The sequence below is a fragment of the Pantoea sp. ACRSC genome (assembly GCF_022346785.1).
Taxonomy (GTDB): Bacteria; Pseudomonadota; Gammaproteobacteria; order Enterobacterales; family Enterobacteriaceae; genus Pantoea; species Pantoea alvi.
In genome coordinates this window covers 1-94,210 of record NZ_JAKRNN010000018.1, presented here as the reverse complement: position 1 = coordinate 94,210, position 94,210 = coordinate 1, and the positions used below count along the sequence as shown (strand labels likewise).

Genomic DNA, 94,210 nt, shown 5'->3' with positions numbered 1-94,210 from the left:
CTGAGCGGATTCGCGTTTAAACTCTGCGCTGAAATTTCTTTTTTTCATTGAGGCACCTGTAATGTTCTGAGGTGAGCATATCACCTCTGTTCAGGTGGCCAAATTCAGTAAACCACTTCAAGGCATTCAAAGACAACGTTAAAAACGAACTGGTCGGCCCCAACGGATTACCGCTGGCTGCTCCTACGTTCGTTGTTAGCTTCGGAGCGGATGATGACGACAGCGGAGAAGAGACTTAGCTTCGCGCCCAAATTCAAACCGCTGTTCAAGCCTAAGCGCTATAAAACATTTCACGGCGGCCGCGGCGGCGCTAAATCATGGGGTATCGCCCGCGCACTGGTCATCATGGCCGCTTCCCAAAAGCTCCGCGTTCTCTGTACTCGTGAGGTGCAGAACTCGATCAAGGATTCAGTGCACAAGCTGCTGAAAGACCAGATTGAAATGCTCGGGCTTAATCCGTGGTTTCGCATCACTAATGAGACGATTACCAGCGCCTGCGGCAGCGAGTTCCTGTTCAAGGGGCTGCGCTTCGATCCGCTAGGTATTAAGTCGACTGAGGGCGTGGATATCTGCTGGGTAGAAGAGGCCCAGTCTGTATCCGCTGATTCTTGGGACATCCTGGTGCCGACCATCCGTAAAGAGGGTTCGGAAATCTGGGTATCGTTCAACCCCGGCGAAGAGAAGGACCCGACTTATCAGCGCTTCGTGGTGAATCCGCCTGACGACAGCATCACGGTTGAGGTGAACTACTACGACAACCCGTATCTGCCTGAGACGCTCCGCAAAGAGATGGAGTACTGCAAGCGGGTCGATTACGAGGCGTACGAACACGTCTGGCTGGGTAAGCCTAAGTCGATATCTGAGGCGGTAATCTTCAAGCAGCGCTACCGCGTTGAAGCATTTCCGGATGACCTCTGGCAGCAGGCTGATCGGTTGTTCTTCGGTGCCGACTTCGGTTTCGCCAATGACCCGAGCACGCTGATCCGCATGTTCATGCTGGGCACGAAGCTCTACATCGAATATGAAGCCTACGGCGTCGGCGTAGAACTCGACGAAATGGCTCAGTTTTACGATTCAGTCCCCGAGGCTCGCCGCTGGCCTATTAAAGCCGACAGCGCGCGACCGGAGACAATCAGCCACATCGGCCGGCAGGGCTTCAGCATTGACGCCGCAGCGAAGTGGAAAGGCAGCGTGGAGGATGGCATCACCTACCTGAAAGGGTTTGAGGAAATCATCATTCACGAGCGCTGCAAGCACACCGCCGACGAGTTCCGGCTCTACTCCTACAAAGTCGACAAGAAGACCAACGAAATTCTCCCGGTCATTGTCGACGCACATAACCACTGCATAGACGCCATACGCTACGGGCTGGACGGTTACATCACCAGCTCTGACAGCCTTGGCACTTGGGCGCAACTTGGCAGAGGCTGAACATGTCCGAAACACAAAACGTGTCGCAGCCTGTACCGACGCGTGACAGCTATGAAAACTTTGTCGCCCGCATGGGCGTTAACGAATCAAACCAGTCCGGCGCCGGCACTTACCGCAACAACTGGACGTCGCGCAACAGGCTGCTGATTGAGCAGGCTTATCGGTCGTCCTGGCTGGTGGGTGCAGGCGTTGATGCTATCCCCGATGACATGACCCGCAAGGGCGTTACCATCACCTCCAAGCTGGAAGACGGCCGTAAGAAGCAGCTCGATAACGCATGGGATGAGATGGCGCTTTGGGAAGCGCTCAATGACACGCTGAAGTGGGCGCGGCTCTATGGCGGCGCTGTAGGCGTCATCCTGATAGACGGACAGAACTACTCGACGCCTCTGCGCATTGACGCTATCGCTCCGGGCGCATTCAAAGGCGTGATGGTGATGGACCGCTGGATGCTTAACGCAACCACTGAGCGTCGCGTAACCGAGCTGGGGCCGGATTTCGGCATGCCTGAGTTCTACCGCGTTGTGACGTCTGCAACCGGCATCCCGCCGTGGCGTATTCATCACTCCAGGCTGATCCGCTTCGATGGCGTCCCTTTGCCATATCAGCAGCGCCTGACCGAAAACGACTGGGGCATGTCGGTGATTGAGCGCTGTTTCGATCGTCTGCTGGCATTCGACAGCACAACACAAGGCGTCGCACAGCTCATCTACAAAGCTCACCTGCGCACTTACAGCATCAAAGGGCTTCGTTCCCTGCTGGCTATGGGCAAAGACAATCCGGCCTTCAAAGGTCTGATGTCGCACATGGACATGATCCGCCAGTACCAGAGCAATGAAGGCATGACGATTATGGACGCCGACGACAAGTTCGAGGCGCACACCTATTCGTATGCCGGGCTGAGCGATGTGCTGGCTCAGTTTGGCCAGCAGGTATCTGGCGCTTTCGGCATCCCACTGGTTCGCCTGTTCGGTCAGTCTCCGGCTGGTTTCTCAACTGGCGATACCGACCTCGCTAACTACTACGACAACGTGTCGACGCAGCAGGAGCGCAAACTGCGCCGCCCGATCCGCAAGCTGTTCGAAGTTCTGCACATGAGCCTGTTTGCTCAGCCGCTGCCGGATGACTTCACGTTCGAGTTTAACGAGCTCTGGCAAACGCCGGACAGCGAGCGCGCGGACACGGCCAATAAGGTCGTCGACGCCACGGTGAAAGCTGTCGATGCAGGCCTGATGACAGAGAAAGCCGGCGCGCAGCACCTACAGGAAACGGCCCGCGTAACCGGGCTGGGCGGCACAATCAGCGATGAGGATATTGATAATGCCAGTGACCTCCCGCCGCCGACAGAGAAAGACCTCGATAACGTCGAAACCACCGAACCTGAAGCGCGCCGAGACGCAACTGCGAACACAGCTACGACAGATAGCGCGTACGGTGGGGGCAATCGTCGAGGGTTCGTACGATGGCTCAAACGATAGCGTTACCGACATCATGGACAGGCTGGAGCGTTACGCCGACCTGATAGAGCCTTGGGCGGAAGCGGTGTCGAGTCGGCTGATAGGCACGCTGGAAGTTGCGGACGATGCAATGTGGCGTGACAGGTCACAGCGTATCTCTGCCGGGCTTCGTGAGCTGATGAACTCAGGCACCGGCGCGGTAACGCGCAGCATCATCGACGAGCAGGTGAAACTGTTCAAATCGCTCCCCCTGCAGGCTGCCGATCACGTTTACGACATCCACAATCAGGCGATTGAGGCTGTGGTGTCAGGTAAGCGCTCCAGCACGCTGAAGCAGGAAATCATGCGCACCGGCAAAGTGACTGAAGCGCGGGCCCGAACGATTGCCCGTACTGAAGTTGGCCGGGCATCAACTGCAATCACCCAGGCGCGCTCAACCGCCATCGGCTCGCGTGGCTACATCTGGCGCACTGCTGACGACAGCGACGTGCGCCACTCCCACACGCAGATGGAAGGCCAGTATGTCGACTGGGCCAAGCCGCCGACGCTCGACGGCATGACCGGCCACGCTGGCCAGTTCCCTAACTGCCGGTGCTATGCAGAGCCAGTTATTTAGAAAATCGAATACCAACTATCACAACCGCAAATAAAATTATTGCGCAGAGTAGTCCCCACCCGAGCGCTGAGATTCCCAAAAAGTGCTCAATCAACAGTTTCTTACCACTATCACTTCTTAAATAAGTTGCAAATGGGTCAATTGCTGCAATCACCAACGGTACGAACGCAAGTGCAAAATTTATCTCGTTATCAGATTTGCTAACGAAAATCTTTTTCCGTGATTTCAAGACTAAAACAATCCCAAAAACGGCAAATATTAGGTTTGCTACAGGTTTTATAATTTCAGATTTATAATCAAGAAGATTTGGGAATAGGCTGCAATAAATATAAGTCCAAGAATAAACTAATGAAACTAAGCTTACAAAAAGTGCGGGTCTTAGCATTTGATAGTCCCTATCCAAGTTGCCTGAGATGAATTGTAAATATCACTCATGTTTCATAAGCAATGCAAGGCCTCCTGTGCAATATTTCTTCACTACGCGCCTCGGCAACACTCGCTTTGAGATGGCCGATGGCTCGCTGCTGTGCAAAGACGTGCCGATCGCCCGCACCGGCGCGCAAGTCTACGACGAAAGCGAATTGGAAGGGCTAATCGGAGATGAGGATGGCGAGATTGTTGTCATCCGCGACGCTGACGAAGTGTTCCGGCCTGAAACGCTCGCCTCATTCGAAGGCATGGCCTTTACGCTGGGCCACCCGAAAGACATGGTTAATCCGGGTAACTGGAAAGATTACGCCCACGGGCATATCCAGAACGTCCGCCGCGGCACTGGCGATCAGTCGGACTTAATGCTGGGCGACATTCACATCAAAACCGCCGAAGCCATCCAGCAGGTAATGAACGGCCTCGAGCAGATTTCTATGGGCTACGACGCCGACTACGAGCAGAAAGGGCCGGGGCAGGCGCGGCAGCACTCAATTATCGGTAACCACTGTGCGGGCGTCCCCAATGGTCGCGCAGGCATTCGCTGTTCAATTGGAGATAGCAATACAATGGCAAAAACAAAACAGGGCTGGCTTACCCAGCTGAAACGGGCGATTAAAACTAGGGATTCCGCCACCATGGAAGACCTGATGGAAAACGCCCCCGCAGAACTGATTGAGCCGGAACTGGACTTGCCACGCGCGCTCAATATCACCATCAACCCCGCGCAGCCGCTGCCACCGAATAAAGAGCTCGGCGGCCTGACCACCGATGAAGGTGAAAATGGCGGCGCCAACACCAATAGCGAGCTTGAAGCGAAAGTCGATGCGCTGGCGCTTCTGGTTCAGCAGCTGATCAACCCGACCTCTACGGCAACCGTCGACAGCGACGATCCGGATGAGAAGGAAGAGAAAACTCGCGCAACTACCGATGCTGCTTACCATCAGGGCGTTGTGGCGCGCGCAGAGCTCATCCTGCCGGGCGTGAAACTGCCGGAAGGCGGCAAGCTGGCTGCGTTCAAACGCTCCACCATGGACGCGGCATTCAAAACACCGGAAGGCCAGGCGCTGTTGGCTCCGCTGGTTGGCGCTTCGCCGGACTTCGCCAAAATGCCAAAGGCAACGCTGGACGCGGTATTTGTATCCGCCAGCGAAATCGCCAAAGCGCGTAACAGTGCGCCAGCTACTGCGTCGCGTGCATCGTTTTATGACTCATCCAACAAAAACTCTCCGGCTGCTCTGAATAAGGCATTCGCCGCCCACTGGAATAAATAAGGGAAAAACCCATGGTTGCATACCTGTACCGGATGCCAGTAGGCATCGCCGGGGCTATCTCACGCCCGCAAGACCTGACCACCGAGCCGGTTATCCTCAATGCCTCGAACACTTTTAGCCAGTACGGCCTGGCAGGTAAAGACAGCGCAGACGGCAAGTTTATCCCGCTGGCAGCATCTGATGCCGCGACGGTAATCACCGGCCTGTACATACGTCCTTACCCGACCACCTCTACGCCAGACATGGCGCGACAGGTTGGCGCAAATGCCAATTTCACTGGTGACGTGATGAAGCGCGGTTACATGACCGTGAACATCGGCAGCACTGCAGTCGGCCTGACCAAAGGCGCGCCGGTTTATGTGCGCAACGCCAACCCGACCGACGCCAGCCCGCTGGGCGCAATTCTGGGCGCGGCTGTCACCGACGAAACTGTCGTGCTGCCGAACGCCGTTTTCACTGGCGCAGGCGATGCCGCTGGCAACGCTGAAATCGCATACAACATCTAAGGGAAACGCTAAATATGTACACTTTTGACCAAGCCACTCTCGACGGTACTGGCGCTTTCCTGGTTGGCGAGCTTGAGCGCCTCGATCAGGAGCTGAACATGCCGCTGGTCGGTTACACGTGGTCGCGCGATATCCAGCTGCGCGAAGACGTGTCGATCGCTGATGACATCAGCTCTTTCACCAACTCTACCTTTGCCGCTGCCGGCACGCCGAACCCGAACGGTAAAAACTAGATCGGCAAAGACTCCACCGCCATTGCAGGTCCGAACGTCGATATCGCAAAAACCGGCTTCCCTCTGACCCTGTGGGGCATGGAGCTGGGCTGGACCGTTGTCGAACTGGCCGCCGCTGCTAAAGTTGGTCGCCCGATCGACACGCAGAAGTACGATGCGATGCAGTTGAAATGGAATATGGACACCGACGAGCAGGTTTATCGCGGTGACAGCCAGCTGGGCGTGAAAGGCCTCGTCAACTACAACGGCGCAGCAGTCACTAACGCTCCGAAGACGTGGGCAACGTCCACGCCGGACGAAATCCGGGCGTCAATCAACCTGCTGCTCTCCAATGCCTGGGCGGCGTCTGGTTACACCATCGTCCCGCGTGACCTGCTGCTGCCGCCTGAGCAGTTCGCGCTGCTGTCCAGCATCATCGTTTCATCAGCCGGTAACCAGTCGCTGCTGACTTACCTGCAGAACAACACCATCGCCTTCCATCAGAACGGCGTACCGCTGAACATCCGCGCGGTGAAATGGCTGAAAGGTGCGGGCACCGGCGGCACTGACCGCATGATGGCGTACACCAACGACAAGAAGTTTGTGCGCTTCCCGATGGTTCCGCTGCTGAGCGTGCCGGTGCAGTACCGCGGAATTTACCAGCTGACCACCTACTACGGCAAGCTGGGCGCAGTTGAGTCTCCGTACCCGGAAACCATGGCGTATCTGGACGGCATCTAACCAATCCGGCCCCGAAAGGGGCCAACAGGAGCAGCAAATGGCTAAGAAGACGATTCGCGTCCACACCCCGTTTAATTTCACCTCTGAAGATGGCACCAGCCAGCGCTTTGAGGCTGGCGAGCATACCGTTGATGACAAGGTTGCCGATCACTGGTTTGTCACCGCGCACTCTGATGTGACCGGCAAGGCAAAAGCCAGCGCTGACATGAAAGAGTTTCAGGCACAAATCGACAGCCTGACCGCGCAGCTGGAAGAGAAAACCAAAGCGCACGGCGATCTGCAGCAGTCGGTAGCGGAGAAGGACCAGACCATCGCCGACCTGACCGCGCAGCTGGCAGCCCTGCAGGCGCCCGTAACTGAACCGGTAACGGAAGGGAATGCTGATGGCAAGAAACCGAAATCTGCCGACAGTAAGTGATTTTCGCTGCGACTTCCCGCAGTTCAGTGACGACACCAAATACCCCGACGCAGTAATCGAGTTTCGCCTTAACCTCGCAGACATGCTGATTGACGGCTCCGCTATGGGGAACATGTTCCCTTATCTGGCAGAGCTGTTTGTCGCGCATTACATGGTGCTGAATGCCGCAGATACGGCGGCCGGCACGCTGGGTGGTGCTGGTGGTGCAACGAGCGGTGTGGTCGCGTCCAAGTCGGTAGATAAAGTCAGCGTGAGCTACGACAACAGCGCGACGCTCAACGCCGATGCTGGCTTCTGGAACTTCTCCCGCTACGGCGCGGAGTTCTGGCAGCTGCTGATGCTCTTCGGGTATGGCGGTATTCAGCTATGAAATCAGGCCTGACCATTCGCGACGACACGGCGCAAAGCATTCTGGACGCCCTTAAAACCCTCGCTAACAAGGATGTTCTGGTGGGCATCCCGGAGTCGAAAGACGAGCGCGATGATGGCGACATCGGGAATGCGGCGATCGGCTACATCAACGAGAACGGGTCGCCGGCGCAGAACATTCCGCCGCGGCCCCATCTCAAGCCCGGCGTGAAGTCGGTCGAGCAGGATTTCATGCCTCACCTGAAGGCGGCCGCGCAGAAGGCGCTGGAAGGTAATGCGGAAGGGGCAGTGACGTCCCTCGACCGCGCCGGAACGGTGGCAGCTAACGGTGTGAAGAGATTCATCACTGCAAGTGGCTTCACTCCTCTCGCCGAATCTACCTTGGCTGATCGAGCGCGGCGAGGGCGCGTCGGAGCAGCCAAAGAGCTGGCGAGCCGGGCTGCCGGATACGCCCCGAACAATGCCAATGCAAAGCCGCTCATCGACACCGGCGAATACCGCCGCTCAATCACGCACGTTGTGAGGGATAAAGATGCCGACACTTGATGTAACTGACGTTCTGCTGTCGCCTGAATTTCTCGATACGACGCTCGTGGTAAAGCGCAATGAGCAGACGGTCGATGATGATGGCTTTGCCAGAAACACCACCACAGAGACATCGTTTGGCGGCGTGGTGACGGTCGACCGTTCACTGGAAGCCCGGCGCATGCAGGCCGGTCAGGTGATTAATGGCGCAATCCTGATTATCACCACCTACCGGCTGAGCAGCGGCAACACCGGCATTGATGCCGACATCGTGACTTATCGCGGCCGCGACTATCGCGTGACCTTTGTCGATCCGTACACGGCTTACGGCGCCGGTTTCGTCCAGGCGCACTGTGAGCTGCAGCCGTTTGATGGAGGCCCGCGTGAGTAACAGCAGCACATCAGCCGGATATCTGACGCCCGTCAGCGCGCCGCAGGCATATGACGAAACGCTGGAGCGTGAACTCAGCCAGTGGGTGCGGGCATTATCGGGCCTGCCGGCTGGGATGGTTCGCCCGCGCTGGACAGCGACTCAGGCGGCAATACCTGCAGCGGACGTAGACTGGTGCGGGTTCGGCATTATCGGCTTCATTGCTGACGATGGTCCCGCATTTGTGCGGCAGACCGATGACAGTAATCAGCTGTGGCGGCATGAGGTGATCGAAACGCTCGCCTCGTTTTACGGTCCGCAAAGCCAGTCAATCGCCACTCTGTTCCGTGACGGGCTGACGGTTGAGCAGAACAACGAAACCCTGAAAACAAACGAGCTGTCGCTCGCTGATTACAGTGAACTGACCGCTTTCCCCGAGCTCATCAATAACCAGTGGGTGCGCCGGTACGACATCACCGTGCGCCTGCGCCGCAAAGTTATCCGCGATTACGGCATCAAATCTCTGGTCAGCGCGCCAGTATCATTCTTTGGAGATTAATCTATGGCACAGGGCTTACCTGTATCCAACGTTGTAAACGTTGATGTGATCATGTCGCCCACTGCGGCGACGGGTCGTAATTTCGGTTCACTGCTCATTCTCGGCACATCCACGGTTATCCCTGTGTCAGAGCGCATCCGTCTGTATACCGGCTCGGAAGAGATCGGTGCAGACTTTGGCGAGGACAGCCCGGAATATGCTGCCGCACTGGTGTACTTTTCGCAGTCTCCGCAGCCGACACAAGTTTATGTGGGGCGCTGGGCTAAAACCCTGGCGACGGCTGAATCCGGCAGCGTTGAGACGCTGGCGCAGGCTATCACCGCCGTGCTGCAGTTCACCAACTGGTATGGTCTGGGCATTGCCGACGACGAAGACCTCACCGCAGCGGAAATCACCGCGACCGCCGCCGCTATTCAGGCATCAAGCCTCAGCCGCGTGTTTGCCGTAACGTCCGACGATTCCGGCATTATCGACTCAGCCTCGACCACTGACATCGCCTCAACGCTCAAAGCCGCTGGCTACGGCCGCACTTTTGTTCAGTATTCGACGAAGAGCAAATATGAAGCATTGTCAGCATTTGGCCGCGCGTTTACCGTCAACTTCACCGGCAACAACACCACGATCACGCTGAAGTTCAAAACCGAGCCGGGCGTGACGTATGAAACCCTGACCAGCTCTCAGGCAGCAGCAGTCGACGCGAAAAACGCGAACGTTTACGTTTACTACGCGAACGACACGGCAATTCTGCAACAAGGAGTGATGTCCAATGGCGATTTCTTCGATGAGCGCCACGGCCTGGACTGGCTGCAGAACTACGTGCAAACCGATCTCTTTAACGCGCTGTATACCTCAACAACCAAAATTCCGCAGACAGAAGCTGGTATTACCCGCTTGCTGACTGTAGTGGAGAAGTCCCTGGATCAGGCCGTATCGAATGGTCTGGTTGCCGCGGGCGTATGGAATGGCGGCGACATCGGGCAGATCACCGCGGGTGACACGCTGACGAAAGGCTATTACGTCTATGCGCAGCCGCTTTCCTCTCAGGCGCAGGCCGACCGAGAAGCTCGTAAAGCACCGCTGATTCAGGCTGCCATCAAGCTGGCCGGCGCGGTTCATTACGCTGATGTTCAGATTAACGTTGTCCGCTAAGGGGATATAAATGTCAACTTATAGCTTTATTGATGTCTCCGCCTCCCTGACCGGGCCAACGGGCGTTATCGATCTGGGTTACGGCTCAGCCAACTCGGACGAAGGCATTACCGTCACCATGACCGAGGCCAAAAACACCATGACAACCGGTGCCGATGGCGAGGTGATGCACAGCCTGCACGCGGGTAAATCGGGAACTATCACCGTGAACCTGCTCAAGACCTCACCGCAAAACAAAAAGCTCTCGCTGATGTATAACGCGCAGAGCCTGTCTTCGTCCCTGTGGGGTAACAACGTGATCGTCATGCGCAATAAGGCGTCTGGTGACATCGTTACCGCGCGCGCAGTGGCATTCCAGCGCCAGCCAGACTGGAACAACCCGAAAGTAGCCGGGACCGTCGCATGGGTATTTGATTGCGGCAAAATCGACGAAGTTCTAGGGGAGTATTAATTCATGGAATTTGAAATCAAGGGCGTCCAGTACCGCACCGCGAAGCTCAGCGTCTTCGACCAGCTGAAAGTTTCTCGCAAGCTGCTCCCGGTTCTTGCCGGGGTGCTGGCCGATTTTCAGGGCATCAAGGCAGCATCTCAGGGCGGCGATATGTATAAGGCGATGGAAACTGCCTTGCCGAAAATCGCCGATGCACTGGCGGGCATGTCTGAAGAAGACACGAACGCCATCATCTTCCCCTGCCTGTCAGTGGTTTCCCGCCAGAACGGAAAAACCTGGGCGCCGGTCATGTCGCAAGAGCAACTGATGTTTGATGACATCGATCTGATGAGCATGCTGCAGATGGTTGGTCGGGTGGTAGGCGACAGCCTGGGAAATTTTTTGCCCGTACTCCCCGCCAGCGAGACTGCGCCCCAGTAAGCGGTCTGACGCTGGAATCACTTCCTGATGGCGAAGATTTTCTGATGCGCCCGGTTGATGCCGGGTACATCAGCTATTCAGCCCTGAAGGATGGCTCGGTAGACCTGGCAGACATTGCACGAATGAATGACTGGCTCGACCTGAAGGCAGACAACAATAACCGCATAGAGCGCTGGAGAGAGGCAAATGAACGCTGAGACTATCAAGGATTTTCTGGTAAGCCTCGGCTTTCAGGTTGATGACGCTGGAGCGCGCAAGTTTGATGCAGTAGTGGCCGGTACTACGTTAAAAGTAGTGAAACTCGGTACTGCCACTGAGGCTGCCGCGCTGTCAGTTTTGGCCTATACCACCAAAATCGCCAGCGGCCTCGACCAGCTTTACTGGGCATCTCAGCGCACAGGCGCAACGGTCGCGGGCATTCAGGCGATCGGCTATGCCGCAGCTCAGGCCGGGTCGAGTGCAGAAGCTGCGCGCGGTTCGCTGGAAAGCCTTTCACGCTTCATGCGTAACAACCCCGGCGCCGAAGGCTTCCTGAATCGCCTTGGTGTACAGACGCGTGACGCCAGCGGCAACATGCGTGATATGGCGTCCATCTTCACAGGCGTCGGCCAGCAGCTGAATAAAATGCCTTACTACCGCGCAAATCAGTATGCGCAGATGCTGGGCATAGATGAAAACACGCTGATGGCAATGCGCCGCGGGATGGGCCAGTTTGGCGCGCAGTATACGCAAATGGCGAAAGCTATCGGTTTTAATGCTGACCAGGCTGCCGCCAGCGCTAACCGCTTCATGACGTCTCTGCGTGCGTTCGGCCAGATGGCCGGGATGGCACGCGACAAGATCGGCTCTAACCTGGCGGAGGGGTTGTCAGGTTCTATCGATACCCTGCGCAAGCAAATCGTCGACAACTTCCCGAAGATTGAGCAGACGATTACCAGCGGCGTTAAAGGCATTCTGTGGCTTGCTGAGGTAATCGGGCGTGTCGTGTATCGGCTGATTCAGGCTGGCGGCGACATCATGCAGTGGTGGTCATCGCTGGATAAGTCAACGCAGCGCCTTATTGAGGTGTTCGGCACGCTCGTTATTGCCTGGCGCATCCTGAACGGTGCGTTCGTGATGTCGCCGATAGGGATGATAACCGCCCTTGGCCTTGCCATTCTGGCGCTCTACGACGATTACAAAACGTGGAAGGAAGGCGGCCAGTCACTCATCGACTGGAAAAAGTGGGAGCCGCAGATTAAGGGCGCCATTAAAGGCGTCGACGATCTGAAAGATGCCGTTATGCGCCTGCTCGGTATCGACCCGCAGACATGGACAGCCAAATGGGACATGAGCAACCTCATGGAGAACCTTGGCGAGCTGTCCAAAATGCTGGACGGGATAGCGCGCCTGCTCAACGCCATTAAAGACGGACGATGGAAAGATGCCTACGCGATCGGGCGCGAGCTGATAAATCAGGGGCAGGGTAACCCCGATGCATTGCCTGCCGTCTCCGCCAGCGCGGACAGTGCCGCAGACTATATCAAGGGAAAAACCGGATTCGACCCACGCAGTATCGGGGCAGCCATGAAAAGATGGTTCGGTGATAGCTCTGTCCAGCCGATGGCAGCGGAAGACCCTGGACCAGAGCGCATCTATCTGGTAGATGGCCCGGTTGAACAATACGGGCAGTCTTTCAGGCGGCCTCAGGCAAGCAAGCAAGGTAGTGAACTGCTGGGGTGGCTGCAACCGATGTTCGGTAAACTCGAGCAGCTATATCAGCTTCCTGTGGGATTACTGAAAAGCGTTGCTATCACCGAGTCTGCAGGCAACCCCAATGCGATGTCTGGCGCCGGCGCGCAAGGGCTGTTTCAGCTGATGCCCGGCACGGCTAAGGATTTGGGGCTGCGCGGTAACGAAGCATTTGACCCGGTTAAGTCCGCCCAGGCTGCAGCGAAATATCTCGCCCAGCTCTTAAAGGCCAATAACGGCGACCTTCCTAAAGCGCTCGCGTCTTATAACTGGGGTATCGGTAACGTGCAGAAGCATGGCATGGCGCTAATGCCGGAAGAAACCCGGAATTATATTCCGCGCGTTCTCAGCAATATGCCTGCCAGCGGCGCGCAGATCAGCCAGGAAACTAATATCCATATCCACGGAGTTAACGACCCGAGCAGGGCCGCCAGCGAAGTCGCCGACAAGCAGATGGCGGTGAACTCACGCTTTTCACAAGCACTTGGAACGGGGCCGCGCTGATGGACATTCTTTCTACGCTGTTTTCACAACAGAGCCGAAAAATCGGTTTGATAGTGCCGGACGTGGTGATCACCGAAAAGCACAGCGACACGCTGGAAATCACAGAGCATCCCGTTGAAAAGGATGCGTCTGTTGCCGACCACGCCTTTAAAAGGCCGCCCGAGTTGGTGATGGAGATAGGGTTTTCTGGCGGCGGTTCGTTGCTGGACCTCCTCGATACTTCCTCGATTGGGCTCAGCCTTGGCCTTAGCCCGAAAGAGGTGTATCAGCAGCTGATCGACCTGCAGGAAAGCCGCGTGCCGTTTGACGTGGTAACCGGCAAGCGCCTCTACACCAACATGCTGATCCGCGGGCTGGATGTAACGACTGACCGTACATCGGAAAACGTGCTGATGGCGACGCTGACGTTGCGCGGGGTGATCATCTCTTCAACGCAGACGATATCTGTAGCGGATAAGGCCGACATGTCGCAGGGCGTGAGCACTTCAGCAGTGCAAAACTCCGGCGTTAAGTCGACGAAGCCCACTGCCAGCCAGTCGATTTTATCGAAGCTTTCCGACTTGTTTTAAGGAGACACGATGCAGGCCAGTGAAATCCCCCTGTCACCTGATAACCAACAGTTCGCCGTGGCGATAAACGGGGTTAATTACTCAATAAGAACGCTATGGCGTGACGCCGCGGGCTGGGTGATGGATTTACTCGACAGCAGCGGCGCAGGCATTGTGACCGGCATTCCTCTGGTTAGGGGAGCCAACCTGCTGGCGTCGTTTTCTTATCTTGAACTCGGCTTCGGGCTCGTGGTGCTTTGCGATGATCCGACGCAGGACTACCCCACTAAAACCGACCTAGGCATCAGCAGCCACCTCTGGGCTGTAAGGGAGTAAACATGTCACAGAACTGGATGCGCCACTTCGAGCTGCAAATCCTGTCAGAAAGTGGTGAAGGCATTAGCCTGAGTGACTTCAAGGTGACGTTCCGCATTGAGTGGACAGATACCCGCTGGCCGCGCGTTGCGATGGTGAAGATTTATAACCTCTCCAAAGACACCTGCAGCCGTATTCTGGGCAAAGAGTTTGCGAAGATTAAAATCATTGCAGGCTATGACGGTGTGCCGGCGGCTGTAGACAGTAGCCAGGTCGGCGTAGCAACGGAAATTGACCCGTCACAAGTCGGCCAGACAAATGGTACGAACTTCGGGGAAATTTTCAGCGGAGAAATTCGCTTTACTGTCACCGGCCGCGACAACCCGACCGATACATGGGTACTGATTCAGGCGATCGACGGGCATCAGGCTTTCATGAACGCCAGCGTTACCACAACGCTGGCAGCCGGATATACGGCTGCAGATGTTCACTCTGCTGCCATGGATAGCTTTAGCCCGTATGGCGTGACGAAAGGCATCACCGGCGATGTGCCTGTTACCGTCTTTCCCCGCGGGCGAGTGCTTTACCAGTCAACGCGCGATGTGATGGATAACGTTGCGGCGCAGTGCGGCGCCACCTGGCAACTGGTTGATGGTCAGGCTCAGATGGTGCCGAACAATAAATACCTTCAGGAAGCTATCGTATTGAACAGCGATACAGGGCTCATCGGCATGCCTCAGCAGACGATGGGGGCAGGCGTTAACGTGCGCTGCCTGATAAACCCGAATATTCGGCTCAATGGTCTGGTACAGATTGATCAGGCTTCAGTGTATCGCGCCAGCCTGTCAGCCGACGAGGTGAAGGCATTGCCTGGCCGCGCCAGAGAAGAAAATGTGAATGGCAACCTGTCGGTAAACGGCACACTGCAACAACCTGCAAGTATTGCGGCAGATGGCTTATATATCGTCAAGTCCATCGATTATAATGGCGACACCCGCGGGCAGCCTTGGTATATGGATATGATGTGTTTCGCTCGCGGGTCAAAGGATTTGCTGAGTTCTTCCGCACAAAGCAGGGTGGTGTAATGAAAAAAACCTCTGTTCTAATATCGCTGGCTTTATTGTCGTCTCCCTGCTTTGCTGTGACAACGTGCGGACCATTTTCGCTCGAAGCTGGCCCTGATGACGGGCTTTTTCGCATCAACAAAGTTAAGCCGGAAAGCCAGAAAGTGACCTTTCTGAATCGTCAGAGTGATTACGACAACATTCAGGTTCAGTGGATGCTACAACGTGCCGATACGCCAGGTTGGCTTGGTATGGACTACATTAAGCGAAATGGGAAAGCTATCCTCAACGTCGAAGCAGTCCGCACGAACATGGACGAACCGCGCCAGTTCTGGACGTATGATTGCCAGCGAGTGAAGTAAGGCTAAAGCTCTTTTAGCTTTGACTGACACTATAGTCATACTGTAACTTTGCGCAGCAGTTTTGCAATTCCACAACGTCATGGCGATTAAATGATTCCAGCTCAACTTAAAGGGTTACAAGAAGTAGCCAGTGAACTTACGCTTCATATTGAAAGCGGGGTTCAGCTTGATCCTTTTACTTTGAAGAACAAAGTGGCTTTTGCTGAGCGCTTAGAAAGCGATGCTATGAGGCTCATGTTCCTTGGACTGGCTTACGGCGCAGCTAAACAAAATGACAAAGCCATCAGATTTTTTAAGGCCGGAGCTGAGTGTGGTGACGATAGGGTTGTAATCAATTTCCTTACCTATCTCAGTCATACAGGTCAGTATGACCTTTATCGTGAAGAGAGTCTAAGATTGGCTCGGCGTTATGAAAATAATCCACGTATCCTGATCCTTGCACGCAATGCCAGCTATGCTGATGGTGATGGGGAGCTATCTATGTACTTTGCCCGCAGGTTAATGTCGATGTTACCTGATGGCCCAGATAAAGATGCTGCGCAGGAGGACGTTGAAATGAAAAACGCTCAACTCGCTAAATTCATTGAAGCAACTGATTTAGATACTTCACAGATTTCTGAGTTAACCCGGATGGTTGCTAACCTGACCAAAAAGTATGGTGTTATCGCAGTATCGCATGATTACTACACCAGCCCCGATGGAAGTGCAGCGGTAATCTGCGATGTTTTTTGCGAGGATACAGATGTCCTTTCTGATATGGACATAGATATTGCCACAGAGCTTGCCATGTCTGAATTTTTTGTAGACAAAAATGTTACCGCTTGGTACAGGGGCAAGAAGCGTGAAGAGGTACCATACACAGTATGAGTATACAGGGAAAAGATATCTTTACGGTCGCACAAAGCTGCCTCAATAACTCTGACGAGCACTTTTCACGCAGTGCAATATCTCGTGCATATTACGCCCTTTACCATGAAACATGCGCGATTTTAAAGCATTGTCCACCGACTACGCATGACGGTGTGGTTCAATACTTGCTGACAGGGACTCGCAGAAAAGCTGAGCCATACGAGCTTATGGATTTAATTTGTATTGGTGCTGTTTTGAAGCAACAAAAGGAAAAGCGTAAAGCTGCGGATTACTCGTTGGATACAGACATTACGAGTGCGGAAGCTAACAGTTCTGTTGAGGCTGTAAGAAAAATACTTATAAAGATCAATGCAATAAAAAAATAAATCTTTCCCCGTATTATGACCCGCTTCGGCGGGTTTTTTATTGCCTGGAGTAAATATGTCCGTCAATCCTCAGTCGCTGGCAGGCGGCGAACAGCAGGCAATGAAGGTGCTGTCTGACACCATCTTCTCCATGCTGCGCGTCTCTATGCCTGGAATCATCCAGTCGTTCGACCCTATAGCATGTACCTGCACTGTTCAGCCGGCCATATCAGGTGAGGTTGCTGATGAGGCAGGTCAGTTTAAATCGTCACCGCTACCGTTGCTCGTCGACGTGCCGGTGGTGTTCCCGCGCGGTGGCGGCTGCACCATTACCTTTCCTGTGAAAGTTGGCGACGAGTGCCTGGTGGTGTTTTCCGATCGCTGCATCGACTTCTGGTGGCAGAACGGCGGCGTGCAGGAGCCGGTCGACCCTCGGCAGCATGATTTGTCCGACGCCTTCGCGTTTATCGGTCCTCAGTCGCAGGCGGAAGTGATAGGCAATATCAGCACCTCGACGCTTCAGATGCGCACCGATGACGGCGCGGCTTATATCGAGCTCGACCCAAACAGCCACGCGGTAAATATTGTGGCGCCGGGCGGACTGAACGTGACAACTCCTCTGGCTAAGTTTAGCGCGGCTGTAACCATCAACGGGTTGCTGACGTGGATGGGCGGCATGGTTGGCAGCCTGGCAACCGGAACCGCGGCGAAAATTACGGGCGCCATCGAGTTTATCGGAAGCCTGAAGTCCAACGGCAAAGATATCAGTGACCAGCACACCCATAATGGCGTGCAGTCTGGCACTGGCAATTCTGGCAAGGTGAACTGATGCGATACAGACGCGAAGATGAAGATGGTGATTACACCTTCGGGCTAGGCGATGACACCTGGCTAATTAACTCACCAGAAACGGTGGCGCAGGCGGTGAAAACTCGCTTCCTGCTTTGGTACGGGCAGTGGTTCCTCGACACGACAGAGGGCACGCCGTGGATTCAGTCTGTGCTGGGCAAACAGAAGCCGGAAACGTACAACCTCGCCATTCGCCAGCGCATCCTTGAGACGCGAGGCGTTAACTCTATCAGGTCGTTCGATACGACGCTGAATACCTCATCCCGCCGCGTAGTGTTTACCGCGACGATCGACACTATCTACGGAACGACGACAGTCACAAGCGAGGCGTAATGGCTCTTAATTTAGACACGCTGGGGCTCTCCGCTACGGTGACCGCCTCAGGGATAAGTGCGCCTGATTACCAGACAATCCTGAGCACTATCACCGAATATTTCCAGCAGATTTACGGCACTGACGCCTATCTCGAGCCTGACAGTAAAGACGGGCAGATGGTCGCGCTTGTGGCACTGGCTATACATGATGCCAATAATACTGCAATTCAGGTTTATAACTCTTTTTCGCCGTCATCAGGCATGACTGACGCCCTCACGCGTAACGTAAAAATCAACGGCATCGCGCGTAAGGCCGCCACTAACTCCACGGTTGACGTGACGCTGACCGGCACGGCAGGCACGACGATCACCAATGGCTCGGTGAAAGACGCCAACGGCGTCATCTGGAACCTGCCGGCCAGCGTGACTATTGACGTAAGCGGGGCGGTGACGGTAACGGCTACCTGCGCTAATTCCGGTGCCGTTGCAGCTGTTGCCGGCAGCATCACCAAAATCAACACGCCGACGCGTGGATGGACTGCGGTCTCGAATGCCAGCGCGGCTACTGTGGGCTCCGCAGCGGAAACCGATGCTCAGCTTCGTGTGCGACAGGCTCAGAGCGTAGCTATTCCTGCGCTGACGCCGTTTGATGCTGTCGACGGCGCGATTGCCAACGTAACAGGCGTAACTCGCCACAAGCTTTACGAGAACGATACTGGAGCAGTGAACAGTGATGGCATACCAGCACACTCAATCGCGGCAATAGTGGACGGTGGAGACGCTACGGATATCGCACAGACTATCCGTGGCAAAAAGGGCCAGGGCGTTGCCACTTACGGCTCTACGACCGTCACTGTGCCGGATAAATACGATAATCCGCACGCAATCAGCTTCTCACGATCAACTGATGTTCCGATATATGTCGCCATAACTCTGAAGGTCTTCACCGGTTACACCACTCAGATCGGCGAGCAGATTAAACAGGCGATTGCCGATTACATCAACAGCCTGACAATTGGCGATGACGTCCTGTTAAGCCGCATCTATTCACCGGCAAACCTCGGTGTCGTGAGCGGCGGCAACGCGAAATACTACGACATCAACGCCCTGACAATTGGCAAGTCGACCGGCTCGCAGGCGGCAGCAAATATCGTCATAGCCTTCAACGAATCAGCATCCTGCAGTACAGCAAATATCGCTCTCACGGTGACGTCATGAGCAAATACACCGACCTGATTACTAACTATCACAGGGGAAAGCCTCTGTTTGTCGATCACGTCGACCTGTCAACGCGCCCACTAACTGATACTTCCACAGCTCTGCAGAATCTGCTCACTGCCTTCGATATAGACAGCGCGATAGGCGTGCAGCTTGATGTTCTGGGTGAGTGGATTGGGCGAACGCGAATCGTCAGCCAGCCAATCAGCGGCGTCTACTTCTCGTTTGATACCGATGGGGTTGGCTGGGATCAGGGTGTATGGCAAGGACCGTATGACCCGGACGCTGGCTTCACCAGCCTGAGTGATGACACTTATCGTATTGTCCTGAAGGCGAAGATAGCCATCAACAGCTGGGACGGGCAAAACGACTCGCTGCCGGCGATTCTAGAAACCGCGCTTGATGGTTCAGGCCTGAGAATGCAAATCGTCGACAACCAGGACATGACCATCTCAGTCTGGGTATTCCCGGAAGAGGACATCAGCCAGGTTTCACTCGAGCTTCTGGCTGCTATCAAACAAGGCTACCTGACAGTTAAAGCTGCCGGAGTATGGGCTGGGGACGTTCAAACGCCTTCTATTTTAACACCATCAGTTGGGTCGAAATTCTTCGGCTTCGATATGGACAATGAATATATTGCCGGATTTGATGACGGCGCATGGGGAGTGACACTTTAATGGCTACAAACAACTTTAAGGCGTTTGCAAACACTAATAGCGCAAACGTAACCAGCCAAGCTGACTATGAGGCACTGGCTGCATTACTTAGCGGGTTTCAAAGTGGCAAAGCGTCTTCCGCACAAATCAACAAGGTCCTTCGTCAGTCTTCGGCAATGGCCTATGTTTTAGCTCAATTCATTTCAGACTCAGCGAATGTGGACGTTCTTGATAATGGTAATGTAGCCGCGATACTGGCAAATCTAAAAGCAAGCATGACAGCTTTGACTCCCGGTAGGCTTTTAGGAAAGAAAATATTAACAAGCTCAGGATTTTACACACCAACAATCGGAACCAAATCGATAATTGTTGAAGCGATTGGAGGGGGCGGTGCTGGTGGCGGTAGTGCTGCTACAACTTCAGGGCAGCAAGCTTCAGGAAGCGGCGGTGGTTCTGGTGCATATGTTATGGCAACCTTTACGACTGGCTTTGCAGGTGCAAACTACATCATCGGTAGTGGCGGGACTGGTACGACCGCAAATAACGGTGGCAATGGATCAGCGACTACCTTTCTGACAATAAACGCAGGTGGAGGAAGTGGTGGGCCTGTGGGGGCGGCATCTGTCTCATCTGTAATCTCGGGCTCGTTTGGAGGAACTGCATCAGGTGGAGACATCAATGCAGCAGGCCCTAATGGTAACAGCGGGATTGTCTATACATCAGCAGTATCGGTAGGTGGTTTCGGAGGCTCCAGTAAAATTTATCCAGGGAATGGAGGTGCGGCCAGGGCATCTGCAGGGGACGGGTTCCCTGCTACTGGCTATGGCTGTGGCGGTGGCGGAGCCAACTCAGGATCATCTGGAACGACGCGAGCAGGTGGAAACGGGACTCAAGGCTTAATCATAATTTGGGAGTACGCATAATGCCAGAAACATACGCTTTAATTCAGGATGGTAAAGTTATCAGTTGCATTGTATGGGATGGACCTGAGGTTACACCCATGGAATTTGAAAAGGGTGTAACTTTCGCGGCTGTTCCTGATAAGGAAGGTAATCAGCCTTCCACAGGATGGGGATTTAACGGAAAATCATTTGTTGCCCCGCCCCTTACTGACGAACAATTAAATGAGCAAAAAGAGCTTAAGATTGCCAATAACATTGCAATGAAATCGAGCCTTATTGCGTTGGCTACAGAGGCGATTGCGCCGCTTCAAGATGCTGTAGACCTGGATGATGCAAATGACCAAGAAACAGCATCCCTGAAGGAATGGAAACAGTATCGGGTTGCTGTAAACAGAATAGATGCAAACACAAGTGAAGATATCTTATGGCCCGCTATGCCTTAAAAGCCCCGTCAGGGGCTATTTAACTAGATCCCTCCAATCAACGGGATTGCAGCGCTAATGATTTGTTGCGGGGTTAAATCCCTGACAGCGTACGTTGGGGAAACTATATAGTTTGCATTTCCATAATTCGCTCCAAACACAATTCTTATTGAAAAATTATCCCACATTTCTTGGTTGTATATAAATAGCCCTTGCTTGTCAAAAAAGTTTGATATGTGAGCGAACGAGGTATCAACAGAAACGATAAAATGGGCCATGCCAACAACAGACATTGCAGTAAATATACTCACATCAGGAAGTTTGTGAACCTTACTTGAACTAAGCTCTAGCCCGCTAAGTTGATCCCTAGAGCCCATAATGACAACATCTAATCCACTCGCCTTAGATAATTCTTCTGCAATCTCAACCGTTTTATCGTCAGGCAAACTTCGATTAAAGTTACTGGCAAATGGGCATAAGCATAATATCCCGTTGTTTATTGAGTCAACGAAAATTCTGGCTTTTTGTTTGTCATCTTTGGGGATTTCTATGCTGTATTTGAGACAGGTTTCATTGATCTTGAGCTTTTTAAGAAGTATGTTGCCCCTATCTGTAAGGTGCTTATCAGTACACGAATATTCTACAGTTTCATCGAAGCACGCTCGGCTAATTCCGTTTCCGTTGAAGCAAGTTGAGAAGTTGGGGTTGATGGCAAAAAGGGAGCGCAATCTTTGGGGTGTTCTCAAGTTATCGCCGTACAGATCGATTGCAAGATAAACTCTATCTTTGATTAAACTAGAAATAGACTTTCTGTTCAAGGAATCCGAATATGGTACAACCCATTCAATGAAGCTTTGATTAGAAAGAAAGTTTACATATGAAGGGTTGCAAATTAAACCAATTCTATATCCCGAATTCTTGAGTGTATTAAAAAGCCCTGAGAATATGATGTAGTCACCCAATCCTTTAGTAGGCAATATGAAAAAAATGATATTATTTCTTTTTCTTTCCGGGATTAACTTCCTTACTCTCTTGGCTGAAGCCATCCATATTATGCGTAGAAACAAGCTTAAGCCATTATGCTCTATAAAACTTCTTGCTACTTTAGCCTTTTTTGATAAATACATCATTTCTTCCAGTGTGTTTTCGTTATTTCGATGTTTTGGGTCAAATCGTTTGTTAATGGCAGTAAAATCATAGTGAAAACGAGTCATTAACATGACGCCAATAGATTCTTTAGAATTGTAATATTTCTAAAGGCATTGTACAAAGCACGAGTGATCATGAATTTTTCATTTACCAGTAAATCTATGAAAAAGACTCGGCGACGGGGCAGAGGTATACCGCGCCGATCTGAGCAGGCTACGGGGTGGGGTGAATAAAGCTTAACCATCCGCGCCTTGCTTATCCAGATCTAACCCCGTGCCAGTCCCAGCTTTACAAAAATCCGAACCGCAGCGGCTTGCCAAAATCCAACCCCAACATTACTGTGTTTATATACAGTAATTTTTTAGGGCAACCTTATGCCACGCGATTATGAAATAACCACAGCCTTTAAAGATGCGATCAAACTGGACGCTAAAAATCGGCGGTTAGTGACAACCAACGACTTCCGATTAGCGCTCGAAAAGTACAACCATCACTGGCCGCTGGAAGAGTGCAACCGCTGGATTAAGCGATATCAGACCTTCTTCTTCGAGCTCGTCACGGACGGAGAAGAGAACAAGACGTGGGCGCTGCGCAACATGGGGTATGTGAGATGAGCGCGCCATATACAGAAGAGAGCTTCGAGCTTCCATTTTCAAGCGCGTTCCGCATCGAAACGCCTGAAGGTTTTGTCATCGTCGACCGCGGCGTAAAGATGAAGCCAGGCGACGAGGTGGCGTTCCAGTACGACGGCTATCCGATGGTAGGCAAACTGTTCGTTTCCGGACTTATCACGCAGGATGGCGAAACGATAGACGGGGAAGGGCCGGAGGGAATCATAGTGCTGGGTAAAGTCACCACGACCATTCTGGACGATGACAACGAGTTCCGCCCGACCATCTGAAAACTGCTATCAACGCTTCGTAATCGCAAAGGTGTGCCGCGCGACCTTTGCGCTCAATTCCGCACTAACGGTATAATGGTTTTATCCACTCTCGGGAGTCAGCTAGACTCTTCCCAACCATCCTCGCTTTATCATGCAACGGTTCAGGCAACAAAACATAAACCGGATAAGTAGCAGGATAATATTTCAATGCATAAAAACAAAAATAAAGATACTACAAAGGCTTGCAATGAAAATCCGCTTTCTGTCAGCCAATGAGCATAAGCTGACCGAGGTACGAAAAATCCTCGAACCGGTAGGCGTCGACGTTCTGCCTATCGCCCGCCGTATCGATGAAATCCAGACGGAAAACGAAATTGCGCTGGTGCGTGACAAACTCACTAAGGCCTTTTCCATTATCGGCCGTCCGCTCTTTGTCGAGCATACCGGCCTCTACCTTGATGGGCTGAATGGCCTGCCGGCCGGGCTGACGCGCATCTTCTGGAACCGGCTAGAGGCGGAGCGTTTCGCCAAGCTGGTGCAGGGACTCGACAGCCAGGCGGTCACGGCGAAAACCGTGCTGGGCTACTGCGACGGACGCAAAATGTACCAGTTTCACGGCGAAGTTCGTGGCACCATCACCGCCCAGCCCGTCGGACCGCGCGAATTTCAGTGGGACTGCGTCTTTATTCCGGAAGGCCATAGCCAGACCTTCGCCGAGATGGGCGAGCTGAAAAATGAGATCTCTATGCGAAAGCTGGCGCTCGACCGCTTCGCCGAATTCCTGAAAATCGCCCGAGGAGTGGCATGAAACCTGAACTAAAACGCGCCTACGACTCCGGCAAACTGATCCTGTTCGCCGGTGCGGGCATATCGCGCAATCTGGGGCTGCCGGAGTGGCATGAGCTGATAGCCCATCTGGCGAATGAGCTGGGCTACGATCCCAAAATATTCAACACCTACGGCACCCATCTTTCGCTGGCGGAGTATTACAAACAGAAGAAAGGTTCGCTTGGCCCGCTGCGCAGCTGGATGGATCGCGAGTGGCACCGGCCGGACATTGATGTCCGCTCCTCAGAAATTCATACCATGATTACCCAGGGCAACTTTAGCCGCATCTACACCACCAATTACGACCGCTGGCTGGAAGCAGCGCACGAGGCGCACGGCGTTCCCTACAGCAAAGTCGCCAACGCGGCGGACCTGGTGGCACTGACCGAAGACAAGCGGCATATCATCAAGCTGCACGGTGATTTCGACGACGATACCTCGATTGTGCTGGATGAGAGCAGCTACTTCGAACGTCTCTATTTCGATTCGCCGCTCGATATTAAACTGACCCACGACGTGATGGGCAATTCGGTGCTGTTCGTCGGCTACAGCATCAGCGATTTTAATATCCGCCTCTTGTTCTACCGCCTGACCAAAATGTGGGGCAGAACCGGTCTGGCGACCGCGCGGCCAAAGTCTTATCTCTTCACCAACCGTAACAATCCGGTGGCGCGCGAGGTGCTGGGGCAGTGGGGCATTGAAATGATCGTCTCGGAAGAGGACGATCCGCGCAAGGCGCTGGCAGACTTCCTTAACGAGCTGATTTCATAATGAATTATCGCTCTTCACCTGTTAAGACAATCGCCTTGAAAAAAGGATGCAATCCGGCCGCATGAGGGATATACTGTATATATTAACAGTATCGGAGAGGCAAAAATGGCTGTCGAAATTAAATACGTAGTCGTCAAGAAGGGTGAAGAGAAAATGACGTTTGCCAGCAAAAAAGAGGCGGATGCCTACGATAAGATGCTCGATATGGCGGAGGCCTTTACCGACTGGTTAGCGCAGCATCAGCCCGATATGGACGAGTCTCAGGCGGAAACCCTCGGCCTGCTGCTTGCAGAGCAGAAAGAGGCGATTCAGCATATTCTGCGCACCAGCAAGCTCCCGGATGCGTCTGACTCCGCTGATGCAGCGAAAAAGGCTCGCGCGGCAGAGCACGCTGATGAAAATGGCGAAGGCGACGTTGCGCAGACCAAAAAGGTGCGCGCCGTTAAAGCGGCTTAAGTTCCTGCATCACACTAAAACGCGCCGCAGTGCTTTTACCTGCGGCGCGTTTTTGTATGCGCGAAGCGTCTGTGGTCAGGCGAGTAGCCTTGTATGCGTCAGTGAGTGAAGAGAGAAAAGGTGCCGGAGTAGTAGCTTACCATCCATGCCACATAGACCAGCCACACCACCATACCCGCCGTTAATCCGAATTTACCCGTCATCAGCCTGCCTCCATTAAGTGTGCGGTTATCGAAACCGTTGACACAAATTGACAGAAGGTGGCGCGGGCTGGATTGTTTTGGATCAAAAAACCTGCATACAGCGATTAGCTGCTACATCGGCCTCGATCAAAAACCTTAGCGCAGGTCAGTGCGATCGCCACGCGTGGTGGGGTGAGAGACCACCAGAAACTCAACGTCGCTGTCGCTGTCGTTTCGCGCCTGATGTTTTGCCTCTGGAGGAACTTCCAGCCCCTGATGTGAGTTGAGCAGGTGACGCTCGCCCTCAAGCTCCATACAGAGGGTGCCGCGCAATACAAAAAAGAACTGACGACTCTGGGCGTGATAGTGACGAATTTCCTCGGTGCCAGCGGGCATCCGCTCGTGGATAATGCTGAGATCCTGCCGCTGCATCAGTATCCAGCCGTCGCACTGGTCGCCCCAGATATAGTGTTCGGCGTTCTCTTTCGACACCATAATGATCTTCCTTTCTCGTTCCGTGGAACCGATACCATAACGATTCTGAGCGGAAAAAAACATGCCTTTTCAATCATCTCGCTATGAATGCGCGCTTTTCATACGGCGGATAAAAGAAAACCCGCCGCCGGCGGGTTTTAGGGTGAGGTAGTACGGCAGAAATTACTGCGCCGGACGCTCTTTATTACGCGAGCGCAGCTTTTTCACCAGGCGGTGCGCCTCGGCCTCGGTGGCCACCGCAGGCGAGGAGCCGCGCAGCGGCTTACGCGCCGATTCATGCAGCGTCAGCACGGTCAGCAGACCAATCACGCCTGCGCCCATCAGATAGTAGGCGGGCATCATCAGGTTATGGGTTTTGTCCACCAGCCAGGCGGTAATCAGCGGTGTGGTGCCGCCGAACAGCGAGACGGACAGGTTAAAGCCGATGGCCAGCGCACTGTAGCGGATATCGGTAACGAACAGCGCCGGCAATGTGGCAGGCATCGAGCCGCTGAAGCAGGTATGCAGCGCGCCCAGCACGATCAGTCCGGCAAACACCAGCCACATATTGCCTGAGGCCACCAGCATCATGCAGGGGATAGCCAGCAGGATCAGGCCGATAGCGCCGCTGCCGATGACCGGACGGCGACCCAGGCGATCCGCCCAGTGACCCCAGAACAGCGTCAGCGGCATCATCACGAACATCACCACCATAATCAGCAGCAGGCTGCTCAGCTCGCCCATGCCGAGGACGCCGGTCAGGTAGCTCGGCATATAAGAGGTCAGCATGTAGTTGGAGACGTTAAACAGCAGCACCAGACCAATACATTTCAGCATCGGCTTGTGGTACTTCTTCAGCATCTGCATCACCGTCATTTTCGGTTTGCTATGCTCCAGCGCCTCCTGCTTCTCCATATGCTGCTGGAACGCCGGCGTCTCTTCCAGCTTCAGACGAACGTAGAGGCCGAACAGGCCGAGCGGCGCGGCGACGAAGAAGGGAACGCGCCAGCCCCAGTCGAGCATGGTCTGCTCCGGCAGCACCGAGGTCAGCGCCGTCACAAAGCCGGCGCCCAGCAGGTAGCCGCCCAGGGTGCCGAACTCAAGAAAGCTGCCCATAAAGCCGCGACGGTTATCGGTGGAATACTCGGCGATAAAGGTTGCCGCGCCGCCATACTCACCGCCGGTAGAGAAACCCTGCACCAGCCGTGCTACCAGCAGCAGTATCGGCGCAAGAATGCCGATGCTGGCGTAGGAGGGGATCAGGCCAATACAGAAGGTGCCGATCGACATCATGATCATGGTCATCGCCAGCACCTTCTGGCGGCCGATGCGATCCCCCAGCGGGCCGAATACCAGTCCGCCGATAGGGCGCACCAGGAAGGCGGCGGCGAAGGTGCCGAACGCCGCGATCAGCTGCGCGGTGTTACTGGCATTGGCGAAAAAGACTTTACCAATGGTCACGGCGAGATAGCTGTAGACGCCGAAGTCGAACCACTCCATCGCGTTGCCCAGCGCCGCTGCGCCGACCGCGCGCTTCAGCATATCGTTATCGACGATGGTGATATCGTCGACCGTCAGCTCTTTCTGCTTTTTCTGCCAGAAATGCTTTTTGCTTTTATCTGTGGGTTGATTCCCGGTGCTCATAATATCCTCATTAACCAATGAGGCTCTTATAGCTTTCGTCGCCGAACTGCCAACAAACTATGGGAAAGAAAGCTATAAGCAGCCTGTTAAAATAAATTACGGCAGCTTGTTTACAACAATTTACCTTACTATAAAAACGGCCTCGCTTTCAAATTAGCAGATTTTTAGACTGATATAGCCGAACAAACATGCAGTTGATGCCGTAATCACGGGTCAGCATGGTTTAAATCGCTTTGTCTCAGGAAGTTAGCCTGTAAAGAAACCGTAAAAAAAGAGCCGGGTAAGTTTAAAAACGCAAATAACCCTGTTTATTATGAGGTCTAGTCAGGGGGCGTATTTTCGTGAATCTGGCCTGAAAATAATCGACACCCTGTAAACCCAGTTTATAAGCCGATCGAAAATGTCATCAATCTGTCACCCCTTAAATCACGCGTTATTGCCGCCGCCAGCTAACATTCAGAGATAGTGTTGTTTTGCACGCGCCGCCCAAATCCGCGGCGTCTTTTCTGGAGGGGTTATGGCCCGATTTAGTGACAAACGTATCCTGATTACCGGCGGCACCAGCGGCATGGGGCTGGCGGGGGCGCAGCGCATTCAGGCAGAGGGCGGCCGCGTTGCGGTAACCGGGCGCAATGCCAGCCGACTGCAGTATGCCAACAGCGTGCTGCACGACAATGCGCTGCTGCTGCGCAACGACGCCTCGCTGGAGGCGGATATCGAGGCGCTGGGTGAAGCGGTGGAAAAGTGGGGCCGGCTGGATGGACTCTGGCTGAATGCTGGTTATGCCGAGCTGAGCGAACTGGAGTCGGTGACCGCAGAGTCGTTTAACGCCATGATGAACGCCAACGTGCGCGGCCCGATGCTTCAGCTCGCCAGGCTCTCTTCTTTGCTTAACCCTGGCGCATCGGTGGTGGTCACCTCCTCATCCTCGACCTATGAAGGCGCGGCAACGACCAGCCTCTATGCCGCCACCAAAGGGGCGATTATTGCCATGGCGCGCAGCTGGGCATCGGCGCTGGCGCCGCGTGGCATACGGGTGAATGTGGTGGTGCCGGGGCCGATCGAAACCCATTTCCGCGATTTTATGCCGGAGACGGCGCGTCAGCAGTTCGAGGATTTTATCGTCAGCCAGGTGCCGCTGAAGCGGGCCGGGAAGGCGGAAGAGGCGGCGGCGGTCGCGCTGTTTCTGCTCTCCAGCGACGCCTCTTTTGTGACGGGCAGCCAGTACGCGGTCGATGGCGGCCTGGTGCGCTACTGAAATCTGGGGCAGCCTGCGCTGCCCGTTAAGCGATTAACCCGGATAGATGCCGCGCTCTTTACGCGCCATCAGAATGCGTTCGCAGGCAACGATATAGGCCGCGGTACGCAGCGAACACGCTTTCTCTTTGGCTTTGTTCCAGACGTGTACCATCGCGTCGGTCATGATCTTATCCATGCGCGCGTTGATCTCATCTTCGCTCCAGAAGAAGCTCGCCATATCCTGGACCCATTCGAAGTAACTGACCGTTACGCCGCCTGCGTTACAGATAACGTCCGGCACTACGATGATGCCGCGTTCGGCCAGTACGTCGTCCGCTTCGGGATAGGTTGGGCCGTTGGCGCCCTCCAGCACCAGCTTACAGCTCAGCCTTTCCGCGCGCTCGCGGGTGATCTGTCCTTCCAGCGCCGCAGGGATAAAGATATCCATTTCGGTGCGCCAGAACGCCTCTTCATCGATCTTTTCCGCACCGGGGAAGCCGAGGATCTGCTTGTGCTCCTGCTGCCAGCGTGACAGCTCCGCCATATCGATGCCGTTGGCGTTGGCGAGGGTCGCACTGTGATCCTGGATCGCCACGATAAAGGCGCCTGCTTCACTGAAGAGACGCGCTGCTTCGCTGCCGACGTTGCCGAAGCCCTGCACCGCGACGCGCGCGCCCTCAACGGGAATGCCCGCGCGGCGCGCCACTTCGCGGCCGGTAATAAAGACGCCGCGTCCGGTCGCCTTCTCGCGTCCCAGCGAGCCGCCCAGGTGGACCGGCTTGCCGGTGACTACGCCGGTTACGGTGGTGCCGCTGTTCATGGAGTAGGTATCCATCATCCACGCCATCACCTTGCTGTTGGTGCCGACATCCGGCGCGGGAATATCTTTCTGCGGGCCGATAATGATGCCGATTTCGCTGGTGTAGCGGCGCGTCAGGCGCTCCAGTTCGCCTTCCGACAGCGCGAAGGGATCGCAGCGGATGCCGCCTTTGGCACCGCCATAGGGCAGATTGACCGCGGCGCACTTGATGGTCATCCAGGCGGAGAGCGCCATCACTTCGTTCAGATCGACATTGGGATGGTAGCGAACGCCGCCTTTACCCGGCCCGCGCGACAGGTTGTGCTGCACGCGATAGCCTTCGAAGTGGCGGATAGAGCCGTCGTCCATCTGAAGCGGGATATCGACAATCAGCGCGCGTTTTGGATGGCGCAGCGTATCGATCCAGCGTCCCAGCTCGCCCAGATAGGGCGCGACGCGGTCGATTTGCTGAAGGTAGGTGGACCAGGCAGATGTACTGTTTTCAGACGCGTAGGATAACTTTTCCATAAAGACCTTTCTTTTTTAAAGTCGTTTATTATGTGTTGCCGTGGATGGGGAGCGGATCAAACCGCACCCCGTTAATTTACCACTTACCGAAGAAAGATAATTTTTCTTCCGCGGCTGAAAACAGGCGTTTTGCTACATTTTGGTGCAGCGCAGTGCATAAATAATGTGGCTGGCCGCGCCGCACTGAATAAAGATGTGCTTATGTTGCATGCTTGTTGCATAAACAGGATTTTTTGTCACTTTTCAGTTCCTTGAGTTGTCTCATAAATTGAACAAATTACGCCCGCTGCGTATTGACTTGGCAGAGTAAATTCGCCGCATGAGCCAGATTAATAAGTGGATTACTTTTCGTAATGGCAGAAGGGCGAGGCTGAATTAAAGCGCCATCACTGCCTCTATTTCGATTTTGAGATCGGGCGAGAAAAGTGCGCTCACCTGCACTAAAGAACTGGCTGGCAAATGGTCGCCGTAATAATGAAACAGCACCTGGCGCAGGGCGTCGATATCCTCGAAAGAGGTGATAAATAGCGTGACTTTCAGTAAGGCGCTGAGCGTTTTATTTTCCGCCTCAGCGATCAGCTGGAACTGGTCAAATATCACCTTCGCCTGCTCCGCGACAGAGCCGGTTTGCGCGGCGCTGCCGTATGCGGTCAGGCCGGAAACATAAAGCGTATTCCCGTGCTTTACCGCATGAACATAGGGCGCCTTAACTTCGCCCAGCGCGGGATAATTAATTCTTTCGATAGCTGACATCTGTTTTCCTTTCATTCAGGGCAGGGGTAACGGCTATATCTGCCGGGCATCACCCGATCGCGTTGATAAAAGCAGCTAAATATGCACGGCTATTTTGCTGCCGCCTCGCCGCTATTGACCGGGCTAATCGCGTCATAAGAGATTGCCGCTGTGAATAAATCGCCTTATCGTTATATAATTTCAAATACAACGAAAGTGGTAAATTCAGGTTACGCTTTCCCGCCGTTAATATCACCTGCAGAACTGACTTAATAAAAATGAAATGTATGACCCGCGCGCTTTTTCAACCTCAGGCGCTTAGCCTGCTTATTTTCACCGCGCTACAGACCCAGGGCGCACAGCCAGCCAGCGATGAGACGCTAACGGTTTCCGCTGCGCCGCCATCGCTCTCCAGCCAGGAGGATGCCACGCAAAAAAGCGCTATGCTGGGCAATGCCGGCAGACTGGCGGTGCGCAACGCGCCTTTCTCTGTCCAGTCGCTCTCGCGTGAAATGATGAAGCAGCAGCAGCTAAAAAGCGTCAGCGCGCTCTATCGCTATATGCCGTCGGTCCAGGGAGATGGCGTCCGCCCGCAGACGCGCGGCATGCAGGGCAGCGTGGTGCAGAACAGTATGATCGACGGCCTGAACGTCGTCTCGACTACCGACTACGCGGCAGAGCAGTTTGACCATATCGAAGTGCTAAACGGCCTGGCCGGTTCGCTCTACGGCCCGGCTAATCCGGCGGGGCTGTTTAATTTCGTGGCGAAGCGCGGCACCGATCTGCCGCAGCATCACCTGAGGATCGGCGGCGGCAGCGGCGGCAATCATAATCTTGCGGCGGATTTCAGCGGCCCGCTCGATCAAAATGATCGCCTGCGCTATCGCCTTAATCTGCTGGATGACGAGGGCGGTGGCTATGTCAGCGGCAGTAAGGTGCGCCGTCAACTGGTGAGCCTCGCGCTGGACGCTAACCTCAGCGACAGCACCGTGCTGGAGAGTAACTTCAGCTATTACCACTATTACGATAAAGGCCTGCCGGGGAAATTCGCGCTGGGCAACGGCCTGACCTTCCCGGCGGCGCCCGACCCGAAAAAGGCCGGGCTGGGGCAATCTTATGCGAGCGACGATAACCATACCCTGACGGCAGGGCTGCGCCTCAGGCATGACTTTGACGGCAACTGGCAGGGTGAAGTCGGGGTGCTGCGCCAGATCGCCGATCGCGAATCGACCGGCGTTACCAACACCTTTACCGATCGGGCGGGGCGCTACACCACGACGACCTCTTCCTCCACCGCCAGCCGCTTTACCATCAACAGCTATCTGGCGAACCTGAACGGCGAAGTCGATACGGGCTGGATCCACCATCAGATTGCTGCCGGCATCCGCGGTTTTGTCTGGAAGAATATGAATCCGCGGCGCGGCGCGACCTCGACGCTGGGCAGCGCCTCGCTGGAACAGCCCTCGCGCTTTGAGCGTCCTGACTATCCCGACTTTACCGACCGCTATCACTCCGCCACCGCCACGCAGCACGCCTTTCTGCTGAGCGATAATCTGCAGTTTTCACCCCAGTGGAGTCTGATGCTGGCGGGCAGCGAAAGTCTGCTGAGTTCAGCTAACTACGCTAAAACCGGCGCGCGCAGCAGCGAATCCTCTGATAAGGGCTTCTCCGGCTCCGCCAGCCTGGTCTATAAGCCGGTGGATCCGCTGACGCTTTACCTCACCTGGGCGGACAGCCTGCAGCAGGGGGACGCCGCGCCGACGGGTGCCAGCAACGCCGGCACCATCCTTGCGCCTTACCGCAGCAGGCAGGCGGAAATCGGCGCTAAGCTGGCGGTGAATCGGCTGCTGCTGACGGCGGCGCTGTTTGAGATTAAACGTCCCTTTGCCTATACCAGCGGCAGCGGCGTCTATGCGGTAGACGGCGAGCAGCGCAACCGCGGCCTTGAGCTGATGGCGGACGGCGAGGTGACGCCGAGACTGCATATCTACGGCGGCATGACCTGGCTCGATCCGCGTCTGTTCGATACCGCCAGCAGCGCGACGCAGGGCAAACGGGTGGTGGGGCTGCCGCGCTACAGCGCCAGTCTGTTCGCCGCCTGGGATCTGCCTGGCCTTAGCGGCGCGGATCTGCACGGCGGTGCTCGCTATGTCGGACGCCGCGCCACCGACAACGCCAACAGCGGCTGGGTAAGCGGCTACACCACGCTGGACGCGGGCGCGGGCTATCACACCCGCCTGATGAACACCGACACAACCTTTCGCCTTGACGTCACCAACCTGACCAACCGTCACTACTGGACCAATATCGTGCCGGGCGGCCTTAATGGCTACAGCGGCGCGGGCTATGCCAGCGCGTCGCTCGGCGAGCCGCGTCAGGTGCAGGTTTCAATGCAGCTCGATTTTTAAGGAATCTGAACAATGAGAATGTTACTGCGGGCCAGCCTGGCGCTGACGCTGAGCCTGGCGGCAGGCGTCACTTGCGCCGCCACGCTGACCGACGACCTGGGGCAACAGGTCGAACTGCCGCACCCGGCGCATCGCATTGCCGACGCCTGGTATGCACACCACTCGCTGCTAATGACGCTGGGCGCGGGGGATCTTATTGTCGCCACCGTGAATCATCCGGCAGACCGGCCGTGGATGTTTAAGGTGCAGCCCTCGCTAAACCAGGCGCTACAGGCGCGCGGCAAAACCTTTTCTAGCGAGGCGCTGGTGGCGCGCGGCGTCGACGCCATCTTTGTGCCCGCGCAGGATCCCGATGCGGCAAGCTACCGCCAGGCGGCAATCCCGACGCTGAGCATGCGCTTTGACGATGTGGCGTCGATGAAACGTTCGCTGCTCACCACCGCACAGGTAGTCGGCACGCCGGAGGCGCACCGTCGGGCGCTGGCCTATAACCACTATCTGGATGCGCAGATCGCCGCCGTCAGCGCGCAAACCGCGTCGCTGAGCGACGCGCAGCGGCCGCGCGTGCTGCATATCCAGTCGCTGCATCCGCTGAAAATTGATGGTGGCCAGACGCTGATTGACAGCTGGATCCGGCTCGCCGGCGGCCGAAACGCGGCGGCGCAGGTGACAGGCAATATGAAAGAGGTTTCGCCAGAGCAGGTCATCGCCTGGGATCCTGATGTGATCATTATCGGCGCAGACGCGGGCAGGCTGGAGGATTCGCCCTGTGCCGCGTTGTTCAGCGGCGTGAAGGCGGTAAAAGCGCATCGCGTGCTGCAAAATCCGTCGGGGGTATTTCCCTGGGACCGCTATGGCACGGAAGTGGCGTTGCAGATCCTCTGGGCGGCGAAGCAGCTGCATCCGCAGCGCTTTCCTCAGCTCGATATGATCGCCGCCACCCGCACCTTCTATCAGCGCTTTTACGATTACCCGCTGCGCGCGGATGAGGCGGAAAGGATACTGGCGGGTTTGCCGCCGATTTCAGGCTGAAATCGCCAGCCGCGCTTGGCTGAACAAAGTGTGCGGCGGCTGGCGTAAAAAGCAGCAAAGCAGCTGAATTCGGAACATGCCGAGGCAATGTGCGCTGGGAGAAAGTGTGACGTAGCGCTAAAATAACCCCTTAGTCGCAGCTGAGGTCTGACAAAAACAATGATTGCACGTTTTTCCCCGATAGCTCTTTTCGCCGTCGTCGCGCTCGCCGGATGCGCGAAAAAACACTCTTACCAGGACGATCCCACCTTTGCCGCCGGTCCCGCACAGGTCAGCGTTTCCCACGTGATGACGCGTACCGATGACGGCTCCTCGGTGTTTGTCACCGTCGATGGCAAAGATGCCGGCAAGCTGAACGGCGGGCAGAGCAAAGATCTCTTCCTGACGCCAGGCAAACATAAAATCGGCGGCTACGTCGCTACCCTGTTTGGTCTGGGACGCGTCACTATCAATCCGGTTGAAGTGAACACCGCCAAAGGCGAGGTGAAGCATGTCGCCTATGAGGTGAAAAGCGACAAGCCGACCTTTACCGAATGGACGCCGCCCGCGACCGAAGGCTAAACGCCGCTCTCTGGCCGGTCAGCCGCCGATCGGCCAGCTTCTCTTTCTTCTTTTCCATCCTGCCCGCTACCCGCGCCTGCGCGCCTGAAAGCTTTATCGTCGCCAATGATTGTATGCAATCATATTTGACCATATGTGAGCACGATCAATTTATTATTGTGCGGATTAACCTATAAACTCTCCTGTAACGCCTTCAACAGAAAGTGCGATGATTAAATTCAATCAATATCCATCCCTACAGGAGACCAACGTGGCAAACCTTAACAGCAGCACGCGCTGCACTGACTCAGCCGCCGCGCCGCCGCGGCTCTGCGCTTCAGCTTTCACGGCGACGCGCTAGCTCGCCAGCACGCGCCCTTACTCATCGCAAAATAGACGAGGGTCATGACCCTCACGGTTTCGCTCGTCCTCAAGAGAGGCTCAGATGAATACGTTTAACGCTGAAGATACCCTGATTATCGTCGGCATCGTGGTGGCTTATATTCTGTTCACCACCTGGCTGACCTGGCGGCTGCGCAGCAAAAGCAGCGGCGACTTTATGGAAGGATCGCGCGCCATGCCCGCGCTGGTGGTCGGTATTTTGCTGATGTCGGAATATATCGGTGCCAAATCGACCATTGGCACCGCGCAGGCCGCCTTTGAAGATGGTTTCGCCGCCTCCTGGTCGGTGATCGGTGCGGCGATCGGCTTTCCGCTGTTTGGTTTCCTGCTGGTAAAACGCATCTACAGCACCGGCAAAATCACCATTTCCGGTGCTATCGCGGAAAAATATGGCACGACGACCAAGAACATTATCTCCGTGATTATGATTTACGCGCTGCTGCTGGTGAACGTGGGCAACTACGTGAGCGGCGCGGCGGCGATTTCGACCATTCTGAAGGTTAACCTGCCGGTTGCGGCCTTTATTACCGCCATCGTCAGCACCTTCTACTTCTGCTTTGGCGGCATGAAAGGGCTGGCGTGGGTCACTATGCTGCACAGCGCGCTGAAATACTTCGGCATTCTCGCCATTATGGGCTTTGCACTTTATAAAACCGGCGGCTTTACGCCCATGATGGAGCAGATGCCCAGCTACTACTGGACGTGGGATGGTCACGTCGGCGCCAGCACCATTGTCGCCTGGCTAATCGGCACCATCGGCTCTATCTTCTGCACCCAGTTTGTGATTCAGGCGATCTCTTCGACGAAGGATGTGCGCTCGGCTAAGCGCGCCACCTGGGTCGCATTCTTTTTCTGCCTGCCGATTGGGCTGGCGATTGCGGTAATCGGCGTCGCGGCGAAATATCTGCACCCTGAGATCAACAGCCTCTACGCCATGCCGATCTTTCTGCAGGATATGAATCCCTGGATGGCGGGCGTGGTGACAACGTCACTGGTAGCCTCGATCTTTGTGAGCGTCAGCACCGTGGCGCTGGCTATCGCCTCGCTGGTGGTAAAAGATTTCTACGTGCCGTACCGCAAGCCGACCCAGGAGCAGGAGTTTAAAGCCACGCGCTGGCTATCGCTGATTATCGGCTTCCTGCCGCTGATTTTTGTGCTGCTGGTGCCTGAAGTACTGAAACTCTCGTTCTTTACCCGCGCTATTCGCCTGTCAATCTCGGTCGTGGCGGTAATCGCCTTCTACGCGCCGTTTTTCAAAAGCGCACGCGGCGCAAACGCCGGTCTTATCGGCGCCTGCGTGGCGACCTCGGTCTGGTATCTGCTGGGCGATCCCTTCGGCATCAATAATATGTATATCGCGCTGGTCACGCCGGCCATCATCATGGCGATCGATTACCTGATCCCAAACCGACAAACAGATATAACGCGCCAGAGCGTTGAACAGAGGGGAGTCCCATATGTCCGTAACCGTTAACCGCGATGGCGTGCTGCGCCCGACAGAACAGGATGCGCGCCTTATAACGGCGATGCTGCCGTCGCCGTGCCCGCAAAACCACGCGGCCAACCTGTTGCCGCTGCCGGACGGATCGCTGATGTGCGTCTGGTTCGGCGGCACCCAGGAAGGCGTGGCGGATATCTCCGTCTACAGTTCGCGTCTGCTGCCCGGCGCCGATCGCTGGAGCGAGGCGGTAAAGCTCTCTGACGATCCCACGCGGTCTGAACAGAATCCGGTGCTGTTTCTGGCGCCGGACGGCGTGCTGTGGCTGCTGTGGACGGCGCAGCTCGCCGGCAACCAGGATACCGCTATTGTACGGATGCGCCAGTCGCACGACCTGGGCGCAAGCTGGGGGCCGATTGAGACGCTCCTCGACCAGCCTGGCACCTTTATTCGCCAGCCGATCACCGTGCTGGAGAACGGCAGCTGGCTGCTGCCGGTCTTCTACTGCCGCACCCAGCCGGGCGAGAAGTGGGTGGGCAATGACGACGTTAGCGCGGTGAAGATCTCCAGCGATGGCGGCAAAAGCTGGCGCGACGTCGCGGTGCCTGACAGCCTCGGCTGCGTGCATATGAACATCACCGCGCTGCCGGGCGGCGCGCTGGTGGCGCTCTTTCGTAGCCGATGGGCGGACTCTATTTACTACAGCCAGTCGGAGGATGGCGGCGAAAGCTGGAGCTCTCCAGAGCCGACCACGCTGCCTAACAACAACTCCTCTGTTCAGGTCACGACGCTGCAGGACGGCACCCTGGCGCTGGTGTTTAACAATATGAGTGCGGCGGGGGCGACGGAGCGGCGCGCCTCGCTCTATGACGAAATCGACGACGGCGACGACAGCCGCAGGGAACCGCAGGCGCGCGAAGGACGCAGCGCCTTCTGGGGTGCGCCGCGCGCGCCGATGACGGTGGCGCTGTCGCCCGACGGCGGCAAAAGCTGGCCGTGGCAGCGCAATCTTGATGAAGGGGACGGCTACTGCATGACCAATAATTCGCAGCAGAAACTCAACCGCGAATTCTCCTATCCCACCATCAAGCAGAGCGCCGACGGCGATCTGCATATCGCGTACACCTTCTACCGGCAGGCAATCAAATATGTGCGCCTTTCGCCGGCGTGGATAAAGGAGGGGTTATGATTATCGGCAACCTGCAGACGCTGGCGATGGCGGGCCTGCCCGCCGCGCTGCGCGAGATTCTTGAGCGCGAAGAGTGCCGGCTCGATGCGCTGCGGCAGCGCGAAGATGGCCGCTTTCAGCCCGCCGACGCAGCGTGGTTTTGCCATATCGGACCGGCGCAGACCGAACCAGCCGCGCAGCGCCATACGGAGTATCACCGCCAGTGGGCCGATATTCAGGTGGTGCTGGAGGGCAATGAGATCATTAACGCCAGTCAGCGGCCGCTGGCGCAGCCGGACGATGAGGAGCGCAAAGCGGATCTTTTCATCGCCGCCGCGCCACTGCTGCCGGTCTCGATTCGCTTGAGCGCCGGGGATTTCGCGCTGTTTTTACCGGGCGAGCCGCATCAGGCGCTGTGCGCGGCACCTCAGCCGGGATACGTGCGCAAGGCGGTGTTTAAAATTCCACGTTCGCTTCTGGAGGCTTAGATGCCGCATGCAGTCGTAACCGGGGCCAGCTCCGGCATTGGCGCCGCGATTGTCGACGCGCTGCTCGAACAGGGCTGGCAGGTGACGGGCTTAAGCCGCAGCCAGGTGACGCGCGACAGCGCGCTGTTCCGCAGCGTTCAGGTCGATATGACCGACGAGCCTGCGCTTATCCGCACCGCTGCCGATCTTTCCGTACCGGACGCGCTGGTGCATGCCGCTGGCATGATGGCCGCCGCGCCGGTGGGCGAGATTAACCTCGGCGTCAGCTCGCGACTCTGGTCGCTGCACGTGCGCGCGGCGGAGATCCTTGCCAGCCGCTTTGCGCCTGAGATGCGCGCGGGCGGCCGTATCGTGCTGATCGGCAGCCGTACCTCGCGCGGCGCGGCCAACCGCTCCCAGTATGTCGCCACCAAGGCCGCTATGGTGGGAATGGCGCGCAGCTGGGCAATAGAGCTGGCGTCGCGCGGCATTACGGTCAACGTGGTGGCGCCGGGCGCCACGGAAACGCCCATGCTCTCGCAGCCGGGCCGCGAAGCGTCACGGCCGGTCGTGCCGCCGATAGGCCGGCTGATTCAGCCGCAGGAGGTGGCCGCGCTCACCGCTTTTCTGCTCTCGCCGCAGGCGGCGGCCATCACCGGTCAGGAGATGGTTATTTGCGGCGGCGCCTCGCTGCGCTAGGAGCGGGCGTTCAGCGTCGCCAGCTGCGCGCCGAAATGCTGCTCGATCACCCTAAAGGTCTCCAGCGCTTTAATGCGATAGAGCTGCTCTGAAGGATGAATGCAGTCAGGCGACATCATGGCGCGCCAGTCTGGCATCTGCTGAATGCGCTGGTACTGATTAACCAGCGGCACCTTTTCCGCGCGGGCGACGGCGTCGAGCCGCGCGGCATAGGGTGCGACATCCCATTTCTCCGCCCGGCCGCACAGCGGATGAGGCTCCTGCAATATCACCGCTTTGCCGTTCGCTCGGGCGCTGTCGATCAGCGCGGTCATCACTTCGCTGTAGCGCTGCGGGCTGACCTGGTACGGTTTTTCGATATCGTGAAAGTGATAGTGGCGCGCATCGTTGGTGGCGAAGTTCAGCAGAATCAGGCGGGCGCTGGAGCCTTTCATCGCCTCCTGCCACGGCGGATTATGCTCATATTTATAGCGGCCGTTCAGCAGCTCTATCGCCTGCGCCGACGGCGCGCCGCGATTAATTACCTGCACACCGCTACCATATTTTGCCTGCAGCAGCTAGTTGAGCACGGCAATTTCATTGTGCTCACTGACGATATTGCGCAGCCGGCCATTTTCACGCACCGCCAGCACGCCTTTCGTGCTTGATCCTCCCCAGGCTTCAATAATAAAGGTGGCGGGGGAGGTTGACTGCGCCACGGCTGGCGAACAGACGGCAGCGGAAAGCGCGAAAGATAGCGCCATTTTAAACTGAAATTTTATTCGAAACATATCGCTCTCGGCCCGTTGGCTGCAGTGAGTATCGCGGTTAAACCACGGCTGCGATCACGTTAGCAAATTAATTTAGCCGCCAACAACCCGAAAAGCCCCGATAGTTGCCAGCAAAACTATATCAATGCTTAGTTTTATTACGCGCGCTGTTTTTTAATGCACATCGCAGCGGGAGAGAGAGGTTTTGCCCGCCAGCCAGGTAAAATAAGCAAAATCGCACTCTTTAGCGAAGTTTCTTCTATTAACCGGCCTTATCAACCGTCTCGTTTAATGAGATGTGTTGCGTAGCAGAGATAAAATTTACAGCAGTTAGCACGGATTTATTTATAAATATCTGTAATTTAATGATAATTTATTAAATACCACGCCAGTGCGTTTATCCCTCGACACCCGCTTCATCTGGCCTTTTTCCTAATTGAACGGCTTATCTCCAGGCATATTCCTAATGTCCCGCCAGCGGAATGCTTTTTATCGTTAAGTGGTGATACGCTTTAGCTACTCAGGCCAGGCAGGGTTATTCTGATTTCTGCGCGGCCGACTTCACCAGGTCAGGATTATATCCTTTACGCGTCTCGCTGTTAAAAGTGCAGCAGGAGAGATGCGACGTTCTGACGAACAATTAAGAAGGGTACAACGTGGAAAATAAAGCATTTCTCTCAAGCCGAAATATTGGCCTGGATTTCCTGCGCGCGCTGTTAATTCTGGAAGGGGTGTTATATCACGCCGCCCGCAGCCTTCCCGGCGGAAATAACTGGTACTATATTTCCGGGAAAAATGAGTCGGACGGCTTTACCGCGCTGATTGAGTTTATGCATACCTTTCGGATGGAAGCCTTTTTCTTCCTGTCGGGCATGTTCTCGGCGATGGTGATCCTGCGCAAAGGCAGCGACTTTTTTTACAGTAACCGTAAAAAGCGCGTTGTGGTGCCGCTTATCTCCGCCTTTCTGTTTATTCCCGGGCTGATGTATCTTATCAACGCGCAAATCGACGGCGACGCGCTGACGACACAGGGCGCGCTGGGTGCCTATACCTCACTGCACCATCTCTGGTTCCTGGTTTCGCTCACCGCGATGTCATTTTTGATCCCGACCCATCTCTATCAGCGCGCGGCGACGGCGATGCGTCGGCTGCCTTTCCCGCTGCTGGTGGCGGCGCTGATCGTGGCGGCGAATGCGTTCTTTGTGGTGAAATTTTTCGTAAAAGACTTTGGCGAATGGGCCAACCTGATCCCGGTTACCGCGCGCTTTATGGTCTTTTATGCGGCAGGCTATGCGCTCTACCTGAACAGCGATCAGATCCCGCAGCAGGCGCGCAGCATGCTGGTTAACACCAAAGTTGTGGCGGCGCTGGGCCTGGCCTGCTGGCTGGTGTTCTATGCCATCTTCCACTACAACATCACCAGCAGCCTGAAATATTTGCCGGTGCTCTGCGCCAGCGTCTTCTCGGTGATCTTCTCTTACTGGGTCGTTTTCACCTTTGAGAAATTGCGTATGAAAGAGAGCCGCCTGGTGAAAGGCGTGGTGGATTCCGCGCTGGTGATCTACATCATGCACTATCCGCTGGTGATCACCTTCGCCTGGCTGCTGGATGGCTATCTGCCGGATTCGCTGCCGATCACCTACGTCACGGTCGTCACCTCGCTCGGGCTAATCTGCAGCGCCGCGCTCTATTTTCTGATTAAGCAGCTGCCGCTTATGTCGCTGCTGTTCGGGCTGAAACCGGCCCGCCTGCAGAACGTGCCAGCCACCCATCCCCGCAGCTAACCGCCCGGCCTTTCCGCTGCCCGCCGAACCTTATCCGGCGGGCATTCTGTTACAAACCTGTTTATTAGCGCGCAACAAAAACGGTTATGCTCTTACTACTTCAGACAACCGTGTAGCGAAGGGATCATGATTGTAAATTGCATGGTATATCGCCCCGGCCAGACTGGGCAGGAATTAGACGTAGAAAAAATCAGTGATGTGCTTAATGAGCCAGACGCATTTATCTGGATGGGGCTTTATCAGCCCGAAGCGGAGTTCATGTATAAAATCCAGCGCGAGTTCGCCCTGCATGAGCTGGCGGTAGAGGATGCGTTATGCGCCCATCAGCGCCCTAAAATCGAACAGTACGGCGAGTCGTTGTTTATCGTGGCTAAAACCGTCAGTTCAGAAAATGAGCATCTTCATTTCGGTGAAACCCACTTTTTTATCGGTAAAAACTTCCTGATCACGCTGCGTCACGGCGCCTCCGAAAGCTACGCCCCCGTGCGCGATCGCGTGGCGCAAAACAGCGCGCTGCTCGAACACGGGCCGGGCTATCCGCTCTACTGCATTCTCGATTTTATCGTCGACCGCTATGGCAAATATACCGCCTCCCTCAGCGATAAAATCAACGAAATGGAGGCGGCGCTGTTTCGATCCGAATTTGACAATGTGGCCGTGAAGAAGGTCTATCGCCTGCGCCGCGAGCTGCTGAGCCTGCGTAACGCGGCGCAGCCGCTGGAAGAGATCTGCCAGCAGCTGGTCCGGCTGCATGAGGAGATCGTACCGAAAGAGCTGCGCGCCTATCTGCGCGACGTGCAGGATCATGCGCGCCATGTTGTGACCGACGCGGAGGATATGCGGGAAATGCTGACCAGCGCCATGCACGTCAACCTGGCGATGGTGGCGGTGCAGCAGAACGAGGTGACAAAAAAGCTGGCGGGCTGGGGCGCGATTCTGGTCGTGCCGACGGTGATCTTCAGCATGTACGGCATGAACTTTAAGGATATGCCGGAGCTTGATTCGCCGCTCGGCTATCCGCTGGCGCTGGGTTGTACCATCTTCGGCTGCTTTATGCTGTGGCTGCGGCTGCGCAAGTCGGGCTGGCTCTAAAGGGATGGCCGCGACGCGCTCTCGCCGCGGCCTGACGCCTTACTCTTCAATGCTGCTCAGCAGCGCATTCTGAATAATGCGCTGCGCTTTCAGGGGATTTTGCTCCAGCTGCGCCGCCTGCAGCGCATCGATATCGAGCTTGTCGAGCGCGCGATAGATATGCTTGAGAAATCGGATGGAAAGGTTGGCGGCTTCCACATGGTCTTCACGGAACGGGAACTGGTCGAGCTGCCAGACGCCGTTCCAGTTGTTGCGCTTCAGCACGTAGAAAAACTCGAAAATCTCGGTCATATGCACCGTGCCGACCACAAGGTCATCATCCCAGCCGCGCAGATTGTCGTTCACGTCCATGCCAAACAGGCGGCCGCGATCGATAATCAGCTGCGCAGCGCCGGCCGGCGACTCGCCCGCAAACAGCGCGTGGCCGAAATCGAGCAGGATCCCGACGTTATCCAGCCCGATCTCTTTAATGCCCAGCAGCGATTTCGCCGCGGAATCCCAGGTCATTTTGACGCGCGGCTCGCGCGGCTTATATTCGATGGCGAATTTCACGTCCGGGTTGGCCCCGGCCAGCTCGCGCATGCCGTCAACCGCCAGCTTCCACAGATTTTTGTGATCGACCTGGAAGGGGTAATCCCAGCCGTCCTGACCGGGCCACACCTTAACGTAGCTGGCGCCCAGTTCGCGCACCACGCCGGCCGCTTCATTCATCAGCGCCAGCGCCTCGGCGCGCACCGCCGCGTCGGGATGGGTAAAGGCGCCGCGCGAGAATTTGCGCAGGTAGATCTCGGGGGTTACGCCGATCGCTTTCAGACCCGCTTCCTGTAGCGCCTGCTTAACGTCACTGACCGAGACGCCAGGGGTAAAAGGATAGGGAATGTCCACCCAGGCGAGATCCTCAACTTCCGCCGCCAGCTTGATTTGATCGAGCGTGCTGAGCGCCGGGCCGTAGCCGTCAACTGCATAGCGATCGATATAGTTTGCGAAATGCCACAGGCCAGCGCCAAAGCTGGGATAGTTGTAGTCACTCATTACCGATATTCTCCGTTCAGGATGCAGACAGAAGCGTGGTCGGATTGCGGCGGCAATCCATCAGTGAATATATATTCAATAAAGATTATATATTCCATTGTGCGGGCGGAAACGGCTGAGTGACCAGTGGGGCGCGCGATAACTGTAAGGCCGGTCACAATAAATCGCCGCCTTTGCGCTGCGCAGAAAGCGAGCGTCGGGCTAAGGGGAGAAAATCAGCCGCGCCGTTTGGCTTGTTAATCGGCGACATTAGAGGGATCATTTGCGCAGTCAGGTTCGATATCGCAGGCGCTATGCTTATAAGCACTGAAAACTTTCGCAGTCATATGGCCGACAGGCAGCTCGCCTGCACGCTGGCGGCTGTCGCCGGCGCGCTGAATACCGCGGCGTTTGAGGTTGTCGGCTTTTTCTCCGCCAATATGACCGGCAATGTCTCCTCCCTTTCGGATCATCTGGCAAAAGCCAGTCTGGCACCGGCTATCTTCTTTGTGTCGATTGTCGCCATCTTTATTACCGGCTCCGCTTTCTCAACGCTGCTGGTCAATGCCGGACGGCGCAACAATATGCGTAAGGTCTATGCCTTTAACATCCTGGTGGAGGGGATCGGCCTGGTGGGACTGGGGGTGGTTGAAACCTGGCTGACGCCGCACTCGCCCGGCGTGGTGCTGATATTATGCCTGAGCTTTTTTATGGGGCTGCAAAATGCGGTGGTAACGCGCATATCCAATGCCCGCGTAAGAACCACCCATATTTCCGGCACCTCAACGGATATCGGTATTGAACTGGCGATGCTGTTCGACGTGCTGAGGCGCAAGGAGTCGCCGAAAGAGGCGCCGCTCTATATCGAGCGTTTGAAACTTCACGCCTCAACGCTGTTCTCGTTTCTGGCTGGCGGCGTGGCGGGGATCTGGCTCTATCACGCGCTGGGGTATCCGTTCATCATCTTGATCGGCCTGATGCTTATCGCTCTGGCGCTGCATACCCTGCTGGGCCGGCATACGAACCCGGCCAGTCAGTAAACTGCCTGGCGACGGCGGGCAAAGGCGCGGCTCGCTCAGCCGCGCCTGCGGCAAAAACATTCAGCTAAAGCCGGCACCCAGCAGCTGTTTTTCAATGCGGCAGCCTGGCATCATCGCCTCAAGGCCCGCGATCAGCGCGTCGCTGGCCTGATGCAGCGCATCTATCGGCATTTCCGGCAGGCTCTCGAGAATAAACCACATCTGCTGTGCGCTGGCGTCGAGGCGCGTACGCACGCCCTGGCGCCAGTTCCAGCGGCGACAGGTGACGCCGAGATCGTCGCGCCAGATCACTTCGCCCGGCTCGGGGGACTCTTCAACGGGTTCGCCCCCCTTCAGGGTGTCAAAGCGTTCGCTGCCGTCGGCGCGTACCAGGCGCGCGTCGCCGACATAGGCGGCGGCATTTTCACCGCCGATCGGCAAGGCGTACTTAATGCTGATGGCGTTGTAGAGGTCGACAATCGGATCGATGGCGGGCAGCGCGCCGTCGCGGACAACCCGCTTGCGCAGCGCTTCCACCGAACTCGGCGTGCGCGCCGGTTTCGCACCAAAGGCCTTAAAGGCTTCGCGCCAGGCGGCGATATGCGCCTCAGCGTAGGGCACATCTTCGACGGCGACCGCGCGGCAGGCGTCGTCCAGCGCCTCGCGCGCCACCTCCGGGTGCTGCACCTCGCTCGCTTCCACCAGAATGCTGATAGCGCGGAAGCCCGGCGCCAGCGCGATTACGGTAAGTTCGACCGCAGGAGAGAAAGAAAACATCGCTATTCCTTGTAGTGGGTTACTGGATAGAGTGTAGCGATGGATGGCGGTCGTGCCCGCCTGTGCGGGACGCAAAGAGAAGCAGACCAGATAAAAATCCAGGAATATGCCGAATCCGTCGTAAATTACGCGCCTTTTGCTGTGCGATTGCGTTATTTGTCTATACTGAGTCTGGACTTAATAATTAGTGAGGGAATCATGAAAAAGACGATTATTGCACTTTCCGCTCTGATGCTGGCTGCTCCGGTTTTTGCTGCGACCACACACGCTACTGATGAAACCGTGGCTGAAGCGCATAAAGGCGCTGATACCGCTAAAGAGAAACTGCATCAGGCCCAGGACGCGGGCGCTGAGCAGAAGCTGAAAGCGGAACACGCCGCGGAAGGCAAAAGCCATGCGACCACCAGCAAAGTCAGCGAAGGTACGCAGAAAGCCTGGCACAGCACCAAACAGGGCAGCGAAAAAGCCTGGGATAAAACCAAGCAGGGCGCTGAAGACCTGAAAAACAAAGCCACAAACTAACAGTACATGGCCGGTTAATCCGGCCATTTTTTTATCCTCTTTCCGCCTTCAGGCGCACCGCGCGCCCTCCCGCCAGCAGTGACACCGCCGCCATCGAAAAAATTCCCCAGCAGTAGTAGTTAGCCGTCGCGGTCAGGCCCAGCAGCGGCACCGCGCAGCCCGCCAGCAGCGCCGGCAGCGCAAAGGCGAGATAGCTTTTTACCAGAAAAGCGGCAAACAGCCCGGCGCGCTCGTGGCTCTCCGCCAGCGGCATCACAATGCTCAGCAGGGTTGAAAAAATAGAGCCAAAACCCTGACCGGCGACCGCCGTGCCGAGATAGAGCAGCGCCGTCAGATGATGATTGATGCCGATCAGGGTCAGGCTAATGCCCGCCATCAGCGCAAGGGTGCCAATAAACAGCGCGCGCTGCGGCTGCCAGCGGCGGAAGATAAAGACCGACGCGGTAGCGCTCAGCATCAGCGTGGCCACCACGCTCCCGCCAACAAACGGCGAGCTGAGGCCCGTTGAGAGGATCGCCAGCGACGGCATCAGCGACAGGTAAAAGCCGCCCAGCGCCCAGGTGGCGACGTTTACGGGAGCAAGCCGCAGCAGCGGCCCGCGCGCGCGGGAGGGTATAGCGATCTGCGGCGTTAAGGCGCGCAGGGCGCCGGGCGTCCGCGCCACGGTTTCAGGCATCAGAGGCAGCAGCGCCAGCGCTACCAGCATCAGTGCAAACAGCAGCGCATAGACCGAGACGGTAGGAAAAGGCGCGAAGGTGATCATCAGTGCGCCGGTCAGCGAACCGGCCAGCAGGCCAGCAAATGCCGTCACCGAATTGAGCAGCGGGCCGCGCACCTTATCGCTATCGAGGATCGCCGCACCAAAGGTCGGCAGGGCGATGCCGGTGGCAACGCCCTGGATGATCCGCGCGGCGACCAGCGTCTGCGCCGAATCTGCCAGCATAAATATCCCCAGCGCCAGCGCGTTGCACAGCAGCGCCGCCAGCATCATCACGCGCCGCCCGGTAAAATCGGAAAGGCGGGCCAGCGTCAGCAGTGAAACAAGCAGGGCAAAGGCATAGCTGGCGAAAATCAGCGTTATCATCACCGGCGACAGATGGAAAAGCGTGCGATAGAGCGGGTAGAGCGGCGTCGGCGCGCTGCTGGTTGCGGAAAACAGCGTCGCGCAGACAAAGGCATAAAGCGTTATGCGCGCCGCGGCGGCGGCAGAGAGCGTTGTGGTTGCAGAAGACATGGCGATCACCTTAAAGCAAAATATTAGCTTTAAGGCAGGTATACTTGCATTTCTGCGTTAACGCAATATCTTTGCATTAAACAATTTTAGCGATGTTCATTCTTTGCTGACAGGAGAAAAGATGGCGAGGGAGATGATTCGGCAGGGCGGACGCAGCGCGCGCATTCAGGAAGAGGTGCATAGAGCGGTCAATACGCTGCTGAAAACCCGCGACCGCAGCGAGCTTACGGTACCAATGATCGCGGAAACGGCGGGCGTCACGCCATCCACGCTTTATCGCCGCTGGGGCGATCTGACGCAGCTGCTTGCTGACGTTGCGGTGGCGCGTATGCGCCCGATAAGCGAACCCGAAGATACTGGCGATATGCAGCGCGACCTGGAAACTTTTATTCTGCAGTATGCCGAAGAGATGTCATCAAAACCCGGACGGCAGATGCTTGCTGATATCATCGGCAGCGGGGGAGGCAGTGCGACGGTGAAGTGCTGCGGCTTTACCGCTCTGCATCTTGAGACGCTGCAAAAGCGCGCCATCGCGCGTGGCGAAGCGGGCTTCTCCGTGGAGGAGGCGGTAGATACGGTGGTGGCCCCGGTGATCTACCATATTCTGTTTGAAGACCGTGAGCCTACGCCTGACTACTGCCGCGAACGGGTGGCGCGACTGTTTCAGGGCTGATAACCACGTCTCTTAGTGCGAAGGCAGGTTAAAGCAGCGGAAGAAGGGATGTGGCATTCTAATAGTTACAACATACATAAAAATTATTATCAAACCCAGCAGCAACGTGCCAAATGCGGCTTAAAAGACTCAGCAGCAAAAGAGGTCGCCGTTGCTGATACCATGAGCGAATACGTCAGCATCTCGTCAGCCAGCCACCGATCACGCCACGCGGCTAAGGGATTGCGGCTGGCTTTAACCTCTTCGCAATGACAAAAGCATTGATATGCTGCGCTATATATTGTAATTAATATCGCGCCAGGGTCTGGTGACTATTATGTTTATTAAAATCAGAATTGAGAGCAGCTCGCATTTATATTAAATCTATTCGAAAAGGGCGCCCGGCAATCAATATTGGTTTTTATTCAGATATTCTTTGATTTTTATCAAGCTACCCGGCGGCCGATCTGTTCATCTCTTTTAATAAAAATAAAATATACCTATAATTAGGTAGTTAACGTTAGCGACGCTATTATCCAATCCCGCGTTGCTTTGCGCTGCATCATGAAAGCCCCTACAAATCCTCTTGTTTTTCTGGCCTGCTGCGATAGGCTTATTAACCATTCTACAGGACGTAAGCGTTCGCCAAATAACGGCACCTGAATAGCTCGCAATTTATTTAATAAGGCAAGGCTGGCTCGGCGTCGTCATCTGATTACATTCAGATTCGTATTAATACGGATTTAGTCGGTTTCTCATTTATTACTTTTTAAATACTACTTGCAGAGAGCGGGAGCGATCCCACTGCTGCCCATCAGGAGGATATGTGAGCGTAAAACCTCATTCCGGGCACGGCGCGCTTGAAAACTGGGCGCCTGAAAATCAACAATTCTGGGAAAGCAGCGGCAAACGTATCGCCCGTCGCAATCTCATCATCTCAGTCTTCGCCTTACTGCTCGCCTTCTGCGTCTGGATGCTTTTTAGCACCGTCGCCGTTAACCTGAACCGGGTTGGATTTAACTTTACCGTCGATCAGCTGTTTCTCCTGACCGCGCTGCCTTCGCTCTCCGGGGCGCTGTTTCGCGTGCCTTACTCTTTTGTCGTGCCGGTGCTCGGCGGCCGTCTCTGGACGGTGATCAGCACCGCCGTGCTGATTATTCCCTGCGTCTGGCTCGGCTTCGCGGTGCAGAATCCGCAAACCCCCTACGGCGTATTTATTATTATTTCGCTGTTCTGCGGTCTGGCAGGGGCTAACTTCGCCTCCAGCATGGGCAATATCAGCCTCTTCTATCCCAAAAGCAAACAGGGCTCGGCGCTCGGCATCAACGGCGGTCTCGGCAACCTCGGCGTCAGCGTGATGCAGCTCGTTGCGCCGCTGATTATCGCGGTGCCGTTTTTCGTGGGTGGCGTCACGCTGGAGGATGGCAGCCAGATGTGGCTGGCCAACGCCGCCTGGATCTGGGCGCCGCTGCTGGCTATAGCCACCATCGCCGCCTGGACCGGCATGAACGATATCGCCGGCATGCGCGCCTCGCTGCGCGAGCAGCTGCCCGTATTGAAACAGGGCCATCTCTGGACCCTGGGCATGCTTTATCTGGCTACTTTCGGTTCCTTTATCGGCTTCTCTGCGGGCTTCGCCATGCTGGCGAAAACGCAGTTTCCCCATGTCGATATTGTGCATCTCGCCTTCTTCGGCCCTTTCCTCGGCGCGCTGGCGCGCTCTGCGGGCGGCTTCCTGTCTGACAGGTTCGGCGGAGTGCGCGTTACGGTGATTAGCTTCGCACTAATGACGCTGTTCTCGGCGCTGGTCTTTCTTACGCTGCCGGGTGCCACTGACGGCTACTTCCTGGGTTTCTATGGGGTCTTTATGGGCCTGTTCCTGGCCTCAGGTCTCGGCAGCGGCTCGACCTTCCAGATGATCGCCGTCATTTTTCGCCAGATCACTCTGGAGCGCATGACGAAACTCGGTCGCAGCCCGGAAGAGGCGCAGCATGCCGCAGTAACCGACACCGCTGCTGCGCTGGGCTTTATTTCCGCGCTGGGCGCGGTCGGCGGGTTCTTTATCCCGAAAGCGTTCGGCACTTCGCTGACCCTGACCGGTTCGCCCGTCGGCGCCATGAAACTTTTCCTGATCTTTTACATCGTCTGTCTGCTGTTGACCTGGCTGCTGTATGGCCGTCGCAAAACCAAGAACAACTAAGCAGAACATGAGCACTAACCATACTGGAGATGCGCAATGAGCAAACTTCTCGACCGCTTCCGCTATTTCAAACAGAAAGGCGACAGCTTCGCAGAGGGGCACGGTCAGGTCTATAACACCAATCGCGACTGGGAAGAGAGTTACCGGCAGCGCTGGCAATATGACAAGATCGTGCGTTCCACCCACGGCGTAAACTGCACCGGCTCCTGCAGCTGGAAGATTTACGTTAAAAACGGTTTGGTTACCTGGGAGACGCAGCAAACCGACTATCCGCGTACGCGTCCCGATCTGCCCAACCACGAGCCGCGCGGCTGTCCGCGCGGTGCGAGCTACTCCTGGTATCTCTACAGCGCCAACCGGCTGAAATATCCGCTGGTGCGCAAGGTGCTGCTGGAGATGTGGCGCGACGCGCTGGCGCAGCACAGCGATCCGGTTGACGCCTGGAACGCCATTATGGCGGACAAGGAAAAGAGCAAAATCTATAAATCGCAGCGCGGCCGCGGCGGTTTCGTGCGCGCCAGCTGGCAAGAGCTGAATCCGCTCATCGCCGCCGCCAATATCTGGACCATCAAAAACTACGGCCCGGACCGAATTGCGGGCTTTTCGCCAATCCCGGCGATGTCGATGGTTTCTTATGCAGCAGGCACGCGCTATCTGTCGCTGCTCGGCGGCACCTGCCTGAGCTTCTACGACTGGTATTGCGACCTGCCGCCCGCGTCGCCGATGACCTGGGGCGAGCAGACCGACGTGCCGGAATCCGCCGACTGGTACAACGCTAACTACATTATCGCCTGGGGCTCCAACGTGCCGCAGACGCGCACCCCGGACGCGCACTTCTTTACCGAAGTGCGCTACAAAGGCACCAAAACGGTGGCCATCACCCCGGACTACTCGGAAGTCGCCAAGCTGTGCGACCAGTGGCTGGCGCCGAAGCAGGGCACCGACAGCGCGCTGGCGATGGCGATGGGCCACGTCATCCTGAACGAGTTTCACCTGAAAAACCCCAGCGACTACTTCCTGAACTACGCGCGTCAATACACCGATATGCCGATGCTGGTGCTGCTGGAGCCGCGTGAAGATGGCAGCTATGTACCGGGACGCCAGCTGCGTGCCGCGGACCTGGCCGATAACCTCGGCGAAGAGAACAATCCGCAGTGGAAAACCGTCGCCTTTAACCAGACGGGCGATCTGGTGGTGCCGAACGGGTCAATCGGCTTCCGCTGGGGCGAAAAAGGCAAATGGAACCTCGAACAGAAAGCAGCAGGCACGCCGACGCAGCTGACCCTCTCGCTGCTCGACCGGCGCGATGCGGTTATGGATGTTGCCTTTCCCTACTTTGGCGGCATCGAGAACCCTCATTTTCGCCATGTAAAGCAGGAAGAGGTGCTGCTGCATAAAGTGCCGGTCAAAATGCTGACGCTGGCCGACGGTCGTGAGCTGCCGGTCGCCTCGGTTTATGATTTGACGCTGGCCCACTACGGTCTCGACCGCGGCCTTGATGACGTTAACTGCGCGCGCGACTACAGCGACGTGCGCGCCTATTCACCCGCCTGGGCGGAGCAGATCTGCGGCGTGCCGCGCAGCCAGATTGAAAAAATCGCGCGCGAGTTCGGCGAAACGGCGCACAAAACCCACGGACGCTCGATGATTATCGTCGGCGCGGGCATGAACCACTGGTATCACATGGACATGAACTACCGTGGCCTGATCAATATGCTGGTATTCTGCGGCTGCGTCGGTCAGACCGGCGGCGGATGGGCGCACTATGTGGGTCAGGAGAAGCTGCGTCCGCAAACCGGCTGGGCGCCGCTGGCCTTCGCGCTTGACTGGAATCGTCCGCCGCGCCAGATGAACAGCACCTCGTTCTTCTATAACCACGCCAGCCAGTGGCGCTTTGAGAAGCTGCAGGTCAGCGAACTGCTGTCGCCGCTCGCCGACGCCAGCCAGTTCAGCGGCCAGTTAATCGACTTCAACGTCCGCGCCGAACGTATGGGCTGGCTGCCATCCTCGCCGCAGCTCGGCATCAACCCGCTGCGCATCGCCGAGGAGGCGAAACGCGCCGGCCAGTCAGAGCAGGCCTGGACCGTTGACGCGCTGAAGTCTGGCAAGCTGCGCATGGCGTGCGAAGATCCCGATAACGGCGACAACCATCCGCGCAATATGTTTATCTGGCGTTCAAACCTGCTCGGCTCGTCGGGCAAAGGGCACGAGTATATGCTGCGCTATCTGCTCGGCACCGAGAGCGGTATTCAGGGCGAGCCGATAAGCGATGAGAAGGAGCGCCCGGAAGAGCTGGAGTGGCGCGGCGAGGCGCTGGAAGGCAAGCTCGACCTGCTGGTCACGCTCGATTTCCGCATGTCCAGCACCTGTCTCTTCTCCGATATCGTGCTGCCGACCGCCACCTGGTATGAGAAAGACGATATGAATACTTCGGATATGCATCCGTTTATTCATCCGCTTTCCGCCGCGGTCGATCCCGCCTGGGAGTCGAAAAGCGACTGGGAAATCTATAAAGGCATCGCCAAAACCTTTTCCGACCTCTGCGTTGGCCATCTCGGCAAAGAGACCGACGTGGTGCTACAGCCGCTGCAGCACGACTCGCCGGGCGAACTGGCGGCGGGCGACGTGCGCGACTGGAAAAAAGGGGAGTGCGATCTTATTCCTGGCCAGACCGCGCCGCAGATTATCAGCGTGCAGCGCGACTATCCCGCCGTCTACGAGCGCTTCACCTCGGTCGGACCGCTGCTTGAGAAGCTGGGCAACGGCGGCAAAGGCATCAGCTGGAACACCGATAAAGAGGTCGACCTGCTGCGCCGTCTTAACTACACCAAAGCGGACGGCGTCGCTAAAGGCCAGCCGATGATTAACAGCGCCATCGACGCCGCAGAAGTGATCCTGACGCTGGCGCCGGAAACCAACGGTCAGGTGGCGGTAAAAGCCTGGCAGGCGCTGAGTGAGTTTACCGGTCGCGATCACACCCACCTGGCGAAGCCAAAAGAAGAGGAGAAGATCCGCTTCCGCGATATTCAGGCGCAGCCGCGCAAAATCATCTCCAGCCCGACCTGGTCTGGCCTGGAAGATGAGCATGTCTCCTATAACGCCGGCTACACCAATGTGCATGAGCTGATCCCGTGGCGCACCCTGTCGGGCCGTCAGCAGCTCTATCAGGATCACCCCTGGATGCGCGCCTTCGGCGAAGCGTTCTGCGCCTACCGTCCGCCGGTTGATACGCGCAGCGTGCAGAACCTGGAGCATATTCCCTCCAACGGTTTCCCGGAGAAAGCGCTCAACTTCCTTACGCCGCACCAGAAATGGGGCATTCACTCTACCTACAGTGAAAACCTGCTGATGCTGACGCTGTCACGCGGCGGCCCCATCGTCTGGATGAGTGAAACAGACGCCAGAGAGCTGGGGATTGAAGATAACGACTGGATCGAGGTGTTCAACGCCAACGGCGCGCTGACGGCGCGCGCAGTGGTAAGCCAGCGCGTTCCGGCGGGCATGACGATGATGTATCACGCGCAGGAACGTCTGATGAACATTCCAGGATCGGAGGTGACCGGCCAGCGCGGCGGTATCCATAACTCGGTCACGCGCGCCTGTCCGAAACCGACCCATATGATCGGCGGCTACGCCCAGCTGGCGTACGGCTTCAACTACTACGGCACCGTCGGCTCTAACCGCGACGAATTTATCATGGTACGCAAGATGAACAAGGTGAACTGGCTGGATGACGAAGGCCGCGATCAGGTACAGGAGGCGACAAAATGAAAATCCGCTCTCAGGTCGGCATGGTATTAAATCTCGATAAGTGCATCGGCTGTCATACCTGCTCCGTCACCTGTAAAAACGTCTGGACCAGCCGTGAGGGGATGGAGTACGCCTGGTTTAACAACGTAGAAAGCAAACCCGGCGTCGGCTATCCCAACGCCTGGGAGGACCAGGAAAAATGGCGCGGCGGCTGGATCCGCAACATCAAGGGGCGGCTGGTGCCGCGCCTCGGCAGCCGCTCATCGGTGCTGATGAAAATCTTCGCCAACCCGGTGGTGCCGGGCATCGATGACTACTACGAGCCTTTTACCTTTGACTACCAGCATCTCCACACCGCCAAAGCAGGCAAGAACCAGCCGACGGCGCGCCCGCGCTCGCTGATCAGCGGTCAGCGTATGGACAAAATCCAGGGCGGCCCGAACTGGGAAGAGATCCTTGGCGGCGAGTTCAGCAAGCGTTCGGCGGATAAAAACTTCGATGCGATGCAGAAGGAGATGTACGGCCAGTTCGAAAACACCTTCATGATGTATCTGCCGCGCCTGTGCGAGCACTGCCTTAATCCCGCCTGCGCCGCTACCTGTCCGAGCGGCGCTATCTACAAGCGCGAAGAGGATGGCATTGTCCTGATCGACCAGGATAAATGCCGCGGCTGGCGTCTGTGCGTCAGCGGCTGCCCGTACAAAAAGATCTACTTCAACTGGAAGAGCGGCAAGTCGGAAAAATGCATCTTCTGCTATCCGCGCATTGAGTCAGGCATGCCCACCGTCTGCTCAGAAACCTGCGTCGGCCGCATTCGCTATCTCGGCGTGCTGCTGTATGACGCCGACAAGATCGCCGAAGCGGCCAGCACCGAACAGGAAACCGATCTCTACCAGCGCCAGTGCGACGTCTTTCTCGATCCCTTCGATCCGCAGGTGATCGAAGAGGCGCTGAAGCAGGGCATCCCGCAAAGCGTTATCGATGCCGCGCAGGCGTCGCCGGTGTGGAAGCTGGCGATGGACTGGAAGCTGGCGCTGCCGCTGCATCCCGAATATCGCACGCTGCCGATGGTCTGGTATGTGCCGCCGCTGTCGCCGATTCAGTCGGTGGCCGACGCGGGCGGGCTGGTGTCCCAGACCAGCGTGCTGCCGGACGTGGAAAGCCTGCGCATTCCGGTGCAGTACCTCGCTAACCTGCTGAGCGCCGGCGATACCGCCCCGGTGCTGCGTGCGCTGAAGCGCATGATGGCGATGCGCCACTACAAACGCGCGCAGAGCGTGGACGGGGTTACCGATACGCGCGCCATCGACGAGGTGGGGCTGAGCGAAGCGCAGGTCGAGGAGATGTATCGCTATCTGGCGCTCGCCAACTATGAAGATCGCTTCGTTATCCCCAGCAGCCATTGCGAGCTGGCGCGTGAAGCCTTCCCTGAACGCAACGGCTGCGGCTTTACCTTTGGCGACGGCTGCCACGGCAGTGACACCAAATTTAACCTGTTTAACAGCCGCCGCATTGACGCGATCAATATCGGCGACAACGCGGGAGGCAAATAATGGCGCTAATTAAAGCTGTAGCCCTGCTGCTGGAGTATCCCGACGAGGCGCTCTGGTCGCATCAGGAGGAGCTGCGCGAGCTGGTCAGCGCGCAGCATCCCGCGCTGCTGCCCTTTATCGATCGCTACTTTGCCACGCCGCTGCTCGATATGCAGGCAGAATGGTGCGCGCTGTTCGAACGCGGCCGCGCGACTTCGCTGCTGCTGTTTGAGCATGTGCACGCAGAGTCGCGCGATCGCGGTCAGGCGATGGTGGATCTTATGGCGCAGTATGAACGCGCCGGACTGGAGCTGAACTGTCGTGAACTGCCGGACTATCTGCCGCTCTATCTGGAATATCTCAGCCTGCAGCCAGAAGCGGATGCCCGTCAGGGACTGCTGGACGTCGCGCCGATTCTGGCGCTGCTCGGCGGCCGTCTGAAAGAGCGCGACAGCGACTTCAGCCTGCTGTTTGACACGCTTCTGAAGGTAGCCAACAGCCCGCTGAGCAGCGAAAGCGTGGCGGCTCAGGTCGCCAGCGAGACGCGCGACGATACCCCGGCCGCCATGGATGCGGTCTGGGAAGAGGAGCAGGTGAGGTTTATCGACGACAGCGCCTGCGACAGCTCCGCACAACAGCAACATCAGCGGCGCTTCTGCCATGAAACCGCGCCGCAATATCTCGATCTCTCCGCTGGAGGAACAGCCTGATGCACTATTTAAACGTGTTGTTCTTTGATATCTATCCCTACCTGTGCGGCACCGTGTTCCTGATTGGGAGCTGGCTGCGTTACGACTACGGCCAGTACACCTGGCGCGCCTCCTCCAGCCAGATGCTGGATAAAAAAGGGATGCGCCTGGGTTCTAATCTGTTTCATATCGGTATTCTCGGCATCCTCTTCGGCCATTTGTTCGGCCTGCTGACGCCGCACTGGATGTATGAATCCTTCCTCGCTATCGCCACCAAGCAGAAGCTGGCGATGGCGGCGGGGGGCGTGTTCGGCATCATGACGCTGGTGGGCGGTTTGCTGCTGCTGAAGCGTCGTCTGTTCAGTCCGCGCGTTCGTGCAACCTCAACTCCTGCCGATATGCTGATCCTGATAATTCTGCTGGTGCAGTGCGCGCTGGGTCTGACAACGATCCTCTTCTCGATGCAGCATCTCGACGGTGCCGACATGATGAAGCTGGTGGGCTGGGCGCAGGCCATTGTCACCTTCCGCGGCGGCGCCTCTGAATCGCTGGCCGGGGTAGAGTGGATCTACCGGGTGCATCTGGTACTCGGCATGACTATTTTTCTGCTGTTTCCGTTTACGCGACTGGTTCACGTCTGGAGCGCGCCGGTGGAATATTTCACCCGCCGCTATCAGGTGGTAAGAGCCCGCCGCTGATAATCGCCTCGCGCCAGCTATATTAATGGCTGGCGCGAAATTACGCCCGCCGCTAATTGACTTTTCTGTAACCCCACCGCGCCTTTACAGTAACTGAGATAACGCATTTTTATTTAAGTTACTTAACATTTTTATTAACTCTTTTTACTTAGACGCTGTGACAAGGATCGCATTACTCCCTACGCTTAAGCTCAGGTAATAATAAAAAGGTGAAGCGTGAATGTTGATAAAAATGAAGCGAGAGCGATCCCACACTGAAGACCGCTATCTTGCCGTCTGGCTGGCGACAGCGGCTGGCCTGCTTAACGCTATGGCGTTAGGCGCCTTTGGCTTTTTTCCTTCACATATGTCGGGCAATACTTCACAGCTCTCCAGCGAAGTGAATAACAGCGATCTGCGCGATCTCACCTTTCTCGGCTGCCTGCTGCTGGCCTTTGTCGCGGGCGCGGTCACCGCGCGGCTGGCGGTGATTGCCGGACTTAAACACAATATGCGCACCATTTTCTGTCAGGTGCTGGTAGCGGAAGGGATCGCCCTGTTGTGTCTGTCGCTGTTCGAAATCTTTTTCTACTCTTCCGGCAATAACCGCGAAGTCTTAGTACTGCTCGGTTTTCTGATGGGCGTGCATAACTCCACCTCAACGCAGTTATCTAACGGACGCGTGCGCGCCACGCATATCACCGGCACCCTGACCGATGCCGGCATCTCCTTCGCCTCTGTGCTGAGCGCAATGCTACGCCGCGACCCGTCGAAAAACGCGCATGCGCAAAAGAAGCAGCTGAAAACGCACCTGACCACTATCTTCTCGTTTCTCGGCGGCGGGATTGTCGGGCTGTGGCTGTTTCGTCACGCAGGGTTTCACGCGATGGCGGTGCTGGGTGCGGTATTGATTTTACTGGCGCTGACGTCGATGGCGATGACGCTGATGCGCGTGAGAAGAGTGGTGCCGAAACGTGGCATTATCGCTGCGGGCAGAACGGCGAAATAGCCTGCCCGGCAATCAGCGTCCAACATGTCTAAAGTCGAACCAAAGACGCTACCCTCTTGAATCAAGTTTACCGCTGCGAAAGGGTTCAAGAGGGAGAATGTTTACCTCTCTGGCAGCGGACGCTGGAGCAGGACAGACGTTACAGTGCATCTGGAAAACAGAAAGGGAATGTCGCTCTCCGTTAAGTAAAAGCGAATCTGACATCATAAGCGGGCTTGTTCTTTCCACAGAGAGTAGTAGCGTCCTCTCTGCTGAAGCAGCTCATTATGCGTTCCCTCAGCCTCTATTAAACCATTCTGAAGAACGAAAATTCGATCCATTCCTGTTATGGATGATAACCGATGCGCAATTGCGATAACCGTTTTCCCTGCCATTACCTCATTCAGTGAATCACGAATTTCAGCTTCCGTAAGAGAGTCGAGCGCTGAGGTAGCCTCATCCAGAATTAACACCGGAGCATTACGCAAAATAGCCCGACAGATGCTCAGTCGCTGGCGCTGACCGCCCGACAACTTGACACCGCGATCGCCAGTGAGGGTCTCAAATCCGCTATGGGTACCGTCTGTAGCCTGAAGAATAAAATCCAGCGCCTTCGCTTTTTTTGCTGCCTTCCATACGTCTTCTTTGGTGAATTGAGAGCAGCCAAAGGTTATATTTTCATAAATAGTACGATTAAACAGTAAGTTATCCTGATTGACTATGCTGAACTGCTGACGAAGATCATGTCGGTTTAGTTCCCTGATGTCCACGCCATCAAGCATAATTTCTCCCTGCTCAGGATCGTAAAATCGCATCAGCAAACTGATTAACGTCGATTTACCGCAGCCAGATTCTCCCACAATCGCGACTTTTTCTCCGGGGCGGATATGCAGGTTTATTCCCTGAATAATCCTTTTACCCGCAGCATACTGAAAATGCAGATCATGAATTTTTATCTCGCCTGCGCTGCTATCTCTCAGTATCGGGAGAGTGCCGTCGGTAATTTGATTCTGGTAATCTATTGTCTCAACAGAAGCATTAAATAACCCCAGCGACCGCATCGCACCGGTTAATTGCTCCATCAGAGCAGAGAGCTGACTTTCCATACGCAAAACTAGCCCGAACACAGCTGAAATCTCTCCCACTGAAAGCAGCCCTTCGCGCCATGATAAAATTGAGATATAGCCTGCTGCGACTATTGCCGTTGAGCTGGTTAGCAACAGAAGCATCTCTGCCGTGGTAATGGCTCGCAGAAAACTTTCATTCTTATTTATAAAATCGCTCAGCCTGTGACGCATAAACTCACTATCATCTCCCTGGGGCGAAAGTGATTTGACATTAATTATATTGGAAAAAATATCGACAAGATGGCCGTTGATTATATTGGAAGAGTCAGCTGATTTACGGGACAGTCTTTTTATTTCAGGCGCATATTTTACTGAAAGAGCGAGATAAAGTGCCAGCCAAAGAATAACTACAGCCGTGAACCCTGTATTAATGAAACTCATATACCCCAGCGTTAAAAGGATAAAGGCAACATTCGACCCTATTCTTTGCAATACGCTAAGTAAGAATTCTGTCGCGGCCTGTCCGGCCTGCCAGACAGCGGATGCAATTTTTCCGGCGTGATTATGGTTAAAAAAAGCAAGGTCATTATTAATCACCTTGTTATAAAGTAACCAGCGGATCATAGGGCTAAAACGGGCGCGAAGGCATTGATCGCAAAGTAATCCCAGGCTCAATGCTGAGAGCGGCCGAACAACAAGAAACAGCACTGCGGTAAGGACCAGTAACTGATTTTGTGTAACCAGATGAGCGACAGCAGGTTGCAGAGTGCCGTTCAGAGAATCAATTACCAGCCCCAGGGTATAAATTATACCGACATCAACGGCGGCTTTAATCAGTCCGGCGAGAGCAATGAGCACAACAATAAATTTTATTTTTTTAACGAAATACCATATCCCCTGTCTCTTCTCTGTAAAACAGATATCTTTTTCCGGGAAGGGCGTCAGTAAGTTTTCAAAGAAATGAAAGAGCCTTGCTAACATAGGTTTTCCTTAACTGGATATCATGATGGCCAGCGGCGGTGCCGTCATTTCAAATTGCGATAGCGTTAATATACGGCTTGTTATCATTGACCGTGCGGACTTTACGTTTCTCGGCGGCGGGATTGTCGGGCTGTGGCTGTTTCGTCACGCAGGGTTTCACGCGATGGCGGTGCTGGGTGCGGTACTGATTTTACTGGCGCTGACGTCGATGGCGATGACGCTGATGCGCGTCAGAAGAGTGGTGCCGAAACGTGGCATTGTCGCTGCGGGCAGAACGGCGAAATAGCCTTAACCCCGTCGGAAAATAGAGGCGGGAAGCGCTGGGGAAGGGAGCACGGCACCGGCGATTAAATGCGTGCTTGTGCCTTCCCCAGCAAGGAATAGCTTCCCGTTCGTTCGCTTAGCCGTCCGCCGCTGCGGTGCATCGATGCCCCTTATTTTTGTCCGTAATAGGCATTGGGGCCATGCTTACGCAGAAAATGCTTGTTCATCAGATAATCATCTATTTCCGCAAGCTGTGGATTAATGCCGCGCGCAATCCACGCCATTTTCGCCACCTCTTCCAGCACCACGGCATTATGCACCGCCTCATGCGCATCTTTACCCCAGGCGAATGGGCCATGCTGACAGACCACGACTCCCGGCGTATGCAGCGGCTCACTTGCGCCCAGCGTTTCGATAATCACCTTACCGGTGTTTAGCTCATAATCACCCTCAACCTCCGCCTGGGTAAGCGCCCGCGTGCAGGGAATATTGCCAAAGAAGTAGTCGGCATGCGTCGTTCCCAGCGCCGGGATTGCCCGCCCCGCCTGTGCCCAGGCGGTGGCGTGCGTTGAATGGGTATGCACGACACCGCCAATCTCAGGGTAACGTCGGTAAAGCGCCAGATGGGTTGCGGTATCGGAAGAGGGCCGCCATTTTCCCTCGACCACATCGCCCTGGAGATTGACCACCACCATATCCTCCACGCTCAGTCTGTCATAGGGCACGCCGCTCGGCTTAATCACCACCAGACTCCGCTCACGATCGATAGCGCTGACGTTGCCCCAGGTAAAGGTCACCAGGCCATAACGCGGCAGATCCGCGTTGGCTTCATACACCTGCTGTTTGAGCCGAAGCATGTTCCGCCTCCAGTAAGCCAGCCTTCGCCATCCGTTCACGTACCCAGTCCCGCGCGCTGGCCACTTCGGCGACCGGATCGTCGGCGGTTTCACTCCACATCTCAATCAGATAGGGGCCGCAGTAGCCCGTCTGCTTCAGGGTGTTAAAACAGCGTTCAAAATCCACCACGCCGGTGCCGAAGGGAACATTTTTAAACACGCCCGGCCGCGTATCCTTTACGTGAATCGCCACGATATGCCCGATGCCCGCCTGAAGCTCCATCTGTACGTCGTTATCCCATGCCGACAGGTTGCCGATATCTGGATAGAGCTGGAACCAGGGGTTATTCAGGTAGTGCGCATAGCCCAGCGCCTTGCTGATGGAGTTCATCAGCGGATAGTCCATGATCTCCATCGCCAGCGTGACCTGCGCGCGGCTCGCCATCTCGACGCTCTCTTTCAGGCCGTCACGAAAACGACGACGCGTCTCATCGTTGGCTTGCTGATAGTAAACGTCATAACCCGCCAGCTGGATAACGCGGATGCCGACATCCTGCGCCAGAGCAATCGCTTTCCGCATGATCTCCAGCCCCTGGGCACGCACCCCGTCATCCTCGCTTCCCAGAGGAAAACGGCGGTGGGCGCTCAGGCACAGTGAGGGGACGCGAACCCCCGTTTCAGCGATGGCGCTGACCAGCGCCAGCCGTTGCTCCCGCCGCCAGTCGAGGCGAGCAAGGCGCTGGTCCGTCTCATCCACCGACATCTCAACAAAATCGAACCCCAGCTGCTTCGCCAGCTGGAGCCGCTCCAGCCAGTCATCCCCAGCAGGAAGCGCTTTCTCATAGATGCCGAGCGGAACCGGTTTAAACGACATAGCGGCTCCTTAGCCCCAGAGCTGAGTGATGACGTGTTTAAACTGACGCGCTGCCTCTACCGGCGAAGCCGCATCCCGAATGCTGCGACCCGCAATAAAGACGTGGATGGGGATGCCTTTAAACAGCGGCAGATCGTCCAGCGCCAGCCCGCCGGTGACGGTCACTTTGAAGCCCATATCCGCCAGGCGCCTGATGGCGCTGATATCCGCATCTCCCCAGGAGACGCCTGCGGCCTGCGCATCACGACTGCGGTGATAAACCACCTGCTGGATGCCCGCCTCGCGCCACGCCTGCGCCTGTTCCCACGTCCAGAAACCGGTGAGTTCAATCTGCACGTCGCCGTTGTAGCCTCTGGCGACCTCCAGCGCGCCTTTCGCCGTGTTGATATCAGCACAGCAGATTACCGTGACCCAGTCGGCCTGGGCTTCAAAACACATCTTCGACAGGATGGTGCCGGCATCGGCGATTTTGGCATCCGCCAGCACGATTTTGTGCGGATACAGCGCCTTGAGGTCACGCACGGCCCGCACTCCTTCGCCGACACAGAGAATGGTGCCGACTTCGATGATATCGACCTCCTCTGCAATCAGGCGGGTGGTGGCGTAGGCGTCGGATAGGGTCTGGTTATCCAGCGCAACCTGCAACATAGGTAATGACATGTTCAGCTCCTGTTAAACTGCCGCCGCGGTGGCGTTATCGATTAAGTTGAGTACGTCCTGTCCGGTTCGGCAGGCGCGTAAGCGGTCAAAATTGGCTTCGTCGTTGAACAGGTTGACGATCTGCATGATCCCCACTTCCTGATGGGTATGCGCATCCACAGCGGCCATGGTGATCAGAATGTCCACCGGGTCGTTATCTTCGTGGTTGAACAGCAGCGGAGTTTTCAGCGTCACCAGCGCAAAGCCGGTTTTCTTCACGCCTTCTTCCGGGCGGCCGTGCGGCATTGCCAGTCCCGGCGCGATAACAAAATAGGGGCCGTGCTGCGCCACGCCGTCGAGAATGGCCTGGTAATAGCGCGGCTCTACCACATCCGCCCTGACCAGCAGATCGACGCCCAGCCTGACCGCCTCCTGCCAGGTGCTGGCCTCGGCCTGGAGAAGAATCGCGTTATTTTCCGCCAGCGAATCACGTAATTTCATCGCGCGTCCTTACCTCACGTCCTGAGGGAAATGTGCGTTGATCACTTCAAGCAGTTTTGGACCGAAATCCGCAGGCGACAGCATATTGCGCACGCCCACCACATATTTGTTGCCTGAGACGCTGATTTCGCCGGCGATGTGGGTCGATGCGATAATGATATCTGCACCGTTCAGTTCACTTTTATATTCACCCACTGCGCAGCTGCTTACCGTATGGTCGATATTTGACTGGGTCAGAAACTGGCCCACTTTCATCTTCATGATCATGGAGCTGCCTTGTCCGTTGCCACACACGGCCAGGATACGTACGGTCATAATCGAAACTCCTTAGTGAGTAGAGAGTTCTGCGGGTTGTTCTGCATCTTCTTCTTGTCGCAAAGAACGGCCTGCGAAAAACATATAGGCCAGCGCAGTCAGGATGATGACGGCCATAAAAATCAGTCCAAGCGAGGCGAAGCCCTGCATCACAGGGGGAGCCAGAATTGACCAGTCCGCCATGCCCATCCAGGCGCTCATGGCGGTGAGCCTGACGGCCCACACGCAGCCGAAGATTTCAATCATTCCCATCACCAGACAGATCTTCAGCGCCGCGCGCCAGCCGCCAAAATGGTTAGCAAACACGCCGATGGTGGCGTTGGAGAAGAACATCGGAATAAAGCCGGGAATGATCAGAATCGACGAGCCACAGCCGACCAGAATGCCCACCGCAATCAGCTGGCCAATGGTGCCCCACATAAAGCCCCAGACCACGGCATTAGGGGCGAAGCTGTAGATAGCCGCACAGTCGATCGCCAGAACCGCGCCGGGGATCAGGCGCTGAGAGATGCCGTTAAAGGCTTCCGATAGCTCAGCGACGAACATGCGCACGCCCTGAGTGATAATGAAAATCGCCACCGCGAAAGAGAAGCCGGTTTGCAGCAGATAGACCGTCCAGTGGGTTTTGCCCGCCATCGCCTGAACAACGTTGATGCCAAAGGAGAGCAGAATGGCACCAAAAAAGAGAGTCATCACAATGGCGGTGGAGACGATGTTGTCGTGGAAGATGTTCAGCCAGCCCGGCAGCTTGAGATCTTCCACGCTCTCTTCAGGTTTACCCAGGCGGGGGGCAATCTTACAGGCTATCCAGGAGGCGAACTGCTGCTGATGCCCAACAGAGAAACCGCAGCCGTCGGTCACGGCCTGGGTGGGTTTGTACATCATGTTGGCGGTGATCCCCCAGTAGAGCGATACCAGCACCGCGGTGCAGATAATCGTGGTCCACATGGCGTAACCGAAGATATAGAACGAAACCGCCACCAGGCCCGCCTGCTGAAACATAATATGACCGGTCAGCATGATGGTGCGAATGCCGGTCATGCGGCGCAGCAGCACGTAAAGGATGTTCAGCGCCAGCGCGAGCAGAACGGCGTAGCCCACCCAGCTATAGGCATCCCCCATGCGATCGATGGTGGCCATCATCGAGGCGTAGGTGTCAGAGATGGCGCCGTTAATGCCATACACCTCTGACATTTTGGCGACCACCGGCTTAAAGGTGCTGGTCAGGATGCCTGAACCCGCCTGCAGCAGCATAAAGCCAATAATGGTTTTAATGGTGCCTTTGATAATCACGCTGACGCTTTTGCGCAGCAGGATATAACCCAGACAGGTCACAATCCCCAGCAACAGCGGAGCGTTGGTCATCACCTGATGAAAGAACAGGGTAAAAATGTTGTAGAGGATCTCCATAACGCTCTCCAGAAAGGAAAACACAAGGGGCAATCCCTGTGTGGTCAGTGCCAACACTCTAGTAATCACCAAAAATCACCACAAGATCACTTTTGATTATTTGTGACGCGCCATGCAAATTATTTTTGTGCGCCATGCCATGATCGCTCCTGCCTGTAACGCCCCTGAATTAAAGGTTACCCCGCTAATATATAAGTAAAAAGCATATTTATTAGCCAGTTAAGTACGGGTGTTGCAGCGGGTATGCAAATGTCACTGGCGTAATCAAGGCGTTGCAAACCGAATCAAAGCGTGTCAGTATCAATCAAAGATAATCATATCGTGATTACTTTTGATTTCATTAAGGAGTGGAACCGATGAGTAAAGTGAACACCATCACCCGCGAATCCTGGATTTTGAGCACGTTCCCGGAGTGGGGCAGCTGGCTAAACGAAGAGATTGAGCAGGAGCAGGTCGCGCCGGGTACCTTTACGATGTGGTGGCTGGGCTGTACCGGGATCTGGCTTAAGTCAGAGGGCGGGGCCAATATTTGCATCGATTTCTGGTGCGGCACCGGCAAGCAGAGCCACGGCAGCGGGCTGATGAAAAAAGGGCATCAGATGCAGCGTATGAGCGGGGTGGAAAAGCTCCAGCCCAACCTGCGCACCACTCCTTTTGTGCTCGACCCTTTTGCCATTCGGCAGATCGATGCGGTGCTCGCCACGCACGATCACAACGATCATATTGATGTCAACGTGGCCGCCGCCGTGATGCAAAACTGCGCGGAGACGGTGCCCTTTATCGGGCCTCAGAGCTGCGTGGATATCTGGATCGGCTGGGGAGTGCCAGAAGCGCGCTGCATCGTGGTGAAGCCGGGCGATGAGATAAAAATCAAAGATACGGTGATTCATGCGCTGGATGCGTTTGACCGCACCGCGCTGATTACCCTGCCAGCCGATCAGAAAGCCGCGGGCATGCTACCTGATAATATGGACGCGCGCGCGGTCAACTACCTGTTCAAAACCCCCGGCGGTTCGCTTTATCACAGCGGTGACTCTCACTACTCTAACTACTATGCGAAGCACGGAAATGACCATCAGATCGACGTGGCGCTTGGCTCATATGGTGAAAATCCGCGCGGCATCACGGATAAAATGACCAGTGCCGATATGTTGCGTATGGCTGAAGCGCTGAAAACCCGCGTGGTGATCCCATTCCACCACGATATCTGGTCAAACTTTCAGGCCGATCCCCAGGAGATCCGCGTGCTGTGGGAGATGAAAAAAGATCGGCTGAACTATGGCTTCAAGCCCTTTATCTGGCAGGTCGGCGGCAAGTTCACCTGGCCGCTGGATAAAGACAAGCTGGAATATCACTATCCGCGCGGTTTTGATGACTGTTTTACAGCTGAACCCGATCTACCCTTTAAGTCTTTTCTTTAGGGCTGAGGTGCCGGATAATCCGGCACCTTCCGCTTGACGGTCGGTCAAACAAAAACAGGTAGCAGAATGACTGAAACACAGCGACATCATCTTTTAATTAATCTGCTGCGTGAACACGATGTGCTTAGCGTCAGTGAGATTACTGAACTTTTGGGTACCTCTCCGGCCACCACCCGGCGCGACATTATTCGCCTCGATAAAGAGGGGAAAGTGCGTAAAGTCCGCAATGGCGCCGAAGCCATCACGCCGGAACGCGAGACCTGGCTCCCGCTTAATCCTAACCGGGCGCCAAACCATGACGAGAAGGTGCGCATCGCCCGGGCGGCGTCGACTTTCATTCATCCCGGCGAAAGTGTGGTGATTAACTGCGGTTCGACGGCGTTTCTGCTGGGCCAGGAAATCTGCAACAAGAAAGTACAAATCATCACTAACTATCTGCCTCTGGCCAACTACCTGATTGAACATGACCATGAAAGCGTCATTATCATGGGGGGCCAGTACAGTAAAAATCATTCGATCATTTTGCCGCCCCAGGAGAGCAGCAGCAGCCTCTATGCCGGTCACTGGATGTTTACCAGCGGCGGCGGGCTGACCGCCGAAGGGCTGTATAAAACGGATATGCTGACGGCGATTTCTGAGCAGCAAATGCTGGGAATGGTCGGGAAGCTGGGCGTGCTGGTGGACAGCAGCAAGCTGGGCCAGCGCGCGGGCATGCTGTTCAGCAAGGCGGAGAATATCGATCTGGTGATCACCGGCCAGCAGGCCGATGCCGGGATTGTAAACGCGCTGAAAGCGCAGGGTATCGAGGTGGTGCTGGTATAGCGCTGCGAATGCGCCGCAGGCCGTTGCGTGCGGCCTGGCGCGGCGCAAAAAAAAGCCGGTAACCTGAGTTACCGGCTTTTTCGCCTCTAAGCGGCTTAGCCTACCAGCGGCTTCGCGGTTTTCTCAACCAGCGCCAGCAGGACTTTCACATCTTCCAGCGTGACGGTGGGGTTAAGCAGCGTCAGCTTCAGGCAGGTTACGCCGTTGTGCTCGGTCACGCCGACGTTGGCGCGGCCCGATTCCAGCAGCGCGTCGCCGATGCGCTGGTTCAGCAGCGCGGTTTCGGCAAGATCGTGACAGCCGGTTTCCGGATGGAAGCGGAACAGCACGCTCGCCAGCTGCGGCTTCATCACCAGCTCAAGCAGCGGATGGGCGCTGATATATTTCGCGACCTGCTGTGCAAGGGTGACGCCGTGATCGATGATCGCCGCGTACTGTTTTTGACCCAGCGCTTCCAGACCCATCCACAGCTTCAGCGCGTCGAAACGGCGCGTGGTCTGCAGCGATTTGGATACCAGGTTCGGCACGCCCGCCTCTTCGTCAAACTCAGAGTTCAGGTAAGCCGCCTGGTAGCGCATCAGCTCATAGTTCGCCGCATCTTTCAGCAGGAAAGCGCCGCAGCTGATGGTCTGGAAATACTGCTTGTGGAAGTCCAGGGTAACGGAATCCACCAGCTCCAGGCCGTCCAGATAGTCGCGATATTTTTCCGACAGCAGCAGCGCGCCGCCCCAGGCTGCATCGACGTGTACCCAGATATTGTTCTGGGCCGCCAGCGCGGCGATGTCGCGCAGCGGATCGATAGCGCCCGCGTCAGTGGTGCCTGCGGTGGCAACGATCGCCAGGATCTGTTCGCCGTTGGCTTTCGCCTGGGCGATCTTCTCCGCCAAATCGGTTACGTCCATACGGGCGTATTCGTCGGTTTTCACTTGGGTTACGCACTGGTAGCCCAGGCCGAGCAGCGCCATATTCTTCTGTACGGAGAAGTGGGCGTTTTCAGAACAGAAGACCTTCAGCTTGCGCAGATCGCCTGTCAGGCCATCCTGCTGCACTGAGTGGCCCTGACGCGCAAAAAACGCGTCGCGCGCCAGCATCAGGCCCATCAGGTTGCTCTGGGTGCCGCCGCTGGTGAAGACGCCCGCGTCGCCCGCTTCATAGCCAACCTGGGCGCGCAGCCACTCGATCAGCTTCATCTCAATGATGGTCGCCGACGGGCTCTGGTCCCAGGAATCCATGCTCTGGTTGGTGGCGTTGATCAGCACTTCCGCCGCCTGGCTGACTACCAGGCTCGGACAGTGCAGATGCGCCACGCACTGCGGGTGATGCACCGCCAGGCTGTCCTTCAGGAAGAACTCCACCGCGCGCTCAATGGCAGCCTGGTTGCCCAGACCGGTCGGGTTGAAGTCCAGCGCAATACGCTCGCGCAGTTCCGCGACGGTTTTGCCCTGATACATTTCAGGCTGCTTCAGCCACTCAACAACCGCTTTGCTGCTCTGCTCGATAACCTGCTGATAGGCTTCGATGCTCTGCGCCGAGCCCGCCAGGATCGGATTTAATTCAGACATGATTGCATTCCGCTCCACTTAAACCGGCTGCACGCCAGCGGCCAGCAGCGCCTGCTCGAACTTATCGAGGAAGACTTCCAGCTCCTGGTTGGTGATCAGCAGGGAAGGCAGCAGACGCAGCACGCAGCCGTGACGGCCGCCGCGCTCGAGGATCAGGCCCGCTTCAAAGCATTTTTTCTGCAGCAGGGCAGAGAGATCGCCGTCCGCCGGATAGCAGCCCAGCTGATCTTTGGCTTCGTTCGGCTTCACAATCTCGATGCCGATCATCAGGCCCAGACCGCGTACGTGACCGATAACCGGGAAGCGTTTCTGCATCTCAGCCAGTTTGCCTTTCAGCCACTCGCCTTGCTGCGCCACTTTGTCGGCGATGTTCTGCTCTTTCAGGATTTTCAGCGTGGTCAGGCCGGTCGCCATCGCCAGCTGGTTGCCGCGGAAAGTACCGGTGTGGTGGCCCGGCGCCCAGGCGTCGAACTGCTTTTTGATACCCAGTACGGCGAGCGGCAGACCACCGCCCACAGCTTTGGACATCACAATAATGTCTGGCTGAATGCCGGCGTGTTCAAAGGCGAAGAATTTACCGGTGCGCGCAAAGCCCGCCTGCACTTCGTCGATGATCAGCAGAATACCGTGCTCTTCGGTCACCTTACGGATACGCTGCAGCCACTCGGCCGGTGCCGGGTTTACGCCGCCTTCGCCCTGAACCGCTTCCAGGATCACCGCCGCAGGTTTGCGCACGCCGCTTTCCACGTCGTTGATCAGGTTTTCGAAGTAGTAGGTCAGCGCTTTCACGCCCGCTTCGCCGCCGATGCCCAGCGGGCAGCGGTAAAGGTGCGGATAAGGCATAAACTGCACTTCCGGCATCATGCCGTTGACCGCTTCTTTCGGCGACAGGTTACCGGTGACCGAGAGCGCGCCGTGGGTCATGCCGTGGTAGCCGCCGGAGAAGGCAATAACGCCTGAACGGCCGGTGGCTTTTTTCGCCAGCTTGATGGCTGCTTCTACCGCGTCCGCGCCGGACGGGCCGGTGAACTGCAGTTTGTACTCTTTACCCTGGCCCGGCAGCAGCGACAGCAGGTATTCAGAGAACGCATCTTTTAAGGGCGTTGTCAGATCGAGAGTATGTAACGGCAAGCCGCTGGTAATGACATTTTGGATGCTCTGCAATACGTCAGGATGATTGTGACCCAGCGCCAGCGTACCCGCGCCTGCCAGGCAGTCGAGGTACTCTTTGTTGTCGGCGTCGGTGATCCATACGCCTTTCGCCTGGGTAATCGCTAACGGTAACTTGCGGGGATAACTTCTGACGTTTGATTCGAACTCAGCCTGACGGGCCAAATAGGTTTCATTGTTTGCGTTTGAAGTGGCATCTAAAGAATCAATACGGACTTTATCCGTCATCATATCTCTCCTACAACCGGGGCAATCGTATGTGCCGCAGTTGAATGATTGTTAAAAAATCGGGTTACCTGATTTTAGGCGCGGCCAATATAGAGCTTTTGCGATTCGGGCTCAATCTTTTATTTTGTTTAGATTCATTCGCGTTTATATATAACAAACCTTTCCTGCCATGCGGCCTGCCAGCAAAGTATGCGCGCCCCTGATGACGCCTGTGTTAACAAGGTGTGACGGCGTAGCGCAGCCGGCAGGTTTAACTGCAAAAAAAAACGCTAACCGAAGAAGAAACAGGCAATTAAAGGCCTTTTTTGTTGACGTATTAAACAAACGACGCGGTGAAAATTATCACGCCATAAATTAATCCGCAGCGCGAAGGTTAAGTTATATAAAAGGCTTAACCTTACGTGCGGGAAACATATTTAAACCAAATTGTTTAAACCGGAAATCTTTAGCGCAGCAGCGAGGGAAGCAGCGCAGCGGAAACCGAATCGCGCAGCAGGCGCTGCGCCTGAAGGTCCAGGCTACGGTTTTGCCACAGGGTTATCCCGATGCGGCCCGCCGCAGGCAGCGTCCCGTCGACAATATGCAGGCCGGACGGCAGACCCACAGGCGAGCGCAGCGTAATCCCCAGGCCCGCCTGAACCGCCGCCCAGATGCCGCTAAGGCTCGGACTGGTAAAGATAATGCGCCAGGGGATCCCGGCGCCGTCCAGCGCGGCGATAGCGCGCGAGCGCATCTGACAGGGCGCATCAAACATCACCAGCGGTAAAGGTTCGCCGCTCGCCAGCAGCCTGGTGACCTCACTCTGCGACGAAGCGATCCACACCAGCGGGCATTCCCCTAAAAACTCGCTCTCATCCAGCACCTGCTCAGGCTGCCACAGCAGTGCGATATCGACCTGACGTTCAAGCGCCGCCTGGCGCAGGGCGCGGTTGCGGTCAATGCGCGCCGTCAGATTGAGATGCGGATGCTGACGCGCCAGCTGGCTTAGCAGGGCGGGCATCAGGGATTCGCCAAAATCCTCCTGCATGGCGATACGCAGCTCTCCCTTTAGCAGTTCGCCGCGCACGGCGCGCTGCGCTTCATCGTTAAGCGCCAGCAAACGACGCGCGTAGCTCAGCAGCATCTCGCCGCTGGGCGTGAGCGCCAGCTTGCGGCCCTGCTTCACCACCAGCTCAGCGCCGCACTGCGCTTCCAGCTTTTTAAGCTGCGCGCTGACGGCGGAGGTAGAACGACAGAGACGCTGGGCGGCGAGGGCGAAGCTATCGTATTCGATGCCCGCCACGAAACTGCGCAGCGCATCCATATCGAGAGAGACCGGAAGTTTATTCATATCGTCCTGCTTTTCGGGATGAACCGTGCTGAATAATTTGATTTTCAGGATAGTAGCAGAGGACGACACTGCAGGTGAGCGATAAATCCTGAGAGGAGCCACACCATCATGAGCAATGCACTCGATAAAGAGACCCTGCAGCAGGTTGCGCCAAAACTGGCGGAGATCACGCATAGCCTGCTATTCGGCGATATCTGGCGGCGCGACATCCTGACGCCGCGCGAACGCAGCCTGATCACCCTGGCCTGTCTCGCCGCGCTGGGACGGGAGAAACAGCTCGGCTGGCATATCGGCTTCGCCGGCGAAAACGGCCTGAGCCGTCGCGAACTCAGCGAAGCCTTTACCCACCTGGCCTTTTATGCCGGCTGGCCCGCCGCCGTAACCGCGCTGCACTATTTGCCAGAGGAGGACAATGCCGGGGAGAAGCAGTCATGCCGCTGACCCGAATTACGCTGCCTGAGCAGACCAGCGAGGCGCGCATCGCGCTGATCGGCGACATCCTGCACCGCACGCTGGTAGATACCTTTGACGTTCCGCCGCAAGACCGGTTTCAGATAGTGGAAAAACTGCCCGCGTCGCAGCGGATTTATGATCCGCACTACCTGAGCGGCGGGCGCAGCGACGATTTTATGCTTTTTACCCTGCTTGCCGGCAAACCGCGCTCGGCGGCGCAGAAAGCCGCGCTGTGCCGTACGCTGACGCAGCGGCTGGCGGAGCAGCTCGCCGTCCGTCCCGACGACGTGATGGTGGTGATCCAGTTTAACAGCGCAGGCGACTGGAGCTTTAGCAACGGCACCATGCTCGCCGGGGAGGCGCAATGATCCTGATGCACTATCGCTTTACGCTGCCCGCCGATTACGACATGGCGATTATCGAGCGCCGCATCGCAGAAAACGGCGCCAGGCTCGACGGCTTTCCCGATCTGACATTTAAGGCTTATCTCTATGCGCGACGCGATGAGGGGGCAAGAGCGAATTGCTACGCGCCGCTCTATCTCTGGCGCGACACCGACGGGATGATCCGTTTCTTACAGAGCGCCGGTTTCGCCAGGCTCACAGAGGATTTCGGCTGGCCCGCGATTCAAAGCTGGCTGGGAATAAAAGCGCCGCCGGTCGCCACGCTGCGCGACGCGCGCTTCGCGGTGCTGCGCTCTGAACCGGTTGCCCCCTATAGCGAACTGGCGGCGCTGAACCTGCAGGCGGCGCTGGTCGGCTGGGATATTTCGGCCCAGACGCTGCTGCATGTCGATTTCACTGCGGAGGCGGAACGGCCGGGCGACGGTTACCGCATCGGCTACCTCGCTCTCGGCGATCCGACTATGCGAAACGCGGTAACATCCTGAAAGAATAAATTTAACATCTTTAGGCCCGCCGCCGCCGCACTCAGGGTCTGCTCGCCTACGCTAAAAAGGTTTAGCACTGGAGAGCAAGGTCGTATGAAAAAACAAAACAGTAATATTGGTATTGCGCCTTATGGCGGTTCGGCAGGCGGCTGGGGCGCACTCAAGGCGGTAGCGGATGCCATTCGCGGCCAGATGTCAGTTAAGCAGGACGTTATCGCGCTGTTCAAGGTCAATCAGCCGGAAGGGTTCGACTGTCCGGGCTGCGCCTGGCCCGATCCCCAGCACCGCTCCTCATTCGAATTTTGCGAAAATGGCGCCAAGGCGGTCTCGTGGGAGGCCACCAGCAAGCGCACCACGCCGGAATTCTTCGCTGCCCACACCGTCAGCGAACTCTGGCAGCGCAGTGCCCTTGAGCTGGAGGGCGAAGGGCGCCTGACCCATCCCATGAAATATGACGCGGCAAGCGACACTTATCAGCCCATTGAATGGGAAAAGGCGCTGAGCGAGATCGGCGCGCTGCTGCAGAGCTATGAAGATCCCGACAGCGTCGAGTTCTACACCTCCGGCCGCGCCTCCAACGAAGCGGCCTTTCTCTGGCAGCTTTTCGCCCGCGAATATGGCACCAATAACTTTCCCGACTGCTCCAATATGTGCCATGAGCCGACCAGCGTCGGGCTGCCGCAGTCAATTGGCGTAGGCAAGGGCACGGTAGAGCTGGAAGACTTCGATCACTGCGATCTGGTGCTCTGCATCGGCCACAATCCCGGCACTAACCACCCGCGGATGCTGGCGACGCTGCGCGACGTCTCAAAGCGCGGCAAAACCATCGTGGCGATCAATCCGCTGCGCGAGCGCGGCCTTGAGCGCTTTACCTCGCCGCAAAGCCCCATTGAAATGCTGTCGATGGGCTCGACGCAGCTGGCGTCTACCTATTACAAAGTGCGCGTCGGCGGCGACGCGGCGATGCTGAAAGGCGTAATGAAGACCCTGCTGTCGATGCATGAGAAAGCGCTGGCGGCGGGCGAGCCAGGGGTGATCGACGAAAGTTTTATCAACGAACATACCGAAGGGTTTGCCGCGCTGAAGGCGGATCTTGAGGCGACGGAATGGCCGCATATTTTGAAAGTCTCCGGCATGACGCTCGAAGAGATTCAAAATATCGCGCATCTTTACGCCGCGGCGGAAAACACCATTATCTGCTACGGCATGGGGATTACCCAGCACCAGTACGGTACGCAGAACGTGCAGCAGATCGCCAACCTGCTGCTGATGCGCGGCAATATCGGCAAGCGCGGCGCGGGCATCTGCCCGTTACGCGGTCACTCCAACGTTCAGGGCGATCGCACCGTCGGCATTACCGAGATCCCGCCGCAGTGGATGCTGGACAATATTGAAAAAGCGTTCGGCTTTAAGCCGCCGCAGAAGCATGGACACGGCGCGGTGGCGGCGATCCAGGCGATGCGCGACGGCAAAGCCAAAGCGCTGCTCTGCCTGGGCGGCAACCTGGCGGAGGCGATCTCCGATCCGCAGGTCACCTTTGAAGCGATGCGCAAGCTCGACCTGGTGGTGCATATGGCCACCAAGCTCAACCGCTCACACCTGCTGCTCGGCAAACATAACTACCTGTTCCCGGTGCTGGGCCGCACCGAAATCGATCGCCAGGCGTCGGGGGAGCAGAGCGTAACGGTAGAGGATTCGATGTCGATGGTGCACGCCTCGCGCGGCACGCTGAAACCCGCCTCGCCGCATCTCAAATCGGAACCGGCGCTGGTCGCCGCGCTGGCAAAAGCGACGCTGCGCAACTCGCGCGTTGACTGGGACAAAATGGCAGGCGACTACAGCTTTATTCGCGACGCCATCGAGGCGGTGTTCCCAGGCTTCGAGGATTTCAACAACCGTATTCTGACGCCTGGCGGTTTTCGCCTGCCGGTGGCAGCCTCGCAGCGGAAATGGCTGACCCCGAGCGGCAAGGCGCAGTTTAAGGTGATGCAGGGCATCAACGAAGATCCCCGCTCGCTAATCTGTCACGATCTGGTGCTGACCACGCTGCGCAGCCATGACCAGTACAACACCACGCTCTATGGCCTCAATGACCGCTATCGCGGCGTCACCGGTCGGCGCGACGTGCTGTTTATGGCGGCGGACGAGGCGGAAAAACGCCAGTTCCGCGTCGGCGATAAGGTGAATATGGTGGCGCTCGATCCTGAGGGCAACCGCACCGCACGGCGGCTCGATAATCTTACCGTGGTGGTCTATGACATGGCGCCCGGCTCGGTTGCGGCCTATTACCCTGAAGCAAACGTGATGGTGCCGCTCGACAGCCATGATACCGAGAGCGGGATCCCCGCCTACAAAAGTATCCCGGTCGCGCTGGAACGGTGCGAAGCGCCCGAGGAAACCTCAGGCGCGCTGCGCTAAAAGATCGTCAGCCAGTCAGGGGCCGCGCTAGCGGCCCTGTTTTTTACCGATGCCGTCCAGGGTGGCCAGCGCCTCATCCGGCAGCGTCAGCTGCGCCGCCGCAAGGTTTTCCCGCAGATGTTCCGGCGACGAGGTGCCGGGGATCAGCAGAATATTGGGCGAGCGCTGCAGCAGCCAGGCGAGCGCCACCTGCATCGGCGTAGCGTTAAGCTGCTGCGCCACCTGCGTCAGCTGCGTGGACTGCAGCGGCGTAAACCCGCCCAGCGGGAAGAAGGGCACATAGGCGATGCCCTGCGCGGCGAGCTTGTCGATCAGTGCGTCATCCGCGCGGTTGGCGAGATTATAAAGGTTCTGCACGCAGGCGATCTCGGTAAGCTGCTGCGCCTCTTCTACCTGACGCGCCGTGACGTTGCTTAGCCCAATATGGCGAATGACCCCTTGCTCTTTTAGCCCAATCAGCGCCCGCAGCTGCGGTTCCAGCGACCCTTCCACCGGCTTTTGCGGATTGAGCATGCTGCGCAGATTGACCACCTCCAGCACGTCGAGGTCAAGGTTACGCAGGTTATCCTCCACCGCGCTGACCAGCTCATCCGGCGAAAAAGCGGGCAGCCAGCCGCCTTTCTCGTCGCGGCGTGCGCCAACCTTGGTCACGATAATTAAATCTTCCGGGTAGGGATGCAGCGCTTTTTTAATCAGCTGATTGGTCAGGTGCGGGCCGTAGAAATCGCTGGTGTCGATATGGCGAACGCCTGCCGCGATGGCGTCACGCAGCACCTGTATCGCACGCGCCTCATCTTTTGGCGGGCCAAAGACGCCGGGGCCGGCGAGCTGCATCGCACCGTAACCTAAACGGCCGACCTCGTCGTCGCCGAGACGATAGCGAAGGGAAACCTGAGACATAGAAACCTCCTGGTGAAAGGGACCCAGTAAGTGTACTCGCTACGGTCTGGTTTCGCGTATTAAGGAAGAAGAGGGGGAAGCGGCCGCTCAGGCGACCGCGTGCAGCTGCGGTTGCGGATAGAGATGATGGACGCGACGGTCGGGGCCGCAGAGCAGAACGGGATCGCCTTTCTGCTGGCGCGTCAGAAAGTGCTGATACATCATCTCCGTCAGGCCGGCGCCGCACCAGTAAAGATGGTGCTGATGCACGTTGACTGAGGGATAAAGGGTGCAAAAGGGGCGCACTTCGACGCAGAAGCCCTGACCGCTGAGCCTGATCGCCTCCAGCCAGATATCGGTCTGGTGTTTCTCGCTGACATTTTCCAGCAGCAGTGGAATAGCGGCGGCGCGCGTGGCGTGGCGCGTCACGCTGCCCGCATGGGCGACCATCAGCTGATGGAAGCGCTCCATACGACGGCTGGCCCCGGCGCGCCTATCGTCACGCAGCCACTGGTGAAGCGGCAGCAGCAGCCGTAACACGAAATCATCGCCGGTAAAGTTGCTGGCAAGCTTGCGCAACAGCACCCTCAGCGACTGCGGGCTGCCAAATTCGAGCTGCCAGAGCATATCGCCGCGCCGTGCCGCCCAGCCGCCGGTGCGGAGAGGATGCGCGCCAGCCTGCGCCGTTTTGATCTCCCTGATGGTCGCGCCCTGGCTGGTCAGGCGCGTTATATCCATCACCTCTTGCAGCTGAGCCTCAGTCCATTCACGACCGGATGGGTATTTTTGGATAACGCCGCTTCGATACCAGCGCTTAAGATTAACCAGAGCGGCGCCCGATATCGCGCAGATGGTTTCAGACGTATAAGTCATATGCTGTCCTTGAACGGAGAGCGAATAGCCACCGCCTGCCGCAGTGGATGAATATACAGTCTGAACCTGTCAGCGGAAAATTAAAACAGCATAAAATATTGTTTTACCTGCCGTTTCGCTTATCCTGTGGGCTGTGTCCTTTGTAATTAGCAACTTACCCGCTAACGTAATGATATGTGAATATTTTATTTAAAAAGATGATTTATCGGCCGTTGAAGATAAACGCGGCGACGCGCAGCTCTTTTCTGGCGAGTCAGGGCTACGCGGTCTGCGCCGGGACGCCGCCATGCGCTTAACTTAACACAAGCATTTTAATGAGGCGGGACATGAAGCTAAAAAGGAGAAGCGATCGAGGGACGTCGTTAAATCGTTCACTACCCAGAAGCATTGCGATGGGCGGGCTGCTGCTGACGGTGGCAGTGACCGGACTTAACCTCTGGACAATGCGTGAAGCCTGGCGCGATACCGTGATTCAGTCTGAACAGATGGCGGTAAATCTTTCCCTTTCTCAGGCGCGCCAGGCGGACGACACCATATTGCAGACGGAGCTGTCGCTGCGGGAGGTGCAGCATCAGCTGACAGGCGAAATGGCGACCGGCATCGACGGCGCTGCGCTCAGCCAGACCATGCGGGAGCTGGCAAGCCGGCTGCCGCAGCTGCACGGGCTGTTTTATTACGACGCCAGCGGAAAGTGGATCGCCACCTCGATGCAGAGCATTCCCAAAGGGATTAACAACGCCGATCGTGAATATTTCAACTTTCACCGCATGAATGCGCGCGACAGCGTGCATATCGGGCCGGTATTGCGCAGCCGCAGCACCGGCGATCTGGTAATACCGGTTTCGCTGCGGGTCAACGATCTTTCCGGCGGCTTCAGCGGCGTACTGCTGGCCACTATTCGCGTCGACTACTTTCGGCACTTTTATAGCTACTATGAGCTGGGGCCGCAGGATGTGCTGGTGCTGATGCTGGCGGACAGCACGGTGCTCTACGCGCGACCGATGCCCGACAGCTATATCGGCAAAAACCTCTCCTCCAGCCACCTGTTTCAGGCGATGCTCGCCAGCGCCGACAAAGGCAGCGGCCAGTGGCGCGCCGCGCTGGATGGACAGGCGCGTATTTTCGGTTTTGCCCGCTCGGAGCGCTACGGAATGGTGGTGGCGGCGGGCTACGACAAAAATAACCTGCTGAAGAACTGGATTAAGGACCAGGTAGAAAATGTGCTGCTCGATCTGGCGCTGCTGGCGGGAATCGTGCTGCTCGGAGCTTATATCCTTAGCCAGGCGCGGCGCAGCCTGCGCTATCAGCAAGAGCTGACCCGCCTGCGCGACGAGCTGACGGCGGCGAACCTGTCGCTGGAGAACCTCGCGCTCGCCGATGGCCTGACCGGGCTGGCGAACCGCCGCCAGTTCGACCATTACCTGCAGCAGAGCCTGCTCGACGCGACGGAGCACGGCCAGCCGCTGTCGCTGATCCTGATGGATATCGACTACTTCAAGCGCTACAACGACACCTACGGCCACGTTGCCGGTGACGCCTGTCTGCAAGCGGTTGCCAGCGCGCTGCGCGGGCTGACGCTGCGCGCTGACGATAAGGTGGCAAGATATGGCGGCGAAGAGTTCGCTATTATTTTGCCGGGCGCAACCGGGCCGGACGCGCTGAAGATCGCTGACGCGGCGGTGAAAGCGGTGAGCGCGCGCAATATTCCTCATGACTCCTCGTCGATCGCCGCGCACGTCACCCTGAGCGCGGGCTGCGCGACCTTTCTGCCTGAAAGCGATCGCCCCCAGCCCCAGGTGCTGATCGAGAAGGCAGATGAGGCGCTCTATCTGGCGAAGCATGGCGGACGCAATCAGGCGCGGCGTTCTCCCTGAGCCGCTAAGGCAGAGTAGGCGCGGCGCAGTAGGTTTCGACGATCTGCGCCAGCGGCTGCGGTTTGCCGAGGTAGTAGCCCTGCAGACCGTCGCACTCCATCAGTTTTAGTTGCTCCATCTGAGAGGCAGTTTCGACCCCCTCAGCGGTAATGCTGAGGGCGTAGGCTTTGCCCAGCCCGACCATATTTTCAACAATCTTCCGCGCCTGCACGGAGTCGCTGAGCGGGAAAATAAAGGATTTATCGATTTTGATGCCGTCGAACGGAAAGGTGCGCAGATAGTTCAGCGAGGCGTAGCCGGTGCCTAAATCATCAATTAAAAACTTCACGCCCAGCGCCTTGATCGCCTGCATCACCTCAAGCGTGGTTTCCGGGTCCTGCAGCATGGCGTTTTCCGTTACCTCGATCTCCAGCCGGTTGCTCGGCAGGCCGGTGGCCTCCAGCGCGGCGCGAATACGCCGCGGCAGGCCTTTATCGCTGAACTCTACCGCGGAAAGGTTGACCGACACCGCCAGTCCCGGCAGGTCGCGGCGCGTATCTTCGCAGGCGCGCAGCAGCACCCAGTCACTCAGCGCGCTAATCAGCCCGGTCTCTTCCGCCAGCGGGATAAACTGATCGGGCATCAGCACGCCGTGCTGCGCGTGGTGCCAGCGCACCAGCGCCTCGACGGCGGTGACGCGGGCGGCGCGCACGTCGTAGCGCGGCTGCCAGGCGAGCCGCAGCTGGTCGGTGTGGATCGCCTCGCGCAGTTCGCGCTCCATTTCGCGCCGCTGTACGATCTTCTCTCCCATATCGCGCTGGTAAAAGACCCAGTTGTTGCGTCCGGCGTTTTTCGCCTTGTAGAGCGCAATATCCGCATAGCGCAGCAGATCGCCGGGGTTATTACCATCCTGCGGCGCCAGCGCAATGCCCAGGCTGGCGCCGATATAAACCTCGCCGCCGTTGATGGCGAAGGGCAGATTGATCTGGGTGATAATGCGGCTGCAGAGCGCGCTAATCTCCTCCTGGCTGGTCATGTCGGAGACGATCATCACAAACTCGTCGCCGCCGAGGCGGGCGGTCATCCCCGCCTCTTTAAGGCAGTCGCTGAAGCGCAGGGAGACCTCGTGCAGCACGCTGTCGCCGGCGGCGTGGCCGTAGAGATCGTTCACCGGCTTAAACTTATCCAGGTCGATCATGATCACCGCCAGCGGCCGATCGCTGTGCAGCGCGCCGCTAAGCTTGCCCGCAAGGCAGGCGTTCATCTGCGCGCGGTTGGGCAGGCCGGTCAGCTCATCAAACTGTGAGAGATAGCGCACGCGCGCCTCCGCCTCGACTTCCAGCGTCACGTCGGTGGCCGTGCCGCGATAGCCTTTCTTCCCCTGCGCCAGCGTAACCGGCCGCAGCGTCAGGTTGCAGAAGCGAATATGCTGCTGCGCGGATCGGTAGCGGCAGCGCAGCAGCGTCAGCGGCTCGCCGGGCTGCTCCCGCTGCGTCAGCCGCTGCGGCAAATCGGCATCGTCGAGCAGAAAAGCGTGCAGCGGCTGATGCAGCCAGTCCTGGCTGTGGTAGCCGGTGACGGCGGGAAAGCGCCCGGAGATCCAGGTAAAGCGCAGCTGCGCATCCGCTTCCCAGATCCAGTCGGTGGTGCTCTCCGCCACGTCGCGAAAGCGCTGTTCGCTGGCGGCAAGCGCCTGCTGGCTCTGCTCCAGCAGGAAGGTGCTGACGTCGCTGTGGCGCGCTTTGCGCAGCGCGTTGCGCATCAGCATGGTGGCGGTGAAAAAGGTGGCGCCCATCAGCAGCACCAGCAGCGGCAGCAGCCAGGTAAGCAGCGCGCCGCCGGGATTGTCGCTCTGCCACATCAGCGTCACGGCGCCGCCCAGCGCTGATACGCGATAGCGCGCGGTGTCGGCGGAGGCGGCGGCCAGCGCGTCGGCATAGCTGAGGTTCTTAATGCCATACTCCGCGCCGGCGCTCGCCAGCTTCGCGGGCGTGAGGCGGTCGACAAAGATCATTACAGAGGGGGGGCCTTCAACCCTGTTCACGCTGTGGTCGCCCCCTGGGGTGATCCAGGAGGCGCCAATCAGCGCCAGCTGGTCGCCGGTGCGCACCAGACGCGCGATCGCCTTGCCGTCGTTCTGCTGTAGCCACTGCTTCACAACGTTAAGCGGGTCCTGACCCAGCCACGCCTGAAAACTTTCGTGGCGCAGCGCCCCCTCAAGCACGCTGTAGCGGGTTTCGCCGCTGGGGGCGATCACGAACACCCCCTCATAGCCGAATGTGGTGAACAGCGATTCGCCCAGGTTCTGATTTTGCCAGGCCCAGTCGAGGTTTAGCACGCGATGCAGGTTATCGTAGGCTTCGCCCCATTCCGCGTTGTCGCTGAGGTGAAAACGCATGCTCTCCTCGCTGCTGGCGAACGCCTTGCCCAGCAGCAGACCGCTGCGAAGATCCGCTTTATCGTTCAGATCGTCGGCCACGCAGAGCAGCGCGGTCAGCGCGGCGCCAAAAGAGAGGCCGAGCAACACCAGCATAATAATCATCGGTTTTCTGACCAGGCCGCGCGCGCGTCCGTCAGTGGAAGAGGGGTGAGTATAAGTCGTCATCAATAGTCGCCGCGCCAGAGTGTCGATAAAGCGTATTTGAAATACTTCTCACCGTTATCGGCAGCAGAGAGGCCGGACTACAGCGCGCTGATGAAGGAATTATGACAACTGGCTGGCGGCCGCCGCGCAGGCGGACGCCGAAGAGATGACCTGTCGCCATCCTGCCGCTGGTGTCCTCCGCGATAATGGCGCTCGGATAACGCGTCGGGCTCAGGTCGTTAGCGAGAATCCCTGCAGCGGCGTCTGGAAAATGTGCAGCGCGCCGCGCAAATAAAATTAATAAAAGCGGAGACAGTGCCGATGACAGGAGAGCTAAACCCTGCCTGAACACATAAGGTCAGGGGCACTAACCTTATGGAGAACAGGATGAACATCACCCAACGCCTGCTGTTGGCATTCTCGCTGCTGTTTGGCGCGATTATTTTACAGGCCGTACTGGCTATCTCGCTGCTGTCCGGGTTTCAGGATCGCTTTGAGTATGTCCAGGCCAACGCTATTCCCTCGATCAAGGATCTGGGGAAAATGATTGATGAAGGTAACCAGCTGGCAATCACGCTCTACAAGCACCAGAGCCAGACCGAAGACGCGAAGTTTGCCGAGGTGGAAAAAAACCTCGCCGCAAGCCTGGCGCAGATCAAATCGCAGATCGACTACTACATGACCAACGATATCTCTAACGACGAGGACAAGCGTCTCACCAACGTCGCCTATGAGAACCTGCGCGTAATTAACGATCGTCTGCCGGCGTTTATCGCCGCCTCCCATGCGCATCAGGATAGCCTGACGCTCGGGATGATCGAGGGCGATACGGGCGTCGGCGCAGCGATTCGCCAGTTGATTGCCGACTACCAGAAACAGCTGACGCTCAATATCGACATCAGCAACCAGCTGCGCGACACCAACCGTAGCCAGTTTAAAATTGTGCTGTGGGCCACCATCGGCGGCGTGATCGCCACCATCGTGCTGTTCGGCCTCTTCTCTACCTTTACCATTTTGCGTATTCGCCGCAGCCTGACGGCCATGGGCAACGTGATGACGCGCGCCAGTGACAATCTCGACCTGACGCTGAACGCCGATGAGAGCCGTCGTGATGAGATTGGCAATATGGCGCGCGCCTTTAACCATCTGATGCAGCGCGTCGCATCGGCGCTCGCCTCGGTGAACCAGGCGTCGCAGTCGGTCAGCAGCGCATCGGTGCAGATTACCGCAGGCAATGAGGATCTCTCTTCGCGTACCGAGCAGCAGGCGGCGTCGCTGGAAGAGACGGCGGCCAGCATGACCCAGCTGAGCGAGACGGTACGTCAAACCGCTGACAATACCCGCCAGGCGAGCCAGCTGGCGGCCAACGCCAGCAGCCTGTCAGAAAAGAGCGGCGCATCGCTGAGTACCATGCTGGCAACAATGGACGATATTCGCGGCAGCTCGCGCAAGGTAAACGATATTGTCTCGCTGATTGAAGGCATCGCGTTCCAGACCAACATCCTGGCGCTTAACGCGGCGGTAGAAGCGGCGCGCGCTGGCGAGCACGGCAAAGGCTTCGCCGTGGTAGCGGGCGAGGTGAGAAACCTGTCGCAGCGCTCCACCGCCGCTGCCCATGAGATTAAAGCGCTGATCGAAGCCTCGCATCAGCTGACGGAAGCGGGCGCCGCGCAGGCGAGCGACGTGGGCCGCAATATGGACGTGATGAAAGATGCGATTCGCCAGGTCAGCGATCTGGTCGGCGAAATTGCCGCAGCAGCGGTCGAACAGAGTCAGGGCATCGCGCAGGTACACCAGGCGGTGAACCAGATGGACGACGTAACCCAGCAGAACGCCGCGCTGGTGGAAGAGGCGTCGGCGGCGGCGCAGTCGCTGCAGGAGCAGGCCAGCACGCTTACCGAACTGGTCGGCAAGTTCCGCATCGGCAGCACTCTCGAGTTCGCCGCGCCGCGTGCGCCGGCAGCGCAGCCGACACCTTTTCGCGCCCCTGCGCCGCAGCGCGTCGCGGTGATCAACGAAGCGGAGTGGCAGAGCTTCTGATCCCAAAGACGAGATGCCGCAGCCGGCTGAAACCGGTTGCATGCCGTTGAGGTACCATACCCATCCGGAAGCGACGACGCTTCCGGATTTTTTTAAGCTTTTCCCGCGCGCCGGGCGAGGTAGAGGCTACGGCAGTGGCCGCCGTTATTTTTTCTTATTGAGCATCGCCTGCAGGTCGGCGAAGGGGTTATAGGTGGCGGCACCGACATCCTTTTGCGCATCCTCTCCCGCCACCACGCGAGTGCCGTACTGGTCCGCTTCCGTGTATTTTTCGTGTTCATGGTCGTGACAGTAGAGGCAAAGAAGCTCCCAGTTGCTGCCATCTTCCGGGTTATTGGTGTGATCGTGATCGATATGGTGGACGGTAAGTTCGCGCAGGTTGGAATACACGAACTCGCGCGCGCAGCGTCCGCACACCCACGGATAGATTTTCAGGGCTTTCTCGCGGTAGCCGCTTTCCAGCCGCGCATAGTTTTTAGGGATCAGAGCCATGGTGGTTGTTACCTTTCAGAAGATATTGCCTGTGATGTGCGCAGGCTAGCCTGCCCGGTAACGAACATCAAGCCAGGTTTGCGCCTGGTGGCTGGCCTGACGCCCTGGTTCGCCAGCCCTGTGCGCCTGCTTATAACTTCGCGCTGTAGAGCACTGGCCCCGTAGGCTGCCCGGTTTTCGATCCGCCTTTTGGCTCCAGACTCACCGCCAGAACCGCGTTTTCCATCGAGAGCCGCCGGGTAATATCGATATTATTGACCGACCCACCCTGAATCACGCCGAGCGAAACCGGCGCCTGGCCTGCGGGGATCACCCACAGCTCCAGGCTCTTGTCGGGCGCGACGTCCATAACCTCTACCGGCGAGAGCCTGATGCGATCGCGCGCGCCATTCGCGCTGACGATCCACTGGCCGCTTTGCTGACCGCCGTTAAGCACCGTGAGCGGCGTCAGCGCTGGCGGCCGGAACGCAAAGGCGTAGAGCAGCACGGCGAAAACCAGCCCGGCAGCGGTAAGCCAGGGCAGGGTGCGCCCATAAACAGGCGCTGGCTTTCTCTCCGGCAGCGCAAGGGCGATTTTTTTCCAGACCGCTTCCGGCGGCGTCACCGGCTGCAGCTGACTCTCCATACCGTGCAGCAGCGTGATCCAGCGCGCCGTCTCCGCCTCCAGCGCCGGCTCTCTCTTCAGTCTGCGCTGAAAGCGCAGCCTTGCCGCGCCGCGCAGCGTGCCCAGCGCATATTCCGCCGCCAGTGCCCGATCGCGCCGATCGTTTACGCTCATAGTCCCACGCACTCCCGCAAATGCGCCAGACCGCGACGGATCCAGCTTTTAACTGAGCCGACGGGCTGCTGCACCCAGTCGGCGATCTCGCTATGGGACATCCCCTGATAGTAGGCCAGAGAGAGGGTCTGCCGCTGTTCACTGCTTAAATTCTGCAGGCAACGATGAAGACGCTCCGCCCGATCGCTGTGGTGCGTGCCATCCTGCAGGCCCGCCGGGGAGGAGACCCACTCATCGCTGAGCGCTTCGTCAGGCGCTGTTCGCCGCACCGCGCCGCTGCGCAGCCAGTCAATGCAGCGGTTGCGCAGGATATGGGTCATCCAGGTCAGGGGCGAACTGAGCGCGTGATTAAAGGTCGAGGCATTGTTCCAGACCGTAATAAAGCAGTCGTGCAGCACATCTTCCGCCCAGGCGCGATTGCGCAGCGTACGCAGTGCAACGGCGAACAGATAGGGCGAGGTAAGCCGGTAAAGCCGTTCAAACGCAAGGCGGTCGCCGTTGACGACCGCCTTCATTAACTGATTAAGCTGTTCGGCCTGAGTGGTGTCCATATTTTTTCCGCATGGATTTAGCGCCAGTCCGAGTATAGATAATTACTTCGGCATCAGAACAGTATCAATAACGTTAATCACGCCATTCTTCTGGTAGACGTCATAGGTGCTGATATTGGCGATATTGCCCTGAGCATCTTTTAGCTGAATATTGTGCGGGCCGTTGCTCATAATCCATAGCGGCTGGCCGTTCACCGTTTTCAGTTCGGCATGGCCGCCGCCCTGCTTAATTTTATGCTCCAGCGCTTTCATATCATATTTGCCGGCTACCACATGATAGGTGAGCACGCTGCTGAGCTTCGCCTTGTTCTCCGGTTTGAGCAGGTCATCTACCGCGCCCGCAGGAAGTCTGGCGAAAGCGGCGTTGGTGGGCGCAAAGACCGTAAAGGGGCCTTTGCCTTGCAGGGTATCCACCAGGCCCGCCGCCTTAACGGCCGCCACCAGGGTGGTGTGATCTCGGGAATTTAATGCATTTTCGACAATATTTTTTTGCGGATACATCGCTGCGCCGCCAACCATAACAGCGTCATCATTCATCGCGGCCCATGAGCCTGCTGAAACGAAAAGGGCAGCGAACACAACGGAAAGGCTGATTAACTTTTTCATCATATATCCTCGTTGAAGGAGCAATAAGGTTGCTCACAAAGGGATATACGCGTGAGAAGGGCAACTGGATGCAGCGGCGGAAAATTATTTTTAACTGCTGATGGCGGCGTGACGAGGGAAGGGGATGCGCCGCGCTCTCCTTGCCGTAGAGATCGAGGCTGCAAGTTAATCCGGTCAGGCGAAAACGCCCAACCGGACGGCACTCTTTTGCAGCGCCTGGCGGCGTTACTTAGCCATTAACTCTTTTCGGACAATCTCCGCGCCCGCGCTTAAGGCGTTGAGCTTGCCGTTGGCTACGTGACGAGGCAACGGGATCATGCCGCAGTTAGTGCAGGGATAGAGCTTATCGGCGTCAACAAACTGCAGCGCCTTGCGCAGGGTGCTGGCAACCTCTTCAGGGGTCTCAATGGTATTGGTGGCCACGTCGATGGCGCCTACCATCACTTTTTTGCCGCGAATCAGCTCGATCAGATCCATCGGCACGCGTGAGTTCTGACACTCCAGCGAAACGATGTCGATATTCGACTTCTGCAGTTTCGGGAAAATCTCTTCATACTGACGCCATTCCGTTCCCAGCGTCTTTTTCCAGTCGGTGTTGGCTTTGATGCCGTAGCCGTAGCAAATATGCACCGCCGTTTCGCACTTAAGACCTTCAATCGCCCGCTCCAGCGTCGCGATGCCCCAGTCATTCACTTCATCGAAGAAAACGTTAAAGGCTGGCTCGTCGAACTGAATAATATCTACGCCAGCGGCCTCCAGCTCTTTGGCCTCCTGGTTGAGAATTTTAGCGAACTCCCAGGCCAGCTTTTCGCGGCTTTTGTAGTGGCCGTCGTAAAGGGTATCGATCATCGTCATCGGGCCAGGCAGCGCCCATTTAATCGGCTGGCTGGTCTGCTGACGTAGAAATTTCGCATCCTCAACGAACACCGGCTTTTGACGGCTCACTTCGCCAACCACGCTCGGCACGCTGGCGTCATAGCGATCGCGAATTTTCACGATCTCACGCTTTTCAAAATCAACGCCGCTCAGGTGTTCAATAAAGGTGGTGACAAAATGCTGACGCGTTTGTTCGCCATCGCTGACGATATCGATGCCGGCCTCAAGCTGATCCGCCAGACATAACCGCAGGGCATCTTTTTTGCCGTCGACCAGCTCGCGATCCTGTAATTTCCACGGCGACCAGAGCGTCTCGGGCTGCGCCAGCCAGGAGGGTTTAGGCAAGCTGCCAGCGGTAGAGGTTGGTAATAACTTTTTCATAAAGCGTGACCCTGTGGGTTAGATAATCAAAGAACGGAATGAACAGCCCATTGCTCAAGCAGCGTCTGATAGGGTTTGATAAAGTTCTCTTCGGTGAACTTACCCTGCTCAACGGCTAACTGACTACGTTCTTCGCGGTCGTAAACAATTCGAGTTAAAGAGTAATCCTGATGATTCAGGTCCGGCTGATAGCGCTGTCCCGCCGGGGAGTTGGCGTTATAGATCTCCGGCCGGTAGATCTTCTGGAAGGTCTCCATGGTGCTGATGGTGCCGATCAGCTCAAGGTTGCTGTAGTCGGCCAGCAGGTCGCCGCTAAAATAGAACGCCAGCGGCGCGACGCTATTTTGCGGCATAAAATAGCGCACCTGCAGACCCATCTTCGCAAAGTAGCGGTCGGTCAGTGAGGGGCGGTCTTGCTGATATTCCACGCCCAGCACCGGGTGCTGATTATTGGTTCTGTGGTAAACGTTTTTGCTGGAGACGCTCAGGCAGATCACCGGCGAGGTTTGAAAGCGCTCTTTATAGGCAGACGAGGCCACAAAACGTTTGAAAATGGTGCCGTGCAGATCGCCGAAGGTCTCGGGAAGCGTAAAGTCTGCTTTATTCTTGTTGTGCTCCGGCAGCAGCACGCTGAAGTCATAATCGCGCACGTAAGAAGAGAAGTTATTGCCCGGAATACCTTCGAGGCGCTGGCCGGTTTTGCCATCGATAATATTGGGTCTTAATATTTCAATTACCGGGAACGACGCGCGGCTGCCGGACGCCTCAATGCTCATCTCAGCGGAGATAATGTCGATCTCGACGGAATAGCGATCGCTGGTGGGATTATCCCAGTGCGCCAGCGAGTTAAAGCGGTTGTCAATCATTGCCAGCGCGTTGCGCAAATTTTCCTGGCGCTTATCGCCGCGGGCTAAATTGGCAAAGTTAGTGGTGATGCGCGTATTTTCCGAAGGGTTATAATTTTCGTCAAAGCGCAGGGTTTTAATCGTAAAATCGAATGGCTGAGTCATTTTAATCTGGCATCCTAATTCGTGATCGACAATCTGGTGTAATGCTTTCTGCTCAGGATATCCCGATTGGTTTAGCTGTTTTCACGTTCACAACTCTTCGTGTTACCATTACTTAACATCCATGCATCATTTATGCCTGAGTCGGGGATCAAGGAAAAGTGATATAATTTCAACGAACATGAACAATTTTCATGATCAGGCAGGGATGATGAGTAAGTGCAGCGGATTCAGCTTACTCCAGGTTGTAGATCTTCATCTTTCGCCACAGCGTTGTCGGGCTGATACCCAAAATCGTTGCCGCTCTCAGGCGGTCGCCGCCGGTCTGTTTTATCACTGAATGGATGAGTTTTTGCTCCTGTTTTTTTAACAGATCCACCTCATCCGTCAGGGGGAGAGCAGCCTCATTACTTTCACTGGCAGACGCCGAAAGATGGCAGAGGGCGCGCAAAACCTTCACGTCCACCTTTTCGTTGATGTCGTGCAGCACCGTCAGGCGGGAAACGGCCGTCTGTAGCTCACGGATATTGCCCGGCCAGGGGTAAGCGTTAAGAAAATTCACCGCGTCATCGGTAAAGCGCAAAGCGATCCCCTCCCTGGAGAGCAGCGCGTCGATCAGCAGCATCACATCACCACAGCGCTCTTTAAGCGCGGGCAGCCTTAGCTCAAGAACATTGATGCGATACCAGAGATCCCTGCGGAACTCGCCTGCCGCCACCAGTGCGGCCAGGTCTTTATTGCTGGCGGTAATCAGGCGGAAGTTCGCGCTGATCAAGCGATCCCCGCCCAGCCGGCTAAACCTCTTCTCCTGCAAAATGCGCAGCAGCTTAACCTGAACCGCCAGCGGCGCTTCGCTAATCTCATCAATAAATACCGTGCCATTCATCGCCATCTCAAAAATGCCGGGCTTTCCTCCCCGCAGGGCATTGGTGAAGGCGCCGTCGGCATAGCCGAACAGTTCGCTCTCCAGCAGCGTTTCGGGAATTGCCGCGCAGTTGATTGCAATAAACGGCTCGGCGCTGCGCGGCCCGGCATGGTGTATGCTCTGCGCAAACAGCTCTTTACCGGTGCCGGTTTCGCCCTGAATAGCAATCGGCATATCGCTGGCGGCATAGCGTTTAGCCTGCGCAATAACCGACTGCATTGCCGGGGAGTCGCCGATAATATCGGCAAAGGTGTAGGTAGTGGCGAAGGTTTGACTGGCGATTTTTTTGCTGCTGCGAAAACCAGCGCTGCCTGCCTGCTCTGATTTACTCCCCGTCACAATGGTGTAGAAATCCTGTTTATTGCTGAAGTGTTTGATCGAGACCTGTACGCTTTCACCCTCGATTTCCAGCGCATAATCCTGAACGTCCAGCTCATTGATGATGCTGGCATAAAGGGGTTTAAAACAGGGTTTTTGAAAGATTTTCTCGCCGGTGCTGCACTGAAACAGCGTGAAGCCGCGGGCGTTAATATTGATGATTTCCCCTGACTGATCGAGACACATCACCCCTTCGCGGGATTGATTCAGGGCCGACCAGTACATCTCCTGCCTGATCCCCTCTCGGTTGATATAGTTCAACATGCTGGTCGCGACATCGAGCGCCTGCTCAATAGTGATATTATCGGTATCGCCCATAACGACCTTTAAATCATATTTTTTGCCCATCTCCGCGACCGTCAGGCCGCCGATAACCAGTTTATAGTCATTCTCCGCCAGGGTTTTAACGACATTTTCTATGTCGTAGTGGTTGTAGACCTGACAAATTTTAAACTCATCCTGGGCCATATTTTGGTAATAGCGTAAAACGTGACAAAAGCGCGGAAAGCCCACCGCTGCGATCTTCTGCGACGTTTTTCTGGCCTCCTGTAAAATACGGTAGATGCCGTGCAGATCGTGAGCAATCTCCACAACGGGAATATTCAGATGGTTTCGCAGAACCGCTGCCGTGCCCCCTCGGCTAATCAGGACTTTTGTCCCGCCCTGGATCAGCTGTTCAGCTTTATCAAGAAGGTCAGCGTAGTGATATTCATAAACGGGTATGTCGAGTTTTCTCTCAGCCAACACGCTGAATATACGCTGGGTGATGGTTTGTGATACCGAAAATATGGCGATCTCATTATTTTTCATAGGCAACTAAAGTTCATCAGGCTAAGGGCGAAACATCCTGTTTCCTGTCCGGTCAGGGAAAAGAACCGGACAAAAAAATACCTGCCATCGAGCGATGCGCAGGTATCTGTTATAAGCGAACTCAGCTGTTAAAAACGTTGACGGCGATAAACAATCTGTCCGTTACTGATGGTGGCACAGTTGTCTATATAGCAATCGCCTTCGAGCCGAACGCCTCGGGTATCTTCAAACTCGATTTTCTCTTTACGCAGTTTCACGATCGCGATATCGGCAAAAGCCCCCGGCGTCAGGGTGCCAGTCTGATCCTGCATCTTCATCAGGCGGGCAGGGGTTCGGGTTACGGCTTTCACCACGTCGAAAAAGGACATGCCCATATTGAGATACTTCGACATAACAAACAGCAGGCTGAACACTTTTTCCGTACGCAGGCTATTGCGCAGCGTCAGGTCGGTGCTGATGATATCGGGATTGAAACCCTGCTCCATCGCCTTGCGCGCCACGTGGAAATCAAAGTGCGCTACGCCGTTGGAGCAGTCAAAAATCACGCCCCGCTCTTTAGCTTCTTTAATTGACGGGAACAGCTCGCCACTCTCCTGAAGAATGGCATTGCCTGTTCCATGGAAGCAGTGCGCGTAAATATCATCAGCCATAAAGTGACCAATCAGCTCATCCGCTGTCAGGCGCGAGTCGGTGACGTGTACGCACAGGGTGGTTTTTAACTGGCGCGCCAGCTCAACCGTCGCCAGGAAAGGGTCGCCGCTATAGTTGCGTCCGGTGGCAATATCCTGGCTGTAACGCAGCTTCAGCCCGAGGATATTGTCTGCGTTCTCCGCCAGCGTCTGACGAATTTTCTCTACGTTGAAGTTGGCAGGATTGGTGTTTTCAAGATACCCCGTAGGGCCGCCGCCCAGCGTGGAGAGCCCAACGTTAACCACGTTCAGATAGCTTTTGATGCGCGTCTGCGCCTGATTGATCACGCTGTTGCGGAACAGCCGGTAGTTAACCCAGCCGCTGCTTCCGGCATCCACCACGCTGGTCACGCCGTTAGGGAGACAGAGAATATCTGGATTGACGCTAATGGCCGTTCCGCCGTAAAACACATGCGCATGGAAATCAATTAATCCGGGCAGGACGATGCAGCCCGCCGCATCAATGACCGTTTCAGCGTCAGCGCATTCCAGCGTCTCCACATCGACAATACGATTGCCGACAATCCCAATGTCCTGATGGATATAACTCTCGCTGTCGAGGTCGGCTACCAGGCCGTTTTTAATTAAAATATCGGGTTTCATCTTATTATCTCCTTATTAAATACCGATTACTTTCCACCAGGGAATGCCAATCAGGAAAAAGACCAGCACGTTAACTACCACCATAATGGTGCCCAGCAGCCAGAAGGTCTTTTGCGGAACATAGCCGCTGGAGAAGGTAAACACGCCTGCGCCGTTGCCGTAGTGGGTCAGAAGCGCGCCATAACCGGCAGAAAAAGCCAGCGATAGCGCGATGTACATCGGGTGCGCCTGGGTTGTCATGCCAAGCGTAAAGAGCACGGGATAGAAGGAGACCACAAAGGCGCTGTTGGAGACGAAAAAGTAGCGTACCGCGAGGCTGATAAACACCAGCACGCCCAGCGCGCTGATTTCACTGAGCTGAGACAGGTCGAGGTAGTTTTTGATCACCTCAACCAGATAGATATAAAAACCCCCTTTTGAAAGCGCAACGGCGCAGCCATAGAACGCCCCATACCAGACGAAGGTCTGCCAGGCCGCTTTCTCGCTAATCACATCGTTCCAGCTCAATACGCCGAACAGCAACAGGCAGGCGAGAAAGGCCAGTCCGACCGGAATAAAGGCGATACCGGTAAGGGAGCCGGTCATCCAGCCAAGCACGCCGAGCACAAAGAAAAGCAGCAGCAGCTTCTCTTCGCGTTTTACCGGGCCCAGCTCCTGCAACCCCTGGGTAGCAATCTCGTTAACGTTAACGATAGTTTTTAACTCTGGCGCATAGAGCTTGTAGAGGATCCAGGGCGCGGCCAGCAATACGATGCCTGCCGGAACGATGGCCGCTTTGAACCACACCATCCACCCCAGGCTGACGTGCATAATCTCATTTGCGAGGGAGACGGTAATGGAGTTAGTGGCCATCCCGGTCAGAAACAGACTTGAGGTGCCCATCGACACCACATACATCAGAATGGTGAGATACGCCCCGATCTTACGGCTGCCGCTCTCTGGTGTTGATCCCAGCGCTTCAGCGATATTGCGGAAAATAGGGTAGGTAATGCCGCCGGAACGCGACATGTTCGAGCCGGTTGCTGGCGCCAGTACGGTATCAGTGACCATCATCAGATAGCCCAGCGTCAGGGTATTTTTGCCGTAGCGCTGAAGCAGCAGGTAGGCAATGCGCTTACCTAATCCCGTAATGACAAACGCCTTACAGATAATAAAGGCGCTGATAATAAACCACACCATCGGACTGCCAAACCCGGCAAACAGCGGGCCAGGCGCCATAAACAGTGACGCGATGCCGAGGATGATGAGCATAATTACCGCGTCGGTAAACGGGCGCAGCACCAGGCCGCACAGCATCGCCAGATAGATACCGACTAAATGCCAGGTTTCGGCAGTAATACTTTCCGGGTGGGGGATAATCCAGAACAGAACGGGGAAAGCGATAATGGGTAAGAGTTTAAGATAAAGCATGTTTACGTTACCTGTATTTGTCAGCCGCGCATCATCCATTTGACGCGCGGCATTTCATTATTGGCAGCAGTTAGCGGCAGACGTCGTCGATAAACTCAACGCCTTTTTCCTCTAATGATTTCCTTAGCCATGCACGGTTGGCGGTGCCATTTTTCGCCGCCTCCACTTTACCGGCGTCAAATCTGGAGTAGTCACGGGCTTTGTCCAGCAGGGCGGCGGCATCGTTGAGAGGGATCGCAATCACCCCGTCCGCATCGCCTACAATCAAATCGCCCGGCGAGACCGCAACGCCACCCACGGCGACAGGCGTATTCACCTCTCCCGGCCCCTCTTTGAAGGGGCCAGCCGGATTTGCGCCAGTGGCGAAGATGGGGAAATCGAGTACCGAAAGGGCGTCGATATCGCGGATGGGGCCATCCAGCACGATACCGGCGATCTTCCTGGTGCAGTGGGCATAAGCGACCATGATTTCACCCATCAGCGCGCGGGAGCGGTCGCCTTCGTTAGAGACCACGATGACATCATTTTCCGTCGCCATATCCAGCGCGGCATGCAGCATCAGGTTGTCACCCGCGCGTGCTTTCACCGTAATGGCATAGCCCGCCATAATCGGCTTCTTCGGCGAAGAGATGCGCCTGATACCGTTGCCGAGTACCGCGATGCGGTTCATAACGTCGGCGATATTCGCCGCAGGCAGCTGCTCATATTCTTTTAACAGATCAATGTCAAACGCAGGGCGTTTCATAAAAACACGATTACCAATAGGCATGATTTATTCCTCAGAAACCCGGCACTGGCCAGGAGGGTTTTTTACCGGATAACACTTCGTCGATACCGATAGCAGAATGCAGCGAGGCGCGGTCGGTGGCTTCTTTGGTGGCGGCGCCGATGTGCGGCCCAATCACTACGTTGTTGAGGGCAAAGATGGGGTTTGCTGGATCGAAGGGCTCTTTTTTCAGCACATCAAGGCCCGCGGCGGCGATAGCGCGGGTGGAAAGCGCGTGGTAAAGCGCTTTTTCATCGACCAGCTTGCCGCGTGCGGTGTTGATAAAACAGGCGGTGGGCTTCATCAGCGCAAACTGCTTTTCACCTACCAAGTCGAAGGTTTCGGCGTTCGCAGGGCAGTGCAAAGAGACGAAATCGCTCTCTTTAAATATCCGATCCAGGTCGTTAGTTAACTCAACGCCTGCGGGTATCTGCTGCTGGGTTTTATAGGGGTCATAAGCGATGACCTTCATATTAAAGCCGTGCAGCGCTTTGATGGCGACGCGAGAACCGATATTGCCTACGCCGACCAGACCCAGGGTTTTGCCATCCAGCTCCACTTTTGGCGTGCGCAGTTTTGCCCAGTAGTAGTCCTCCAGCATTTTCTCTTCGACCAGCTTGAAATTGCGGGAGCAGTAGAGCATGTAAAAAATCGCCAGCTCGGCAACAGACATGCTGTTTGCTACGGGGGCATTTAACACGGTCACGCCATGACGTTTAGCAGCGTCTAAATCTACCGTGTCATATCCCGCACCGTGGCGGGCAACCACCTTTAATTTCTTCGCTGCGTCAAATACGCGCTCGGACATTTTAGAGAGGCGAACAATAATGCCATCACAGTCGGGGATATCACGGATAATATCATCCTCTTGGCTTTGTTGAATAAATCAGCTTCAGGACGAGTGACTCTGTAGCTGACCGGGTTTTCAGGCAATACGCACGCTTTCTGGCATACCAGCCTTCGTTATTTTATTCAGCGCACGCACCATGCC

General features: G+C 56.5%; 94 protein-coding genes and 2 pseudogenes. 61 read left to right on the top strand and 35 right to left on the bottom strand.

All coding sequences use genetic code 11. From position 1 onward, the window contains the following. The first annotated feature begins 213 nt into the window (after window positions 1-213). From MHZ97_RS16830 to MHZ97_RS16820, 3 genes are all read left to right on the top strand, one after another. A complete protein-coding gene (locus MHZ97_RS16830) occupies window positions 214-1,431 on the top strand; it encodes a PBSX family phage terminase large subunit (protein WP_239315123.1) in 1,218 nt (405 codons plus the stop codon). Between the two features lie 2 nt (window positions 1,432-1,433). After that, window positions 1,434-2,909, top strand: a complete 1,476-nt coding sequence (locus tag MHZ97_RS16825) for a DUF1073 domain-containing protein (protein ID WP_239315122.1) — start codon at window positions 1,434-1,436, stop codon at window positions 2,907-2,909. Between the two features lie 64 nt (window positions 2,910-2,973). Continuing rightward, window positions 2,974-3,504, top strand: coding sequence for a phage minor head protein (locus MHZ97_RS16820; RefSeq protein WP_308544784.1), 531 nt, complete (start codon window positions 2,974-2,976; stop codon window positions 3,502-3,504). Here the strand turns inward: MHZ97_RS16820 and MHZ97_RS16815 are convergent. After that, window positions 3,497-3,889, bottom strand: coding sequence for a hypothetical protein (locus MHZ97_RS16815; protein ID WP_239315120.1), 393 nt, complete (start codon window positions 3,887-3,889; stop codon window positions 3,497-3,499). The two genes, MHZ97_RS16820 and MHZ97_RS16815, sit on opposite strands and share 8 nt — an antisense overlap. Window positions 3,890-3,965: 76 nt before the next feature. Between MHZ97_RS16815 and MHZ97_RS16810 the strand changes: the two genes are divergently transcribed. The 25 genes and pseudogenes from MHZ97_RS16810 to MHZ97_RS16690 all read left to right on the top strand — a co-directional run bounded on the left by MHZ97_RS16810 (window position 3,966) and on the right by MHZ97_RS16690 (window position 21,044). Then, window positions 3,966-5,204 (top strand): DUF2213 domain-containing protein, encoded by a 1,239-nt coding sequence (locus MHZ97_RS16810; protein ID WP_239315119.1) that lies wholly within the window; start codon window positions 3,966-3,968, stop codon window positions 5,202-5,204. Window positions 5,205-5,215: 11 nt separating this feature from the next. After that, entirely contained in the window at window positions 5,216-5,710 is a 495-nt protein-coding gene (locus MHZ97_RS16805; RefSeq protein ID WP_239315118.1) for a hypothetical protein, read from the top strand. Between the two features lie 14 nt (window positions 5,711-5,724). After that, window positions 5,725-6,663, top strand: a pseudogene (locus MHZ97_RS16800) (DUF2184 domain-containing protein). A 37-nt stretch (window positions 6,664-6,700) separates the two neighbouring features. Next, the gene (locus tag MHZ97_RS16795) at window positions 6,701-7,081 is read left to right on the top strand and encodes a hypothetical protein (protein WP_239315117.1); all 381 of its coding nucleotides are present in this window, start codon (window positions 6,701-6,703) and stop codon (window positions 7,079-7,081) included. Continuing rightward, complete coding sequence (locus MHZ97_RS16790; protein WP_239315116.1) at window positions 7,047-7,451, top strand: DUF4054 domain-containing protein; 405 nt, start codon at window positions 7,047-7,049, stop codon at window positions 7,449-7,451. The genes MHZ97_RS16795 and MHZ97_RS16790 overlap by 35 nt, the downstream gene beginning before the upstream one ends. Continuing rightward, window positions 7,448-7,996, top strand: coding sequence for a hypothetical protein (locus tag MHZ97_RS16785; protein WP_239315115.1), 549 nt, complete (start codon window positions 7,448-7,450; stop codon window positions 7,994-7,996). Before MHZ97_RS16790 ends, MHZ97_RS16785 begins: the two co-directional genes overlap by 4 nt. Then, window positions 7,983-8,366 carry a head-tail adaptor gene (locus tag MHZ97_RS16780; protein WP_239315114.1) on the top strand — a complete coding sequence of 128 codons (384 nt, stop codon included), beginning with the start codon at window positions 7,983-7,985 and terminating at the stop codon, window positions 8,364-8,366. The genes MHZ97_RS16785 and MHZ97_RS16780 overlap by 14 nt, the downstream gene beginning before the upstream one ends. Next, on the top strand, window positions 8,347-8,904 hold the full coding sequence (locus tag MHZ97_RS16775; protein ID WP_239315113.1) for a hypothetical protein: 558 nt from the start codon (window positions 8,347-8,349) through the stop codon (window positions 8,902-8,904). The genes MHZ97_RS16780 and MHZ97_RS16775 overlap by 20 nt, the downstream gene beginning before the upstream one ends. A 3-nt stretch (window positions 8,905-8,907) precedes the next feature. Next, entirely contained in the window at window positions 8,908-10,053 is a 1,146-nt protein-coding gene (locus tag MHZ97_RS16770) for a DUF3383 family protein (protein ID WP_239315112.1), read from the top strand. 10 nt (window positions 10,054-10,063) lie between these two features. Next, window positions 10,064-10,504: a DUF3277 family protein gene (locus tag MHZ97_RS16765; RefSeq protein WP_239315111.1), complete on the top strand. Its 441-nt coding sequence runs from the start codon at window positions 10,064-10,066 to the stop codon at window positions 10,502-10,504. A gap of 3 nt (window positions 10,505-10,507) precedes the next feature. Then, window positions 10,508-10,924, top strand: coding sequence for a phage tail assembly chaperone (locus MHZ97_RS16760; RefSeq protein ID WP_239315110.1), 417 nt, complete (start codon window positions 10,508-10,510; stop codon window positions 10,922-10,924). 44 nt (window positions 10,925-10,968) lie between these two features. After that, entirely contained in the window at window positions 10,969-11,121 is a 153-nt protein-coding gene (locus MHZ97_RS16755; RefSeq protein ID WP_048784607.1) for a DUF6889 family protein, read from the top strand. Continuing rightward, window positions 11,111-13,159 carry a transglycosylase SLT domain-containing protein gene (locus MHZ97_RS16750; protein ID WP_239315109.1) on the top strand — a complete coding sequence of 683 codons (2,049 nt, stop codon included), beginning with the start codon at window positions 11,111-11,113 and terminating at the stop codon, window positions 13,157-13,159. The genes MHZ97_RS16755 and MHZ97_RS16750 overlap by 11 nt, the downstream gene beginning before the upstream one ends. Then, window positions 13,159-13,728 carry a phage baseplate protein gene (locus MHZ97_RS16745; RefSeq protein WP_239315108.1) on the top strand — a complete coding sequence of 190 codons (570 nt, stop codon included), beginning with the start codon at window positions 13,159-13,161 and terminating at the stop codon, window positions 13,726-13,728. The genes MHZ97_RS16750 and MHZ97_RS16745 overlap by 1 nt, the downstream gene beginning before the upstream one ends. 9 nt (window positions 13,729-13,737) lie before the next feature. Further along, window positions 13,738-14,043: a phage baseplate plug protein gene (locus MHZ97_RS16740; RefSeq protein ID WP_239315107.1), complete on the top strand. Its 306-nt coding sequence runs from the start codon at window positions 13,738-13,740 to the stop codon at window positions 14,041-14,043. A gap of 2 nt (window positions 14,044-14,045) precedes the next feature. Next, window positions 14,046-15,107 (top strand): hypothetical protein, encoded by a 1,062-nt coding sequence (locus tag MHZ97_RS16735; RefSeq protein ID WP_239315106.1) that lies wholly within the window; start codon window positions 14,046-14,048, stop codon window positions 15,105-15,107. After that, entirely contained in the window at window positions 15,107-15,448 is a 342-nt protein-coding gene (locus tag MHZ97_RS16730; RefSeq protein ID WP_239315105.1) for a hypothetical protein, read from the top strand. Before MHZ97_RS16735 ends, MHZ97_RS16730 begins: the two co-directional genes overlap by 1 nt. 90 nt (window positions 15,449-15,538) lie before the next feature. After that, on the top strand, window positions 15,539-16,315 hold the full coding sequence (locus MHZ97_RS16725; RefSeq protein ID WP_239315104.1) for a hypothetical protein: 777 nt from the start codon (window positions 15,539-15,541) through the stop codon (window positions 16,313-16,315). Further along, window positions 16,312-16,683, top strand: a complete 372-nt coding sequence (locus MHZ97_RS16720; protein ID WP_239315103.1) for a hypothetical protein — start codon at window positions 16,312-16,314, stop codon at window positions 16,681-16,683. Before MHZ97_RS16725 ends, MHZ97_RS16720 begins: the two co-directional genes overlap by 4 nt. 55 nt (window positions 16,684-16,738) lie before the next feature. Continuing rightward, a complete protein-coding gene (locus MHZ97_RS16715; RefSeq protein WP_239315102.1) occupies window positions 16,739-17,491 on the top strand; it encodes a Gp138 family membrane-puncturing spike protein in 753 nt (250 codons plus the stop codon). Continuing rightward, window positions 17,491-17,844, top strand: a complete 354-nt coding sequence (locus MHZ97_RS16710; RefSeq protein WP_239315101.1) for a hypothetical protein — start codon at window positions 17,491-17,493, stop codon at window positions 17,842-17,844. The genes MHZ97_RS16715 and MHZ97_RS16710 overlap by 1 nt, the downstream gene beginning before the upstream one ends. Continuing rightward, window positions 17,844-19,043 carry a baseplate J/gp47 family protein gene (locus MHZ97_RS16705; protein WP_239315100.1) on the top strand — a complete coding sequence of 400 codons (1,200 nt, stop codon included), beginning with the start codon at window positions 17,844-17,846 and terminating at the stop codon, window positions 19,041-19,043. Before MHZ97_RS16710 ends, MHZ97_RS16705 begins: the two co-directional genes overlap by 1 nt. Further along, window positions 19,040-19,720 (top strand): DUF2612 domain-containing protein, encoded by a 681-nt coding sequence (locus tag MHZ97_RS16700; protein ID WP_239315099.1) that lies wholly within the window; start codon window positions 19,040-19,042, stop codon window positions 19,718-19,720. The genes MHZ97_RS16705 and MHZ97_RS16700 overlap by 4 nt, the downstream gene beginning before the upstream one ends. Then, window positions 19,720-20,622, top strand: coding sequence for a hypothetical protein (locus MHZ97_RS16695; RefSeq protein WP_239315098.1), 903 nt, complete (start codon window positions 19,720-19,722; stop codon window positions 20,620-20,622). Before MHZ97_RS16700 ends, MHZ97_RS16695 begins: the two co-directional genes overlap by 1 nt. Before the next feature lie 77 nt (window positions 20,623-20,699). Then, on the top strand, window positions 20,700-21,044 hold the full coding sequence (locus MHZ97_RS16690; RefSeq protein ID WP_239315126.1) for a tail fiber assembly protein: 345 nt from the start codon (window positions 20,700-20,702) through the stop codon (window positions 21,042-21,044). 23 nt (window positions 21,045-21,067) lie between these two features. Here MHZ97_RS16690 and MHZ97_RS16685 read toward each other — a convergent pair whose 3' ends face one another. After that, window positions 21,068-22,243 carry a glycosyltransferase family 9 protein gene (locus MHZ97_RS16685; protein ID WP_239315097.1) on the bottom strand — a complete coding sequence of 392 codons (1,176 nt, stop codon included), beginning with the start codon at window positions 22,241-22,243 and terminating at the stop codon, window positions 21,068-21,070. 303 nt (window positions 22,244-22,546) lie between these two features. On the opposite strand from MHZ97_RS16685, the gene MHZ97_RS16680 reads away from it, so the two are divergent. The 5 genes from MHZ97_RS16680 (at window position 22,547) to MHZ97_RS16660 (ending at window position 25,110) form a co-directional block, all read left to right on the top strand. Then, on the top strand, window positions 22,547-22,786 hold the full coding sequence (locus MHZ97_RS16680) for a hypothetical protein (RefSeq protein ID WP_239315096.1): 240 nt from the start codon (window positions 22,547-22,549) through the stop codon (window positions 22,784-22,786). Further along, entirely contained in the window at window positions 22,783-23,073 is a 291-nt protein-coding gene (locus MHZ97_RS16675) for a phage repressor protein (RefSeq protein WP_239315095.1), read from the top strand. Before MHZ97_RS16680 ends, MHZ97_RS16675 begins: the two co-directional genes overlap by 4 nt. 229 nt (window positions 23,074-23,302) lie before the next feature. After that, window positions 23,303-23,863 carry a non-canonical purine NTP pyrophosphatase gene (locus MHZ97_RS16670; protein ID WP_239315094.1) on the top strand — a complete coding sequence of 187 codons (561 nt, stop codon included), beginning with the start codon at window positions 23,303-23,305 and terminating at the stop codon, window positions 23,861-23,863. Then, on the top strand, window positions 23,860-24,654 hold the full coding sequence (locus MHZ97_RS16665) for an SIR2 family protein (protein WP_033790496.1): 795 nt from the start codon (window positions 23,860-23,862) through the stop codon (window positions 24,652-24,654). The genes MHZ97_RS16670 and MHZ97_RS16665 overlap by 4 nt, the downstream gene beginning before the upstream one ends. 105 nt (window positions 24,655-24,759) lie before the next feature. Beyond that, the gene (locus MHZ97_RS16660) at window positions 24,760-25,110 is read left to right on the top strand and encodes a YebG family protein (protein WP_103796558.1); all 351 of its coding nucleotides are present in this window, start codon (window positions 24,760-24,762) and stop codon (window positions 25,108-25,110) included. Between the two features lie 338 nt (window positions 25,111-25,448). Here MHZ97_RS16660 and MHZ97_RS16655 read toward each other — a convergent pair whose 3' ends face one another. Together MHZ97_RS16655 and proP are read right to left on the bottom strand one after the other, a co-directional pair. Further along, window positions 25,449-25,787 (bottom strand): cupin domain-containing protein, encoded by a 339-nt coding sequence (locus tag MHZ97_RS16655; RefSeq protein WP_239315093.1) that lies wholly within the window; start codon window positions 25,785-25,787, stop codon window positions 25,449-25,451. Window positions 25,788-25,949: 162 nt separating this feature from the next. Further along, window positions 25,950-27,410, bottom strand: coding sequence for a glycine betaine/L-proline transporter ProP (gene proP / locus MHZ97_RS16650; protein ID WP_239315092.1), 1,461 nt, complete (start codon window positions 27,408-27,410; stop codon window positions 25,950-25,952). A gap of 517 nt (window positions 27,411-27,927) precedes the next feature. On the opposite strand from proP, the gene MHZ97_RS16645 reads away from it, so the two are divergent. After that, complete coding sequence (locus MHZ97_RS16645) at window positions 27,928-28,668, top strand: SDR family oxidoreductase (protein ID WP_103796555.1); 741 nt, start codon at window positions 27,928-27,930, stop codon at window positions 28,666-28,668. 33 nt (window positions 28,669-28,701) lie between these two features. Here the strand turns inward: MHZ97_RS16645 and MHZ97_RS16640 are convergent, their stop codons facing one another. Both MHZ97_RS16640 and MHZ97_RS16635 read right to left on the bottom strand, forming a co-directional pair. Next, on the bottom strand, window positions 28,702-29,976 hold the full coding sequence (locus MHZ97_RS16640; protein ID WP_239315091.1) for a Glu/Leu/Phe/Val dehydrogenase: 1,275 nt from the start codon (window positions 29,974-29,976) through the stop codon (window positions 28,702-28,704). A 375-nt stretch (window positions 29,977-30,351) separates the two neighbouring features. Then, window positions 30,352-30,729, bottom strand: a complete 378-nt coding sequence (locus tag MHZ97_RS16635) for a RidA family protein (RefSeq protein ID WP_239315090.1) — start codon at window positions 30,727-30,729, stop codon at window positions 30,352-30,354. A 257-nt stretch (window positions 30,730-30,986) separates the two neighbouring features. On the opposite strand from MHZ97_RS16635, the gene MHZ97_RS16630 reads away from it, so the two are divergent. The 7 genes from MHZ97_RS16630 (at window position 30,987) to MHZ97_RS16600 (ending at window position 38,862) form a co-directional block, all read left to right on the top strand. After that, window positions 30,987-33,116, top strand: coding sequence for a TonB-dependent siderophore receptor (locus MHZ97_RS16630; RefSeq protein WP_239315089.1), 2,130 nt, complete (start codon window positions 30,987-30,989; stop codon window positions 33,114-33,116). Between the two features lie 12 nt (window positions 33,117-33,128). Further along, complete coding sequence (locus MHZ97_RS16625; protein WP_375337772.1) at window positions 33,129-34,148, top strand: ABC transporter substrate-binding protein; 1,020 nt, start codon at window positions 33,129-33,131, stop codon at window positions 34,146-34,148. Window positions 34,149-34,307: 159 nt separating this feature from the next. After that, complete coding sequence (locus tag MHZ97_RS16620; RefSeq protein ID WP_103796550.1) at window positions 34,308-34,709, top strand: hypothetical protein; 402 nt, start codon at window positions 34,308-34,310, stop codon at window positions 34,707-34,709. A 424-nt stretch (window positions 34,710-35,133) separates the two neighbouring features. After that, the gene (locus MHZ97_RS16615) at window positions 35,134-36,564 is read left to right on the top strand and encodes a sodium:solute symporter family protein (RefSeq protein ID WP_239315088.1); all 1,431 of its coding nucleotides are present in this window, start codon (window positions 35,134-35,136) and stop codon (window positions 36,562-36,564) included. After that, on the top strand, window positions 36,548-37,717 hold the full coding sequence (locus MHZ97_RS16610; protein WP_239315087.1) for an exo-alpha-sialidase: 1,170 nt from the start codon (window positions 36,548-36,550) through the stop codon (window positions 37,715-37,717). Before MHZ97_RS16615 ends, MHZ97_RS16610 begins: the two co-directional genes overlap by 17 nt. After that, window positions 37,714-38,184, top strand: a complete 471-nt coding sequence (locus tag MHZ97_RS16605; RefSeq protein WP_103796547.1) for a YhcH/YjgK/YiaL family protein — start codon at window positions 37,714-37,716, stop codon at window positions 38,182-38,184. The genes MHZ97_RS16610 and MHZ97_RS16605 overlap by 4 nt, the downstream gene beginning before the upstream one ends. After that, complete coding sequence (locus MHZ97_RS16600) at window positions 38,185-38,862, top strand: SDR family NAD(P)-dependent oxidoreductase (protein WP_239315086.1); 678 nt, start codon at window positions 38,185-38,187, stop codon at window positions 38,860-38,862. Here MHZ97_RS16600 and MHZ97_RS16595 read toward each other — a convergent pair. Further along, a complete protein-coding gene (locus MHZ97_RS16595) occupies window positions 38,859-39,416 on the bottom strand; it encodes an SGNH/GDSL hydrolase family protein (protein ID WP_255729623.1) in 558 nt (185 codons plus the stop codon). The two genes, MHZ97_RS16600 and MHZ97_RS16595, sit on opposite strands and share 4 nt — an antisense overlap. A gap of 3 nt (window positions 39,417-39,419) precedes the next feature. Then, window positions 39,420-39,632 carry a hypothetical protein gene (locus MHZ97_RS16590; protein WP_239315084.1) on the bottom strand — a complete coding sequence of 71 codons (213 nt, stop codon included), beginning with the start codon at window positions 39,630-39,632 and terminating at the stop codon, window positions 39,420-39,422. A 635-nt stretch (window positions 39,633-40,267) separates the two neighbouring features. Between MHZ97_RS16590 and MHZ97_RS16585 the strand changes: the two genes are divergently transcribed. Both MHZ97_RS16585 and corA read left to right on the top strand, forming a co-directional pair. Further along, the gene (locus MHZ97_RS16585; protein ID WP_239315083.1) at window positions 40,268-41,395 is read left to right on the top strand and encodes an acyltransferase family protein; all 1,128 of its coding nucleotides are present in this window, start codon (window positions 40,268-40,270) and stop codon (window positions 41,393-41,395) included. Window positions 41,396-41,521: 126 nt separating this feature from the next. Next, window positions 41,522-42,487, top strand: a complete 966-nt coding sequence (gene corA / locus MHZ97_RS16580; protein ID WP_239315082.1) for a magnesium/cobalt transporter CorA — start codon at window positions 41,522-41,524, stop codon at window positions 42,485-42,487. 39 nt (window positions 42,488-42,526) lie between these two features. Here the strand turns inward: corA and MHZ97_RS16575 are convergent, their stop codons facing one another. Beyond that, window positions 42,527-43,519: a sugar phosphate isomerase/epimerase gene (locus MHZ97_RS16575; RefSeq protein ID WP_239315081.1), complete on the bottom strand. Its 993-nt coding sequence runs from the start codon at window positions 43,517-43,519 to the stop codon at window positions 42,527-42,529. Window positions 43,520-43,812: 293 nt separating this feature from the next. Between MHZ97_RS16575 and MHZ97_RS16570 the strand changes: the two genes are divergently transcribed. Further along, a complete protein-coding gene (locus MHZ97_RS16570) occupies window positions 43,813-44,538 on the top strand; it encodes a YoaK family protein (protein WP_239315080.1) in 726 nt (241 codons plus the stop codon). 60 nt (window positions 44,539-44,598) lie between these two features. Here the strand turns inward: MHZ97_RS16570 and MHZ97_RS16565 are convergent, their stop codons facing one another. Beyond that, window positions 44,599-45,294: a B3/4 domain-containing protein gene (locus MHZ97_RS16565; RefSeq protein WP_239315079.1), complete on the bottom strand. Its 696-nt coding sequence runs from the start codon at window positions 45,292-45,294 to the stop codon at window positions 44,599-44,601. Between the two features lie 198 nt (window positions 45,295-45,492). On the opposite strand from MHZ97_RS16565, the gene MHZ97_RS16560 reads away from it, so the two are divergent. Further along, on the top strand, window positions 45,493-45,816 hold the full coding sequence (locus tag MHZ97_RS16560) for a hypothetical protein (protein ID WP_103796540.1): 324 nt from the start codon (window positions 45,493-45,495) through the stop codon (window positions 45,814-45,816). A gap of 31 nt (window positions 45,817-45,847) precedes the next feature. On the opposite strand, the gene MHZ97_RS16555 is transcribed toward MHZ97_RS16560, so the two are convergent. Continuing rightward, window positions 45,848-47,050, bottom strand: a complete 1,203-nt coding sequence (locus MHZ97_RS16555; RefSeq protein WP_103796539.1) for an MFS transporter — start codon at window positions 47,048-47,050, stop codon at window positions 45,848-45,850. A gap of 121 nt (window positions 47,051-47,171) precedes the next feature. Between MHZ97_RS16555 and MHZ97_RS16550 the strand changes: the two genes are divergently transcribed. The 7 genes from MHZ97_RS16550 (at window position 47,172) to MHZ97_RS16520 (ending at window position 57,559) form a co-directional block, all read left to right on the top strand. After that, complete coding sequence (locus tag MHZ97_RS16550; RefSeq protein ID WP_103796538.1) at window positions 47,172-47,723, top strand: TetR/AcrR family transcriptional regulator; 552 nt, start codon at window positions 47,172-47,174, stop codon at window positions 47,721-47,723. An 805-nt stretch (window positions 47,724-48,528) separates the two neighbouring features. Beyond that, window positions 48,529-49,902, top strand: a complete 1,374-nt coding sequence (locus MHZ97_RS16545; protein WP_239315078.1) for a NarK family nitrate/nitrite MFS transporter — start codon at window positions 48,529-48,531, stop codon at window positions 49,900-49,902. Window positions 49,903-49,938: 36 nt separating this feature from the next. Next, entirely contained in the window at window positions 49,939-53,673 is a 3,735-nt protein-coding gene (locus tag MHZ97_RS16540) for a nitrate reductase subunit alpha (RefSeq protein WP_239315077.1), read from the top strand. Beyond that, window positions 53,670-55,205, top strand: coding sequence for a nitrate reductase subunit beta (gene narH, locus MHZ97_RS16535; RefSeq protein WP_239315076.1), 1,536 nt, complete (start codon window positions 53,670-53,672; stop codon window positions 55,203-55,205). Before MHZ97_RS16540 ends, narH begins: the two co-directional genes overlap by 4 nt. Further along, entirely contained in the window at window positions 55,205-55,894 is a 690-nt protein-coding gene (gene narJ, locus MHZ97_RS16530; protein WP_239315075.1) for a nitrate reductase molybdenum cofactor assembly chaperone, read from the top strand. Before narH ends, narJ begins: the two co-directional genes overlap by 1 nt. Next, entirely contained in the window at window positions 55,894-56,571 is a 678-nt protein-coding gene (narI, locus tag MHZ97_RS16525; RefSeq protein ID WP_239315074.1) for a respiratory nitrate reductase subunit gamma, read from the top strand. The genes narJ and narI overlap by 1 nt, the downstream gene beginning before the upstream one ends. A 220-nt stretch (window positions 56,572-56,791) precedes the next feature. Beyond that, entirely contained in the window at window positions 56,792-57,559 is a 768-nt protein-coding gene (locus tag MHZ97_RS16520) for a YoaK family protein (protein WP_239315073.1), read from the top strand. A 203-nt stretch (window positions 57,560-57,762) separates the two neighbouring features. Here the strand turns inward: MHZ97_RS16520 and MHZ97_RS16515 are convergent, their stop codons facing one another. Next, the gene (locus MHZ97_RS16515; protein ID WP_239315072.1) at window positions 57,763-59,586 is read right to left on the bottom strand and encodes an ABC transporter ATP-binding protein; all 1,824 of its coding nucleotides are present in this window, start codon (window positions 59,584-59,586) and stop codon (window positions 57,763-57,765) included. A 25-nt stretch (window positions 59,587-59,611) separates the two neighbouring features. Between MHZ97_RS16515 and MHZ97_RS16510 the strand changes: the two genes are divergently transcribed. Next, window positions 59,612-59,872: a hypothetical protein gene (locus MHZ97_RS16510; protein ID WP_239315071.1), complete on the top strand. Its 261-nt coding sequence runs from the start codon at window positions 59,612-59,614 to the stop codon at window positions 59,870-59,872. 148 nt (window positions 59,873-60,020) lie between these two features. Here MHZ97_RS16510 and MHZ97_RS16505 read toward each other — a convergent pair whose 3' ends face one another. Genes MHZ97_RS16505 through ulaA form a run of 6 tightly spaced genes read right to left on the bottom strand, consistent with a single transcriptional unit; the run spans window position 60,021 to window position 64,425 of the window. Then, window positions 60,021-60,707: an L-ribulose-5-phosphate 4-epimerase gene (locus tag MHZ97_RS16505; RefSeq protein WP_239315070.1), complete on the bottom strand. Its 687-nt coding sequence runs from the start codon at window positions 60,705-60,707 to the stop codon at window positions 60,021-60,023. Beyond that, window positions 60,679-61,560, bottom strand: coding sequence for an L-ribulose-5-phosphate 3-epimerase (locus MHZ97_RS16500; RefSeq protein ID WP_103796528.1), 882 nt, complete (start codon window positions 61,558-61,560; stop codon window positions 60,679-60,681). The genes MHZ97_RS16505 and MHZ97_RS16500 overlap by 29 nt, the downstream gene beginning before the upstream one ends. A 9-nt stretch (window positions 61,561-61,569) precedes the next feature. Then, entirely contained in the window at window positions 61,570-62,220 is a 651-nt protein-coding gene (locus MHZ97_RS16495) for a 3-keto-L-gulonate-6-phosphate decarboxylase UlaD (protein WP_224481384.1), read from the bottom strand. A 12-nt stretch (window positions 62,221-62,232) separates the two neighbouring features. Continuing rightward, window positions 62,233-62,700 (bottom strand): PTS ascorbate transporter subunit IIA, encoded by a 468-nt coding sequence (gene ulaC / locus MHZ97_RS16490; RefSeq protein ID WP_103796526.1) that lies wholly within the window; start codon window positions 62,698-62,700, stop codon window positions 62,233-62,235. 9 nt (window positions 62,701-62,709) lie between these two features. Further along, window positions 62,710-63,015: a PTS ascorbate transporter subunit IIB gene (gene ulaB / locus MHZ97_RS16485; RefSeq protein WP_103796525.1), complete on the bottom strand. Its 306-nt coding sequence runs from the start codon at window positions 63,013-63,015 to the stop codon at window positions 62,710-62,712. A 12-nt stretch (window positions 63,016-63,027) separates the two neighbouring features. Then, a complete protein-coding gene (gene ulaA, locus MHZ97_RS16480) occupies window positions 63,028-64,425 on the bottom strand; it encodes a PTS ascorbate transporter subunit IIC (RefSeq protein ID WP_239315069.1) in 1,398 nt (465 codons plus the stop codon). 356 nt (window positions 64,426-64,781) lie between these two features. Here ulaA and ulaG point away from each other — a divergent pair, with 356 nt between their 5' ends. Further along, entirely contained in the window at window positions 64,782-65,846 is a 1,065-nt protein-coding gene (gene ulaG, locus MHZ97_RS16475; RefSeq protein WP_239315068.1) for an L-ascorbate 6-phosphate lactonase, read from the top strand. A gap of 66 nt (window positions 65,847-65,912) precedes the next feature. Next, window positions 65,913-66,668, top strand: coding sequence for an HTH-type transcriptional regulator UlaR (gene ulaR / locus MHZ97_RS16470; protein WP_103796522.1), 756 nt, complete (start codon window positions 65,913-65,915; stop codon window positions 66,666-66,668). Between the two features lie 95 nt (window positions 66,669-66,763). On the opposite strand, the gene MHZ97_RS16465 is transcribed toward ulaR, so the two are convergent. From MHZ97_RS16465 to MHZ97_RS16455, 3 genes are all read right to left on the bottom strand, one after another. Next, window positions 66,764-68,230, bottom strand: coding sequence for an aspartate aminotransferase family protein (locus tag MHZ97_RS16465; RefSeq protein ID WP_103796521.1), 1,467 nt, complete (start codon window positions 68,228-68,230; stop codon window positions 66,764-66,766). An 18-nt stretch (window positions 68,231-68,248) separates the two neighbouring features. Next, window positions 68,249-69,631: a diaminobutyrate--2-oxoglutarate transaminase gene (locus tag MHZ97_RS16460; protein ID WP_103796520.1), complete on the bottom strand. Its 1,383-nt coding sequence runs from the start codon at window positions 69,629-69,631 to the stop codon at window positions 68,249-68,251. Between the two features lie 442 nt (window positions 69,632-70,073). After that, on the bottom strand, window positions 70,074-70,958 hold the full coding sequence (locus tag MHZ97_RS16455) for a LysR substrate-binding domain-containing protein (RefSeq protein WP_239315067.1): 885 nt from the start codon (window positions 70,956-70,958) through the stop codon (window positions 70,074-70,076). Between the two features lie 108 nt (window positions 70,959-71,066). On the opposite strand from MHZ97_RS16455, the gene MHZ97_RS16450 reads away from it, so the two are divergent. From MHZ97_RS16450 to MHZ97_RS16435, 4 genes are all read left to right on the top strand, one after another. Beyond that, on the top strand, window positions 71,067-71,399 hold the full coding sequence (locus MHZ97_RS16450; protein ID WP_239315066.1) for a carboxymuconolactone decarboxylase family protein: 333 nt from the start codon (window positions 71,067-71,069) through the stop codon (window positions 71,397-71,399). Continuing rightward, the gene (locus tag MHZ97_RS16445; protein ID WP_239315065.1) at window positions 71,390-71,779 is read left to right on the top strand and encodes a tautomerase family protein; all 390 of its coding nucleotides are present in this window, start codon (window positions 71,390-71,392) and stop codon (window positions 71,777-71,779) included. The genes MHZ97_RS16450 and MHZ97_RS16445 overlap by 10 nt, the downstream gene beginning before the upstream one ends. Continuing rightward, entirely contained in the window at window positions 71,776-72,300 is a 525-nt protein-coding gene (locus tag MHZ97_RS16440) for a DUF4865 family protein (protein WP_239315064.1), read from the top strand. The genes MHZ97_RS16445 and MHZ97_RS16440 overlap by 4 nt, the downstream gene beginning before the upstream one ends. Window positions 72,301-72,393: 93 nt before the next feature. Beyond that, on the top strand, window positions 72,394-74,718 hold the full coding sequence (locus tag MHZ97_RS16435; protein ID WP_103796515.1) for an FdhF/YdeP family oxidoreductase: 2,325 nt from the start codon (window positions 72,394-72,396) through the stop codon (window positions 74,716-74,718). A 27-nt stretch (window positions 74,719-74,745) separates the two neighbouring features. Here the strand turns inward: MHZ97_RS16435 and MHZ97_RS16430 are convergent, their stop codons facing one another. Together MHZ97_RS16430 and MHZ97_RS16425 are read right to left on the bottom strand one after the other, a co-directional pair. Then, a complete protein-coding gene (locus tag MHZ97_RS16430; protein ID WP_103796514.1) occupies window positions 74,746-75,618 on the bottom strand; it encodes an aldo/keto reductase family oxidoreductase in 873 nt (290 codons plus the stop codon). Window positions 75,619-75,705: 87 nt separating this feature from the next. Continuing rightward, complete coding sequence (locus MHZ97_RS16425; protein WP_239315063.1) at window positions 75,706-76,335, bottom strand: transcriptional regulator; 630 nt, start codon at window positions 76,333-76,335, stop codon at window positions 75,706-75,708. Window positions 76,336-76,796: 461 nt separating this feature from the next. On the opposite strand from MHZ97_RS16425, the gene MHZ97_RS16420 reads away from it, so the two are divergent. Beyond that, entirely contained in the window at window positions 76,797-78,344 is a 1,548-nt protein-coding gene (locus tag MHZ97_RS16420) for a GGDEF domain-containing protein (RefSeq protein ID WP_239315062.1), read from the top strand. A gap of 4 nt (window positions 78,345-78,348) precedes the next feature. Here MHZ97_RS16420 and MHZ97_RS16415 read toward each other — a convergent pair whose 3' ends face one another. Next, a complete protein-coding gene (locus MHZ97_RS16415) occupies window positions 78,349-80,928 on the bottom strand; it encodes an EAL domain-containing protein (RefSeq protein ID WP_304624368.1) in 2,580 nt (859 codons plus the stop codon). Window positions 80,929-81,294: 366 nt separating this feature from the next. Here MHZ97_RS16415 and MHZ97_RS16410 point away from each other — a divergent pair, with 366 nt between their 5' ends. Then, window positions 81,295-82,947 carry a methyl-accepting chemotaxis protein gene (locus tag MHZ97_RS16410; protein WP_239315061.1) on the top strand — a complete coding sequence of 551 codons (1,653 nt, stop codon included), beginning with the start codon at window positions 81,295-81,297 and terminating at the stop codon, window positions 82,945-82,947. Between the two features lie 144 nt (window positions 82,948-83,091). Here MHZ97_RS16410 and yajD read toward each other — a convergent pair whose 3' ends face one another. From yajD to MHZ97_RS16355, 11 genes and pseudogenes are all read right to left on the bottom strand, one after another. Next, window positions 83,092-83,439: an HNH nuclease YajD gene (gene yajD, locus MHZ97_RS16405; RefSeq protein WP_224481416.1), complete on the bottom strand. Its 348-nt coding sequence runs from the start codon at window positions 83,437-83,439 to the stop codon at window positions 83,092-83,094. A 130-nt stretch (window positions 83,440-83,569) separates the two neighbouring features. Continuing rightward, window positions 83,570-84,217, bottom strand: a complete 648-nt coding sequence (locus MHZ97_RS16400) for an anti-sigma factor domain-containing protein (RefSeq protein ID WP_239315060.1) — start codon at window positions 84,215-84,217, stop codon at window positions 83,570-83,572. Beyond that, window positions 84,214-84,768: an RNA polymerase sigma factor gene (locus MHZ97_RS16395; RefSeq protein WP_239315059.1), complete on the bottom strand. Its 555-nt coding sequence runs from the start codon at window positions 84,766-84,768 to the stop codon at window positions 84,214-84,216. The genes MHZ97_RS16400 and MHZ97_RS16395 overlap by 4 nt, the downstream gene beginning before the upstream one ends. Before the next feature lie 42 nt (window positions 84,769-84,810). Then, entirely contained in the window at window positions 84,811-85,374 is a 564-nt protein-coding gene (locus MHZ97_RS16390) for a fasciclin domain-containing protein (RefSeq protein WP_239315058.1), read from the bottom strand. 225 nt (window positions 85,375-85,599) lie between these two features. Continuing rightward, entirely contained in the window at window positions 85,600-86,631 is a 1,032-nt protein-coding gene (locus MHZ97_RS16385) for a methionine synthase (RefSeq protein ID WP_103796506.1), read from the bottom strand. Between the two features lie 26 nt (window positions 86,632-86,657). Continuing rightward, on the bottom strand, window positions 86,658-87,641 hold the full coding sequence (locus MHZ97_RS16380) for a DUF1852 domain-containing protein (RefSeq protein ID WP_103796505.1): 984 nt from the start codon (window positions 87,639-87,641) through the stop codon (window positions 86,658-86,660). A gap of 232 nt (window positions 87,642-87,873) precedes the next feature. Continuing rightward, window positions 87,874-89,751, bottom strand: coding sequence for a sigma 54-interacting transcriptional regulator (locus MHZ97_RS16375; RefSeq protein ID WP_239315057.1), 1,878 nt, complete (start codon window positions 89,749-89,751; stop codon window positions 87,874-87,876). A 128-nt stretch (window positions 89,752-89,879) separates the two neighbouring features. Beyond that, a complete protein-coding gene (locus tag MHZ97_RS16370; RefSeq protein ID WP_239315056.1) occupies window positions 89,880-91,043 on the bottom strand; it encodes a metallo-dependent hydrolase in 1,164 nt (387 codons plus the stop codon). A gap of 15 nt (window positions 91,044-91,058) precedes the next feature. After that, on the bottom strand, window positions 91,059-92,453 hold the full coding sequence (locus MHZ97_RS16365) for a DASS family sodium-coupled anion symporter (protein ID WP_103796502.1): 1,395 nt from the start codon (window positions 92,451-92,453) through the stop codon (window positions 91,059-91,061). Window positions 92,454-92,523: 70 nt separating this feature from the next. Beyond that, window positions 92,524-93,222 carry an RraA family protein gene (locus MHZ97_RS16360; RefSeq protein WP_239315055.1) on the bottom strand — a complete coding sequence of 233 codons (699 nt, stop codon included), beginning with the start codon at window positions 93,220-93,222 and terminating at the stop codon, window positions 92,524-92,526. Window positions 93,223-93,232: 10 nt separating this feature from the next. Beyond that, window positions 93,233-94,090: pseudogene (locus MHZ97_RS16355) on the bottom strand (hydroxyacid dehydrogenase); the annotation flags it as partial. Between the last annotated feature and the right edge of the window lie 120 nt (window positions 94,091-94,210).

What these genes read in the sequence shown, in the direction of transcription:
- MHZ97_RS16675 (WP_239315095.1), top strand. Translation starts at nt 22,783, where the DNA reads ATGAGCGCGCCATATACAGAAGAGAGCTTCGAGCTTCCATTTTCAAGC.
- MHZ97_RS16420 (WP_239315062.1), top strand. Translation starts at nt 76,797, where the DNA reads ATGAAGCTAAAAAGGAGAAGCGATCGAGGGACGTCGTTAAATCGTTCA.
- MHZ97_RS16455 (WP_239315067.1), bottom strand. Translation starts at nt 70,958, where the DNA reads ATGAATAAACTTCCGGTCTCTCTCGATATGGATGCGCTGCGCAGTTTC.
- MHZ97_RS16635 (WP_239315090.1), bottom strand. Translation starts at nt 30,729, where the DNA reads ATGTCAGCTATCGAAAGAATTAATTATCCCGCGCTGGGCGAAGTTAAG.
- MHZ97_RS16780 (WP_239315114.1), top strand. Translation starts at nt 7,983, where the DNA reads ATGCCGACACTTGATGTAACTGACGTTCTGCTGTCGCCTGAATTTCTC.
- MHZ97_RS16775 (WP_239315113.1), top strand. Translation starts at nt 8,347, where the DNA reads ATGGAGGCCCGCGTGAGTAACAGCAGCACATCAGCCGGATATCTGACG.
- MHZ97_RS16705 (WP_239315100.1), top strand. Translation starts at nt 17,844, where the DNA reads ATGGCTCTTAATTTAGACACGCTGGGGCTCTCCGCTACGGTGACCGCC.
- MHZ97_RS16510 (WP_239315071.1), top strand. Translation starts at nt 59,612, where the DNA reads ATGGCCAGCGGCGGTGCCGTCATTTCAAATTGCGATAGCGTTAATATA.
- MHZ97_RS16795 (WP_239315117.1), top strand. Translation starts at nt 6,701, where the DNA reads ATGGCTAAGAAGACGATTCGCGTCCACACCCCGTTTAATTTCACCTCT.
- MHZ97_RS16625 (WP_375337772.1), top strand. Translation starts at nt 33,129, where the DNA reads ATGAGAATGTTACTGCGGGCCAGCCTGGCGCTGACGCTGAGCCTGGCG.
- MHZ97_RS16670 (WP_239315094.1), top strand. Translation starts at nt 23,303, where the DNA reads ATGAAAATCCGCTTTCTGTCAGCCAATGAGCATAAGCTGACCGAGGTA.
- MHZ97_RS16615 (WP_239315088.1), top strand. Translation starts at nt 35,134, where the DNA reads ATGAATACGTTTAACGCTGAAGATACCCTGATTATCGTCGGCATCGTG.
- MHZ97_RS16815 (WP_239315120.1), bottom strand. Translation starts at nt 3,889, where the DNA reads ATGCTAAGACCCGCACTTTTTGTAAGCTTAGTTTCATTAGTTTATTCT.
- MHZ97_RS16830 (WP_239315123.1), top strand. Translation starts at nt 214, where the DNA reads ATGACGACAGCGGAGAAGAGACTTAGCTTCGCGCCCAAATTCAAACCG.
- MHZ97_RS16385 (WP_103796506.1), bottom strand. Translation starts at nt 86,631, where the DNA reads ATGAAAAAGTTATTACCAACCTCTACCGCTGGCAGCTTGCCTAAACCC.
- ulaA (WP_239315069.1), bottom strand. Translation starts at nt 64,425, where the DNA reads ATGGAGATCCTCTACAACATTTTTACCCTGTTCTTTCATCAGGTGATG.
- MHZ97_RS16495 (WP_224481384.1), bottom strand. Translation starts at nt 62,220, where the DNA reads ATGTCATTACCTATGTTGCAGGTTGCGCTGGATAACCAGACCCTATCC.
- MHZ97_RS16565 (WP_239315079.1), bottom strand. Translation starts at nt 45,294, where the DNA reads ATGTTTTCTTTCTCTCCTGCGGTCGAACTTACCGTAATCGCGCTGGCG.
- MHZ97_RS16620 (WP_103796550.1), top strand. Translation starts at nt 34,308, where the DNA reads ATGATTGCACGTTTTTCCCCGATAGCTCTTTTCGCCGTCGTCGCGCTC.
- narH (WP_239315076.1), top strand. Translation starts at nt 53,670, where the DNA reads ATGAAAATCCGCTCTCAGGTCGGCATGGTATTAAATCTCGATAAGTGC.
- MHZ97_RS16555 (WP_103796539.1), bottom strand. Translation starts at nt 47,050, where the DNA reads ATGTCTTCTGCAACCACAACGCTCTCTGCCGCCGCCGCGGCGCGCATA.
- MHZ97_RS16700 (WP_239315099.1), top strand. Translation starts at nt 19,040, where the DNA reads ATGAGCAAATACACCGACCTGATTACTAACTATCACAGGGGAAAGCCT.
- MHZ97_RS16575 (WP_239315081.1), bottom strand. Translation starts at nt 43,519, where the DNA reads ATGAGTGACTACAACTATCCCAGCTTTGGCGCTGGCCTGTGGCATTTC.
- MHZ97_RS16610 (WP_239315087.1), top strand. Translation starts at nt 36,548, where the DNA reads ATGTCCGTAACCGTTAACCGCGATGGCGTGCTGCGCCCGACAGAACAG.
- MHZ97_RS16520 (WP_239315073.1), top strand. Translation starts at nt 56,792, where the DNA reads ATGTTGATAAAAATGAAGCGAGAGCGATCCCACACTGAAGACCGCTAT.
- MHZ97_RS16730 (WP_239315105.1), top strand. Translation starts at nt 15,107, where the DNA reads ATGAAAAAAACCTCTGTTCTAATATCGCTGGCTTTATTGTCGTCTCCC.
- MHZ97_RS16515 (WP_239315072.1), bottom strand. Translation starts at nt 59,586, where the DNA reads ATGTTAGCAAGGCTCTTTCATTTCTTTGAAAACTTACTGACGCCCTTC.
- MHZ97_RS16740 (WP_239315107.1), top strand. Translation starts at nt 13,738, where the DNA reads ATGCAGGCCAGTGAAATCCCCCTGTCACCTGATAACCAACAGTTCGCC.
- MHZ97_RS16550 (WP_103796538.1), top strand. Translation starts at nt 47,172, where the DNA reads ATGGCGAGGGAGATGATTCGGCAGGGCGGACGCAGCGCGCGCATTCAG.
- MHZ97_RS16710 (WP_239315101.1), top strand. Translation starts at nt 17,491, where the DNA reads ATGCGATACAGACGCGAAGATGAAGATGGTGATTACACCTTCGGGCTA.
- MHZ97_RS16605 (WP_103796547.1), top strand. Translation starts at nt 37,714, where the DNA reads ATGATTATCGGCAACCTGCAGACGCTGGCGATGGCGGGCCTGCCCGCC.
- MHZ97_RS16365 (WP_103796502.1), bottom strand. Translation starts at nt 92,453, where the DNA reads ATGCTTTATCTTAAACTCTTACCCATTATCGCTTTCCCCGTTCTGTTC.
- MHZ97_RS16735 (WP_239315106.1), top strand. Translation starts at nt 14,046, where the DNA reads ATGTCACAGAACTGGATGCGCCACTTCGAGCTGCAAATCCTGTCAGAA.
- MHZ97_RS16750 (WP_239315109.1), top strand. Translation starts at nt 11,111, where the DNA reads ATGAACGCTGAGACTATCAAGGATTTTCTGGTAAGCCTCGGCTTTCAG.
- yajD (WP_224481416.1), bottom strand. Translation starts at nt 83,439, where the DNA reads ATGGCTCTGATCCCTAAAAACTATGCGCGGCTGGAAAGCGGCTACCGC.
- MHZ97_RS16440 (WP_239315064.1), top strand. Translation starts at nt 71,776, where the DNA reads ATGATCCTGATGCACTATCGCTTTACGCTGCCCGCCGATTACGACATG.
- MHZ97_RS16410 (WP_239315061.1), top strand. Translation starts at nt 81,295, where the DNA reads ATGAACATCACCCAACGCCTGCTGTTGGCATTCTCGCTGCTGTTTGGC.
- MHZ97_RS16590 (WP_239315084.1), bottom strand. Translation starts at nt 39,632, where the DNA reads ATGTTTCGAATAAAATTTCAGTTTAAAATGGCGCTATCTTTCGCGCTT.
- ulaC (WP_103796526.1), bottom strand. Translation starts at nt 62,700, where the DNA reads ATGAAATTACGTGATTCGCTGGCGGAAAATAACGCGATTCTTCTCCAG.
- MHZ97_RS16375 (WP_239315057.1), bottom strand. Translation starts at nt 89,751, where the DNA reads ATGAAAAATAATGAGATCGCCATATTTTCGGTATCACAAACCATCACC.
- MHZ97_RS16570 (WP_239315080.1), top strand. Translation starts at nt 43,813, where the DNA reads ATGCTTATAAGCACTGAAAACTTTCGCAGTCATATGGCCGACAGGCAG.
- MHZ97_RS16805 (WP_239315118.1), top strand. Translation starts at nt 5,216, where the DNA reads ATGGTTGCATACCTGTACCGGATGCCAGTAGGCATCGCCGGGGCTATC.
- ulaR (WP_103796522.1), top strand. Translation starts at nt 65,913, where the DNA reads ATGACTGAAACACAGCGACATCATCTTTTAATTAATCTGCTGCGTGAA.
- ulaG (WP_239315068.1), top strand. Translation starts at nt 64,782, where the DNA reads ATGAGTAAAGTGAACACCATCACCCGCGAATCCTGGATTTTGAGCACG.
- MHZ97_RS16760 (WP_239315110.1), top strand. Translation starts at nt 10,508, where the DNA reads ATGGAATTTGAAATCAAGGGCGTCCAGTACCGCACCGCGAAGCTCAGC.
- MHZ97_RS16600 (WP_239315086.1), top strand. Translation starts at nt 38,185, where the DNA reads ATGCCGCATGCAGTCGTAACCGGGGCCAGCTCCGGCATTGGCGCCGCG.
- MHZ97_RS16640 (WP_239315091.1), bottom strand. Translation starts at nt 29,976, where the DNA reads ATGGAAAAGTTATCCTACGCGTCTGAAAACAGTACATCTGCCTGGTCC.
- corA (WP_239315082.1), top strand. Translation starts at nt 41,522, where the DNA reads ATGATTGTAAATTGCATGGTATATCGCCCCGGCCAGACTGGGCAGGAA.
- MHZ97_RS16745 (WP_239315108.1), top strand. Translation starts at nt 13,159, where the DNA reads ATGGACATTCTTTCTACGCTGTTTTCACAACAGAGCCGAAAAATCGGT.
- MHZ97_RS16395 (WP_239315059.1), bottom strand. Translation starts at nt 84,768, where the DNA reads ATGGACACCACTCAGGCCGAACAGCTTAATCAGTTAATGAAGGCGGTC.
- MHZ97_RS16380 (WP_103796505.1), bottom strand. Translation starts at nt 87,641, where the DNA reads ATGACTCAGCCATTCGATTTTACGATTAAAACCCTGCGCTTTGACGAA.
- MHZ97_RS16825 (WP_239315122.1), top strand. Translation starts at nt 1,434, where the DNA reads ATGTCCGAAACACAAAACGTGTCGCAGCCTGTACCGACGCGTGACAGC.
- MHZ97_RS16695 (WP_239315098.1), top strand. Translation starts at nt 19,720, where the DNA reads ATGGCTACAAACAACTTTAAGGCGTTTGCAAACACTAATAGCGCAAAC.
- MHZ97_RS16680 (WP_239315096.1), top strand. Translation starts at nt 22,547, where the DNA reads ATGCCACGCGATTATGAAATAACCACAGCCTTTAAAGATGCGATCAAA.
- MHZ97_RS16560 (WP_103796540.1), top strand. Translation starts at nt 45,493, where the DNA reads ATGAAAAAGACGATTATTGCACTTTCCGCTCTGATGCTGGCTGCTCCG.
- MHZ97_RS16360 (WP_239315055.1), bottom strand. Translation starts at nt 93,222, where the DNA reads ATGCCTATTGGTAATCGTGTTTTTATGAAACGCCCTGCGTTTGACATT.
- MHZ97_RS16720 (WP_239315103.1), top strand. Translation starts at nt 16,312, where the DNA reads ATGAGTATACAGGGAAAAGATATCTTTACGGTCGCACAAAGCTGCCTC.
- MHZ97_RS16460 (WP_103796520.1), bottom strand. Translation starts at nt 69,631, where the DNA reads ATGATGACGGATAAAGTCCGTATTGATTCTTTAGATGCCACTTCAAAC.
- MHZ97_RS16790 (WP_239315116.1), top strand. Translation starts at nt 7,047, where the DNA reads ATGGCAAGAAACCGAAATCTGCCGACAGTAAGTGATTTTCGCTGCGAC.
- proP (WP_239315092.1), bottom strand. Translation starts at nt 27,410, where the DNA reads ATGAGCACCGGGAATCAACCCACAGATAAAAGCAAAAAGCATTTCTGG.
- ulaB (WP_103796525.1), bottom strand. Translation starts at nt 63,015, where the DNA reads ATGACCGTACGTATCCTGGCCGTGTGTGGCAACGGACAAGGCAGCTCC.
- MHZ97_RS16505 (WP_239315070.1), bottom strand. Translation starts at nt 60,707, where the DNA reads ATGCTTCGGCTCAAACAGCAGGTGTATGAAGCCAACGCGGATCTGCCG.
- MHZ97_RS16445 (WP_239315065.1), top strand. Translation starts at nt 71,390, where the DNA reads ATGCCGCTGACCCGAATTACGCTGCCTGAGCAGACCAGCGAGGCGCGC.
- MHZ97_RS16425 (WP_239315063.1), bottom strand. Translation starts at nt 76,335, where the DNA reads ATGGATATAACGCGCCTGACCAGCCAGGGCGCGACCATCAGGGAGATC.
- MHZ97_RS16500 (WP_103796528.1), bottom strand. Translation starts at nt 61,560, where the DNA reads ATGTCGTTTAAACCGGTTCCGCTCGGCATCTATGAGAAAGCGCTTCCT.
- MHZ97_RS16465 (WP_103796521.1), bottom strand. Translation starts at nt 68,230, where the DNA reads ATGTCTGAATTAAATCCGATCCTGGCGGGCTCGGCGCAGAGCATCGAA.
- MHZ97_RS16630 (WP_239315089.1), top strand. Translation starts at nt 30,987, where the DNA reads ATGAAATGTATGACCCGCGCGCTTTTTCAACCTCAGGCGCTTAGCCTG.
- MHZ97_RS16415 (WP_304624368.1), bottom strand. Translation starts at nt 80,928, where the DNA reads ATGACGACTTATACTCACCCCTCTTCCACTGACGGACGCGCGCGCGGC.
- MHZ97_RS16685 (WP_239315097.1), bottom strand. Translation starts at nt 22,243, where the DNA reads ATGTTAATGACTCGTTTTCACTATGATTTTACTGCCATTAACAAACGA.
- narJ (WP_239315075.1), top strand. Translation starts at nt 55,205, where the DNA reads ATGGCGCTAATTAAAGCTGTAGCCCTGCTGCTGGAGTATCCCGACGAG.
- MHZ97_RS16715 (WP_239315102.1), top strand. Translation starts at nt 16,739, where the DNA reads ATGTCCGTCAATCCTCAGTCGCTGGCAGGCGGCGAACAGCAGGCAATG.
- MHZ97_RS16450 (WP_239315066.1), top strand. Translation starts at nt 71,067, where the DNA reads ATGAGCAATGCACTCGATAAAGAGACCCTGCAGCAGGTTGCGCCAAAA.
- MHZ97_RS16665 (WP_033790496.1), top strand. Translation starts at nt 23,860, where the DNA reads ATGAAACCTGAACTAAAACGCGCCTACGACTCCGGCAAACTGATCCTG.
- MHZ97_RS16690 (WP_239315126.1), top strand. Translation starts at nt 20,700, where the DNA reads ATGGAATTTGAAAAGGGTGTAACTTTCGCGGCTGTTCCTGATAAGGAA.
- MHZ97_RS16770 (WP_239315112.1), top strand. Translation starts at nt 8,908, where the DNA reads ATGGCACAGGGCTTACCTGTATCCAACGTTGTAAACGTTGATGTGATC.
- MHZ97_RS16540 (WP_239315077.1), top strand. Translation starts at nt 49,939, where the DNA reads ATGAGCAAACTTCTCGACCGCTTCCGCTATTTCAAACAGAAAGGCGAC.
- MHZ97_RS16430 (WP_103796514.1), bottom strand. Translation starts at nt 75,618, where the DNA reads ATGTCTCAGGTTTCCCTTCGCTATCGTCTCGGCGACGACGAGGTCGGC.
- narI (WP_239315074.1), top strand. Translation starts at nt 55,894, where the DNA reads ATGCACTATTTAAACGTGTTGTTCTTTGATATCTATCCCTACCTGTGC.
- MHZ97_RS16390 (WP_239315058.1), bottom strand. Translation starts at nt 85,374, where the DNA reads ATGAAAAAGTTAATCAGCCTTTCCGTTGTGTTCGCTGCCCTTTTCGTT.
- MHZ97_RS16660 (WP_103796558.1), top strand. Translation starts at nt 24,760, where the DNA reads ATGGCTGTCGAAATTAAATACGTAGTCGTCAAGAAGGGTGAAGAGAAA.
- MHZ97_RS16725 (WP_239315104.1), top strand. Translation starts at nt 15,539, where the DNA reads ATGATTCCAGCTCAACTTAAAGGGTTACAAGAAGTAGCCAGTGAACTT.
- MHZ97_RS16785 (WP_239315115.1), top strand. Translation starts at nt 7,448, where the DNA reads ATGAAATCAGGCCTGACCATTCGCGACGACACGGCGCAAAGCATTCTG.
- MHZ97_RS16435 (WP_103796515.1), top strand. Translation starts at nt 72,394, where the DNA reads ATGAAAAAACAAAACAGTAATATTGGTATTGCGCCTTATGGCGGTTCG.
- MHZ97_RS16370 (WP_239315056.1), bottom strand. Translation starts at nt 91,043, where the DNA reads ATGAAACCCGATATTTTAATTAAAAACGGCCTGGTAGCCGACCTCGAC.
- MHZ97_RS16645 (WP_103796555.1), top strand. Translation starts at nt 27,928, where the DNA reads ATGGCCCGATTTAGTGACAAACGTATCCTGATTACCGGCGGCACCAGC.
- MHZ97_RS16400 (WP_239315060.1), bottom strand. Translation starts at nt 84,217, where the DNA reads ATGAGCGTAAACGATCGGCGCGATCGGGCACTGGCGGCGGAATATGCG.
- MHZ97_RS16765 (WP_239315111.1), top strand. Translation starts at nt 10,064, where the DNA reads ATGTCAACTTATAGCTTTATTGATGTCTCCGCCTCCCTGACCGGGCCA.
- MHZ97_RS16755 (WP_048784607.1), top strand. Translation starts at nt 10,969, where the DNA reads ATGCGCCCGGTTGATGCCGGGTACATCAGCTATTCAGCCCTGAAGGAT.
- MHZ97_RS16655 (WP_239315093.1), bottom strand. Translation starts at nt 25,787, where the DNA reads ATGGTGTCGAAAGAGAACGCCGAACACTATATCTGGGGCGACCAGTGC.